Origin of the sequence: Bdellovibrio sp. ArHS (genome assembly GCF_000786105.1) — a bacterium.
Lineage (GTDB): Bacteria > Bdellovibrionota > Bdellovibrionia > Bdellovibrionales > Bdellovibrionaceae > Bdellovibrio.
In genome coordinates, this window is the sequence record NZ_JTEV01000010.1 from 1 (window position 1) to 112971 (window position 112971).

General features: G+C 46.9%; 113 protein-coding genes and 1 pseudogene (1 of these 114 only partly in view). 56 read left to right on the forward strand and 58 right to left on the reverse strand.

The window, feature by feature from the left end; translation table 11 throughout:
* Positions 1-135: 135 nt before the first annotated feature.
* From OM95_RS04370 to OM95_RS04390, 5 genes are all read left to right on the forward strand, one after another.
* A complete protein-coding gene (locus tag OM95_RS04370; protein WP_041870740.1) occupies positions 136-1140 on the forward strand; it encodes a flagellar hook capping FlgD N-terminal domain-containing protein in 1005 nt (334 codons plus the stop codon).
* Entirely contained in the window at positions 1140-1571 is a 432-nt protein-coding gene (locus tag OM95_RS04375) for a TIGR02530 family flagellar biosynthesis protein (protein WP_041870742.1), read from the forward strand. The genes OM95_RS04370 and OM95_RS04375 overlap by 1 nt, the downstream gene beginning before the upstream one ends.
* Before the next feature lie 191 nt (positions 1572-1762).
* Complete coding sequence (locus tag OM95_RS04380; RefSeq protein ID WP_041870744.1) at positions 1763-3046, forward strand: flagellar hook protein FlgE; 1284 nt, start codon at positions 1763-1765, stop codon at positions 3044-3046.
* 280 nt (positions 3047-3326) lie between these two features.
* Positions 3327-4001 carry a response regulator transcription factor gene (locus OM95_RS04385; protein ID WP_041870746.1) on the forward strand — a complete coding sequence of 225 codons (675 nt, stop codon included), beginning with the start codon at positions 3327-3329 and terminating at the stop codon, positions 3999-4001.
* Positions 3982-5394: an ATP-binding protein gene (locus OM95_RS04390; RefSeq protein ID WP_291515560.1), complete on the forward strand. Its 1413-nt coding sequence runs from the start codon at positions 3982-3984 to the stop codon at positions 5392-5394. Before OM95_RS04385 ends, OM95_RS04390 begins: the two co-directional genes overlap by 20 nt.
* Here OM95_RS04390 and OM95_RS17085 read toward each other — a convergent pair.
* The 10 genes from OM95_RS17085 to OM95_RS04435 form a co-directional block, all read right to left on the reverse strand.
* Positions 5391-5657 (reverse strand): hypothetical protein, encoded by a 267-nt coding sequence (locus OM95_RS17085; protein ID WP_291515561.1) that lies wholly within the window; start codon positions 5655-5657, stop codon positions 5391-5393. The genes OM95_RS04390 and OM95_RS17085 overlap by 4 nt on opposite strands.
* Before the next feature lie 39 nt (positions 5658-5696).
* Entirely contained in the window at positions 5697-6410 is a 714-nt protein-coding gene (locus OM95_RS04395) for an ABC transporter ATP-binding protein (protein WP_041870750.1), read from the reverse strand.
* Positions 6407-7183 carry an ABC transporter ATP-binding protein gene (locus OM95_RS04400; RefSeq protein ID WP_041870752.1) on the reverse strand — a complete coding sequence of 259 codons (777 nt, stop codon included), beginning with the start codon at positions 7181-7183 and terminating at the stop codon, positions 6407-6409. The genes OM95_RS04395 and OM95_RS04400 overlap by 4 nt, the downstream gene beginning before the upstream one ends.
* Positions 7164-8138, reverse strand: a complete 975-nt coding sequence (locus OM95_RS04405; RefSeq protein ID WP_291515562.1) for a branched-chain amino acid ABC transporter permease — start codon at positions 8136-8138, stop codon at positions 7164-7166. The genes OM95_RS04400 and OM95_RS04405 overlap by 20 nt, the downstream gene beginning before the upstream one ends.
* Positions 8138-9040, reverse strand: a complete 903-nt coding sequence (locus OM95_RS04410; RefSeq protein WP_041870754.1) for a branched-chain amino acid ABC transporter permease — start codon at positions 9038-9040, stop codon at positions 8138-8140. Before OM95_RS04410 ends, OM95_RS04405 begins: the two co-directional genes overlap by 1 nt.
* Positions 9041-9049: 9 nt before the next feature.
* Complete coding sequence (locus OM95_RS04415; RefSeq protein ID WP_041870756.1) at positions 9050-10171, reverse strand: ABC transporter substrate-binding protein; 1122 nt, start codon at positions 10169-10171, stop codon at positions 9050-9052.
* A 103-nt stretch (positions 10172-10274) separates the two neighbouring features.
* Positions 10275-11243 (reverse strand): 6-phosphofructokinase, encoded by a 969-nt coding sequence (pfkA, locus tag OM95_RS04420; protein WP_041871068.1) that lies wholly within the window; start codon positions 11241-11243, stop codon positions 10275-10277.
* 132 nt (positions 11244-11375) lie between these two features.
* Complete coding sequence (locus OM95_RS04425) at positions 11376-11648, reverse strand: HU family DNA-binding protein (protein WP_041870758.1); 273 nt, start codon at positions 11646-11648, stop codon at positions 11376-11378.
* 159 nt (positions 11649-11807) lie between these two features.
* Positions 11808-12026: a DNA gyrase inhibitor YacG gene (locus OM95_RS04430; RefSeq protein WP_041870760.1), complete on the reverse strand. Its 219-nt coding sequence runs from the start codon at positions 12024-12026 to the stop codon at positions 11808-11810.
* A gap of 45 nt (positions 12027-12071) precedes the next feature.
* Positions 12072-12794 carry a hypothetical protein gene (locus tag OM95_RS04435; RefSeq protein ID WP_041870762.1) on the reverse strand — a complete coding sequence of 241 codons (723 nt, stop codon included), beginning with the start codon at positions 12792-12794 and terminating at the stop codon, positions 12072-12074.
* Positions 12795-13060: 266 nt separating this feature from the next.
* On the opposite strand from OM95_RS04435, the gene OM95_RS04440 reads away from it, so the two are divergent.
* Positions 13061-13870: a M48 family metalloprotease gene (locus OM95_RS04440; RefSeq protein ID WP_041870764.1), complete on the forward strand. Its 810-nt coding sequence runs from the start codon at positions 13061-13063 to the stop codon at positions 13868-13870.
* Here the strand turns inward: OM95_RS04440 and OM95_RS04445 are convergent.
* Positions 13832-14563 (reverse strand): prolipoprotein diacylglyceryl transferase, encoded by a 732-nt coding sequence (locus tag OM95_RS04445; protein WP_291515604.1) that lies wholly within the window; start codon positions 14561-14563, stop codon positions 13832-13834. The two genes, OM95_RS04440 and OM95_RS04445, sit on opposite strands and share 39 nt — an antisense overlap.
* A 114-nt stretch (positions 14564-14677) precedes the next feature.
* On the opposite strand from OM95_RS04445, the gene OM95_RS04450 reads away from it, so the two are divergent.
* Entirely contained in the window at positions 14678-16108 is a 1431-nt protein-coding gene (locus tag OM95_RS04450) for a cyclic nucleotide-binding domain-containing protein (RefSeq protein ID WP_041870767.1), read from the forward strand.
* Here the strand turns inward: OM95_RS04450 and OM95_RS04455 are convergent.
* The 6 genes from OM95_RS04455 to OM95_RS04480 are packed head-to-tail and all read right to left on the reverse strand — an operon-like array spanning position 16093 to position 20620.
* The gene (locus tag OM95_RS04455) at positions 16093-16905 is read right to left on the reverse strand and encodes a metal ABC transporter permease (RefSeq protein WP_041870769.1); all 813 of its coding nucleotides are present in this window, start codon (positions 16903-16905) and stop codon (positions 16093-16095) included. The genes OM95_RS04450 and OM95_RS04455 overlap by 16 nt on opposite strands.
* Positions 16902-17471, reverse strand: a complete 570-nt coding sequence (locus OM95_RS04460; protein WP_041870771.1) for an ATP-binding cassette domain-containing protein — start codon at positions 17469-17471, stop codon at positions 16902-16904. Before OM95_RS04460 ends, OM95_RS04455 begins: the two co-directional genes overlap by 4 nt.
* Positions 17468-18349 carry a metal ABC transporter substrate-binding protein gene (locus tag OM95_RS04465; protein ID WP_041870773.1) on the reverse strand — a complete coding sequence of 294 codons (882 nt, stop codon included), beginning with the start codon at positions 18347-18349 and terminating at the stop codon, positions 17468-17470. Before OM95_RS04465 ends, OM95_RS04460 begins: the two co-directional genes overlap by 4 nt.
* 8 nt (positions 18350-18357) lie before the next feature.
* Entirely contained in the window at positions 18358-19416 is a 1059-nt protein-coding gene (locus tag OM95_RS04470) for a hypothetical protein (RefSeq protein WP_041870775.1), read from the reverse strand.
* A complete protein-coding gene (locus OM95_RS04475; protein WP_291515564.1) occupies positions 19413-20027 on the reverse strand; it encodes a hypothetical protein in 615 nt (204 codons plus the stop codon). The genes OM95_RS04470 and OM95_RS04475 overlap by 4 nt, the downstream gene beginning before the upstream one ends.
* Positions 20028-20035: 8 nt before the next feature.
* On the reverse strand, positions 20036-20620 hold the full coding sequence (locus tag OM95_RS04480) for a hypothetical protein (protein WP_041870777.1): 585 nt from the start codon (positions 20618-20620) through the stop codon (positions 20036-20038).
* Positions 20621-20757: 137 nt separating this feature from the next.
* Between OM95_RS04480 and OM95_RS04485 the strand changes: the two genes are divergently transcribed.
* Together OM95_RS04485 and OM95_RS04490 are read left to right on the forward strand one after the other, a co-directional pair.
* The gene (locus OM95_RS04485; RefSeq protein ID WP_041870779.1) at positions 20758-21978 is read left to right on the forward strand and encodes a HAMP domain-containing sensor histidine kinase; all 1221 of its coding nucleotides are present in this window, start codon (positions 20758-20760) and stop codon (positions 21976-21978) included.
* On the forward strand, positions 21979-22503 hold the full coding sequence (locus tag OM95_RS04490) for a response regulator (RefSeq protein WP_041870781.1): 525 nt from the start codon (positions 21979-21981) through the stop codon (positions 22501-22503). It begins immediately after the preceding gene.
* Positions 22504-22514: 11 nt separating this feature from the next.
* Here the strand turns inward: OM95_RS04490 and lspA are convergent, their stop codons facing one another.
* From lspA to OM95_RS04530, 8 genes are all read right to left on the reverse strand, one after another.
* Positions 22515-23024, reverse strand: coding sequence for a signal peptidase II (gene lspA / locus OM95_RS04495; protein ID WP_041870783.1), 510 nt, complete (start codon positions 23022-23024; stop codon positions 22515-22517).
* 40 nt (positions 23025-23064) lie between these two features.
* The gene (locus OM95_RS04500; protein ID WP_041870785.1) at positions 23065-23613 is read right to left on the reverse strand and encodes a hypothetical protein; all 549 of its coding nucleotides are present in this window, start codon (positions 23611-23613) and stop codon (positions 23065-23067) included.
* A gap of 286 nt (positions 23614-23899) precedes the next feature.
* Positions 23900-25426 carry a sigma-54 dependent transcriptional regulator gene (locus tag OM95_RS04505; RefSeq protein WP_041870787.1) on the reverse strand — a complete coding sequence of 509 codons (1527 nt, stop codon included), beginning with the start codon at positions 25424-25426 and terminating at the stop codon, positions 23900-23902.
* Positions 25419-27299, reverse strand: coding sequence for an ATP-binding protein (locus tag OM95_RS04510; protein WP_041870789.1), 1881 nt, complete (start codon positions 27297-27299; stop codon positions 25419-25421). The genes OM95_RS04505 and OM95_RS04510 overlap by 8 nt, the downstream gene beginning before the upstream one ends.
* Before the next feature lie 151 nt (positions 27300-27450).
* Positions 27451-28731, reverse strand: a complete 1281-nt coding sequence (locus OM95_RS04515) for a radical SAM protein (protein ID WP_041871072.1) — start codon at positions 28729-28731, stop codon at positions 27451-27453.
* Between the two features lie 234 nt (positions 28732-28965).
* Positions 28966-29856 carry a J domain-containing protein gene (locus OM95_RS04520; protein ID WP_041870791.1) on the reverse strand — a complete coding sequence of 297 codons (891 nt, stop codon included), beginning with the start codon at positions 29854-29856 and terminating at the stop codon, positions 28966-28968.
* Entirely contained in the window at positions 29853-31385 is a 1533-nt protein-coding gene (locus OM95_RS04525; RefSeq protein ID WP_041870793.1) for a hypothetical protein, read from the reverse strand. Before OM95_RS04525 ends, OM95_RS04520 begins: the two co-directional genes overlap by 4 nt.
* 209 nt (positions 31386-31594) lie before the next feature.
* Positions 31595-33553: a hypothetical protein gene (locus OM95_RS04530; RefSeq protein WP_291515565.1), complete on the reverse strand. Its 1959-nt coding sequence runs from the start codon at positions 33551-33553 to the stop codon at positions 31595-31597.
* Positions 33554-33744: 191 nt separating this feature from the next.
* Here OM95_RS04530 and OM95_RS04535 point away from each other — a divergent pair, with 191 nt between their 5' ends.
* The gene (locus tag OM95_RS04535) at positions 33745-34005 is read left to right on the forward strand and encodes a 2Fe-2S iron-sulfur cluster binding domain-containing protein (protein ID WP_291515566.1); all 261 of its coding nucleotides are present in this window, start codon (positions 33745-33747) and stop codon (positions 34003-34005) included.
* 42 nt (positions 34006-34047) lie between these two features.
* Positions 34048-35028: an MBL fold metallo-hydrolase gene (locus OM95_RS04540; protein WP_041870795.1), complete on the forward strand. Its 981-nt coding sequence runs from the start codon at positions 34048-34050 to the stop codon at positions 35026-35028.
* Here the strand turns inward: OM95_RS04540 and OM95_RS04545 are convergent.
* The gene (locus OM95_RS04545; protein WP_291515567.1) at positions 35025-37295 is read right to left on the reverse strand and encodes a transglycosylase domain-containing protein; all 2271 of its coding nucleotides are present in this window, start codon (positions 37293-37295) and stop codon (positions 35025-35027) included. The genes OM95_RS04540 and OM95_RS04545 overlap by 4 nt on opposite strands.
* A gap of 117 nt (positions 37296-37412) precedes the next feature.
* Here OM95_RS04545 and OM95_RS17090 point away from each other — a divergent pair, with 117 nt between their 5' ends.
* A complete protein-coding gene (locus OM95_RS17090) occupies positions 37413-38048 on the forward strand; it encodes a co-chaperone GroES (RefSeq protein ID WP_291515568.1) in 636 nt (211 codons plus the stop codon).
* Positions 38049-38058: 10 nt separating this feature from the next.
* Complete coding sequence (locus OM95_RS04555; protein ID WP_041870799.1) at positions 38059-39465, forward strand: hypothetical protein; 1407 nt, start codon at positions 38059-38061, stop codon at positions 39463-39465.
* A 290-nt stretch (positions 39466-39755) separates the two neighbouring features.
* Here the strand turns inward: OM95_RS04555 and OM95_RS04560 are convergent, their stop codons facing one another.
* The gene (locus OM95_RS04560; protein WP_041870801.1) at positions 39756-41132 is read right to left on the reverse strand and encodes a hypothetical protein; all 1377 of its coding nucleotides are present in this window, start codon (positions 41130-41132) and stop codon (positions 39756-39758) included.
* Positions 41133-41451: 319 nt separating this feature from the next.
* On the opposite strand from OM95_RS04560, the gene OM95_RS04565 reads away from it, so the two are divergent.
* Positions 41452-42648, forward strand: a complete 1197-nt coding sequence (locus tag OM95_RS04565; RefSeq protein ID WP_041871080.1) for a KamA family radical SAM protein — start codon at positions 41452-41454, stop codon at positions 42646-42648.
* Between the two features lie 132 nt (positions 42649-42780).
* Positions 42781-43614: a flagellin gene (locus OM95_RS04570; RefSeq protein ID WP_041870803.1), complete on the forward strand. Its 834-nt coding sequence runs from the start codon at positions 42781-42783 to the stop codon at positions 43612-43614.
* Between the two features lie 48 nt (positions 43615-43662).
* On the opposite strand, the gene OM95_RS04575 is transcribed toward OM95_RS04570, so the two are convergent.
* Positions 43663-44124, reverse strand: a complete 462-nt coding sequence (locus OM95_RS04575) for a hypothetical protein (protein ID WP_041870805.1) — start codon at positions 44122-44124, stop codon at positions 43663-43665.
* Positions 44125-44358: 234 nt separating this feature from the next.
* On the opposite strand from OM95_RS04575, the gene OM95_RS04580 reads away from it, so the two are divergent.
* A complete protein-coding gene (locus tag OM95_RS04580; protein ID WP_041870806.1) occupies positions 44359-44856 on the forward strand; it encodes a hypothetical protein in 498 nt (165 codons plus the stop codon).
* A 54-nt stretch (positions 44857-44910) separates the two neighbouring features.
* Here OM95_RS04580 and OM95_RS04585 read toward each other — a convergent pair whose 3' ends face one another.
* Together OM95_RS04585 and OM95_RS04590 are read right to left on the reverse strand one after the other, a co-directional pair.
* Entirely contained in the window at positions 44911-45414 is a 504-nt protein-coding gene (locus OM95_RS04585; protein WP_041870807.1) for a hypothetical protein, read from the reverse strand.
* An 87-nt stretch (positions 45415-45501) separates the two neighbouring features.
* Positions 45502-47796, reverse strand: coding sequence for a UvrD-helicase domain-containing protein (locus tag OM95_RS04590; protein WP_041870809.1), 2295 nt, complete (start codon positions 47794-47796; stop codon positions 45502-45504).
* Between the two features lie 186 nt (positions 47797-47982).
* Here OM95_RS04590 and OM95_RS04595 point away from each other — a divergent pair, with 186 nt between their 5' ends.
* From OM95_RS04595 to OM95_RS04605, 3 genes are read left to right on the forward strand one after another with little or no spacing between them, the layout of a single operon-like run.
* Positions 47983-49332 (forward strand): hypothetical protein, encoded by a 1350-nt coding sequence (locus tag OM95_RS04595; RefSeq protein WP_291515569.1) that lies wholly within the window; start codon positions 47983-47985, stop codon positions 49330-49332.
* A complete protein-coding gene (locus OM95_RS04600) occupies positions 49329-49931 on the forward strand; it encodes a hypothetical protein (RefSeq protein WP_041870811.1) in 603 nt (200 codons plus the stop codon). The genes OM95_RS04595 and OM95_RS04600 overlap by 4 nt, the downstream gene beginning before the upstream one ends.
* Before the next feature lie 60 nt (positions 49932-49991).
* Positions 49992-51038 (forward strand): pectin acetylesterase-family hydrolase, encoded by a 1047-nt coding sequence (locus OM95_RS04605; RefSeq protein ID WP_041870813.1) that lies wholly within the window; start codon positions 49992-49994, stop codon positions 51036-51038.
* Here OM95_RS04605 and OM95_RS04610 read toward each other — a convergent pair whose 3' ends face one another.
* A complete protein-coding gene (locus OM95_RS04610) occupies positions 51039-51836 on the reverse strand; it encodes an SPOR domain-containing protein (RefSeq protein WP_291515570.1) in 798 nt (265 codons plus the stop codon).
* 138 nt (positions 51837-51974) lie between these two features.
* Between OM95_RS04610 and OM95_RS04615 the strand changes: the two genes are divergently transcribed.
* Together OM95_RS04615 and OM95_RS04620 are read left to right on the forward strand one after the other, a co-directional pair.
* A complete protein-coding gene (locus OM95_RS04615) occupies positions 51975-52844 on the forward strand; it encodes an inositol monophosphatase family protein (protein WP_291515571.1) in 870 nt (289 codons plus the stop codon).
* 112 nt (positions 52845-52956) lie between these two features.
* On the forward strand, positions 52957-53280 hold the full coding sequence (locus OM95_RS04620) for a hypothetical protein (protein WP_041870817.1): 324 nt from the start codon (positions 52957-52959) through the stop codon (positions 53278-53280).
* Here the strand turns inward: OM95_RS04620 and OM95_RS04625 are convergent, their stop codons facing one another.
* The 3 genes from OM95_RS04625 to OM95_RS04635 form a co-directional block, all read right to left on the reverse strand.
* On the reverse strand, positions 53281-54588 hold the full coding sequence (locus tag OM95_RS04625; RefSeq protein WP_041870819.1) for an NAD(P)/FAD-dependent oxidoreductase: 1308 nt from the start codon (positions 54586-54588) through the stop codon (positions 53281-53283).
* Positions 54589-54694: 106 nt separating this feature from the next.
* On the reverse strand, positions 54695-55240 hold the full coding sequence (locus tag OM95_RS04630; RefSeq protein ID WP_041870821.1) for a hypothetical protein: 546 nt from the start codon (positions 55238-55240) through the stop codon (positions 54695-54697).
* 155 nt (positions 55241-55395) lie between these two features.
* Positions 55396-55668: a CsbD family protein gene (locus OM95_RS04635; RefSeq protein WP_041870823.1), complete on the reverse strand. Its 273-nt coding sequence runs from the start codon at positions 55666-55668 to the stop codon at positions 55396-55398.
* 249 nt (positions 55669-55917) lie between these two features.
* Between OM95_RS04635 and OM95_RS04640 the strand changes: the two genes are divergently transcribed.
* The 12 genes and pseudogenes from OM95_RS04640 (at position 55918) to OM95_RS04695 (ending at position 66644) form a co-directional block, all read left to right on the forward strand.
* The gene (locus OM95_RS04640; protein ID WP_041870825.1) at positions 55918-56451 is read left to right on the forward strand and encodes a flagellar basal body-associated FliL family protein; all 534 of its coding nucleotides are present in this window, start codon (positions 55918-55920) and stop codon (positions 56449-56451) included.
* Positions 56452-56460: 9 nt separating this feature from the next.
* Positions 56461-57465, forward strand: coding sequence for a flagellar motor switch protein FliM (gene fliM, locus OM95_RS04645; protein ID WP_041870827.1), 1005 nt, complete (start codon positions 56461-56463; stop codon positions 57463-57465).
* A 114-nt stretch (positions 57466-57579) separates the two neighbouring features.
* Positions 57580-57843, forward strand: a pseudogene (gene fliN, locus OM95_RS04650) (flagellar motor switch protein FliN); the annotation flags it as partial.
* A 13-nt stretch (positions 57844-57856) separates the two neighbouring features.
* Positions 57857-58507: a flagellar biosynthetic protein FliO gene (locus OM95_RS04655; RefSeq protein ID WP_041870831.1), complete on the forward strand. Its 651-nt coding sequence runs from the start codon at positions 57857-57859 to the stop codon at positions 58505-58507.
* Positions 58504-59262 (forward strand): flagellar type III secretion system pore protein FliP, encoded by a 759-nt coding sequence (gene fliP, locus OM95_RS04660; RefSeq protein ID WP_041870833.1) that lies wholly within the window; start codon positions 58504-58506, stop codon positions 59260-59262. The genes OM95_RS04655 and fliP overlap by 4 nt, the downstream gene beginning before the upstream one ends.
* Before the next feature lie 9 nt (positions 59263-59271).
* Complete coding sequence (gene fliQ, locus OM95_RS04665; RefSeq protein WP_041870835.1) at positions 59272-59544, forward strand: flagellar biosynthesis protein FliQ; 273 nt, start codon at positions 59272-59274, stop codon at positions 59542-59544.
* Positions 59545-60324, forward strand: coding sequence for a flagellar biosynthetic protein FliR (fliR, locus tag OM95_RS04670; RefSeq protein WP_041870837.1), 780 nt, complete (start codon positions 59545-59547; stop codon positions 60322-60324). It abuts the gene before it with no gap.
* A 32-nt stretch (positions 60325-60356) separates the two neighbouring features.
* Positions 60357-61418: a flagellar biosynthesis protein FlhB gene (gene flhB / locus OM95_RS04675; RefSeq protein ID WP_041870839.1), complete on the forward strand. Its 1062-nt coding sequence runs from the start codon at positions 60357-60359 to the stop codon at positions 61416-61418.
* Entirely contained in the window at positions 61418-63517 is a 2100-nt protein-coding gene (gene flhA, locus OM95_RS04680; RefSeq protein ID WP_041870841.1) for a flagellar biosynthesis protein FlhA, read from the forward strand. The genes flhB and flhA overlap by 1 nt, the downstream gene beginning before the upstream one ends.
* The gene (gene flhF / locus OM95_RS04685; protein ID WP_041870843.1) at positions 63507-64961 is read left to right on the forward strand and encodes a flagellar biosynthesis protein FlhF; all 1455 of its coding nucleotides are present in this window, start codon (positions 63507-63509) and stop codon (positions 64959-64961) included. Before flhA ends, flhF begins: the two co-directional genes overlap by 11 nt.
* Positions 64958-65788: a MinD/ParA family protein gene (locus tag OM95_RS04690; RefSeq protein WP_041870845.1), complete on the forward strand. Its 831-nt coding sequence runs from the start codon at positions 64958-64960 to the stop codon at positions 65786-65788. The genes flhF and OM95_RS04690 overlap by 4 nt, the downstream gene beginning before the upstream one ends.
* Positions 65789-65858: 70 nt before the next feature.
* Positions 65859-66644: a FliA/WhiG family RNA polymerase sigma factor gene (locus OM95_RS04695; RefSeq protein ID WP_041870846.1), complete on the forward strand. Its 786-nt coding sequence runs from the start codon at positions 65859-65861 to the stop codon at positions 66642-66644.
* Positions 66645-66681: 37 nt separating this feature from the next.
* On the opposite strand, the gene OM95_RS04700 is transcribed toward OM95_RS04695, so the two are convergent.
* The 3 genes from OM95_RS04700 to OM95_RS04710 are packed head-to-tail and all read right to left on the reverse strand — an operon-like array spanning position 66682 to position 68440.
* Positions 66682-67029, reverse strand: a complete 348-nt coding sequence (locus OM95_RS04700) for a GFA family protein (RefSeq protein WP_041870847.1) — start codon at positions 67027-67029, stop codon at positions 66682-66684.
* Complete coding sequence (locus tag OM95_RS04705; RefSeq protein ID WP_041870849.1) at positions 67029-68129, reverse strand: RNA polymerase factor sigma-32; 1101 nt, start codon at positions 68127-68129, stop codon at positions 67029-67031. Before OM95_RS04705 ends, OM95_RS04700 begins: the two co-directional genes overlap by 1 nt.
* A 5-nt stretch (positions 68130-68134) precedes the next feature.
* Positions 68135-68440 (reverse strand): polyhydroxyalkanoic acid system family protein, encoded by a 306-nt coding sequence (locus tag OM95_RS04710; protein WP_041870851.1) that lies wholly within the window; start codon positions 68438-68440, stop codon positions 68135-68137.
* 206 nt (positions 68441-68646) lie between these two features.
* Here OM95_RS04710 and aspS point away from each other — a divergent pair, with 206 nt between their 5' ends.
* On the forward strand, positions 68647-70461 hold the full coding sequence (aspS, locus tag OM95_RS04715) for an aspartate--tRNA ligase (protein ID WP_041870853.1): 1815 nt from the start codon (positions 68647-68649) through the stop codon (positions 70459-70461).
* Here the strand turns inward: aspS and OM95_RS04720 are convergent.
* Positions 70458-71117 (reverse strand): DUF4097 family beta strand repeat-containing protein, encoded by a 660-nt coding sequence (locus OM95_RS04720; protein WP_041870855.1) that lies wholly within the window; start codon positions 71115-71117, stop codon positions 70458-70460. The genes aspS and OM95_RS04720 overlap by 4 nt on opposite strands.
* 252 nt (positions 71118-71369) lie before the next feature.
* Between OM95_RS04720 and OM95_RS04725 the strand changes: the two genes are divergently transcribed.
* From OM95_RS04725 to OM95_RS04735, 3 genes are all read left to right on the forward strand, one after another.
* Positions 71370-72140: a DUF1266 domain-containing protein gene (locus OM95_RS04725; protein WP_041870857.1), complete on the forward strand. Its 771-nt coding sequence runs from the start codon at positions 71370-71372 to the stop codon at positions 72138-72140.
* 102 nt (positions 72141-72242) lie between these two features.
* Positions 72243-72671: a hypothetical protein gene (locus OM95_RS04730; protein WP_291515572.1), complete on the forward strand. Its 429-nt coding sequence runs from the start codon at positions 72243-72245 to the stop codon at positions 72669-72671.
* Between the two features lie 49 nt (positions 72672-72720).
* On the forward strand, positions 72721-73440 hold the full coding sequence (locus tag OM95_RS04735) for a rhomboid family intramembrane serine protease (RefSeq protein ID WP_041870858.1): 720 nt from the start codon (positions 72721-72723) through the stop codon (positions 73438-73440).
* On the opposite strand, the gene OM95_RS17095 is transcribed toward OM95_RS04735, so the two are convergent.
* From OM95_RS17095 to OM95_RS04750, 4 genes are all read right to left on the reverse strand, one after another.
* The gene (locus OM95_RS17095) at positions 73420-74043 is read right to left on the reverse strand and encodes a CpaF/VirB11 family protein (RefSeq protein WP_363228089.1); all 624 of its coding nucleotides are present in this window, start codon (positions 74041-74043) and stop codon (positions 73420-73422) included. The genes OM95_RS04735 and OM95_RS17095 overlap by 21 nt on opposite strands.
* Positions 73950-74531, reverse strand: coding sequence for a hypothetical protein (locus OM95_RS17100; protein ID WP_291515574.1), 582 nt, complete (start codon positions 74529-74531; stop codon positions 73950-73952). The genes OM95_RS17095 and OM95_RS17100 overlap by 94 nt, the downstream gene beginning before the upstream one ends.
* A complete protein-coding gene (locus tag OM95_RS04745; RefSeq protein ID WP_041870860.1) occupies positions 74528-75835 on the reverse strand; it encodes a type II and III secretion system protein in 1308 nt (435 codons plus the stop codon). The genes OM95_RS17100 and OM95_RS04745 overlap by 4 nt, the downstream gene beginning before the upstream one ends.
* 76 nt (positions 75836-75911) lie before the next feature.
* A complete protein-coding gene (locus OM95_RS04750; RefSeq protein WP_041871092.1) occupies positions 75912-77018 on the reverse strand; it encodes a hybrid sensor histidine kinase/response regulator in 1107 nt (368 codons plus the stop codon).
* Between the two features lie 244 nt (positions 77019-77262).
* On the opposite strand from OM95_RS04750, the gene OM95_RS04755 reads away from it, so the two are divergent.
* Positions 77263-79326 (forward strand): hypothetical protein, encoded by a 2064-nt coding sequence (locus tag OM95_RS04755; RefSeq protein ID WP_041870862.1) that lies wholly within the window; start codon positions 77263-77265, stop codon positions 79324-79326.
* A gap of 53 nt (positions 79327-79379) precedes the next feature.
* Positions 79380-80645 (forward strand): amidohydrolase family protein, encoded by a 1266-nt coding sequence (locus tag OM95_RS04760; RefSeq protein WP_041870864.1) that lies wholly within the window; start codon positions 79380-79382, stop codon positions 80643-80645.
* On the opposite strand, the gene OM95_RS04765 is transcribed toward OM95_RS04760, so the two are convergent.
* The 6 genes from OM95_RS04765 to OM95_RS04790 all read right to left on the reverse strand — a co-directional run bounded on the left by OM95_RS04765 (position 80634) and on the right by OM95_RS04790 (position 83797).
* Positions 80634-81503 (reverse strand): hypothetical protein, encoded by an 870-nt coding sequence (locus OM95_RS04765; RefSeq protein ID WP_041870866.1) that lies wholly within the window; start codon positions 81501-81503, stop codon positions 80634-80636. The two genes, OM95_RS04760 and OM95_RS04765, sit on opposite strands and share 12 nt — an antisense overlap.
* Positions 81504-81512: 9 nt before the next feature.
* Positions 81513-81986, reverse strand: coding sequence for a hypothetical protein (locus tag OM95_RS04770; RefSeq protein ID WP_291515575.1), 474 nt, complete (start codon positions 81984-81986; stop codon positions 81513-81515).
* A gap of 99 nt (positions 81987-82085) precedes the next feature.
* Entirely contained in the window at positions 82086-82802 is a 717-nt protein-coding gene (locus OM95_RS04775; RefSeq protein WP_041870868.1) for a hypothetical protein, read from the reverse strand.
* Positions 82799-83134, reverse strand: coding sequence for a hypothetical protein (locus tag OM95_RS04780; protein ID WP_041870870.1), 336 nt, complete (start codon positions 83132-83134; stop codon positions 82799-82801). Before OM95_RS04780 ends, OM95_RS04775 begins: the two co-directional genes overlap by 4 nt.
* Positions 83131-83409, reverse strand: a complete 279-nt coding sequence (locus OM95_RS04785; protein WP_041870872.1) for a hypothetical protein — start codon at positions 83407-83409, stop codon at positions 83131-83133. The genes OM95_RS04780 and OM95_RS04785 overlap by 4 nt, the downstream gene beginning before the upstream one ends.
* Before the next feature lie 109 nt (positions 83410-83518).
* Positions 83519-83797, reverse strand: coding sequence for a hypothetical protein (locus OM95_RS04790; RefSeq protein WP_041870874.1), 279 nt, complete (start codon positions 83795-83797; stop codon positions 83519-83521).
* Between the two features lie 206 nt (positions 83798-84003).
* Here OM95_RS04790 and folD point away from each other — a divergent pair, with 206 nt between their 5' ends.
* Genes folD through OM95_RS04810 form a run of 4 tightly spaced genes read left to right on the forward strand, consistent with a single transcriptional unit; the run spans position 84004 to position 88316 of the window.
* Complete coding sequence (gene folD / locus OM95_RS04795) at positions 84004-84858, forward strand: bifunctional methylenetetrahydrofolate dehydrogenase/methenyltetrahydrofolate cyclohydrolase FolD (protein WP_041870876.1); 855 nt, start codon at positions 84004-84006, stop codon at positions 84856-84858.
* A gap of 12 nt (positions 84859-84870) precedes the next feature.
* The gene (locus OM95_RS04800; RefSeq protein WP_041870877.1) at positions 84871-85911 is read left to right on the forward strand and encodes an aromatic ring-hydroxylating dioxygenase subunit alpha; all 1041 of its coding nucleotides are present in this window, start codon (positions 84871-84873) and stop codon (positions 85909-85911) included.
* A complete protein-coding gene (locus OM95_RS04805) occupies positions 85911-87011 on the forward strand; it encodes an esterase-like activity of phytase family protein (protein ID WP_041870878.1) in 1101 nt (366 codons plus the stop codon). Before OM95_RS04800 ends, OM95_RS04805 begins: the two co-directional genes overlap by 1 nt.
* Before the next feature lie 3 nt (positions 87012-87014).
* On the forward strand, positions 87015-88316 hold the full coding sequence (locus OM95_RS04810; RefSeq protein WP_041870880.1) for a methyltransferase domain-containing protein: 1302 nt from the start codon (positions 87015-87017) through the stop codon (positions 88314-88316).
* Here the strand turns inward: OM95_RS04810 and OM95_RS04815 are convergent.
* Positions 88313-89602 (reverse strand): Hsp70 family protein, encoded by a 1290-nt coding sequence (locus OM95_RS04815; RefSeq protein ID WP_041870882.1) that lies wholly within the window; start codon positions 89600-89602, stop codon positions 88313-88315. The genes OM95_RS04810 and OM95_RS04815 overlap by 4 nt on opposite strands.
* A gap of 163 nt (positions 89603-89765) precedes the next feature.
* Here OM95_RS04815 and OM95_RS17105 point away from each other — a divergent pair, with 163 nt between their 5' ends.
* Positions 89766-90713 (forward strand): 3D domain-containing protein, encoded by a 948-nt coding sequence (locus OM95_RS17105; protein WP_291515576.1) that lies wholly within the window; start codon positions 89766-89768, stop codon positions 90711-90713.
* Positions 90714-90772: 59 nt separating this feature from the next.
* On the opposite strand, the gene OM95_RS04825 is transcribed toward OM95_RS17105, so the two are convergent.
* Positions 90773-91717: a hypothetical protein gene (locus OM95_RS04825; RefSeq protein WP_291515577.1), complete on the reverse strand. Its 945-nt coding sequence runs from the start codon at positions 91715-91717 to the stop codon at positions 90773-90775.
* A gap of 197 nt (positions 91718-91914) precedes the next feature.
* Between OM95_RS04825 and OM95_RS04830 the strand changes: the two genes are divergently transcribed.
* The 11 genes from OM95_RS04830 (at position 91915) to OM95_RS04880 (ending at position 103535) form a co-directional block, all read left to right on the forward strand.
* Positions 91915-92466 (forward strand): SLBB domain-containing protein, encoded by a 552-nt coding sequence (locus OM95_RS04830; protein ID WP_041870884.1) that lies wholly within the window; start codon positions 91915-91917, stop codon positions 92464-92466.
* Positions 92467-92468: 2 nt separating this feature from the next.
* A complete protein-coding gene (locus OM95_RS04835; protein WP_041870886.1) occupies positions 92469-93770 on the forward strand; it encodes an O-antigen ligase family protein in 1302 nt (433 codons plus the stop codon).
* Positions 93771-94025: 255 nt separating this feature from the next.
* Positions 94026-95447, forward strand: a complete 1422-nt coding sequence (locus OM95_RS04840; protein ID WP_041870888.1) for a hypothetical protein — start codon at positions 94026-94028, stop codon at positions 95445-95447.
* Between the two features lie 9 nt (positions 95448-95456).
* On the forward strand, positions 95457-96590 hold the full coding sequence (locus tag OM95_RS04845; RefSeq protein ID WP_041870890.1) for a polysaccharide deacetylase family protein: 1134 nt from the start codon (positions 95457-95459) through the stop codon (positions 96588-96590).
* Between the two features lie 7 nt (positions 96591-96597).
* Positions 96598-96972 carry a YkgJ family cysteine cluster protein gene (locus OM95_RS04850; RefSeq protein ID WP_291515578.1) on the forward strand — a complete coding sequence of 125 codons (375 nt, stop codon included), beginning with the start codon at positions 96598-96600 and terminating at the stop codon, positions 96970-96972.
* Positions 96973-97132: 160 nt separating this feature from the next.
* Positions 97133-98188 carry a hypothetical protein gene (locus OM95_RS04855; RefSeq protein ID WP_041870892.1) on the forward strand — a complete coding sequence of 352 codons (1056 nt, stop codon included), beginning with the start codon at positions 97133-97135 and terminating at the stop codon, positions 98186-98188.
* A gap of 60 nt (positions 98189-98248) precedes the next feature.
* Positions 98249-98977, forward strand: coding sequence for a hypothetical protein (locus tag OM95_RS04860; protein ID WP_291515579.1), 729 nt, complete (start codon positions 98249-98251; stop codon positions 98975-98977).
* A gap of 157 nt (positions 98978-99134) precedes the next feature.
* Positions 99135-99818 carry a DUF4956 domain-containing protein gene (locus tag OM95_RS04865; protein WP_041870894.1) on the forward strand — a complete coding sequence of 228 codons (684 nt, stop codon included), beginning with the start codon at positions 99135-99137 and terminating at the stop codon, positions 99816-99818.
* Positions 99819-99820: 2 nt separating this feature from the next.
* On the forward strand, positions 99821-101602 hold the full coding sequence (locus OM95_RS04870) for a biotin/lipoyl-binding protein (RefSeq protein WP_291515580.1): 1782 nt from the start codon (positions 99821-99823) through the stop codon (positions 101600-101602).
* A complete protein-coding gene (locus OM95_RS04875) occupies positions 101599-102753 on the forward strand; it encodes a hypothetical protein (protein ID WP_291515581.1) in 1155 nt (384 codons plus the stop codon). The genes OM95_RS04870 and OM95_RS04875 overlap by 4 nt, the downstream gene beginning before the upstream one ends.
* On the forward strand, positions 102750-103535 hold the full coding sequence (locus tag OM95_RS04880; RefSeq protein ID WP_041870896.1) for a polyphosphate polymerase domain-containing protein: 786 nt from the start codon (positions 102750-102752) through the stop codon (positions 103533-103535). The genes OM95_RS04875 and OM95_RS04880 overlap by 4 nt, the downstream gene beginning before the upstream one ends.
* Here OM95_RS04880 and OM95_RS04885 read toward each other — a convergent pair whose 3' ends face one another.
* Complete coding sequence (locus tag OM95_RS04885; RefSeq protein ID WP_291515582.1) at positions 103536-104837, reverse strand: hypothetical protein; 1302 nt, start codon at positions 104835-104837, stop codon at positions 103536-103538.
* A gap of 255 nt (positions 104838-105092) precedes the next feature.
* Between OM95_RS04885 and OM95_RS04890 the strand changes: the two genes are divergently transcribed.
* Positions 105093-105956 carry a hypothetical protein gene (locus OM95_RS04890; protein WP_041870900.1) on the forward strand — a complete coding sequence of 288 codons (864 nt, stop codon included), beginning with the start codon at positions 105093-105095 and terminating at the stop codon, positions 105954-105956.
* A gap of 31 nt (positions 105957-105987) precedes the next feature.
* On the opposite strand, the gene rfaE2 is transcribed toward OM95_RS04890, so the two are convergent.
* From rfaE2 to OM95_RS04925, 7 genes are all read right to left on the reverse strand, one after another.
* The gene (gene rfaE2 / locus OM95_RS04895; protein ID WP_291515583.1) at positions 105988-106455 is read right to left on the reverse strand and encodes a D-glycero-beta-D-manno-heptose 1-phosphate adenylyltransferase; all 468 of its coding nucleotides are present in this window, start codon (positions 106453-106455) and stop codon (positions 105988-105990) included.
* Positions 106456-106460: 5 nt separating this feature from the next.
* The gene (locus tag OM95_RS04900) at positions 106461-107240 is read right to left on the reverse strand and encodes an RDD family protein (RefSeq protein ID WP_041870902.1); all 780 of its coding nucleotides are present in this window, start codon (positions 107238-107240) and stop codon (positions 106461-106463) included.
* A gap of 11 nt (positions 107241-107251) precedes the next feature.
* Positions 107252-108013, reverse strand: coding sequence for a 16S rRNA (uracil(1498)-N(3))-methyltransferase (locus OM95_RS04905; protein ID WP_041870904.1), 762 nt, complete (start codon positions 108011-108013; stop codon positions 107252-107254).
* Positions 108010-108912 (reverse strand): 50S ribosomal protein L11 methyltransferase, encoded by a 903-nt coding sequence (locus OM95_RS04910; protein ID WP_041870905.1) that lies wholly within the window; start codon positions 108910-108912, stop codon positions 108010-108012. Before OM95_RS04910 ends, OM95_RS04905 begins: the two co-directional genes overlap by 4 nt.
* Positions 108905-109639: a hypothetical protein gene (locus OM95_RS04915; RefSeq protein WP_291515584.1), complete on the reverse strand. Its 735-nt coding sequence runs from the start codon at positions 109637-109639 to the stop codon at positions 108905-108907. The genes OM95_RS04910 and OM95_RS04915 overlap by 8 nt, the downstream gene beginning before the upstream one ends.
* 92 nt (positions 109640-109731) lie before the next feature.
* Entirely contained in the window at positions 109732-110025 is a 294-nt protein-coding gene (locus OM95_RS04920) for a hypothetical protein (RefSeq protein WP_291515585.1), read from the reverse strand.
* Between the two features lie 21 nt (positions 110026-110046).
* On the reverse strand, positions 110047-112971 hold the 3' portion of the coding sequence (locus OM95_RS04925; RefSeq protein WP_291515586.1) for a tail fiber domain-containing protein. It continues 225 nt past the right edge of the window; only the last 2925 of its 3150 coding nucleotides appear in the window; the start codon falls outside the window, past its right edge — the gene reads right to left on this strand; its stop codon occupies positions 110047-110049.

Here is a 112971-nt window from a genome sequence, read left to right on the forward strand (position 1 = left end):
AAGCCCCGGCGGCAGCCGGCAGAGCTGAAGCGCCGGCAGGCGGATAAGCTGAAGCCCCGGCGGCAGCCGGCAGAGCTGAAGCGCCGGCAGGCGCGCAAGCTGAAGCAGCAAGAAACTTTTTAGAAGGAGAATTCAATGACGGTCATGAGTACCAAACTGGGAGTAAACGCATTCGGCGCGACACAAACAAAAGCCGAAAATGTCGGTGCTTCTAATATCAGTGCTCTCGATAAAGATAAACTTGGCGGCGAAAACGTCGGCGAAGTTTTAAATAAGATCGTAGATGCCAATTGGACTGATCCCGCTAAGAAGGCCCGTACAACGGGAAATCCCAACTTGGATAAAGATGCGTTCTTCAAGTTGATGCTGACCCAAATGAAAAATCAAGATCCGACGAATCCAATGAAGAGTCACGAGATGGCTGCGCAGCTTGCGAACTTCTCGTCTCTGGAGCAGATGCAGAACATGAACAAAACCTTAGAAGAATTGAAGAATGCACAAAAGCCTTCTGAAAGTTTCCAAGCGTTGAACTTGATCGGCAAGGCTGTGTCGGGAGATTCTTCGAAAGTCGTTCGTGGCGCGAATGATAAAGAACACGATTTCAAATTCAATCTGCCAATGGAAGCGGCGGAAGTGAGTGTGAAAGTTCGTGACTCCGAAGGCAACATAGTTCGCTCTTACACCCTCAAAGGTTTGAAGCCAGGAGAAAACAAACTGACTTGGAACGGTGAGGATGAAAAAGCAATGAAAGCTCCTCCGGGAGAATATCAATTCATCGCCGAAGCAAAAACGGGCGATGGAAAAAAGATGGGATTGAAAACAGACTTCGAAGGAATGATCACAGGTGTGAGTTATTCACCAGAAGGCCCTGTTCTTCACGTGGGAAATCAGGCGATTCGTTTCTCTGATGTGAAGAAGATCACAGACCCTCGTCTTATGAGCAACGACCAGAAAGTAAATGATGTTACAAACCTAGACTTGAAGAATGATGATGCCCTAGGACAAACTAAAAAAGAGGGGAATGTTGTTCAACAAACATCTTCCACTGCTAGCGCTCCTGCGGCAAAATCGAATATCATGAAAAACGTGGGTTTGTCCCGCGACATGATGGAGAAAATCGCCAAGGAGACAGCGAAGTAATGGTGGATTTAAAGAAGATACAAACATTCGATCAACTTGTTCCGAGCCAGCCAGGGAAGATAAAACAACCTGACTTGGGCAAGGGACCTTCCTTCAAGGATACCCTGGACGGTATTTCGGGCGTGACGCCACAGAATATCGGACAAGTGAATCCTCAAGGCCTGGCCAAGGCTGCTGAAGGAGTGAAGTTCTCGAATCACGCGATTGAGCGGATGAGAACTCGGGGAATTAGTTATTCACCCGAGGACATCACGAAGCTGCAAGACGCGATCTCGAGAGCGGCGGCGAAAGGTTCCAAGGATTCATTAGTTTTAATGAATGATTCGGCACTGATCGTCAGCGTGAAGAACAACACGGTAGTAACTGTCATGGACAAGAATGCATTGAAAGAAAATGTGTTCACGAACATCGACTCTACAGTGGTTATCTAGCACGCTCGCGGACGCGGAGGAGGCTGAAGAGCGGAGCTCGAAGGCTGAGCGAGTTCGCAAAGAAGTTAACAGAGTGGACGGGCTTAGTTAGCTTTTGTTAGAAAAATTAAATAATTTTAGGGCTGGTCCTCGTAGAGGAGGCCCTCCAAACGGCGGATTCCGATTGAAGACGCCAACGACATGGAGGTCACATGGGTATTCTTTCATCTCTTTACACGGGTGTGTCTGGTATGACTGCGCAAGGCGAAGCTTTGGGCGTTATCGGGGACAACATCGCCAACGCGAACACTATCGGTTTCAAAGCAAGCCGTGCAGAATTCCAAGACATCATTTCTAAAAACTTAAAAGGTATTCTTGGTGGTAACCAAATCGGTCGCGGTGTGAAGATCGGTGCAGTAAACCCAATCTTGACTCAAGGTAATATCGACGCCACAGAAAAAGTCACAGACTTGGCAATTTCTGGTGACGGTTACTTCAAAGTAAAAGGATCCGATGGTGAATCGTTCACTCGTGATGGTTCTTTCCACTTTGACCGTGAAGGTTACTTGGTAACGAACGATAACCAAAAAGTTCAAGGTTTCTCAACGGACGAAAAGGGCAATATCGTTAACAAAATGACAGATATCAAGTTCCCTCGCGCGTTGATTCCAGCAAAAGCGACGAAAGAATTGAAATTGGATCTGAACTTAGACTCGCGCATGGAAGCGACTAAGAAATTTGATATCAAAGATCCATATTCCACTTCTCACTACTCTACAGGCGTAGAGATGTTTGACTCTCAAGGTAACAAACACTTGGTAAGCTTCTTCTTCAACAAAGTGGCTGACCGTGAATGGGAATTCAAAGGGTTGGTTGACGGTAAAGAAGTCACTGGTGGCGATGAAGGTGCATTGTCTCAGGTGGTTGCCGGTAAGTTGACATTCACTGTTGATGGTAAATTGGATTCTCAGGAAACGACAGAAACAAACTTTAACTTCAAGGGCGGTGCTCTTCAAGATCAACAAGTTAAAATCAACTTCGGTGACGCCATTAAAGACGGCGGTAAAGGTTTGGAAGGTACTAAGCAGTACGGTAAGAATTCAGACCTGATCTCTTGGCACCAAGATGGCGCGGCGGCAGGAACAATCACTGGTTTGTCATTCAATGACGAAGGTATTTTGACTGCGGTTTACTCGAATGGACAGGCCTCTGACCTTGCGCAGATCGCTCTTGCGAAATTCGAAAATCCGGAAGCTCTGTTCAAAGTTGGTAACAACCGTTTGAAAGAATCCAGAGATTCGGGCGCGGCTTCTTTGGGCGGACCGGGTTCTGCGGGTCGTGGTAAGTTATTCGCAAAGTCTCTTGAGAGATCAACGGTAGACTTGGCTACGGAATTCGTAAACATGATTCAAAATCAACGTGGTTTCCAAGCCAATGCGAAGACAATCACGACGACAGATGAGCTTTTAAACGAGGTTATCCAGCTTAAGAGATAATACTAATCTGAACTAAAACCTAATGACCATGTCGACGGGCTTCCTGACCAGAAGCCCGTTTTTATTTTTGCAGCTCGCGTAAATGTGAAATCACTCTTTTGCAATCCTGATTACGGCATCGTTTGGTTTTATGTTTGCAATCCTCTCTAAGAAGTCCGTTAAATGTCTGTAATAATGGAGTGTTTTTAGGATTATATTACAAATACGACTTTTGTTTAGAGACAAAACTGATATATCCTTGGGCTCAGAAATAACATGAACGTAACAAAGGTGACTCTGTATGAGATGCTTAGTAGTTGAAGACGATAACGAAATCGCAACGATCGTGAAACAGGGCTTAGGGGAACTTGAAGGCGAAGTGGAAGTTGAATCAAACGGCCGCCGCGCTTACGAGAGAGCTTTGACAAATCATTACGACATCATCGTACTTGATCTAATGCTTCCCGAAATGGACGGTTACACTTTCGCAAAGTCATTGCGTGAAAAAGAAGTGAATACGCCCATCCTGATCCTGAGTGCTTTGCGCGAGTTGGATGACCGCCTAAAAGGTTTGAGCATGGGTGGCGATGACTACCTGACGAAACCTTTTGCCATGGCGGAATTGCAGATTCGCGTAAAAAATCTTTTGAAGCGTGCGCAAAAGGCCTCTGAAGTGACGCAATTGGTTTTCCAAGACTTAAAGTTAAACCGATTGAATCGCGAAGTGGTTCGTGCAGGGCGCAAGTTGGATCTGCAAGAAAGAGAATTCGTTCTTCTAGATCTGTTCATGAGCAATCCCAATAAAATCATCGGAAAACAAACTATCTTAAAGGAAGTTTGGAATTATGATTTCGATCCACAAACAAACGTGGTAGACGTATTGGTATGCCGTTTAAGAAACAAGTTAGAAAAAGACTTCCCTACACGACTTATCTATACGGTCAGAGGTGTAGGATATGTTCTTAAGTCGTCTTAAGCCGACTCTTTTCCGAATCAGCACTAAACTGACGCTCGCGTACTCTTTAGTGCTGATCCTTAGTTCGACCGTCATATTCAGCTTTTTATATTTCCAAATCAGTCATGCCCTGCAAAATCAGGAGCGTCTGGTTTTGGGCGCCAAGCTTGAGGAGTACCGCAATCGTATCGAAATGAGCGGGCTGAAAGAGCTGACAAACTATTTTTCTTACGTTCCTGACTATGATCCGAATGCGTCACTGCTGGTGGGACTGGTTTCGCCACGAGGAGAAATTCTTTTTCTGCATGAACCTGTGGCCGGTCTGTCAGTTGATTTTGAAGATCTGAAAACGGAAGTGATCAATCAAAGATCCCCGCATTTCGATTTCGCGATGCCTGAGAATAGAAGAAACGACAGTCTTTTGGTCTTCGGAAAAACTCTGAAAGAGGGGAACCGACTTTTCGTTGCGAAAAGCACAGAAGGGCTCGGCGTTCAATTGCGCAACTTACAGAAAATCTTCTGGTGGTTGTTATTGCCGGTTGCCCTGGTCGGTTTTCTGGGCGGATTATTTCTTTCGAATAACACCCTCAGCCCGGTCCGTGAACTACTGACGTCCATGAAAAAGATTGAAAGTGGTTCCTTGTCAACGCGTGTCCCGATTGGCGGCAGTGATGACGAACTTGAAGAGCTCAAAATTCTTTGCAACAAAATGCTCGATAAAATTGAAAACCTGGTGAACGGCCTGAAAGAGGCTTTTGATCACTTGGCGCATGATATTCGCACTCCGGTAACTCGACTGCGCGGTCGTGCGGAGCTGGCCTTGCAGGGCGAAGGGGATATAGAAACCTATCGTGAAGCTTTGCAAAGTTGTTTTGAAAATTCAGACAAAATTCTTAACTTCTTGCAAGTGCTTACAGATATTACTGAAGCTGAAAACCGTAGTAAGAAACTAAAACTTGAAAAGAAATTCATCAGTCAGTTGGTCGAAGAAATGATGAGTTTGTATGAAATGGCTTTTGAGGAAAAAGATATTAAGATCACGCAAAAACTGGATGCCCATGACTGGGCGATGGTGGATGCGCGTCTCATCAGTCGGGTGATCGCGAATCTTTTGGATAATGCTCATAAGTACACGCCTTCGGGTGGCGAAGTGAAGATCGAAACAATCAATCAAACTGAAAATGTCATTCTGCGAGTGACCGACACCGGTCCCGGAATCGCTGCTGAAGAACAAAGTGCGGTGTTTCAAAAGCTTTATCGCAGCGATAAAAGCCGTTCCGAGTACGGCATGGGCTTGGGGTTGACCTTCGTGAAAGCGGTTGTGGAGGCACACGATGGGAAGGTTTCTGTAAGAAGTCCGGTCAAAGATGGAAAAGGCACGGAATTTGAGGTTCTTTTACAAAAGATGTCCTAACAAAGCGCAGTCATTGCGCTTTGTTCTGTTAAGCCCATCTCATTTGGGTTATTATTAAGCAAATTCGAATACACCAAGGGTTTCGCTTTAATCGGCGAAAGTTTTTTGATGGTAGGGTCGCCATCCTTAAAGAAGGGTGCTCCTATGGAACTTGGTGAAAAGCTTCTTAATCTGCTATTTATTTTTATTCCACTTGTCGTTTTTGTTTCTCTCTTCTTTTTCTTAGAAGCGAAAAGAAAAAGCAAAGAGATGGATTCTTCCAAACAGGTCCTTCATAAATCTAAAGGGCGTTGATACGCGAACTAAACACCTAAATAGGATTTCCGAACCTCGTCGTTATTCAAAAGATTCTGTGCGGAATCCTGCATAACGACGCGGCCGGTTTCTAAAACATAAGCGCGGTGGGATATTTTTAAAGCCATACGGGCATTTTGCTCTACGAGAAGTACCGTCATGCCTTCTTTATTGAGTTTTTTTACAATCTCAAAGATCTGAGCGACGATCAAAGGAGCTAACCCCAAGGAAGGCTCATCCAAAAGAAGCAGTTTAGGTTTGGCCATCAATGCGCGGCTGATCGCTAACATTTGCTGCTCGCCACCCGAAAGTGTGCCAGCCATTTGCGCAATGCGCTCTTTCAGTCTGGGAAAAAGCTCAAAGCACATATCCAGGTCGCTCTTGATTTGCGTCTTGTCAGAACGGGTGTAGGCCCCCATTTCCAGATTTTCGTAGACGCTCATTTGCGGAAAGACGCCGCGGCCTTCGGGGGATTGGGCAATCCCCAGGTTCACCCTTTTAAAGGTAGGCACTTTGTTTAAGTTCTGACTGGCAAAAGAAATCTGCCCCTGCACGGGCACCAGTCCTGATATCGCTCGTAAAGTCGTGGTTTTTCCGGCGCCATTGGCTCCGATTAAAGATACGACCTCACCTTCATTTACATAAAAGCTGACGCCCTTCAGGGCCTGAATAGAGCCATAAAAGACTTCAAGATTCTCGACAGTTAAAAGAGGAGAAGTCATTCTTTTTCCTCCACGCCCAAATAGGCCTCGATCACTTTTTGTGAACCTTGTATTTTTTGCGGACCGCCCTCTTCGATTTTTACACCGTGATCTAGAACGATGATGTTTTCGCAGATTCCCATGACAAGTTTCATATCGTGTTCAATCAGAAGAACCGTTAGTTTAAACTGCTCGCGGATTTTTGCGATAGTCTCCATCAAGTGATGGGTTTCTGAATGATTCATGCCTGCGGCAGGTTCGTCCAAAAGAATGATCTTCGGGTCCGTCGCCAATGCGCGCACAATCTCAAGCTTGCGCTGCTCTCCATAAGGCAACGCTGACGCTGGTTTGTGCGCTTTTTCATCCAAATGGAAAATTTTAAGAAGGCTCATCGCCTTTTCCTGCAAATCTTGTTCAGCTTTACGGAAACGAGATGTTTGCAGAAGAGTATCAAAGATTCCATAGTGCATGTGTTGATGGCCAGCGATCAAGACGTTATCTAGAACCGTCAAACCTTTAAAAAGTCGAATATTCTGAAAGGTGCGAGTCACGCCTTGATGAGAGATCTCATAGGGCTTTAAACCCTTCAGGGATTTCCCTTCAAGGGCGACGTCTCCGAATGTGGGTTGATAAACTCCGGTCAGCATGTTGAAGACAGTGGTTTTTCCGGCTCCGTTAGGACCGATCAGGCCGGCAAGCTGACCTTTGTGAATTTTAAACTCTAAAGAGTCGACAGCTTTTAGGCCGCCAAACTGCATGGTGATCTTGCGTGCCTCAAGCAGAACGTCGGACATATTTTCTCCAAACATCTGTGATCTCGTTGTCGCCAAAGAGGCCCTTGGGACGAAGGATCATAACTAGGATCAAAAGCAACGAATAGATGACCATGCGTAAATCAACACCCGTAATTTCTTGCAAGGGTCGCAAGGCTTCGGGAAGGATGGTCAGGAAGACAGCCGCAACGATCGATCCCGTCATTGATCCCATTCCCCCTAGAACCACCATGATGACGGCATTCACGCTCAACAAAAAGGTGAACGAGGAAGGATTGATGAAATTCGTAAAGTGGGCAAACAAGGAGCCGGCGACTCCAGCAAAAAAACTGGAAAGAACGAAAGAGCGTACCTTCATTCGGGTGGTATTAATGCCCATAGCTTCTGCCGCGATTTCATCTTCACGCACGCTTAAAAAACCACGACCGTATGTCGAATGCATCACTCTCCAGATTGTGAAGAAACAGATGACCAGCCACACAGAAGCAAAAATGAATGAAAAAAGGAACGAACCAAAACCCGGAATCCCCGAATAGCCGCGAGGTCCGCCTAAGAAGTCCATATTAAGCAGGGCCACGCGGATAATTTCACCAAAGCCCAAAGTCACGATGGCCAGGTAGTCGCCTTTAAGTCTTAAAGAGGGCAGGCCGACTAAGAATCCCGCGACAGCCGCTAAAAGTCCTCCGCCAAGAGAATAAATGAAATATTCGATCGCTTGGAATGAAGGAGGAATAATATCCCAGTGAGTGTTGGCGTAAGCGGAAAAGTAAGCGCCGATCGCCATGAAACCAGCATGTCCCAAAGAGAACTGCCCGGTGTAACCGTTTACAAGATTCAAGCTCATGGATAAAAGACAATTCACCAACGCAAAAAGCAGAATCAGTTGGAAGTAGGCATTGAGTCCGAAATCTAGAATGAAGCCTAAAAAACAAAGAGTGATAAAAGCCAGAAGGGGAGATTTAACTGTTCTTATCATTAAACCTTCTCCACGGAGTATTTACCTAACAGACCTGCAGGCTTGAAAATCAAAATCACAATTAAAATGCCGAACGCCAGGGCGTCGCGATAGGTGCTGGAAAGATAGGCGACAACCATTTCTTCTGAAAGCCCCATAATCAAGGCTCCCAAAACCGCACCGCCCAAATTGCCGATGCCGCCCAGAACGGCGGCAACGAAAGCTTTCATGCCGATCATCATTCCCATCAAGGGATCAATTTTAGGGTATTTCATGCCGACCAGAACGCTGCCGACACCCGCGAGGGCCGAGCCGACAACGAACGTGAAAGCAATGATTCGATCCGGGTTGACGCCCATAAGGCTAGCGACCGAAGCGTTGCTGCTGACCGCGCGCATGGCGCGACCGATTTTGGTTTTAAAAATAAGAAACTGCAAAGCCACCATGGCAATAATGCTGACCACAAGCACAGTGACGTCGAAAGATTTAAGTTCGACGTTGCCGATATTAAAAAGAACGAAGTCGTTGATGACGGAAGGAAAGACTTTGGGATCTGCACCAAAAACGACCTGACCCGAATATTCCAAAAACAAACTGACACCGATGGCGGTAATCAGAATATTCAATTTCGGTGCATTTCTTAGGGGTCGATAAGCCAAACGTTCGATGACCAGTCCTAAAAGACTGCAGCAAACCATAGAAACAAGAAGAAGAGTGATCAAAGAGGAAATGCCCGGGTTGTTTTCGATTCCCATCCAACGGGCAAAATAATAGGCGGCAAAAGCGCCCACCATGTAAACATCAGAGTGGGCGAAGTTGATCATTTTCAGGATTCCATACACCATCGTGTAACCAAGGGCGATCAGTGCGTAAATAGAACCAAGACTGATACCGTTGATAATGTGTTGTATGAAATCCTGCATGCACCGTCCTTATGGCGTGATTGTCGTAATGTATTTTCGGTTGTTTCCGTCAACTTGGATGATCACCGCGCTTTTCACCGCGTCCCGATTTTCATTCAAGGTGATTTTGCCTGTCACGCCCGCAAAATCTTTCGTCTTTGCTAGTTCATCACGAATAGACTTGCCTGACAAGTCGGGAGCACGTTCAATCGCTGCCGCAAGAATTTTTCCTGCATCGTAGCCCAGAGCCGCCAAGGCATCGGGAGTCTCGTTGTATTTTGCTTTGAATTTTTTGATAAATTCAGTCACGGAAGGATCTGTTGATTCGGTTGTGTAGTGATTGGAATAGTAATTTCCGTTCACGGCCTCTTTGCCGATTTCTGATAACTTGTCGCTATCCCAGCCGTCGCCGCCCATCAGGGGAACTTTGATACCCAACTGACGAGCTTGTTGAGAAATCAATCCTACTTCTGTGTAGTAACCCGGAACATAAATGCCTTCTGGATTTTTTGAGCGGATCTGAGTGAGCTGAGCTTTAAAATCGATATCGCCGGCTTGGTAGCTTAAGTCGTTAGTGATTTCTCCGCCGCGTTTTTTAAACTCTTCAGCGAAAACGTCCGCCAGGCCGACACTGTAATCATTTTTCACGTCACGTAGAATCGCCACTTTTTTAAGTTTTAAGTTTTCACTGGCAAATTTCGCCATCACGAAACCTTGGAAAGGGTCGATGAAGCAGATGCGAAAGACGTAATCGCCGATTTTAGTCACATCGGGATTTGTCGAAGCGGGAGAAAGAAATGGAACTTTGGCATTTTGGGCGATAGGACCTGCCGCTTTGGAGCGACCACTGGCAACACCGCCGATGATAGCGACAACTTTGTTTTGGTTGATCAGACGGGTCACCGCCGCAGCGGCTTCTTCGTTTTTGCCTTGGTCATCCAAAGTCACCAAGGAAATTTTCTTTCCTTTGATGCCCCCGGCAGCATTCACCTCATCTAGGGCCAAGCGAACGCCTTTATTTGAACTCAACCCAAAAGTGGCATCACTTCCGGTCAAAGAGTCATATTCACCAATAACAATTTCATTTTCTTTTTTCGTACATCCCGCAACCAGCGGAAGCACCAAAGCCAAAGTTAATAGCAGGCGTTTCATCGGAACCTCATTTCTCAGTGTGCAAAATAGATACACTCTAGAATTCAAGTTCCGAAAACTCTGGTCAAGATAAAAAGGCAGAAGAAAGGCTTCGGAGGAAGCCTTAAGTCGCAAGAATATTTGCTAAAGAAAGCAGATCCAACTGGGTCTTCTTTTCATTCTTAGTCACAAGATCCAAAGGCACTTGCACCAGGCGTTCACCCTCAGTGCCGATCATAATGTCGCAATATCCTTTAAGCAGTGAATCGACTGCGGCAGCTCCCATGCGGCTGGCCAGTATTCGATCCGCGGCTGTCGGTGAGCCGCCACGCTGTTGATGACCTAAAATACAGACTTTCGCATCCATGCCTGATTTTTTGCGAATGGCATCAGCAAGATCATAGGCGCGGCCCGGCTTTTGCCCTTCCGCCGTGATAAGAATACTGCTGGTTTTTCCGCGAGCGATGGCATCTTTGATACGGTCCAAAGCCTTTTCCACCGTCGTATTACCCTCAGGCGTGAAGATTTCCTCGGCTCCTCCCGCAAGACCCACATGTGATGCGATAAAGCCCGAATTGCGCCCCATCACCTCAACAATAAAAAGTCGATCGTGGGAGGCTGCGGTGTCACGAATGCGGTCAATAGCCTCTAAAGCCGTGTTCACTGCGGTATCAAAACCAATTGTTTTGTCGCTGCCGTAAATGTCATTGTCGATGGTTCCAGGCACACCCACGATTGGAATTTGGTGTTCTTCCCACAGGGCGTGTGCTCCGCGAAAAGATCCGTCGCCACCAATACACACCAAGGCGTCAATGCCGGCGGCTTTGAGATGTTGTGCTGCTTTAGCTCGGCCCTCAGGCTTCATAAATTCGGTAGAGCGGCCTGTTTTTAAAATAGTGCCGCCACGTTGAATGATGTTCGCCATATCACGCAGATGCAGTTGCGAAATTTTATTTTCCATCATTCCGACGTAGCCATTTTGGATGCCATAGACCTCGAGGTGTTGGGCAATCCCAACGCGAACAACCGCACGAATCGCGGCATTCATTCCCGGGGCGTCGCCACCGCTTGTATAGACACCGATCTTTTGAATTTTTTTGCTAAACTGAGCCATGGAGTAAGGCTACCGATCTGCGTTCGAAAAGCCAAGTTCATTTGGGAGAGGGGAAATAAAAAAGGCGTTCCGATGGAACGCCTTTTAATGATCGGAATCGTTTTTAAACGATTACTTCACCATTGATTTGAATTCTGCGCCAGCGCGGAATTTTGGAGCCCAAGCAGCTGGAATTTTGATTGCTTTACCAGTTTGTGGGTTGCGACCAGTGCGAGCTTTGCGTTTTGCTTTAGTGAAAGTACCGAAGCCAACAAGTTTAACGTCGTCGCCTTTTTTAACTGATTTTTTGATGTTTTCTACTGCGCAATCAAGGATCATTTCAGCTTGAGCTTTAGAAACTTTTGTTTCAGTAGCGATTTTTTCGATAAGTTGAGCTTTGTTCATGTGAACTCCTCTTTGAGACACCTTTGTGTGTCCGTCGTTGTAAATAAAAATCGTGATGATAACTCTTCGTCATCCAATGACATCGTCATGAAAATGCAAAATCTGAAATTCGTCAATAGCAAAATGTGAAAACGACTCTGAGTGCGCGTTTCAGCCGCATCAGTGCATGTCTTCAGAAGAATCTTCGTCGTCCATACTTAAAGCATCACTTGAAGAATCTTTGACGGGAATTTTGTATTCTTCGCTGGCCCACGCGCCAAGATCGATGATGCGGCATCGTTCTGAGCAGAAGGGACGAAAAGGATTTTCTGGTGAGTACAACGCTAAACGCCCGCACTGCGGGCATTTAACTTGTCTTGGTTTTTGAGGTTCTGTCATAAGTGAATCTTTGCTGAGTCTTGCCGCGAGTGCAAGACGCAGAGCTTAGTATCTTTTAAATTTACCTGTTGCGAACTTCGTTGCGACGTTGTTGTACGGGTAATAAAGATCATAGGTGAAGTAACCGTCTTGCAAAGTTCCCTGAAGAACTTGGATTTGGATCAAGCGTAAACCGCCGCCGTTCCAGTAAGAACCCTGCGCACGGATCTCAAAACCTTTACTGTTATTGATCAAGCTGAATGTGTTGTTCGAGTTCAAAACAAGCGGATTGAACGCAACGCCACCGGCATCCCAACCCAAGCTGAAGTTCCATTGGAAGAAACTTGGAGCCGGATAAGCTTCGAAGCGCACCGCTGGTCGCATCGAACTGTCCATGGAAAATGCAACTTTGAATGAACCAGAAACCCAGTTGTTACAATCTGAAAGACCGCCATTCCAGCCCCAGATGTTTCTGTCACACACAGCCATCGCTTCTTTAAGGAATTGTTTGTAGGCGCCCGAATTTACGATCGTCATGTCGCCATTGACAGTGGATACTCCGCCCCAATTGTTCACGTAGGAACGATTGAAGTCATAATATTGTACAGGGCCTGTGATAGTTCCGGTTCCAGGGTTTGAACCATTCACCCACACGCAGTAGGCGCCGTTGTACACATAGCCAGTAGGGCAGGTGTAAGTTGTGGTTCCACCCCCATCACCATTGCTACAGCCAGCCATCACCGCCGCGACAGACATCATCGCAACTAAGGATGCTAAGAGCTTTTTCATAACAAACCTCTTTCTAAATAAACTTCTACATCTAATCTGCAATACAGAAGTCATGCCACATAAGTGTGTCGATGAGTCCGCGCTATTTTCGTGCTGAAGGCGGGGCAAGTGTTTAAACCTTAGTGAGCGGGGTCAATTTGTGTCACATCAGGAAAATCTCAAAATGAGACAAGCTTATTTTCACTCGGAAAAGCGCCGTTTTTAGGAATACCAATTGGAATCTTTTCCGTCGAGAAAACAGCAGATCTGTGATAAGGTGCCCCGTTATGATCCAGCGAAAGTATTTACCTTACATTCTTGGAGCTGTTCTTCTGATGGCTCTTCTGGCGATGGCGCAGTCGCCGCGCGTTTTATTTAAAAGCAAAACTGGTCAACGTGTGCAAGTACAAGAATCCACGTCAGGATACTTCTATCTTCCGGTGGGCTCCAAGAACGTCTCTGGTCTGACCGAGATTGATTATGCGCAGTTGCTTGGCCAGTTTCTGGTAAAAAATATGGCCAAAGTGCAAGATGCGACAGGAAAAAAGCTGATCATCCCCTACGAGTGGCAAAGTCCTTACTTCGCGGCGTTCGCGCAGCAAAAAGAAGATTTTATGCAGATCTCTGTTTGGGGTGGAATGGTGCGCGCGCCCGGAGCAACTAAAGCGGCTTTAGCGGCGATTCTTTGTCATGAGCTCGGTCATATTCTTGGCGGCGAGCCCCGCCAAACTATTCCGGGCTCGGACTGGGCTTCGATTGAAGGCCAGTCGGACTATTACGCCGCTTCTGTGTGTTTACCGGAATTACTAAGTGCCTACCCTGACCTCGTGTCATCCATCGACGAAGACGTAAAAAAGGTGTGTGAGCAAAACGAGCTGTGCGAAAAGACCTTGCAGGCTGGCGTAGAAATGGTGCGACTGCTGCAAAAATACTCCTACCGGGAATATACGCCGGTCAGTCTGTTCACTCCCGCGCCGGCTGCTTCAGAGCTGATTCGTAACACCTATCCTTCGGATCAATGTCGTATGGATAGCTTTGTGCAAGGCAGTCTTTGTCAATTAGGAGCTTGTCGTGCTCCGGTGTGTTGGCTTCCGTAAAAGAAAATAAAATCCCAACGCGATAATCAAGAAGCTGATCCAACTTGAAATGGACATTCCTAAAGAAGGGCCGCGGAAGTCGTCGCGGAAGAATTCCATAATCAGGCGTCCAATCGCATGCAGAATCATCCAGATATAAAAAACAGCTCCGACTCGTTTTCGAGGAGCTTTTTCCAGACCTAAAAGAATAAATAAAACGCCCAGCTCCCAAGCGGCGGCGTAAGCTTGTGTGGGGTGTCGTCCCCCATAGGCCCATGGCAGTTCGCAGTATTTTCCGAAGCAACATCCCGCCAACAGGCAAGCGATGCGACCCATGACGTAAGAAAACGAAAGGACCGGAGCAAACATATCCAGATAGTTTTCAAGCTGGGATTTGTTTTTAAGAAACAAATAAATGATGGCCGCAAATCCTGCGAGCAGCGCCCCGCCATAAAAGACAAATCCGCCATTCCATATTTGCAGGACGCGAGTTGGTTCTTCACGATAGTAAGGAAAGTCTTCGTAAAACACGTGAAAAAGACGGCCCCCGATGAACCCCGAGACCATCACGATAAGACTTAAGTCTAGCGTCAACCGTCGCGAAAGCCCCAATGAGTGCGATCGCTGCACCAGCCACCAAAGGCAAATACTCACCGTCATACTTAAAATTAAGTAGTAGGTGGGAACTGCAAAATGGGATGAAAGAGGAATCACAGGATACAAAAAACCTCCGCCTACACCGACGATAGACTTAATTTTCTTTTATTCCCTAAAATATTCAACTCGATTCTGGTCAAGCCCTGACAACTAATTACATAATGACAATATATGAAGTTGCACCCTGCCGAAATTGCTAAGGAAATTAAAAGTTTCTCGTTCTTCAAATCGTTCAGTGAGGATTTGCTTCTACAGGCCTCAGCAATGATTCATTTGGAAACTATTCCGGCGGGAAGCCTTATTCTTCAAGAAGGAAAAAAGAACACATCTCTTTTTTTTCTTAGAGCGGGTTCTGTCGAAGTCGCGCTGGCGGGCGAAGTGATCGCGACTTTAAGCACACCCGGCGAAGTTTTTGGTGAAATGAGTGTCATCACTTCAAATCTGACCTCCACGACGGTGAAGGCTTTGACTCCGGTCGAATGCTTTGTCATTCGCTCTGAGGATTTTGGCCATGTTCATCCGAAAGACAAAGATCGTTTCCAGGCTCTTTTGTATCAGATCTACTGTTTCATTTTGACCGAGCGACTGATGCGAACCAACGAAAAAGCCCGCCTTTTTGAGATTCTCAATCGAGAATTGCATGAGGCACAAAGCGCCATTGAACAAAGTGGTGGAGGACGGGTTCTTTTGGTTGAACCCGATAAAAAGCAGCAGTTACCGATCCGCATGGCTTTGGGTGGCACCGGTGTGCAGTTGGATATCGCCAGCGACTCGGCGATGGGACACTCTTTCTTGACCGAAAATAAGTATGACATCGTTCTTTGTGAAGAAGACTGCGTGGACGTGCTGAAGGATGTGCAGGATAAAAAATCCGCTCCCTATGCTGTTTTGCTTACTAATAAGAATGTGCAGGGTAATCTGCAAGTCCTGGAGAAAAATCGTTTCGTCGAACACATTATCTCTCGCGATGCGGAAGATAGAAATGCGACGATACGCTATGTTCTTACGGCTTTAAGTAAATTGTTGAATAAAGATCTTTTTGGTATTGAAAAATACCTGACCTGGGGAGTAGAGGTGCAGAGTCGCGCCGTGACCCATTCTGGGCAGCGGGAAGCACTTCGTGAAGATATTTACGCCTATTTTAAGAAGATGGGTATTCGCAGCACAGTGCTTGATCGCGTAAATACTGTGGTTGAAGAAATGCTGATGAATGCCATCTATGATGCGCCTGTGGATGCGCAGGGAAAGTCCATCTTCAATCACATTTCCCGTAAAGAAGAAGTTAAACTGGACACCCACCAGCAGTCCTTACTGACCTTTGCCAGTGACGGCGTTTTGTTGGCAGTGTCGGTGAAAGATCCATTTGGTTCGTTAACAAAAAACATCATCGTGGACTATCTTTTAAGCTGTTATAACGGCCAAGCCGGCAGTATGAATAAAGAAAAAGGTGGGGCCGGTCGAGGATTGCATCAGATTATTGAGAATGCGGATCTGACGGTGTTCAACGTGAAAAAAGGCGTGCGCACCGAAGTGATCTGTTTGTTTAATGTTGACGGTCAAAAGCGCGAAGCTCAGCCTTCATTCCACTATTTCTTCGTGTAACTTAAAAAGCCGATCAGCATTTGCCCGATCAATATACAAGGCACCGTGGGTAATTCCGTGGATGCCAGCGAAACCGCAAATCCCAAAACACTTCCCAAAGAGGCAATGACAACAACCTTTGTTGTATAAGACTGAAGATTTTTGCTTCGCAAAGACGCAAAGCTGGTCGCAATGAACAATGATCCCATGGTGTAAAGATATCCCATGCTCTGCACCGCCACCGTCGTTAAAATCAATGTTCCAATATCAAAGATCTTATTTCTATGATTGCGATGAATGAAGCTGTGATTAACCAACTGAAAGGAAATCATCGAGAGCTCTTGCCAACGCCAGAAAAGAAAGGCGCCAAAGGCGGCTCCCGCCACCAGGCTCATTTGCGCAGCCTTGTCACTCATGACGGCAATGTCTCCGAAATAGGCGGCCGCCATATGTGACTCTAATGCGGGAGTGATCGAGGTGATAAGATAGGTCAAAGACAGAAAGAATACGAAAAGAGTCAAATAAATATGATTACGATCGGCTCGGGACTCAATCCAGAAGTCCGAAATAAGCAAAGTAATCCAACCCAAGCAAAGACCCAGAATAAGATTCAGACTATGAAAGTCCGTCCCTAAAATTAAATTAAGAACAAACCCAAGCACGATGCCTAATGAAGAACCTTGCCCCAGGACAAAGATTTGCGTGCTCTTGGCTCGCGCTGTCCACTGGCCTCCGATCAGCGCCAGGACCGTCGCCATAACCACACTAGCTGGAAGCGCCCACTGATAGATTTTTAGTAAGTCCAGGAATGAGCTCATCGGATCTCCACAAACTTAACCGTGGGCCAGCTTTGCACGAAGGCACGGTGAGAAACGATGATTAAAGAACTCTGGGGATTCTTCGTTAAAAATTGCGCCAAAGCTTCTTCCAGAGTTTGAATCGAATCTTTATCGACATGGTTGAAGGGCTCATCCAAAACTAAAATTTTTGGATTTTTTGCGATAACGGCGGCCAATAGAACTTTCTGACGTTCACCACCACTGGCCGTGTTCCACTTTTTACTGAGGTCAAGTCCCTTAAGAACAGAAAGATCGCGCGCGGGTTCTGGAAGCATGTCCTGCAAGGTCAAAGGCAAATGGAAATTCAAACTTCCTAGCTGCGGAAGATATTGGATTTCCTGTTCGGAAATAGAAAATTGAAAGCGTCCTTCATAGTGTTTGTGCAAGCCTAAGAGGGTCTTTAAAACAGAACTTTTTCCCGAGCCGTTGTCGCCGCGTAAGAAAAGCACGTCTCCCTCTTGAAGATCAAAATCCACCGACGGAGAAAGAGAACTTCCTTCTCGGCTGAGCGCCTTTAAATTTCGAACTTCAAGAACTTTTCTCATGGAAGAGATTTTACCAACAATTTTTGCAGACCTTCAATCGTCTTAGCTGCTGAACTGCCGGAAGTTTGCACGTACGACGGAACTGTCACCACGGGGATACCGGAAAGTTCCGTAAATCTTTCCAAAGCTTTGTGAGGTGCCGACGGCGTGGCAAATAAAATGGCAACATGGTTTTCTTTCGCAAGTTTTGCCACCTGGGCCAGGCGGGCCGCGGAAGGGGGGACTCCGGGTTTTTCTTCCAACGACCCCAAAGATTCAATGCCGTAGACATTGAAAAAATATGTGAACTCCTTGTGGTATTCCATGACCTTTATCTTTTTCACGGATTTTTGCAGCTCCGTCTGCAAATTAGTCATCGTTTTTTTAAATGAATCATAATTTTTCGAAAACTCTGTGGCTTTTGCGGGCTCTAGCGCCGAAAGAACACGCAGCACTTCAGCACCAGCTTCGATCAGTTTTGCCGGAGACAGATTAAAGTGTGGATTCCCTTGCGCGTGCACATCCCCCAGGGATCGGTTGATTACTCCCACGGGAACATCCAGGGGTTTCACGGCGTTGCCTAAAACACAGAATCCTTTTCCACCTTGCTGTACTTGCGCATTTCCGGCTTTCTCAAGAACTTTGGGAAGCCAGCCGACTTCCAGGTCCAATCCCATCGAGCAAACAACGTCGGCTCGATTGACCTTAAGAATATAATCGGGACGAGCTTCTGCGTAGTGCGCATCTTCACGGCCTGTCAGAAGAGATTGCGTTTCGACCTCGTTTCCGCCGATGGTTTGCACGACTTCGGCAATTTCAGGAAGTGTGGTAACGACTTTGATTTTTGCCAGCGAAATGGAAGCACAGAAGACGCCCATCGCAAAAATAAAACTTTTCATAGAACCTCCTAGAATGAGTGGGCCGGGTGTGCCCCTAAGATCGAGACCAGTTGGAACTCAATGCGTTGGTTTAAATCATCGGATTCGCCTTTATAAGTCTGCACGTCATAGGTATAGGCCACGCGAAACCACGTGAATTCACTATGTCTGTAAGTCAATGTTGGCACCAAGCCGTACTCCAGGTTGTCCTGCTTTGAACCATCCGATTGGAAGGTGCGCGACAGTTCCGAAAACAAATCCACCCGCAGGCCTAAGAACAATCGTTCATTAAGGGACATTTGTGGAAAAATATAAGCGCCGACTTCCTCTTGGCGGTCCGCCTCGGGCGCCTTCAGATTGCGATACCAGATTTCAGATTGCAAAAGAAAGCGCAGAAGTTTGCCTTCCATCTTTTTGAAGACAAAATCCAAACCATAAAGCTGTGTTTGTACACCTTGGCCATCGGTGCGGCCTAAGTAGTTCATGCCCCATTGCAAAGCTCCGGTTTCGCCGAAGTCGACGAAGTTCACAGGATGCAGGTAATGAGTCGGTACGTGCGGTTTTTCTCCAGCGTCATGTGCATGTCCATAGGTGTAACCGTTGGTGACGCCTAAAGTGATATCCCAATAAGAGTCTGTTGGTAAAAGAGTGGAAAATTCGGCGCCCGTATCCGCCACACCTTCTTCATCGAAAAACTCTCTTTGCACGCGTGGTGCAGAGACGAAGGCCCAATCATGTTGATGAAACTGATTCAGACGTCCAACACCCAAGAAGAATTTTCCAAGTTTAAAGCGCGAGGAGGGGATCAATTTATTGGAAGAAACATAGGCCTCATGCACTTCAAAAACGAACTCGCCTTCTTCGTTGTGAGCGGCCGCATTTAAATTGGCGTCGAAAGTGGGATCTAAGGGTCCAAAGAAAGCCAGCTCGACCGCGCGGATATCGAGTTTATTGTCCTCGGATTGTTCAAAGTCAAACGGGGCAACAATATCAATGGCTGCGGCCGTTTGGATGTTTTGCAAAAGATTTTGGGCCATGGCTGAATAGCCCGAAATAAGAATAAGAAAACCGGGGATAAATCGTTTCATTCGTGTGCTTCCTGTGGCTCTGAAAGTAGAGCTTTTATAAGTCGGGCTTTATGAATTTTAAATCCCCAATTTCGGCCGAAGCCGTTGCCGGGGCTGTTATCATAATTCAAATCCAAGCTGTCTTCGGCTGAATTGTACAAAGTATTGCGGTGGTTGAGTGACGTTCTCTTCGGCCCTTCCCACAGCAAGATATGTCCGGGGCGCTCGTTATTATGAACGTCAAAAGTAAAGGTCAAAACCGCTGAAGCATCTAGACTTGCAAAAAGCACGGACCAATCTTGGGTGTGCCCTTGCGCGGAACTAAAGACTAAAAGCTTCGAACCTTGTCTTTGGAAAATAAATTCGATGCCATTTTTAAGAAGACTGTCCGCGAAGGTAAAGAACGACAGAGTCCCGCCATCCTCGATAGAAAAACTCACCTCAAAGTTTGCCCCCGAGGCGACTGAAGAAACAGTGTCTGCCATGATTCCGGTGTCTTTAGAAATCTCAAAATAAGCCTGGTCGCCAATTTTCTGCGCTTGTTGCTGCAGTTTTTCTTGGTCAGGATTGTGTCCGCCTCCGCAAGCCGACAACATCCCGAAAGTGCAAAATAGAAAAAGAATGCGCTTCACGGTTGCTCCTAAAAAGACGGTTCGTCGGGGCCCGCGTTGCGAGTGCGATGGCAATCGATTTCGCTGCCACTATGAATGTGACACATAAAATAGGATTTTGACTCAACGCCATTGAGGACGGACGTTAACGCCACAGACATCTCCGAAGTCGCTTGCCACATTTTGATGGCCCGGAGGTTGTCTAAAGATGACACCTTTCTTTCAAAGATATCCAGAGAGGATGCTAAGGCTTCAAGAAAGGAATCGACGTTGAAGCTTAAAGAAGGAGCTGACGAAGGCATAGAAGGCAATTCGGGGCCTTCGTGGCAGTGAGCTTCTTGCACATTGTCGTGAGTATGAAAATGGCAGTCATAAGAGGCCGACTTTACGGTGTTCTGCGCGACATAATAGATTTTTGCCGTCGCGTCCTCTTGCACACTTTCCGTTTGGAAGCTGTAAATCAATCCGATTCCAGAGGTCTCAAACATTTCCAGAGCGGCCGCCGTCGCCGCACCGACTTTGGAGCGATTAAGAATTCCTAAGTCCGTGGTGTGATCGTGAGCAAACACAAGGGGGGAGAATATAAGAATGATCGAGATTAGAAGCTTCTTCATTGGACTCCTTTGCTTTATAGGCGTTCTAGCACCCTGATTTTTTAGATGCAAGTAATTTGCATTTAAAAAATGCAACGAATGGTTGCGTAAGAGAGAGACTTGTTGCGGCAACGCCCTCTGTCCGCTATCTAAAGGCCATGCCTGGGTTGATTCGTTTTCGCTGGATCGCAATATTTTGTCTTACGTTGGGGTTGATTCCTCTTATTCACTGGCACGTGCTTCAGAAACGGGACATTTTTTATTTTGTCGCTGTGCTGGCTTTACTTGCGACTTTCAATGTTGTGTCACAGGGTTTGTGGCCTCGTGAAGAACAGGCCCGCCAAAAACATACGTTGGTACATCTATGGGTGGACCTTTTGGCGGCGGCAGGTCTGCTTTTTGTGAGCGGTTCAGCGCAAAATCCGTTTGTCAGTATCTTGTGCATTCATTCTTTTCTGGGCGGGATGTTGTTACGACAGCGAGCCTCCTATCTTTTCGGAATTTCCGTGTTGTTGCTCTTGGGGCTTTTACAACTAGAGACCTATCTGGATGCGAAGATCACTTTGGGGGCGGACCTCACGGATCTGTGGCTCAGCTTCCTTTCCCAATGGGTGCTCGTCACGGCCTCTTGGTTTGTCAGTCATTATTTCTCTGGCTTGTTGAAAAAGAATGAAATGCGCATTCGTCTTTTGCAGGATCGTCAGCATCAAGCAGATCGCCTGAAGTCTTTAGGCGCTTTAACGGCGGGATTTTCTCATCAATTGGCAACGCCCATGAACTCTTTGAAGTTACGGATGGAGCGGGGACTTAGAAAGCTTTCCGATCAGGAAGTGGCTGCGCGCGAAGAGCTGGAAAAGGCGAAAAGCTCTTTAGACGAATGCGTTCAGGTGTTCCAACACATGGCTTCGGTTTTTTCCCAGTCGGCCGAGGCGGAACTTCAGACCGTCGAGATTCAGAAACTGTGTGAGGATCTTTTAAAAGTCTGGGAAAAAGAAAACAACACGATCACCGTTGAAAAACATTTTATGGCCGAGCCGTTGAATTGTCGTCTTCAGGTGTTGGCATTTTCGAACACCTTCTTTGACCTTTTGAATAACGCCGTCGAAGCATCTTCGGCAGGCTCGAAAATTTATGTTCGTCTTTTTAAATTGGATTCCTGGATTTATCTGGAAGTCACAGATTTGGGTGAAGGGCTTTCCGAAGAGACTCTTTCCCGACTTGGCGAGCCCTTTGTCACAACAAAAGTAGACGGCAACGGCTTGGGACTTTATTCTGCCTCTATGATGGCGCAAGCCGCAGGCGGTGAATTCAGAATCTTCAACAACACCTCGGGAAGAGGCGCAACGGCGGAAATTCGTCTTCCCCTAGAGGAGGCCTAAATGGATATCAAAGGCAAAAAACTTTTACTGATCGAGGATGATCGCAACCTTCGCGAAGTGCTCACGGAAGAACTTCAGGATCGTGGCATGACCGTCACGAGTTTTGCACATACGCCCTCTTTGGAAGAAATTCATGAGGCCGAGTGGGCCCTCTTGGATTTGCGCGTGGGTTCTGAAAATGGTCTAGAGTTTTTGAAGGGATTGAAGGAAAAATTCCCTCAAGCCAAAGTCATCATGATGAGCGGTTTCGGCAGTGTCGCCTCTGCCGTCAAAGCAATGCAATTGGGGGCGCACAGCTTTATCAGCAAACCCGTGACGCCGGATATGATTATCAAAGCCTTTACCGATCAGAATATCGGTGAGGAAGTGCCGGAACAGGAAATTTCTTTGGCCCGCATGGAGCGCGAGTATATTGATTACGTTCTGCAAAGTTCTGATGGAAATATCACTCAGGCAGCAAAGAAGCTGGGTTTGCATCGCCAAAGTCTGCAAAGAAAGCTTCGCAAAAACATCCCGAATAAATAATAAAAAAGGCGCTAAACCGCGCCTTCCTTTTCTTTTTCTTTCTTTTTATTTTCTATAAACATCAGAAGCAAGAGCAGTCCTACACCGCCGACAATAGCCATATCGGCGATATTGAAGGCTGGCCAGCTCCAGCGGTTGTAGATGTGGAAGTCCAAAAAGTCGATCACATAGCGGAAACGAATGCGATCAATGTAGTTTCCGATGGCGCCTCCGAAAATGCTTGAAAGAGCAAGAATCTGCTTGGTGTCTTCATCTTTCACGCCGCGAAGAATGCCCAGGATGATGATCAAAGCGATCGGTGGCATAGCCAAAAAGAAAATCTCGCGGAAGTCCGGATGGCTTTCTGCCAAAAATCCGAAAGCGGCCCCAAAGTTTCTAACGTAAGTGATGTTGAAGAAATTCGGAATCACAGAGATGGATTCACCCAGATGAAAGTGCGTGTGAACATAGACCTTAATAACTTGATCTAAAGCCACAAGAAAAGCAGAGATGAGTACAAGCCAGATATATTTACGTTTCATGCAGGGGAGTATAGCGCAATTGTTGCGGACCAAGCAAAGACTACTTAAGAAGCACCTTGGAACGGCTGTAACCGACCTTTATCAACATACGAAGGGCTTCCAAGTCGGAACTCAAATTGAATTCATCTTTGACTTCCTGAATCATGCCTTGAGAGCAGGAATCCAAGAGACTCATTAAATCCGGCTGAAGAGTCGTCGCGGTGACGGTTTTCTCGGTATAAGAAACCTGAGTTTGTGTCGCTGTGGCCGCTGCCGGAGTTGGAACTACATGAACCTGTTGAACCTGCTGGACTTGCTGAACTGGCGTAACCACTTGTGACTGACGAGAAGTCATCGCGGGGCGAGAAGACGGACCGTCCAGTTCACCCATCATTCCTGCGAGGCTTTTTAGTTCATTTTTGAAGTTTTGAATGCTGGGGCGATCCAGGGCGTGGTCGCCATCGCGAGTGGCCTTCAGGTACAGGCTCACCAGAATATCCGGAGTCGTTGCCATTTCCTTGATCGAAGAGTTTTGCACAGTCAGCCATTGATAGGCTTTTAGCAACGTCTCTTTCGTGTATGCCTGTGGTGGCAACGGGTTCATGGTCATCGATTAAAGTTCTCCGGCAGGTGAGGGACTGAAACTACAGAACCCATTACTGTGAGTCAATGTAGCTCACGACAAAATCCTAATATTTCTATGCTCAAAAAATATGCAAATCTAGATGCAGGGGGTGTCTTTCAATTACAAAACTAGAGGCATCGCGAAAAACGAAATGAAGGACGGAGGTTTTTCTTGATTTTTTCTTTTCAAGATCTGCTCTGCCCCCGTTAGAGCAAATAAAAAAGCCCACAAAGCTTTCACCTTGTGGGCTTCTAAATTCTGTTAAATTCGTTTAGTTGGCGTAGTCTTTCGCCACGATTCCGTACTTCTCGATTTTGCGCAGAAGTGTCTTTTTCGGAATATTGGCGTGGAGGGCCGTTTGATTGATCCGTCCACGGAACGTCTTAAGAGCCTTGATAATAAACTCTTTTTCGAAGGCTTCTTTCTGGGCGTTGAAGTCCAGATTTTCAGTGCCGTTGTAAGGCAGAATTTCTTCGCTATCTAGATCTTCAGAATCAGCACCCAGATCAGAATCTTCATCGTCACCCAAAGATGCATGGGCTTGAGTAGCCGACGCAATTCCTGCAGAAGCCACGCTTTGAGCCGTTTCCATCACTGGCGGAACATCAATCAAGTTAGTGCCCGTCGCAATCAATAAAGATTCGGGTAAAGAAGCAATCGTAATGATGTTCGACATTTCCAAAACGAAGGCATGTTCAATCACGTTTTCAAGTTCTCGAATATTGCCCGGCCAAGTGTGCTTTTTCAAAACGGCCATTGCATCCGGAGCGATGCCATTGATGCGTTTACCGTGGGCCTGATTGAACTTCTTGATGAAGATGTTCACCATGTGTTCCATGTCGTCTTTTCGTTCTGCCAAAGCGGGCAAGAAGATGGGCACGACATTCAAACGATAGAACAGATCTTCACGGAAGGTGCCCGCTTTGATCATATCTTCAAGGGGTCTGTTCGTCGCGGCAATGATTCTGACGTTTGTGGGGAACTCACGGTTAGAGCCCACGGGAGTGAACAGTTTTTCTTGCAGAACACGCAGGATTTTCACCTGCATCAGTTGTGGCATATCGCCCACTTCGTCCAGGAACAAAGTGCCGCCTTCTGCGAACTGGAATTTTCCGATTTTACGTTGGTCTGCGCCGGTGAAAGAGCCCTTCTCGTGACCGAAAAGTTCAGATTCAAAAAGATTCTCTGGAATGGCCGAACAGTTGATGGCTACGAATTTTTCATCTTTACGAGCTGAATTGTAGTGAATCGCTTTGGCAACAAGTTCTTTACCCGTTCCGGAAGCACCACGAATCAAAACGGGCGTATCCACTTTCGCCAGGCGGTGAATAATATTAAACACCTTTTGCATCTGGGACGTGTGACCGATGATTTTACGACCGGCTTCGTGCATGACGGGTGCGGAAGCGGCGATATTTGAAATCAAATTGTGGGCATTGACGGCTTTGTCGATCAGCTCAAGCAGTTGCTCACTGCCGACTGGTTTAGGAAGATAGTTGTAAGCACCATCTTTGACGGCCTGGATGGCATCATTCAAGGTTGCGTGCGCGGTCATAATAATCGCGATGATACCTGGATCGAACTCTTTAATTTGGCGAAGGGCTTCAAGACCGTTCATGCGAGGCATGTCGACATCAAGAATCACAAGATCGTATTTTTTGTCTCCGCCTTTGATCTTTTCCATGGCATTGACACCATCGAAAGCCTCGTCAACCTCAAATCTTTGAGTGACTGCGAGTGCGGATTTAACTGAGAGTCTTAAGCCCTGATCGTCGTCTACAACCAAAACCTTAAGCATGTGTACCCCCTTGCTCGATAGGTAGTTCTACCGTAAATGTGGAACCATTACCATGGGAAGATTCTACAAAAAGACGTCCATGATGGAGTTCTGTAAAGTATTTAGCCAGATAAAGCCCCAATCCTGACCCCTTGATCGGCGAGCTTTTGGCGTTCTTGGATCTGAAAAACTTCATGAAAATATTTGGCAGCTCATCGGCGGGTATGCCAGGGCCTTGATCGGCGACCTGGACAACGACTTTGGTGGCAGACTCTTCGCTGGAAACCATGATTTTGGTGTCTTCCGGGCTGTATTTAATGGCGTTTTCGACCAGGTTCGAGAACACTTGTTTCATCAGATCGGCATCGACCGGAATGGGAAACATGGGTTCTAGTTCGGAAACAATTTGGATGCGTTTCAGTTTCGCAAGAAACTCGTGCTTGCGAATGACTTCTTGAAGCAGGTTGTTGATATCCTTGCTTTGTAAATTAAGCTGTACGCCCTGGCTTTCGATTTTTCCGTAATTCAGAATCGCATTGATAAACTTCAAAAGATCGTCGGAAGAGTGTCGGATGGTGTCGACAGCTTCACGCTGTTGCGGACTCAGCGTCACCGGGTCCGCCAAAATCATGTCCGTCATTCCCTGAATGCGCGCAATCGGCGTTTTTAGGTCGTGAGACATCATCGAAATGAAATTCGTTTTAAGTTCTTCAACCTGACTTAAAAGTCTGTTCTTCTGGTAATATTCCCAGCTACGTCGATTTTCGACGATCAGGCGATACGGAATGAAGAAGTAGTAGCAAAGGAAGATTGTTAAAAGCGGTGCCGCCATGGGCAACCACAGGCCACCCACCCAGAACGCTAGTGAGCTTATACCCACAAAACCGATAAGAGTGCCGCCCAAGACCATAAGACCCTGAGCGGGCTTCATGGTCAGAACAACGTGAGTCGTTAACAAAGAAGCTATCAGGATTAAAAACCAGTTTACGTATTTGCTAGCTCGTATCGGTGCCGAGTCGGTGATCAGAGTATCAATGGCGTTGGCCTGCAATTCAATCCGGGTCATGGCCATGGCATCCCGGTTGTAGGGGCTTTGAATATATTCCGCCTCATTTAAGCCAAGATCCGTACCAATCAGGACAATTTTATCTTTGAATCTTTCGGGATTCACATCTCCTTGCAGTAAGGATTCAAAAGAGGTTGAGGGAAATGATTTAGCAGGATGAAAATTAATATAAGCTTGATCGGTTCCGTAAAAATCAAAAACCCCACGGATGCTTTTTACGTTTTGAATTCCCGAGTTGAAAAGACCCGCCAAGTGTGTGGAAAGCAACGGGCGATCTTGGTAGGTTAAAATCATTCGTCGGGTGACGCCGTCTTTCGCAAAATTGACGAGATCTGTTGTCTTTGGCGACGGCGAAAGAGAGATCTGCTCAAAAGGTTGTTGTAGAACCAACTGGTTTTCTTCCCCTTTCAAAGGGGTCGAACGTCCCGCCACAAAGACATTTTTGTCAGAAACGATGTTCGATTCCCAAATGTCCTTTTCACTCGTCGCTCCAGGAGTCTCGTTGAGATCGAAGTCATAAACGACGGCTTTGGGGCTTTGGGCCTTTAGCAAACGTAAAAGTTTCGTTTGTTCGGTCGCGGACGGAAAGCCTTTATAGGTTTGAATAGTTTTTGGCGTGATATAGACGAGTTCGATATTTCCCGATGTCGAGTTGAAAAGCTTTGTGCGATTTCTAAGGTCATAAAGATAGGACTCGATGTATTCCAGGTTCGTTTGCGCTAAAAGAATAGAAATCCCCACCGCGAATAAGACCCGCAGCGCAAGTGCTTGATAGTTGCCCTTTTTAGAGGGAACTGATTTCTCTTCGGGGGAGGGAGGAAGAGGCATAAGTCCTTAATGTCTTTTTTAAAAAAGTTTAGCGAACAGGGATGCAGCCTTCACCAGTTCCAGAACCGCCACCTTTAATGGCAGGATTTGGCAGAACAGGCTTTAGAGGCTTTACTTTTTTAATATGTGTTTTCTTTGTCATAAGTTCCTCTTAGCAGGATTCCCTGCTGATTTTATAATATAATAATGCAGTACTAATCAAGCTGCGGGTGCGATAGCAAAACTGACCGTCTTTTTGATGTTTATTGCCCGTACTTTGTTTATGTATAAACATGCAGCCGCCGCCGCAAAGATAACGCGCCCAGCAGCTTTGACAGCTATTCTTTTCGATTAACGGGCTCTGATATTGTTCTAGTTTCTCAAGGTCTAAATGCGATCCTTGACCGACCTGTTCGGCCTTGTTGCCCACTTCCCAAGGACAGGTGAACAGATTGTTTTTCGCATCTACCATAAGGAAAGACTTTCCCGCGCCACAATAGTTTTCCGTTTGTTGTTGATTATCCAATGCGGAAAAGTACTGGTCGAAGGCGCCTATTTTTCTGAGCTCCGTTTCGCCACCAAGAGTAAAAGCCTTCTTGGCAATGTGATTCATTTGCTGAACGAATTCCTTGTTGCTGGCTTCGTCATTGTCTGCCACTGAATATGTGAATTCATATTTATCCACGTCAAATTCACGGTAGAAGTCGTAAGCCGAAACAAGATTCATGTTATCACTGTTAAACACGCCGTGCAGAGTGAGGCGTCCTAAAGACTCTCGGGCCGTACTAAGAAGTTTAAGGCCTTCGATAACGAGTTCGGTGCTACCTGTCCCGTTTTTGGTTGGACGAGCTTTATCATTTATGCTTGCCGGCCCATCAAGGCTGATAGTGATGTTGGCTTTGATATTTTTTAGAACACTTAATGTTTTCTCATTCATTAAAGTGCCGTTAGTGACAATTGAAAACTGCGGACGAATATTTCGACCTGCAGCCATCAGTCTTACGTAGTTTGCAATTTCTTGAATTCCTTCTGGATAAAGCAAGGGCTCACCGCCCAAGAAGGTAATCCTGAAATTGCTATTTGCAGGAAGTCTTTCCAAAAAGAACTGCAACTGGGGCAGGGTTTTTTCGACATTTATTTTGGTTTGGGCTTCGCCGTAAGTTCCGTCGCCACCGGCTGCACAATAGGTGCATTTGAGATTGCAGATTTGAGTGACGTTAATAGTGAGGCTGCGGATGCCGGGCTCTAGTTTACCTGATTTGACGTCGGGATTGGCGTCACTTTCCCAGATCGCCAGTTCATGGCCCGCCTCAGTCGATTTCGCGGCGTCTTCCATTGAGGCCCAAGTGTCTTCTGAAATTTCAGCGACTTCCAGATTGCGAGCATGGAACGCCAAGGGAGCGTTTTGTCCCCATTTAAATGCTACAATGTCTTTGTATCGTCGTTGTTCCATGCGCATTAAGGTAATGCAATAACTGTTCCAAAATGAGACGCCTGGGTAATTTTAATTAACTCAATAATTTCATGATCTTATGGGAATTAATATGGTGTGTTTTTGGCTCTATCGCCAGGGGCGTGGGAGCAAAAGGTAACTAATACAAGGTAGGACAATGTATAGACACAGTGAGGACAAATCAGCTTCTTGTTTTGCAAGGCGGGGGCTTGAAGTGAAAGCCCCTGTTGCCGGTTACATCATCGTATCGATCACACTTTTATAGAATCCGCGCCCACAGCGGGAGACATTCTCATAAAGATCAGTCGCTTTTTTTGCCTGTCTGGCTCCGGGAGAATACGAAGACCCAGCTTGAGTACGAGGCATATCAGGCTCGGGAGCTGAAGTGGTGGAGGTTCTTGGCGATTCCGTCGGCCCGGCAGCAGAGGATCGTTGCGACGTTTCCCGGTAAGACGACTCTGAGTTTGGGGAAGTCTGTGAACGATTCTGTCCAGAAGAGGAACTTCTACCTTTGGGTTCTTCGGCATCGCTAAATTCTTGGGGATTCCAGGCCTTCTCCTGACCTCTTTCCCAAGTGCCCCAGCCTTCTGATTTTTTGTGGGGGTTCACGGAGGGCTCTTCAAATTCAGGAGGCGTCCATTTGCTACTCGTTCCTGAAGTTCCTTTGGAACTGGTGTCAAAGTCCTCAAAGTTATAGGGGCGTTCGGAAGACTGCCGCGAAGACGATGAAGATGAAGATGAAGATGAATAAGAGTAAGAAGTCCCTTTGCCCGCAGAGGATGACGAACTTTGTGAGCGCGTGTTTTGGCTTGGCTTATTGCGAAGGGTTGAATCGTAATTTCGTTTTGCGACGGGGTCAGTTAAAACTTCTCGACTGCGATTCAGTTTCTGCATCACATCTGTCGAAATTCTTGATCTTGTCGGATCTGTTGCATGCAAGTCTGGGTGAAAAATGCGCGCCATTCGTCGATAGGCTTTGCGTATTTCGTCATCAGTTGCCTGGGGGCTGACCTCTAACAAATCATAGAAAGTTTTCGAGTTGCGAAGTCTGTCGATCTGCGCAGAAAACTCATCGCCATAGGATAACGAGGACCATATAAGAACGAAGAAAAAAATTATTTTCATCGACAAACTCCAGGTTTCGTAGATTCGCGAATGGCTTTCGCCAGGCTGTCAGGTTTTTCTTTGGCCAGTTTTAAAATTTCCTGCTGTTGGTGAGCCGGGAGCTGAGACAGCACCCCTAAAAATTCGCCCATTTCTTCGTTGCTGACCTTTTTTTGCGCCTTCTCGAAGACTTCTAAAGCAACCTTATCATTGGCCACTTCTTTCAAAGTGCCGGACAGGGCTTTCGTGGCTGCAACTTCACTCATCTGTGCCGCCCGTGAAGCTTTTGCGGCATTTTTCATGACTTTAAATCCGGCTCCGAATGGAATCATTGAAGCCGCGGATAGGCTTGCAGAGATGAGTTCCTCATTAGCTTCAGACTCTAAATTTTGCATTTGCGAAAAACGATCACGAGATCCGGTTTCAGCGAAAGCGGATGCCCGGGCGGTTTGCGCTTCAATGAATAGTTGGTGCGCTCGACTGGAAGAGTAGACCGTTTCCGCAGCCCCTAAGGCTGTTCCCGCGATCGCAGATCCTGCGGCCACAGTGGCTAAAGTCCCCGCCGCTGCGGTCCCCGACAGCACGAGGGCTCCGGCTCCGGCACCAATGCCTGTCGCCAGAAGAACGCCGCCGACAACAAGACCTCCCCAGAAGACGACTTTTTCCAACTTTTCATTACGCTGGGCGCGTTTGTCGTAATCTTGGAGGGTTTTGCAAATCAAGTCGAAAGAGTCTGGATTTTCCATTAGAAATCGCGCCGCTGCCGCTGGATTCGAAACGATCAAATTTTGCAAATTTTCATCAACATCGTTTTCGCCAGAGATATCGTTAAGATAGTTTTGATGAGTTTGCAGCTCCCCCTGAACTTCCTTCAGGGCTTCTTTAACATCTTTGGCTCTAATGAACTTCTTGTCGCTTCGCTTGGTGATAGCTTTTGTATAGAAGAGAAGATCGACGCCCTCGGAAGGCGGATTGATATCTAAGTCTTTTTCCCGAACCGTGAGATCTACGGCAATATCCACGGCACTTTTTTTCTTCGCGATATCTTCCCAATATGTTTTCGTAGTATTTAATTGCGCCTGAGCATAGGAAAGAATCTTTTCTTTGGCTTTCTGCTTTCGATCTTCTTCGACGTGGCGAGCGACCTTCCCAAGATCCTGAGCGGAAGAACGAGGTGTATTTTCGGTCACGCAATTATTGCTATCCAAGGCATGAGCAGCCAAAGAGGCATCTAGATTATTTAGCGCAGCCATCGCCTTTGCATGGCCGACGGGGCACTGATTGAGCCTTTCCTTAAGCTTGAGAACCCCCATAAGGTTTTCGCTTTGCCGTAAGAGTTTTTTGCCTTCTGAACTGTCAAATTCAGGATATTGTGCGGGGCTGTTTAAAATACTTTGGTAAGTTCCGTGAAATGCACGAGTCACTTCAGTGCTATTGATATTTGCGGCTGTCCAGGCCAACTTTTTCGCGTAGCTCTCTAGGGATTCACCTCGGCCTTGAATCGAAAGAAGCAGTAGTGCGGTCACCGTAATGTAGGAAAGTGCTGACATGAGATATCCTTCTAAATGGGATATCGGAACGAAATCAAAATATATTTAGTGCGCCTGGAGGGGCTGGCTTCTGAATCTTCCCATAATGAGGCGATTTTAAGGACGGGGTCGGTGATCCAGTCTAAGAATTTCCGTGGTCGCTGATGATGTGGATGACATAAAAAAACCCGCGTTAAAGCGGGTTTTTTATTCTTGATGGGCTGTTCTTCTTAAGGCGCTGTTGCCGTCGTGCGGAATTCGCCATTCGAGTCTGTATACAGACGTAAATCGAAAGAACGGTTGTTGATGATATTTTGGATATACATCAATGAGCGATACAGCTTTTCTTCGGCAAAAGTCCCGAAGCTGTATTGAATTCCTTTTGTCCCCTTAGCGGACAAAATCATTTCGTAGCGAAGAAACTTCGGACGATCTTCTTCAGAGATAAAAGAGATCAAAAAGCCGATGCCGCGTTCTTTCCAGATGGGCATTTGTTGTAAGTCTTCGAAAGCATCGAATCGCTCTTGCACTGTTCTCTTTGGATCCGTCACGATTTTCAGGCGTGCAGCCACTCGGTTGACGTCGCCAGTAAAGGCCGCCAGCCAGTTTGTAAGATAATCAATCGGGCTGTTGCCACCAACGAAGGGGCGAGAGCGAGGGCGACCTTTTTCGCTGATATATTGCTTAAAGCGGACTGCCAAAGCTTTCTCGGTCATGTATGGCAAGACATTCAAGGCCTCAGGATTGAAAAACACCTCTTGCTTGAAGTATCCGTTTACATGCTTTTTCGCACCATCATCCCAATTGTGCCAAGGAATTTTATTAAATTCTTCTTCGCCGATAGTTTCCTTTACCAAGCGTTGAATTTCAGCCACGTCACGTCTGGAAACATCACGCATCTTCATTTCCGCAGCGGAAGTCAAAGTCACAAAGCGCTGTGGAACCCAATTCGAGTCTGCCGTGAACAGCAAGTTGGAAGTCATCAAAGTCTCTTCGCCGAAAAGACCGAAAAAGATTTTGGTCTTTTTATAGCGCGACAAGGTGTCCAGTAAGAAATACTGCTCTTTATCTTGTTTATCGTAACTTAAAACCTTGTTTTCACCATAAGCTTTGCCGGCTTCAAACTTCCAAAGACTTAGACCGAATTTCATTCGTGCATCTTTGTTAAAGCCCTCGGAAGAACCTTTGAAAACGCGATCAATACGACGTTGTTCCGGCGGCAACAAGCCGTCTTCTAAAGCGATGTTTTCGATGTCTGTTAAGTCTGCCAAAAGTTCTTGGGTCAAATCTTTACGAGTCACCAAAGGATTTGCGACTTTAATATCCTTGAGCTGCACTTTATATAGCATCAAGCTGTCGTAAGCTTTGGCGGCGTCCGGGTTTCTTAGGTCAAAGACGTAGTCCAACATGACGACGTCATTTTTATTAAGACCCGCACCTAAATTGAGCGGCGTGATGCTTAACCATTTTTGGATACGATCGTCGATGATGCTGACGCCAAGAACTTCAAGTTCATCGGCAAGATCGATGCCCGCATTGGCTCCGACGCCTTTGCCACGAACGGCGATCAATTTGACCCGGATCTTATCATCGGCCATGCGGAAAACATGGACCATGAATTCACCCGAGATGAGAGCGTGCGTAGAGGCGCCCGCAGTGAATTCTCCCTTAAGTATGTCATGACTTAATGAAACAACGAAGGCAAGGCGGCCTTCAAAAGCCACGAAGTCGCCCGGTTCAAGACGCTCAAGGGCCTTTTCGGCTGTGAACGGAAGATTTCTAGGTGTGTAGGGCAAAGCCAACAAAGAATCTTTTTGGCTTTTAAACTGACGGGCGAAAATGATCTCGGAACCTTTTTCCAAACTCATGCCGATCGGTGTATCCAAGTCGTCAATGAAGTCCCCTGGGTTAAGGCCAAAGTTCAAAGAATATTTGTCAATGCGAGTGTAGAAGCCATTGACGTAAGAGGGCTCGGATTCGATTTTGTATCGCAGAGATGTCGAAATACCTTCCAGGATTTCAGCATTCACCAAACTAACGCTTGCACCGATGTCTTGCTTGGCAACTTCCTTTTGGATTCTTTCCCAAATGTTAGCGGGTTTTAAAACTTCCCAGCCTGCGTGAGCAGGGGCAACATTGAACAAGAAACCCGATGCCAAAAGCAGCGTGAACCAATGTCTTTTAATCATAATCCATTCCCTTCTTAAAAAGCTTCCAAGCTTCAATATCCAGAACGTCCGTTCAGGGCGACACGAAGGCTTACCAAGGAATCCTAAGAATACAAAAGCAAAAAATACGAAATTAGAGCGAATTACCGGTAAATGTCGCTAGATACCATAAACAGGTTGTACGGGATTTCCCGGAGTGTTCGAATAGACGCATGAAAGTAAAATTTATCATCGGAGATCAAACGACAGAGGTTGTTGCTGAAGAAGGGCGCACTCTTTTAGACCTTGCTTTGATTGCTCAACTCACTCCCCCTTACAGTTGTATGGAAGGTCGTTGTGGAACGTGCGAGGCTCTGATCGAAGAAGGCAAAACCAGTCAGGATGTGGAGGGGGCTCGCATCGTTAGGACCTGTCAGGCCGTACCATGGTCTGATTATGTCGTTGTGAACTATAATAAAAAGTCCAGCTCCTAATATGTATTTGATTCGTTTTTATAAATCCGTATCCTGATTGATATGTCGCTCACGATAAAATTTTGGGGAGTGCGGGGATCTCTTCCGTCAGCGCCGCCGCCAACGGATTGGACTTATCATATAGAAGGAGTTCTTCGTAACTTCTTCTCTATGGGCTATCGTGACCCCTCGCAGATTTCTAAGTACATTCAGACCGCCGAAGTTCCCAGTATTGGCGGCTATGGCGCAGCTACGACCTGCGTAGAGATTCAAAGCAATAAGGCGCAATTAATTATCGACGGTGGTAGCGGTATTCGTAATCTCAGTGAGCGCATTATGACCGGCACTACCGGCCGTTCCAAAGGGGCCTTCCATATATTCATGACTCATTTTCACTGGGATCATGTCATTGGATTGCCCTTCTTCACACCGCATTTTATTCCGGGCTGTGAAGTGCACTATTACGCCGTTCAACCCGAACTTGAAAAATTAATTCGGGGCATTTTCAGTCGACCTTACTTTCCTGTTCCCTTTGAAGCGTTGAAGGCGAAGGTGGTGTTTCATACATTGGAACCACGGAAGCCCTTTCACCTTGAGGACATGACTTTGACACCCTATCAACTAGACCATCCGGATCCTTGTTGGGGCTTGAAAGTCGAAAGCGAAGGGAAGGTTTATGCCCATTGTGTTGATACCGAAGGCACGCGGGTCACTCGTGAAGAGCTGGCCGATGACCTGCCACTGTATCAAAACGTGGACTTGATGTATTTCGATGCGCAATACACTCTTCCTGAATTGGCGGAAAAGGCGAACTGGGGGCACAGTGCGGCTCAAGTGGGCTTGGACATTGCTTTGCGTGAGGGAATTAAGCGCATTTTGTTTGCGCATCATGATCCCGGTGCGCGCATTGAACAGGTCTTAGAACTTAAAAGACAGACGCGTGAATACTACGAATCTCGCGAAAAATTCGCCGCCAGAAATGGTGAAACTCTGGCGCCGATTCCATGGGACTTTGCCTACGAAGGCTTAGAAATTAAACTTTAAAATCCTTCAGGCGCTTTGTTGGCGTCAAAGATCAGTTCGACCTGGGCTGGATCGTTTTCTTTATAAGCATTCAAAGATTCCAAGGTGCTTTGATCTAAAACAACTTTTTTGGTGTTTTCTGGCCAAGTAAAGTCGTCGGCAGGGAAGCGTGTGCCAATCTTCTTCATAAAAGAGGTCCATACGGGAACAGCGCCACTGGAACCTGTCAGGCGGTGGGGAATATTATTGTCGTAGCCCACCCAAACAACGGATGTCAGATAGGGTGTGAATCCTGCGAACCAGGCGTCTTTATTATCGCTGGTCGTGCCCGTTTTGCCAGCGGCTGGGTTTTGAAAGCCGCTCAGAGTGATAGATCGGGCCGTTCCTGACAGCACCGTTTGTTTCATCATACCCACAAGGCTTGCAACGGCCGCAGAATCCACTGTCGGTTCGGTGCTTATCTTGTGAACAAAGACTTCGGTCCCTTCCGAATTCACCGCTCGTCTTACGAAAGAGATCGGTTGCTTCTGTCCCATTTTGGCCAAAGTCATATAGCTTTGCAGCACTTCTTTCGGATACATTTCAAAGGCCCCTAAAGTCATCGCAGGAAACGACTTCAGTTCTGAGGTGACGCCCATCGTATGAGTGACATCAACGACATTCCCAAGTCCAACCGCAATGCCTAAAGAGGCTGTCGCGGCATTGAGAGAATTCTTCAATGCATAGAACATCGGAACCGAACCGAAATACTGCTTGCCGTAATTCACCGGAGACCACGTTTGCCCCTCGTACTTATAGTTGAATTTTTCATCATTTAGCAAAGTGATCGGCGTGTAGGGATGTCCTTCGGGGGTTTCGTTTAAAAGTGCGGTCAAATAAACGAAGGGCTTCATGATCGAGCCGATCTGGCGATGACCGTCGATAGCGCGATTGAACTGAGTCATTCGGTAATTGCGACCGCCGACAACAACGCTGACCAACCCGGTAGAGTTATTGGCGACTAAAACGCTGCCTTCAAGATTGTGACCCTTGTCGTGCAGACCCTTGATGTATTTATTGTTTTTTTCCAGATTGTCCAGGTGGTTGCTCAGTGACATCTGCGCCACCTCTTGCGCTTCCAAATCCAACGCCGTGAAAATTTTAAGACCTTCTGGATTGATGTTTTGTGAAAGCAACTGCTTGCGAACCGCATCCAGATAATAAGGCGCCGTTTCGGAAGCCTGAGTGCGTGGTTCTCCGGGAAGAGGCATGCGATCCGCGATGTCTGCCTCTTCTTTAGAGACAAATTTCAGTCCTTGCATCTTCTCCAGCACCAGATGGCGGCGGCGTTCAGCATTGACGGGTTTACGGAAAGGGTTGTAAAGGCCGGGGCTGTTGACGATGGCAGCCATTAATGAACATTCGCTAAGATTTAAATCTGCGATGTCTTTGCCGAAGTAATAACGGGCGGCGGAACCATAACCTCGAACTTGAAAGGCGCCGTTTTGTCCCATGTAAATCACGTTGAGATAGGTTTCCAAAATCTGATCTTTGGAAAAACGGGACTCCAACAAAATGGACATCACAAACTCTTGAAGCTTGCGTTTCAGAGTGCGTTCGCTGGTTAAGAAGTAATTCTTCACAAGCTGTTGCGTGATCGTGCTGCCACCTTGGGCGCGGCGTCCGGCTGCGATATTTTTAAGCAATGCGCGGAAGATGCCTTTGATGCTGACTCCGCCGTGTTCTAAAAACTGCGCATCTTCGATGGCCATGATGGCATTCAGGCACATGGGCGGCACTTCACCCAAAGTCACTGTTCTTTGCATGAGCGGTTCGTTGCCGATGTATTGAGCAAGAAGAGGAGCTTCGGCGTAGGCCTCACTCACTTCGGTAAAAGGGGCCCCTTTGAAAACCTGAGAAACCAAATGATCCTTTTGCACGACCAAAACCTGCAGGGAGCTGTCCACATCGACGGTAGAGGTTTCTTGCGTCACCCAGCCGATACAGACTTCTTGATTTTCGTTAAGTCCTATCTGAAGGCGGGCCGCACATTGTTCCCGATTTGCAATAAAATAATCCCCGGGAAGAATGCGTTGGTCATATTCGCGACGGCGATAGTTTTGGCGCAGAAGTTGTTTTTCCACGTCAGAAATCTGGATAACACTGTTGGCATAAAATGTGGGAGGTGCGGCGTAGAATTCAGTCGGAATTATGAACTTTTTGGATTCCAATTTTTCGGTCAGTTCTTTTTCCAGTGCAAAGTAAGCATAGACGCCAACACCAAGGCCAGAGATGATTACAAGCGTCACAAGGATTGTAAAAGCAACTAAAATAGTCTTTAATCGTGGTCGCAACATATATGTAAAGAGTAGTGCAAAACTCTCTGTGAAGCAAATGAGCGAATTATTTTCTGAAAGCTTGTTTGAATGAAAGGATTGGTTGTGGCTAAGAAGAAAGCTTCTGCTAAAAAAGCCAATGTAAAAAAGGTCGTCAAAAAGACCGCTTCTAAAAAAACTCCAAAAAAAGTCGCAAAAAAATCAGCACCGGTTAAGAAAAGTTCTGCGAAAAAAAGCGCAGGAAAAAAAGCTCCTGTGAAGAAGGCCGCCGTAAAAAAAGCGGCCGTCAAGAAGACGGCTGCTAAGAAAACGGTGAAATCGGCCGCGGCGAAAAAAACGGCGAAGGCTCCGGTCAAAAAGACGGCGGCTGCTCCGAAGGCTTCTCATTTGGTCAAAGAAACAAAAGCGGTGAAGAATTTGGATCTCAGCGGTTTCGTCACTCCTTTGGATGATCGTTTGATTGTGCAACTTTCTGGTGCAGAAAAAATGACTCCAGGGGGATTATACATTCCCGACACCGTTGCTGACACGTCCGGCAATCTTCAGGGAAGTGTGGTTGCTGTTGGTCGCGGTCACATGACAAAAAAAGGTCATTTGAAGCCGATGGACGTGCAGGTCGGTGATAAAGTGATTTTTTCTGAATACGCGGGCAATAAAATAGAAATTCAAAACGAAGACCTCATCATCCTTCGCGAGGGGGATGTCCTTGGCGTGGTCGCAAAATAAAGGAATAAAAATGAATAAGAATCTTTTGAAAGCATTGGGTCTTTCTGTGGCGCTTTTGTCCACATCAGCCCACGCCATGAGTTTGGATTGGAGCGGTGGTTACCGCGCGGAATGGACAGAGATCGACAAGCCATCATTGGGATCGCCATCTGAAAGAAAAGCCTACGGTTTGAACTATCTTTACCTAAGCCCGAAAATCATCGCGGCGGATGGTGTGAACATCATTTCGCGTATTGATGTTTTAAACAGCACTCAATATCCGAACTCGCAAGTAGGCGAAATCTGGGGATTGAATGCAAACACAGAGGTAGCCACTTCTTCTAATCAGGGTTCTGCTGATTTGAAAGTCAGTCAACTTTACCTTAACGTAAATCAGGAATACGGAGCCTTGATCGTCGGCCGTGCACCTTTCGAATTCGGCTTGGGCATGACGTACAACGCGGGCAAAGGTCTTTTCGATCACTGGTATGATACACGCGATATGATCGCTTACAAGATCGTCGTGGGTGACTGGTTCTTCATGCCGCAATTGAGCCGTAGACAATCTAATGGGTACGGTCAAGGTGGCACCATCTCGACAACGGGTTTCCAACTTCAATATGAAAGCGAAGAAAATAGATCTTTGCTTGGCGTTTATCAGGAAAATGTTAAAGGCGTAAAAGAAGTTTTGGGATATGACGCTGGTCAGATCGTTGCCATGGGTGGCGATGCCGTCAATTCTGATTTGAATATTCAAAGAACAAACTTTGTTTTGGGTCGTGGTTTCGACGCTTTCGGTTTCAAATTGGAAGCTGGTTTTCAAAGTGGTGAATCTGGCGTGACAAAAGGCACAGAAGACGTCAGCGTCAACGGTTTCGGTATCGCTGCGGAAATCTACAGCCAGAAAAATGAATCCAAATGGGATTACAAATTGATGCTGGGGATGGCGACCGGTGATGACCCTTCATCAACCGAGTTCAGCGGTTATGCGTTCAATCGCAACTACGGACCGGCGATGCTTTTGTTCAATCACCGTCTGGGAAAAAAAGATTTCTTGAACACCAATGCCTATCGCACAGGTGTTGATGCCGCGAATTCCACAGTTCTTCCTGGTGTTGGCAACTCTGCGGATGATGAACTCGTGAGCAACACGATCTATGTTGCACCATCAGTGAATTACTTATGGAATGAAAAAGTAGACGTTCGCAACACACTCGTGTGGGCACAAATTTCGAATGTCGTAAAAAACTCTGTTGATTCTTCAAAAGATCTGGGCCTAGAATGGGATATCGAAGTGATTTACAAACCATCTGAAAAAATTCAATGGGTAAATCAGCTTGGTCTTCTCTTCCCCGGCAGCGCCTTTAAAAATGGCAACGACGGTTTAGAGAATAGTTTTACATTTGGATTTGCATCTAAAGCCGCCATCAGCTTTTGATAACAACTTGATTGCAACTTGTACGACAGCTTGATGACTTACTGAATACATCTTGTTTGGTGGTGAGCAGGGCCCGGGGGGCGAAAGTCCCCCGGGATTTTTTTTGCCGAGGGGCAAGCCGTTCGCAGCAAACGTCCATGCTAAAAAAGAACTTTTAAAAAATCATATACTTCACCGGGTCTTTGACCGCCACTATGGCGGCAAGCTTTTGCGTCATCATCGGGGTTGTTCGGAAAAAAGGAAACGGGCTCGTCGTGAGCCCGTTGGAGGATTGGTTGTCATTTCTGTTCTTAGAATCTTCCGCGGATGTCCAGTCTTTGCTGAAGAGACTGCGGAGAGATAGGACTGACCGGACCGAAACTAACGCCACTGTTATTCTGAGGCATGAAGTTTGGTAAAGTGCCGGGTGCCATTTGTTGAGCCGAGAAGGTTTGTGGCACGATGCCCGGAGACACAGTCACCTGAGGAGCACCCGTTCTGTTAGAAATTCCCGGATTTACGACTGCACCTGGAACCAAACCGCGGCCGGGATTAGCAAGGCGAGCATTCAAATCCAAAGTGGGAGTCGTTACGACGCCGTTCAATGCGGATCCATTATTGAAGATGGCTTGAGTCAAGGATGTGTTGAACTCATTCAATAGTCGGTAGTACTGATTTTCTTGCTCTGTAGTGATGAAACCTTTGGAAGCCGCACCTTGAAGACCCAAAGTCGTATTCTGGTGGAAAGTTTGGAAGATGCTTTCCAAGTTTTCACCTTGTTTCATGCGAGCATATTGTAGATAGGGGTATTCTTGTGTGTTCGTTGTTGTCAATTCGCGATTCAACGCTGTTTTATATTGAGCGGCCTCAAATTTAATGATGTCCGTGTGTGCAGACAACAAAGCTTTTCTGACCGATTCATATTTACCTGGAACCTGTTCAATCAATTCACGAACTGACTTGGAAAGTTCGTCAACGATGTCCTGAGAGCTCGACATCAAACCATCCGAAGACTCTAGCGAGTTCAAAGCGTCTTGACCCATGGAAACGCGCAAAGATCTTTCGTAGCTTCTGCGCGCCTCAGCGGCTTTGGAAAGAAGACGTGGTTTGATTTCTTCGTTATAAAAATCCAAAGCTTCTTCGGTGGTGATATTTTTGGATTTGTCTTTGCTCTTTAGAGCGGCGACGAACTTTGTCGACAAGCAGTTGTAAACGCGGTTTTCTTTTAAAGAATGGCAAGATTCCGCAATCTGATCCAGAATGCCTTTCTTCTCGGCATCTGAGTCCGCAACGACTTCTTCGCCTTTCTTTTCTTCTTGAGGCTTTGCCGTCGTCAGACGAGCACTGATGGCCTTCATCAAGGCCACATTCAAGCTGTCGATGTCTTCTTTATTTTGAACACTCAGTGGATAAGACTCATATCCGCACGTATCGCAGACTTTACCTTCAGTCATTTTTTTGGGAACCAAGGCGAGGACTCTGTCTTCACCGTTATCAATGTATTTAACCGGCACCACACCTTCAGCGGTGTAGATTTTTGAAGGCGTTATACCCGGACCTTCAGTGGAAGCGAAGTCCGCGGAAGCAACTCCGTCTTTGTGCATGTTGAAAGATACATTTAAACCTAAAACTGCGAGCAGTGTCGCCGTTAAGACCCATTTTTGTGTTGGGTAAGTGAAAGTTTTCATAAGTCCTCCTAATATATGGATCATCCAGACCCTATTTCCTATCCCTTTATAAAGCGAGAGGCGCGCCAACCGCAGGGAACAAGGCCAAGAGGTCTAAGTGATGGAAATCTAAAAGGCTTCTCGTATTGAGAATGAACGCTTCGCAAGGTCTCTCTGTAAAACTTCTGGTGTCCCAGCCTGAGAAGTATATAAAATGACCTAATATCAATAGCTTAAGTCCGCCGGCGGCGCTAAGGGGAAAAACACCCGGAAAAGCCCAATCACGTCACCGGTGAAGACCTTCTTGCCTAATATCTTTGTTTCATTCATAACCACGACGATGAAGTTTTCTTTCCCGCCAAGCCCCAAGCCAGAACATATCTCTCAGTCCGATTGGAATAATTGGACCTGGCAGCTTCGTCACAGCCTGAAAACCCAAAATGATTTCGCCAAGCACTTCGTCCTTACTGACGACGAAAAGGCGGCGTTTGACGGCGGCAAAGAACTCTTTAATGTGCGTACGACGCCTTACTACGCGAGCTTGGCGGGGGAGGCTGGCGAGTCTATCCGACAGATTTTAATGCCTCATCGCTATGAAATCGAAGAGGGGTTGCAGCAGATGGTCGATCCCTTAGGGGAAAAGAAAAACAACCCCGCGCCGCGTGTGATTCACCGATATTCCGATCGAGCCTTATTTTTAATCACAGACATTTGCAGCGTTTACTGCCGTTTTTGCACGCGCAAACACTTCACGGGCCAAGAACAGGCGTTTATACGAAACGACGAATATGAACAGGCGTTGAACTATATTCGTCAACATTCGGGGCTTCGGGAGGTGATTCTTTCAGGTGGTGATCCGTTGACAGTCAGCGATGCGCAGTTGGATCGTGTTCTGACGGATTTAAGAAATATCGAACACATTGAAATCATTCGCATCGGTTCGCGGATGCCGGTGGTGTGCCCGATGCGTGTGACGGATGATCTTGTGCGAATACTTAAAAAACACAAACCCGTCTTCTTGATGTCCCACTTCAATCATCCTCGCGAGCTGACGGCGGAAGCCGTCGCGGCGCTGGAAAGATTCGTAGACAATGGTATTCCAGTGATGAACCAGATGGTTCTGCTCAACGGAATCAACAATCATCCGGCGATTGTGCAAGCTTTGAATCGCCGACTTCTGTATTTACGCGTGAAACCTTATTACATGTTTCAATGTGATCCTTCGATTGGCACTGATCACCTAAGAACCTCGGTCGAGGACTCGCTGCAAATTCAGAAAGAATTGTGGGGCCATCTTTCGGGATTGGCGATGCCGAATTTATCTTTGGATATTCCCAATGGTGGAGGCAAAACCTATCTTGTTCCAAATTTTGAAGTCGGGCAGGAGGGGTTGACCCGCCATTACGTCGGCTGGGACGGAGTCAAAGCGGAATACGTAAGCCCGGCCCCAGAAAAGATCAAAAAGCCCGATGCCTCGCTCTATGAAGACGAGTGGCGCGCCCTAAAAAATTCGAAATCTCAGCTCGAAACACTTTAGTGAATCAATATTGCGCAGGACTCGTCTTTTGCAACAAAGACGTGTTTGCGTTCGGAGCGAAAATTATCCCATAGTCTTGTGAAGTTCCGTGGCTTGTTACCGAAAAAAATAACGAGTCACTTCGAGGAATTTATGGGAATGAGAGTAACAACAAACATTGCGGCGTTGAATGCACAAAGAAATTTGGTGGGTTCACAAAGAGCCGTCAATGATTCGATGGCAAAGCTGGCATCTGGCAGTCGCATCAATAAAGCGGCCGATGATGCCGCCGGTTTGGCTATTTCTGAAAGATTGAAAGCTCAGATTCGTTCTGCATCGCAGGCGCAAAGAAACGCGAATGATGGAATTTCGCTCATTCAGACAGCCGAAGGCGGATTGAATGAGATCGGCAACATCATTGTTCGTCTGCGTGAGCTGGGCATCCAAGCGGCTTCTGACACTGTTGGCGAAACAGAACGTGGGATGCTCAATAAAGAGGTCACACAGTTGAAAGACGAAATGCAGCGTATCGCGAAGTCGACGACTTGGGGAACGACGAAACTTTTGGATGGTTCAGCCCCAAAGTTTGATTTTCAAGTTGGAATTGGCAACGATGCTTTTGCAGATCGCATTTCCTTCGATGCAGGCGCGCACGCCGCGACTACAGATGCTCTTGGCTTGGATGGTCTCGACTATTCCTCGAAAGAAGGGGCGCAAGAGGCGTTGGCGCGTTTGGATGCAGCACAAACCAACGTCAGTGGAACGCGCGCCTATCTGGGAGCCTTGCAGAATCGTCTGACTTCCACTGTCGATAATCTGGGAGTGACTCAGGAAAACCTTTCAGCGGCGAACAGTCGTATTCGGGATACTGATGTTGCGGCGGCTTCAAGCGAAATGATTCGAAATAATATTTTATTGCAGGCGGGAACCTCGGTGTTGGCGCAGGCAAACCAAGCAAACCAATTGGCTCTCAAATTGATTGGTTGATTGAATTTCTCCGTTAGGGGTGGCCCGGCTTTTCGGGCCATCTCTTTTTTAGGGAGTGAGCTCCACCGTCAGATAGGCGTAATCATTCTCGACTCCTTGACTGAAGCTCAGACGCTCCAAGTTTGAAGGATTGTTGAACTGAATCCATGACGACGTGGAAGCAAAAGCCTTGTTCATCGGTTGATCGCGATCAATCACCCAATACAAAACTTCATAAGCAGATTTTGGTTCCGTCTTTCCTTGATATTTTCTTACCAGAAAATGCACGCGGAACTGACGCAACCACTTTGTTCCCTTGCCGCACCAGACATCCCAATCGTGCGCATCGGGCTTGTCAAAGAGATGCGTGCACTTCAGGTCTAAAGTGCCATCATTGGAAAGATAATGAAAACGAACCATGTCTTCGGTGATTTCTTTAGTGCCGGTAAGAAAGAAGCCCGCGGGTGCCGAGAACGAAAGCGCGGGATATAAAACGAAAATCGAAAGCAAGACGTACTTGAATGTGTTCATACTTAAACACTACAAGCGTCACAATCCCAGGGCAACGCTCGCAGAAATTCTTCAAGACCTTGCGCGGGTTCGTGAGGGAACCATGTCGATATTTTTGACATAGAACCGCGACGGGCGTCTGGAATAGCAGACCAAAGTGATGACGGCTAATTAATTGCGACTAGGCCATGGATTTCTTTGGCCAGGCCTTTGCAAAACGCAGTTCTAGAATCTTTGTCTGGCGAGGAGGCCTCTGTGCTTAAAATTCTGGGATCTGCTTTATTCATATTTATGATCGGAAGCTCAGCGGCCCTGGCGCAAAGCACGGACTATTGGGATGCCGACAAACTTCAGGAAAACAAAGAGTGTCTTTTAAAAGTGGTTCGCAAGCACATGCGCAGTCAGGGAACGAGCAGTCCCGGCTTAAAAATTGAAAGCCAAACGGATTTGATCGTTTTTCAAGATGCGATGGAAAAGTGGTGGGGACTTCGTCCTGACTTCTTTCTTAACGTTTTTGACGGCAACACTAATACGATTTATTTAATGAATAAACGCACGTCTTACAAACATCCCCGCACGCCCGTGGATTCGCTGGTTCACGAGTTGGTTCACTACATTCAGGTTGTCGAGCAAGATGGTGCCTTGGGTGATGGAGATATTTTGGAAGGGGATGCTGTGCGGATACAGACCTGGTTCCGAGAAACCCGCGGTCATCTGATTCAAAATGACCTTTATGAAGGACCTTGTGAATAAATAAAAAAAGCCCAGCAGATGCCGGGCTTTTTTGTTTCAATTTCAATTTCAAATTTAGAAGTTGAAAGTGTAAACAGCTGAAGTGATCGCAGCAGAACCTACAGAGTCGCTGTCGAACCAGTTCCAGATTTCCATACGCTCAAGACCCAAAGCGCCTGCGCCGCGAGGCAACTTGATTTGACCGCCATAACGGAAGCTTGGACCAACGACAGTTTTATCGTCAGCTCCGTCCATTTTGGTCATAGAGATGCCGATACCAGGAGCGATGAACGCGCTGACATTAGAAGCATCAACAAGCTTGATCAAAGAGTGACCGCCGAAAGACAAGATTTGCGGTACTTGCGCATCTTTCTTTTCAGTTTGCAAGAACACGTAACCACCGAAGGCGCCTTGTTCGTTGCTAAATTCCATTCTGCCGCCAATGTTAAGCGCAGAACTTGTCATGCCCAAACTGATGCTGGCTGCTTTGTCGCCATAAGAAGCTACAGTGCGTGCCGGTCTTTGAGCAAAAGAAACAGAAGAAACCAATAAACATGCTACAACAAAATACTTTTTCACAGAACCTCCTCAGGTAGCCGAACTAGATTTGTCAGGAACCAATATTTTGGCAACACAAAAATACAAATTGTGCTCAATATCAATATCCTAAATGCGCTCCAATCGCGCGTATTTCACCACAAACTTCTTCACGGTGTTATCCGTGAACATGACGCTGACTTTAAAGTTTTCACCAGTTCCCTCTGTCGCATACACAGTGCCTGCTCCAAACGTGGGATGGCGGACCCGCATGCCTTTCGTGAATTGGCCCCCATGTGGAGCTCCTTCGTTTTCATAGTCAGGAAAGGCCTGGCCATCGTCAAAACCGGAAGGGCGGGCTTTGTTGCGATCGGATGCTAAAGAACCCCAGCGAGGACTATCAAAAGCACTGTCGGCATCGTAAGAGCTTGAGCCATAGCGGGAAACAAAGCGAGGCCCTTCTGCTGCGGCTTTGAAATCGATGAACTCTTTGGGAATCTCTTTGATAAAGCGCGAAGGAGGATTCATTTGTTCCTGACCCCACACCCGGCGCATTTTCGCATAGGTCAGCCATAGCTTTTGGCGCGCACGAGTCATACCCACGTAGGCAAGACGACGTTCTTCTTCCACGTCCTCTTCGCCATCGCTGTCCAGACTGCGCCCACTGGGGAATAAGTTTTCCTCCATGCCGACGACGAAGACATAGGGGTATTCCAAACCTTTGGAAATATGCAATGTCATCAACGTGACGGAGTTCTGTTCCTGATCCAAGGAATCGACGTCACTCACCAAAGCCATCTCTTCAAGAAAGCTTGTCAGTGTGGATTCTTCGCCGCGTTCCTTGGCAAATTGAGCGATCGCGTTGTCAAGTTCTTCCAAGTTTTCGATACGAGCCTGCGCCTCTGGAGATTCATCTTTCTTCAGATTCAGAAGATACTCGGTGCGATCCAGAACGATGTGATAAAAATCGACGATCTTGAAGTTCAAGGCGTTGGTCTGCAATTCATCCATCAGTTCAAGGAAACGGCGGATTTTTCCAGTTGTCCCCGCATTAAAAAGGCGTTCATCACAGGCTTTGCCCGCTGCCTGGTACATATTGAGATTCTTCTGAGCCGCAAACTCTTCGATCTTTTCAATAGTAGTTTTACCGATTCCCCGCGCGGGAACATTGATGATTCGTTTCAAAGCGATATCATCAGCGGGATTGATGGCTAGCTTCATGTAAGAAAGAATGTCTTTAATCTCCATGCGCTCATAAAAGCGCACGCCGCCGACCAGACGGTAAGGAATTGCCAGTGTACGCAGTTGTTCTTCCAAAACCCGAGACTGCGCATTGGTACGATAGAAAACCGCGTAATCATTGTACGAGCCTTCGCCTTCGTTCATCATGGTCTGAATCGTTTTTGCGACAAACTTCGCCTCGTCATATTCGTTCTTTTCTTCACGAACATGGATGAGATCGCCAGGATTGTTGGAAGTGAAAAGAGTTTTATCTTTTCGTTGCGAATTATTTTTGATCACCGCCGTTGCGGCATTCACGATGTTTGCTGATGAGCGATAGTTTTCTTCAAGTTTGACGACTTTGGCTTCGCGAAAGTCTTTCTCGAAATCCAAAATGTTTTTGATGTCAGCGCCACGCCAGCTATAGATGGATTGATCCTCGTCGCCGACGACGCAAAGATTGCGATGTGCCTTTGCCAGCATTTGTACCAAAAGATACTGAATGTGGTTCGTGTCTTGATACTCGTCCACCATGATGTAACGGAATTTTTCCTGATACATTTTCAAGACATCCGGATACATGCGGAAAAGTTCATAGGTTTTCATCAGTAAGTCATCGAAATCCAGGCTGTTGGCCTTTTTCATTTCGACTTCATAAGCTTTGTAGACCTCGACGGTCTTGGCGTCCATCAGGCGCTTGGCATTTTTTTCGAAAGCCTCCGGGGATAGTCCCATCATCTTCGCACTGCTGATGCGGCTTTGGAAATTCTTCGCCGGATACATCTTGTCGTTGATGTTTAACGCCGTCATGACCTTCTTGATCTGACTTAGCTGATCCGAAGAATCGTAAATACCGAAGAACGGTTTGTAGTCGAGCAAGGTGATGTGCTGACGAAGGACGCGAACACAAAAGCTATGAAAGGTATTGATCCACAACTGCGAGCGCACGTGCGCCCCCATGTCCGAAAGGATTTTATAAATACGATGTTCCATCTCTTTGGCGGCCTTGTTGGTAAAGGTCACACAAAGAATTTCATCGGGGGCGGCGACCCCTTGGCCGATAATATTTGCCATCCGGTGCGTAAGAACCCGAGTCTTTCCAGAGCCCGCGCCCGCCAAAATCAACAAAGGCCCCTCTAAAGTTTCGACAGCGTCTTTTTGCGGAGGGTTTAAATCTTTCGTAACAAAATCAAGTACATCCATGGCTTTTCCTCGTCACAAGGGGGGTCCTTTGGGGGGACTTCCTGCTGTCGAACCTTTAGTGGGACTGACAAAGTTTGTCTATCCCTAAGTTTTCATTGAGTTTTTCGACCATTTTAACTATAACTATAACGCATTTAGTCAATAGGCCTGAGGCACCTTCCGTTTATAGTGCTTAGAGAGGACTTTGTGAAGAACGTTTTCAGTCGGTTCATAGCAGCAATTTCAGTATCTGCGCTAGCCGCGTGCTCGCCGCAAACCGATGCGGTGACCGAGACCGGTTCTGTCCGAGTTCTGGCACCTATGAGCAATTCCAAGGGTTCTTACTCCTTGGATATTTTCGAGCTGAGGGGCATTACCGATCTTCAGACCGTCGCGGGAAAATTCGTCAAGTTTTTCATGAGTCCCCGGATTACCAACAATCGTTTGCAGGGATCAGCCCCGCAGGCGCGTTTTATTAAAAACTCGGATGGGGATTTCATTCCCGCGAATGAACTGAGCCAGCAACTGGTCACAATCTATGCGCACACGCAAAGACTGGCTCTTTTGGATGAAGAACTCGGAGCCGGGGGAGTCAATCACTGGCCTCGCGATGTGGGCGTTGCCGTCAAAGTTCGTGGCGGTCTGACTAACAATGCTTTCTATGACGGCAATACGGATTCAATGCTGCTGGTTCCTTATTCGTCTGAAGGCCTGCCGATTCCTATTAACGGCGGTATTTTGGCACACGAACACTTTCACTCTTTGTTTTATAAGTTGGTGACCAGTGATGAAAGCGCGCAAATTCATAATCGTGAAACATTCCTGAACAAAGCCATCGTTGAAGATCTTTCCGTTCGTCATCGCCGTTTGTTGCCGATCAGCACGGGTGAGGAAATGAGTGAAGAACAAATGCACATCTACTACCACCTTGCCATCATTCGCGGCCTGAATGAAGGTCTGGCAGATTATTGGGGATGGATGTACACGGGCGATCCCGACTTTATCGCGCAATCCCTGCCGTCGGAAAAAGCCACTCGGTCTTTGAAGGTGCGCGATGAAAATTCCGTCAACTCGCTTCCTTCAGTCGAAAACATTAAAAGATCTCTGAATATCTTCTATTCGGGAGCATCCGATAAAGCGCGCTTCTCTGATTACGTGACGGGTTATGCCTATTCTTTGGGAACTCAGTTTTCACGCATGCTAAAGCGTTACACGGATATTTATGGCAAGGCTCGAAACATCGAAGATTTGCAAGCTCGTAAGGACATTGCGAAGCTAATTGTTAAAGTTCTTCCAAAAATAAAAGTCGATTTCGATAAGCTCGACACCAGCTATTATTCGGCCGACCAATTTATAAAATCAATGTTTGCGATGAATGAATCCTACCGCGAAGAGGAATGTCAGTTCTTGGCCGCCGTGATTTCCTCTTCTGCAGCATCCCCGGAAGAAGCTGTGAGCTGCGAAAAAATCGGAGAAGCCGATTTTAAGATGGTTCCTAAAATAGAGACAGCCCCCGCTACGCCAGTGACTCCAGTTGCGGAAGGCCACGCGCAATGAGATTTTTGATTTTTATTTCTTTGATACTTTCAGCCTCTTTGAGCTGGGCGCAAGAGTCCCGTGCAAAAATCGCCAAACTAGCACCGGAAACACCCGCTTTTTTAAGTCTTTACCTGCTTAATTCGGAAATGCGCTATGAACGCGCGAACTCTCAAGAGATCGAAAACGTGCATCCCTTAAGCTTGTCTTTTGGATTGCAAAAAAAACGTCTGAGCCTTATGGGCGAATACGCGCGCTATTCTGAAGATACGGGGAATGCGACGTCATCCATCGCACGTACGCATCAAGAATTGCTTCTCTGGGGCCGTTATCATCTGGTCAGCAAAACTCAAGATGAATACTCCGGATCTTTGTATGGCGGACTGGGCCTGGGTGGATATCAGGAAGAGGTCAAAACGACTCTGATGGGTGACAGCCGGACCGACAAGGAAAATCTGAAAATGCTCTCCGGTTTGGCCGTCGGCGCCGAGGCCGCCTATCAGATGCAAAACTTTGGTTTTGTCGCGGGTTTAGAAGGAAGAGCCTTGATTGCTTCGGACTTCGACCCAAATCCTGTGTGGAGTATCGTCCTGCGCTTTGGATTTCGTATCCCCCTCTAACCATCGTCCAATGTTAACAAAGTTGTTTTCTGAAGTCGTATTCTCGCGAAAAATGAGAATATGAAAACACAACTTCTATTCATTCTTATTATTCTTTTTTCTTCCCTGACCCAAGCAAGAACCTGGCAAAAGATAGACATTCCCGGAGCCCATTGCGGAAACGGAGAAGTTTACAGTGTTTATCTTAGCCACAAAGACAGCGATAAACTTCTTATCGAGTTTATGGGCGGGGGGGCGTGTTGGTCTGAAGGAACTTGTTATGGCTCTAGCCCTCTGACGCGTTTAACGCCGCTACCTGGAGATCCACAGACGACGGTTCTGGCGCAAGAAAGCTCGAAGAATCCTTGGAGTAGACATTCGGCGCTTTTCTTTCCTTATTGCACCGGTGATGTCTTTGCGGGCACTCATGAAGCTCATTATAAACCAGGGGTTACGTTGTATCATACGGGCTACACCAATGTAGAAGCTGCTTTGGCACATTTAAGCTATCAAGGACTGATTTCGTTTCAAGATCTTCGCGATGTCACAGTATGGGGGTGGTCAGCGGGAGCTATCGGAGCCTTTTTGCACACGGAAACTCTTCGTCCTTATTTGAATTCCAATACGCGCCGAACACTTATTGCAGACAGTCCCGGGCTGCACTTTGGAAAGAATTTCTGGAGGAAATTTACGCCTCAGTTGACTCAGGACTATCTCAATCAATTCGCGAAAATTGGTTTGTTGGCCTCTGTGGATGATGGCTTCATTGCACCGTTGATGGGCCCGGTTTTTCTGCGCTTAGATCAATGGGAACTGGGCATACTGCAGTCGACGAAAGATATGGTGATGTCGATGGTGTTCGGCAATATCACTCCTGAAGCGCATCGCAGTTTGGTTTTAGGTCCATCGGGCATCGCCGCGATCGCGGCCCCTTATAGTAATGTGAAAACCTGGATTGCGGATGTGGTCACCCACACCTTTTTGCAACGAGAGCAAACGGCCTCCGTCAAAGATATGAAGGGTGAAACCGCCTGGGATTTCGCTTTACGAGTTTATATGGGAGAAAAGAAAAACCCCGCCGTTTCCAGCGGGGTTTTATCAGGAATTGAAAACCAAGTTGTGCCGTGACTATTCTGTGATCTTTTGCACGATCGCAGAGCCGACTTTGCTTTTCGCAAGAAGTTCAGTGCGATAAGACTGAGCTTCTTTTTGCGTCGCAAATTGACCAACGCTGACACGGTAATACTGTTTACCTTTGATATTCGCAGGAACATAGAAGGCACTATAACCTTTGCCTTTAAGATCTGACGCCAATTTTTGCGCTTCCGCTTCATCCGTGTAAGAGGCCACTTGGACGGTGAATTTTCCAACAGTGTATTGCGCCACATCTTTCGGTAGTGATGAAGGCAAGCGTTCTTCTTTGGTAGCCGTCACGTGTTCAGCTGTTTCATGAGTTGTCGGAGTCTTCCCGGCAACCATGTTTTTAGCCGCTGCAGAGGGCTCTTCCGTCGCCGTTACTGGAGAATGTTTGTCACCTTTAGGATTGGCAGGTTTTGCGGTTTCAGCTTTAGGTTCTGCGTGTGTCTTAGTCTCGGCAGCAACTTCGCCATGAGGAGCCGCTTCACCGTGGCCTTCCTCTGCGTGAGGAGCGGCGGGAACGGGAGCCACGTCGTCAGCGACAAATTCTTCCGCAAGTTTTGCGATTTCTTCATCCGTCATCTGGCCTGACTTCGTCTCGCTGTGCGTGCCGTTGACAGAAGCCACTTCGCGTTCACCATGTGCATTGTTTTTCTGAGGTTCAAGAGCCGCCAACTGATGTTGGTTGTCACTGTACTTTTTGCCAACGAATGTTCCTACTGAGAAGAACAACAAAGAAACAAAGAATACTATCGAAAGTTTCACAACCGCATCTGTTTTTGAACTCATTTTTTCAATCCTCATGTTTAAACTCACTTGAGTTATCATGCTCTGGTTTCCCACAGCATCTCTAAAGTTTAAGGCCCTTCCTTTGACCCTTCAATCATGTTAGCTTTAAGTCTCGGAACTGGTCAATAATCAGAAGAATTGTTCAAAGGGAAACCCGTGGAAAATGGCGCAAAATCAATGGATTGGAAGCAGGTCTTAGGTACGGCTATCAAGGCGGTGAGCTTGGGACGGGAAGTGCTTCTTAGTTATTTCGGTAACTTAGAACACATTGAAGAGAAGTTTCAGGCGGGTCTAGTCAGTGAAGCCGACAAAGAGTCAGAGCGAGTCATTGCGGAGCATCTTAAGAAAAATTTTCCGACTATTGAGTTCTTGGGCGAAGAAACCTTTGCCGCGAAAAGCGCTCCCGGGGCGAAGGTCGAGGTGACCCCCGCGGGTCCGGAGGGACGTTGGATCGTGGACCCTCTTGATGGAACCACAAATTATATTCATCGCTTTCCTATTTTTTGCATCAGCCTTGCTTTGGAAATGAATGGAAATATTCAGTTGGCAGTCATTGATGTTCCTATGCTCAATGAAACCTACACCGCGATTCGCGGCCAAGGTGCTTTCGTCAACGGTCGGCGTTTGAAAGTTTCCACCAATCCAGAATTAAAAAAAGCGTTGTTAGCAACAGGATTTGTGGCAGAGCACGAGCATGTAATTTCTGAACAGCTGAAAATTTTTGACGAGATGGTACGCAAATGTCGTGGGGTTCGTCGTCCGGGCGCTGCTGCTTATGATCTCACTCAGGTCGCGCGCGGAGTTTTTGATGGCTACTGGGAGCGTAACATTCAACCATGGGATGCGGCGGCCGGTATTCTTCTAGTCGAAGAGGCGGGTGGAATCGTGCAGACTTACAAAGGCGATAAATACAATCCGTATAAAAACTCCATCGTTGCTGGTAATGCTGAAATTGTTAAAGAGATTCAAAACATTTGTCAGAAGCACAGTCAACCACTCACAAATTAAGCGTTTTTCACTCGACATGCTTTTGATGAATAATAAATCGCATAAGTGTGCTATTTAAAAAATCTTAAGTTTAAGATAAACAGTGCTTCATTCAATAACAAAGGATGAAGTTATGAAAGTGATCGCTGTTTTTGCTCTCGTAAGTCTGGTGATGTCGCAGTCTTTTGCCGCAGATGTCTGTAAAGTGAAAGTTCGCAAAGCGGTGGTGCAAAAAGCCCAGCTGGATTATGAAGCTTCGGCAATTCAAACGCCTGAAATTGAATTGCTGACGAGTGAGATTCAAGGAAAACGTCTGATTTCTGTCTATGAGGCTTCTGTTCTTCATTGTGACCCTGCGGATTTTGAAGCTTGCGGAAGCCTGACTTATGAAATCGTGACTGCCACAACAAATTCTTCTTGCCGAGTTTTACGCGTTTATATGACAGGTGAGGAATAGTCAGAGCCTTTTTAAAAGCGACATGGCGACTCGCTGCCCGGTCTGCATCGCACCATGAACGGTTCCCTGAGCGGAGTGTTTCGCAAACGCTTCGCCAGCCAGCCAGATTCTTCCCTGAATAGGCATGGTGATCCGTCTTCGCGATTTGGTTCTTTCGACACCCGTATAGCTATAAGCTCCTAAACTAAACGGATCGCGGCTCCAGTTGTAAGTGTAATAATTTTTGAGATGATCCAGTAGAAAAGAGCGTGACTTGCCAGTGAGCGCAGAGAGTGTCGTCAGGGCCTGATGGACGCGGTCTTTTTCGCTCCACGTGGCCATCTCCCAGGCTTTGGGACCTCCTTGCCAGGCGACGAGGATCGTGTTGTGAATAGGCTTCTTGGTCCACCAGGTGGGAAAGTAGTATTCGGGGCCGGCGCGCATAAAGACGACGGGTCCTTGCGATAAGGTCTCCCAGAAACGGTCTTTAAATTCAAAGACAATTCGTTGAACATGCCCCATGTGAAGACCGTTCAAAGTGTTACCGACTTCAACCAGTGGGGGAACAAATTCGATCCGCGATGTCGGTTGATTATTCTGGAGTACAGCCAGAGGCACGGTTAGCACGACGTGTTTTCCGTGGAACGCGATCTTGCGGCGTCCCTTGGATATTGTTGAGACCACGACCCCTTGCTTTGACCATTCGATTCTTTTAGCGACGTGTTGCAGATGTAAGATTTTGTGGAGGTGGGGGCCTAGCATGTTCTCAAAAAAGCCGGCGTATCTTTGCAGAGGTCGAAATGCACCGTCCTCGCCAATCGTGCCTTCGTCTTGGCTTTCTGCTAAGGCCAAAGATTTTTCCCCAATCAGCTCCAAATCGGCTCCTTGAAAGCCCTCGACGTAAGCGACGAAGGATTGTCTGTATTCCGTCGGCGTGTCCTTCAAGGTCTTTAAGAAATCCGCGACACTGCGGTCTGTTTTGGGATTTCTGTTTAATCTTTTGGATATCTTTGCAAATTCTTTTTCAAAGTTTTTTAGGGGAATAAGGGAACGACCTTGTAAAAACAAATGCTCCTCTGGTGCGGTGACGAAGGTGCCATTTTGTTCTTCTATAAGTTGTAATAGAAGCTGAGGGGTGCCATGCAGAAACTCTGCGCCCAGTTCAATGGGCTCAATGTGGTGAGGTTGCGAATAAATGCGGCCGCCGACACGCTCCCGCGCTTCTACCAGACAGACTTTTTTACCCGCCCGCAAAAGCTGTCGGGCGCATGTCAAACCTGCGGCTCCCGCGCCAACAATGATGACGTCGTATTTCTTATTCGTAGGCATGAAGAAATTTTAAAAGAAGCGAAATCGAAGGACAGGGAAATTAACGAAGAAGTGTCGAATCTCAGGATGAAGACGACAGCGCAGCGCTGTCGTCTGAAAGAAGATACTATTTTTGAATACGAAGACGGTAAGAACCGAAGTTTCTGACTTCTTTTTGATAATAACCATTGGAAGCCCGTACTTCAACAGTCGCACGCACGATCACTTCAAGGTCCTGAGGGTTTTCCGCAGTCTTATTCACGCTTAAAGATTGTGTCTGCGCGCTTTGGGATTCGACATCACCCAGGTTAAGAACAGACACGACTTGGTAGTCTTTATCCACGATTAAAGCTTCATAATTAGAATACTTAACTTCCACGGAAACGTTATTATCGGCGATATAAGTCTCACGTGCGGGATTGTTGTCCATCACCCAACGGGAATCTTGGCAACGAACGACAGACACCTTCAAAGAGGCATCTAAGTTCTTTTGAGAACTTGCCGGGTTGATCAGTTCAACCTGAATGGCCTTGCTTCCTACTGCATTAAGGGATTTTTGATCGCCTTGGCAGTGAACCATAGAACCATCGAAAGTTTTAAAAAGATTCGCCGTTTCCGCAGAGGCTGCATGAGTTCCCAATAAAGCGGCAAGAGTGACGATTAGCGTTTTCACGAAAGCTCCTTTGTGTGAGGCGATAGTGATAGCAAATCCTCATCTCAAAATAAAGAAGTGTTCGCTCAGCGATGAAAGGTTTTTAGAAGTGTCTAAGAATTGGTCTTTTTTAAAAGGGGCGAGCCATCACCCCTCTTAAAATCATGAGATATTTTTCAATGGCGAGATAGCTTATCCTTCATTTTATCAATACCCTGATTCACCTTATCCGCGCCTTCACGGTATTTCTCTTCCATGGACGACATAAGGTCGTTCACTTGGCGGGAAGCTTCTTCTTTTGTTAAGCCCATTTTTTGTTGAACTAGACCACTCAGGGCTTCCGAGTTGCCCTTAGTTCTTTGGATTTCATCGTCCGTGAGTTCGCCCCATTTTTTGCGAATTTCGCCAGAAATTTCTTTGATTTTTCCTTGGAAGATATCCTTATTCATAACGACCTCCTGGTTGTGTTTGTCTTCGTTCAGGAGATCGTGCGACAGACCAACAGTCAAATCTTCGTGCCAAAACTTTGACTGCTGTCAGAGAATTTCTTCTCGGTAACATTTTCCTGGGCGGCAAAATTTGCCTTAGATCAAATATGTTGGTTGCGGTCTCCTGGACCTCGACCATAGTTGCGTTGGCATCTTAGTTGCTTTGTTTTCTGTCAGGACCACTCTGTGGTCTTTCATCATGGAGGATGAATGGCTGAAGAAAAAGCGGCAGCAGCGGAAGTGTCAGCTCCGAGCGGGGGATCTGGACAAAAGCCTATTCTACTTATCGCCCTAGCGGTTATCAATATGTTGGTGGTCGCCGGGGTGGGCTTTATGCTTTATCAAGGCAGAAAAAAAGAAGCCGCAGAACCTAAAATTGAACAAGTCATTAAGGGTGAAGCCGAAGCACAACATAAAGAAGCCACGGAAGAAAAAGAAGTCGTGGGCAAGGTTGTGCCTTTGGAAACTTTCATCGTCAATCTAGCCGGATCTAAAGGCCGTAAAGTCGCGAAAGTAAACATGGAATTAGAGGTCAAAGGCGACCACGTTCTTGATGAAATCGAAAAGCGTAAAGCGCAAATCCGCGACATCATCATTATCATACTTTCTTCAAAGACTTATGAAGACGTTGCAAGTCGTGAAGGTAAAGACGGTTTAAGAAACGAAATCAAGGATACGATCAATTCTTTCCTAGTGCAGGGAAAGATCTCGAATGTGTTCTTCACTGAATTTATCTACAACTAAGGCAGGACTATGAATCAGGTTCTTTCGCAAAGTGAAGTGGATGCTCTGTTAGCCGCGGTCTCTGATGGGGATGTCGCGTCGGCGGATACGTCCAAGCCGGAAGCGCAGAACGTCGGTAAGGTGGATGAGCGTAAGATTGTTTCTTACGACCTCACCAGCCAAGACCGTATTATTCGCGGCCGCCTTCCCCAGTTGGAAGTTATTTACGAAAAATTCATGCGCGCCTTCCGCGTTTCTCTGTCGTCTGCGCTTCGGAAAATCGCTTCTATCACCTTAACTTCGACAGAGTTTTTGAAGTTCGGTGAGTTTATTAATACCCTTCCGATGCCCACCTGCATGAGCGTTTTGCGTTTCGGTAACTTGCGTGGTTCCGCTTTGTTCGTGATCGAAAGTAAATTGGCCTATGCCTTGGTGGACAGCTTCTTCGGCGGTGCAGATCGCCCTTATACTAAAATTGACGGTAAAGATTTTACTCCAATTGAACTTTCTATCGTTCAGAAAGTCGTGGGTCTGGCGATCAATGATCTGGAAATGGCCTGGGCTTCTATCGAAAAGATCGGCTGTTCTTTTGTGCGTACCGAAGTCAATCCTCAGTTCGTAGGGATCGTGCCGCCCACTGACGTGGTGATCGCGTCGACATTCGACGTTGAGCTGGAAAATGCGACTGGCACGATTTCCATCGTGATTCCGTATGCGACGATCGAGCCCATCAAACAAAAACTTTCCACGGGCTTCCAGGTTGAGTCGGATCAGACGGATAAAAAACTTTGGACATCAATTATTCAGGAACAACTTCTCGAGACTGATATGGAAATCAAAGTAAACCTGGGTGAAACAGAAATTAAACTTCGCGACATGATGAGTTTAAAAGTCGGAGACGTGATTCCATTGGATCAAGACGCTTCCGGAGAATTCGACGTGACTGTTGAAGGCGTTAAAAAATTTAAAGGTTATTACGGAATTCATCACGGAACTGTGGCAGTCCAAGTGACTCGACCGGTGACAAAGGGGTAGGGGGATATAATGAGTGACGATACATTGGACAACTTGGCGGATCAGTTGGTTGCGGAAGCAGCCGGTATCGCTGACGGCGGAGCGAAAAAATCTTCTGCGGCTCCGACAGCTCAAAGCGATCGCAACTTGAATTTGATCCTGGATATTCCACTGAAAGTATCTGTGGAATTAGGCCGTACGAAAATGCCGGTGAGTGAGCTTTTAAATCTGACTCAAGGAAGCGTTATCGAACTGAATAAATTGGCTGGTGAGCCCATGGAAGTGTACGTGAACGACAAGTTGATCGCTCGCGGTGAAGCCGTGGTGGTCAACGAGAAGTTCGGTGTGCGTTTGACGGATATTATTTCTCCGGCTGAGCGTGTGGAACAACTTAAATAGGTTGAGGTTTTAGATGCGTTTGTTGCTTTCTTTACTTTTTGTGTTCTCAGTTTCTGCTCAGGCGGCGGAAACCACAGCGCCATCCAGTGTTACCGCGGAAGTTTCTGCCACAGCGGAAGCACCGGCGGGAATTTCTGAAAGTGCTAAAATTGACAATCGTAAAGAATCCGAGATTCCTTTGAACTTGGAAGGCAACAAGAAGGCGACTTCTGAAGGCAGCGGATTGTTCCGTATTCTTTTTACTCTTTCCATCTTAGGTCTGGTGGGAACGGGTGCTTTCATCTTTCTTCGCAAATACTCAATTCCCAAAGCCAAACAACATCAGACTCAGATCAAGGTGCTTCAGCAGCACTATCTAGGTCCGAAAAAGAGTCTGGCGATTGTGCGGGTCGCCGGCGAATCCATTCTTGTCGGGATCACGGACCATAATATTTCGATGATCAAATCTTTGTCGCTATTGGATGACGAGATGCCGGAAGAAGTCCCGCAAAGCTTCGGCAAAGTCTTGGGTTCTAAGGCTTCCTTCGATGAAGGAACTCAAGAACCGGAAGCGCCCGCTTCGCGAAAGAAGGCGTCGGCACTTGAAACGGATGACGATTTTGCGATCAGTGGTATTAAGGACATCGTTTCCAAACGTCTTAAAGGAATGAGGTCTCTTCAGTGAGAAAATGGAATTGGACTCTTTGCAGTCTTTTACTTTTGCCCCTTGTTCTTCTGATCAGTTCCTCTGCTTTTGCACAAGTGACATTGCCCACGGTGAATCTGGGTTTTAAGACGACGGACAACCCAAATGAGGTTGTGAATGCGGTGAAATTGATCCTGATCATGACGGTGCTGACTTTAGCACCGGCGATCTTGATTATGATGACGGGCTTTACCCGTATCATCATCGTGTTGTCATTCTTAAGACAGGCGATGGGTGTTCAACAAATGCCACCCAATCAATTGTTGGTGGGGCTGGCTTTATTTTTGACTTTCTTTGTGATGCAACCGGCCTTCAACGAAATGAACCAAAACGGAATTCAACCCTATTTGGCGGGAAAGATTTCTCAGGACGCGGCCATTGAAAACACGCTCGCTCCTTTGCGTAAGTTCATGTTTCATCAGACCCGGGATGCCGACTTGGCTCTCTTCATTAAACTTTCTAAGGTAGAAGCCCCTAAAACGCGAGCCGACGTTCCCACCATGGTTCTGGTGCCCGCATTTGTTGTGTCTGAATTGAAAACCGCATTTCAGATTGGTTTTATTATTTTCCTTCCTTTCCTGGTCATCGATATCGTGGCTTCCAGTGTCTTGATGGCGATGGGGATGATGATGCTTCCTCCAGTAGTTATTTCGTTACCCTTTAAGATCATGCTTTTCGTCCTAGTGGATGGATGGGGTCTGCTTATTGGCTCCATGGTTAAGAGCTTTGGGTAGAGGTGAAAGATGACAGACGAATTAGTAATTAGACTTGGACAGGATGCCCTTAGAACGACAGCGATGCTGGCGGCGCCGCTTTTGATCAGTACGCTGGTTGTGGGTTTGGCAGTCAGTATTTTCCAGGCCCTGACTCAGATCAACGAAGCGACTTTGACCTTCATTCCGAAGATGATTGTTGTGGCTTTGGTTTTCGTGCTGGCCGGGCCATGGATGATGGATGTGATGAGCACTTACACCGTGAATCTTTTTGAAAATATAGCCGTGATGGTAAGGGAATAGATGATTAACTGGAGTACGATGACCGAGGCTCAGATTCTGCTTTTTGCGCTGGTGTTCCTGCGCATGATCGCCTTTGTCATCTCTTCAGCGGTTTTTGGCTCTCCCAGTATTACGGTTTCTATTAAAGTCCTTCTTGCCATTGTATTAAGCGTTCTTTTGTTCCCTTTGGTTAAAGTGGGGAACGTTGACTACTCTTTAGTTTCCAATGAAATCATAGGTTTAGCCGTCCGCGAGTTGATTGTCGGATTAAGCCTGGGATTTTTAACCCGACTGTTCTTCTTTATCGTCACAATGACAGGGGATTTGGTTTCCATGTCTGTGGGTTTAAGTGCCTCTCAGATGTACAACCCGATGTTGGGCAGTAACGGAAACGTGATAGACCAATTCTATTCAACTTTAGGAACCTTGGTTTTTTTAGCTATCAATGGCCACCACATGCTTATCGGCGCAATTGCGCAAAGCTACGATCTGATTCCTGTCAGCTCGCTTTCTCTGAATGTGGGGCCTTTCGCCGAAATGGCCGCTTACGGCCAAGACGTTATGATTATGGCAATTAAGATGTGTGCGCCGGTGATGGTGACCATCTTGTTAGTAAACGTAGCGATGGGGATTCTTGGCCGAGCCGTTCCCCAGATCAACGTCTTGGTAACGAGCATGCCAGTGACAATCATGATCGGTATGGCCGTGGTTTTCCTGTGCCTGCCTTTGATGACCATGGAAATGCAAAGTGTAGTGGATATCACTGCTAGCAAATTGTTCGCAGTGATGAAACACTTATAGTAACAGGCTTTTAAGTTCTAGGAAGGAACGAGATGGCTGAAGAAAACGGCGAAAAGACCGAACAGGCGACGGATGCGAGACGGGAAGAGTTTCGCAAAAAAGGGAACGTCGCACATACAAAGGAACTGGCGTCAGCGGCACTTTTGCTTGCGGCGGCTGGTGGCGTGTATGTTTTGGGTCGCTTTTTCTTCAAAAACTTCTACGAACTATTCCAGTATTCATTCGGCCAGGACATGGTCACGCTCGTGCGTGAAGGTAAATTCACGGAAGCGTTCCGTTTTAACGGAGAAAAAGCTTTGATCCTGATTGCACCAGTGGCGGGAATCGCAGGTCTGATCGGCGCGGCGTCTTCTTTAGCGCAAGTGGGGTTTCTTCAAGTGGAAGATGCTCTTTCCCCCAATTTCGAAAAATTAAATCCGGTCGAGGGTGCCAAACGTATCTTCAGTCTTCGCGCCATTGTCGAGGCTTTGAAGTCGATCCTAAAAATGGCTGCCGTCGGCATTGTGCTTTACTTCCTTTTGCGCGGAGAAGTCCGTCAGATTCCTTATATGCTGACTTACTCGGTCGAGCAGATCTTTATGTACCTAGGTGGCATCGTCGTAAAACTTTTGGGCGGCGTCGGAGGTGTCATGCTCGTGATCGCCTTGGCGGACTACTTCTATCAGCGCTGGGATCTTGAAAAGAAAATGATGATGACCAAACAGGAAGTCAAAGAAGAGCACAAGCAGCGTGAGGGTGATCCCATGATCAAATCACGCATTCGTCGTATTCAACGTGAAATGGCGAGCAAGCGCATGATGTCTGAGATTCCTAAAGCCGACGTGGTTATCACCAATCCCACGCACATTGCCGTGGTCTTAAAATACTCAGACAATCTACCGGCTCCGCAGTTGATCGCCATGGGCGCCGATCACGTCGCGGAAAAAATCAAAGAGATCGCACGCGAGCACAACATTCCCATCGTGGAAAATAAGCCTCTGGCTCGTACGATCTTTAAAACACTTAAAATTGGTCAGGTTATTCCTCGAGAGCTTTTTGTCGCCGTCGCGGAAGTGCTTTCGTATGTTTATCGTTTGCGTAGGAAGAAAAGATAATGGATCAACTGTTTCAGTTCTTAAAGCGGTTTGATAAAATTACCAAGAACACGGACTTGTTCATCGCGTTCGGTCTCTTGGCTATTTTAGCGGTGATGATCATCCCGTTGCCGCCATTCATGTTGGACATCACGTTGACGTTTTCTTTGGCGATCAGTGTTCTGATTCTTCTGGTCAGTATTTATACCGATCGCGCCTTGGACTTTACTTCATTTCCATCCCTGCTTTTAATGACGACCTTATTCCGCCTGTCCTTGAACGTGGCGACGACTCGTCTGATTTTGACTCACGGGCATGAAGGCGAAAAGGCGGCGGGAACGGTTATCGCGTCGTTTGCGAACTTCGTTGTCGGCGGAAACTACGTTATCGGTTTTGTGATGTTCATCATCTTGATGGTCATCAACTTCATGGTCATCACCAAAGGTTCGGGCCGTGTGGCGGAAGTCGCAGCTCGTTTCACTTTGGATGCGATGCCTGGTAAGCAAATGTCGATCGATGCCGAGTTGAACTCGGGTCATATAACCGAGGCAGAAGCCCGCAAACGTCGTAAACAAATCGAAGGTGAAGCAGATTTTTACGGAGCCATGGATGGTGCCTCGAAGTTCGTTCGTGGTGATGCAATCGCCGGTATTATCATCACCATGATCAACATCCTGGGTGGTTTAGCCATCGGTGTGATTCAAAAAGGTTTGGATGTCGGCACGGCTGCAAAATACTATACGATGTTAACCATCGGTGACGGTCTGTTGGCTCAGATTCCGGCGCTTGTGATCTCGACGGCGGCCGGTATTATCGTCACCCGTACTTCTAACTCTGACAAAGATGTCGGTGAAGAAGTCACGGGTCAACTATTCGTCAAGCCTCGCGCCGTGATGATTTCCGGCGGTGTTTTGATTCTTTTAGGACTTGTTCCGGGACTTCCCACATTGCCTTTCCTGTTGATGGGTGGTCTTTTGTGCGGAACTGCCTGGATTATTAAGAAAGCTCGTTTCGAAAAAGCCGAGTCAGAAAAGAAGCAGGCCGATGCGGCTTTGGCTGCGCCAAAAAAAGAAAACATCGAAACGATGTTGCCACTGGATATGGTGGAATTGGAAGTGGGCTACGGCCTTATCAATATTGTCGAGTCTGATTCCAGCGGAGATCTGCTTGAACGTATCGTCAGTATTCGCAAACAATTTGCGTTGGATTTAGGAATCGTAGTGCCAAGTATTCACATCCGGGACAACTTGCAGTTGGCTCCGGGTGAATATCGCGTCTTGATCAAGGGTAATAAAGTAGGTGGCGGAATTCTTCGTCCTGAATCTTTGTTGGCGATGGATCCGGGCAATGTGGCAGAACGCATTGAAGGTATTGCGACGAAAGAACCTGCATTCGGCCTGGATGCGTTGTGGATTTCTCCAGTTCGTAAGGAAGATGCGGAAATCGCCGGTTATACGGTGGTCGACTTGCCAACTGTCATGGCGACTCACTTAACAGAAATCATCCGCGGTCATGCGCATGAACTTCTCGGTCGTCAAGAAGCGTCTACGTTGATTGAAAACTTCAAGAAGTCTCATCCCAAAGTGGTCGAAGAGCTTATCCCTGACATGTTGTCGTTGGGTTCCGTGGTTCGCGTCTTGCAAAATCTGTTAAAAGAACAGGTCTCGATTCGCGATCTTTTAACGATCTTTGAGACGTTGGCCGATGAAGCTCCGCGCACGAAAGACATTGAAGTATTAACAGAGCAGGTTCGTCGAAATCTGGCTCGTGGTATCACGGCAAAATACACAACAGATCAAGGCAACATTCCGGTCATGACGTTGCATCCTGTAATTGAAGAACTGATTGCGAACTCGCTTTTGCAGACAGAACAAGGAGTTCAGTTGGTGATGGACCCCAATACCGCACATCGTTTGATCAATGAGATCGCACGCACTGTGGAAAACCATCCGGAAGTGGCCAGTCAGCCTATCCTTCTGACAAGTCCGACTTCCCGTCGTCATTTATATAAGCTTACGTCCCGTTTTATTCCTCAACTAGTGGTGCTTTCGCACAATGAGTTGACGTCAGATGCGGATGTTCAATCGGTTGCACTCGTGGAGATGAGCCATGCAGGTTAAGAAATTTGAAGCCCGTACGATGAAAGAAGCCTTGGAAATGGTGAAGACCCAATTGGGACCTGACGCCATTATTCTTTCAGCCCGCGATAACAACAAGAGCTTTGGTCTGGTCGGCGAGGGCAGTGTCGAGATCACGGCGGCAGTTTCCGAAGAGACTTTACAAAAGAAAAAGTTTGCGGAATCCCGTCTGCGTGAACAGGATCGTGAAAAATTCTTGAAAAGCCCAGCGCGCCAGCAAAAGGAACTCATCCACAAGATGGTGGAAAAACATGTGCAAAAGAACCAGCCGCCAGCGCCCATCACGCAGCGTCGTTATATCGATATTGAGGACGAGGCAGAACAACGTCAAAGAATGATGGCGGAAGAGCGGGTTCGTTCGGCAGCCCAAAGGGCCTTGAACGCTTTCCAAGAACAAGATGAAATTTTCTCTAGCAAAGGCACGATGACGAAGAAGACGCCGCAACAGACGGCGGCTCCGGCTCCCGTTGTACGCGGCACGCCAGTCAATGTGCAAAAGGACTCAACCGAAATTGCGGCCCTAAAGAATGAAATTGAAAGTTTAAAGCAGGTGATTTCTCACTTCCATCAAATGCCCCAAAATTTCGTCGGGACCCATCCTGGTGCTGATTTTGGTATCAACTATGATTTAAGCTTTGTTTTTGAAAAGCTGACCGCTGCGGGCATGGCGCGCGAAGTTGCCGCAGAAATTCTAACCATTGCGCAAGACACTCTTCCAGCCTTGAAATTAAAGAACAAACCCTTGGTGGAAGCTTGGGTAGCTCGTCACGTGCTGGACAATACTCGCACTGTGAGTAATCCGACGGCTGGAAAAATTCATTGTTTCGTCGGGCCTGCGGGCGCTGGCAAAACCTCCGCTTTGATCAAAATGGCCAGTCAGATGGTGGTTCGCGAAGGCAAAAAGATTGCGCTTTTCACTACGGACACTTTCAAAGTGGGGGCCGCTGATCAGATGAAGATTTATGCGCAAATTCTTAATGTTCCGTTCTCTGTGATTCGTTCGCAGAACGATTGGACAAGTTTGATGCGCTATCTTCCTAATGTGGATTGTGTCTTGGTCGATTATACTGGCATGAGCTTAAAAAATCCCGACGAGATTCAAATGTTAAAATCTCTTTTGCCACCGGCGGCTCTGAATCCGAATATTCATCTGGTGCTGTCTACGAATGTGAAAGACGCTGATGCGACCGAGTTGGGGCGTCGGTACTCGGGCATGAATTACAAAGATGTGATTTTCACGTCTTTGGATGAATCCACGCAACATGGAACTATCTATAACTTCATGAAGCGTTTTGATATCCCACTGCACTCTTTTGGCATCGGACCGCGTGTGCCGGAAGATTTTGAGTTTGCCACGAAAGAACGTCTTTTGGATTTGATTTTTAAAATTACGAAATTCAAACAACAGGATTCTGAAGCAATATGAGAAACGTGAATTCGTTTAACATGTATAAAACCCGCACGATCAGTATCACTTCTGGAAAAGGCGGTGTGGGTAAAACCACGATGGTTGCCAATCTGGCTTTGGCTTTGTCTCAGAAGGGCAAGAAGGTTTTGATTCTGGATGGCGATTTGGGGATGGCCAACGTCGATATTTTCTTCGGAGTAAAACCGCAAGGGAATATTCATGACATTCTGGCAGGTCGGAAAGAAATGAAAGACATTCTGACAGAAGTTTCCAAAGACGTGTTTTTGATTCCCGGCGGAAGTGGTGTTGTGGAGTTCAACCACATGAACCATTTCGAGCGCCGCGCGATGGTAGAGGCCATCAGCAGTTTGCCTTTAGGATTTGATTACCTGCTTATCGACACGGCACCGGGCATTGCCGAAAATGTATTGTTCCTAAATTCGGCGGCACAGACTGTATCCGTTGTGATCACACCGGACCCTTCGAGTTTTGCGGATGCTTATGCTTTGATTAAGGTTTTAAACAAACAGTACAAAGTGAACCACTTCGCCATCATCTGCAATCAAGTGCGTGATGAACAGGAAGGTTTGAATTTGTATCAGCGTTTCAACGATGTGGTGAATCGCTTTCTGTACATTGGTCTGGACTACTGGGGATCGGTTCCGACAGATGTGGTTTTGAAGAAAGCCGTGCAACAACAGCGTCTCATTGTGAGACACGATGTTGGCGCAGAATCATCAAAAGCAATTCGTCAAGTGTGTAGTCAGATCGAAAGATCTTCAAAGCAAGTAGAAAGCACCGGGGGCATGCAAATGTTCTGGGATCAGGTCGTAGGGTTTGCATAGAAGAGAAAAACAGATTTGGACTTTCGGGCCACGAACCTGTTTGCTAACATAGTTTTTAAGAGGGAAAAATATGGGGAAAAATGCGGCATTGTTGAAAAAGTACAAAGAAGAGCCACGCAAGCTCGCTGCGAATCAGAAAGATGACCTTATCAGAGAATACGCGCCGCTAATTAAGTTCATCGCGCAGAAAATTGCTGTCCGCCTTCCCTCTAATATTGAATTAGATGATTTGATCTCTGCGGGTGTTATCGGTTTGATGGATGCCATCGAAAAGTACGATTCAACTCGTGATAATAAATTTAAAACTTACGCTGAATTCCGTATTCGCGGAGCGATTCTTGATGAACTTCGCGCGCAAGACTGGGTCCCACGTTCGATCCGTGACAAAGCCAAGCTTTTAGATAAAACCATGGTGCAATTAGAGGCCGATCTAGGCCGTACTCCCACCGATGAAGAGGTTGCCAAGGCTCTGAATGTCTCGATCGATGAGTTCCATGATCTGGTCAACCAGGTTCGTCCGGTCAGTCTTCTTCCGATTGATCAGGCAACAACTTTTAGTAATACCGACAAGAAGTCTATCATGGATATTCTTGAAGGCTCGCGTACCAACAGTCCTTTCAATCAATTGAATGTAAAGAATATCAAAGAAGTTGTCGCGCAAGCTATTGAAGAGCTGCCCGAAAGACAGCGCCTTGTTCTTTCTTTGTATTATTATGAAGATCTGAACTTGAAAGAGATCGGCCAAGTTTTGCGCGTGACAGAGTCCCGCGTATCGCAGCTGCATGCACAAGCTGTCGCACGTCTTCGTGCTAAACTGGCAGCCACTATTGGCGCCGGTGAACTTGAAATCGCATAGGTTTAAACGAAAAAAAAGGTGCTAAGCACCTTTTTTCTTAGATACTGGCTCCGTCGAAGTTATGGACGGGGAACTGCGTGTAATCAACGCCATCCAGGCAACGCACATTAATAGCGCGGGATTGAGTGCCATCTGGTGAAGTGCCTGCGCCAAAACAACTGACGCCACAATTAGAACAGAAATAGTGATGAATTACTTTTTTGCCGAACTGGTAGTCTTTTAGTGAGCTTTCGCCGGAAAGCAGTTTGAAGTTGGCTTCCGGTGCGAAGGCAAGCAAGTGACCTTTGCGTCTGCAAATAGAGCAGTTGCAGGCGACAAGCGTATCGATCTTCATTTCGACTTCGAACTTCACGTTTCCGCAATGACACTGACCTGTATATTTCATTAATCTAAATCCTCTTCCATTTTGGCCTTAATTTTTTTCAAAAGACGAACTTCCATCTGTCGAACGGCTTCGCGGGTGATTTTATACTTCTCGCCGATTTCCTGCAATGTCAGGGGGTCGTCGTTCAGTATGCGCTCGTCCAGGATGATCTTCTCGCGATCTGAAAGTTCAGGGCGAATCTCTTCAATTTTCTGTTTAAGAATACTGAGCTGTTCTTCTTTTGCCAGCATCTCATCCAGCGGTTGATCATTTGTGTTCTTCTGTAAATCACCCAAACTGGTTCCAGATTCGTCATCAATGGGGCGATCCAAACTGACATCGCGACCCGACATTCTCATCGCCATGTCGCGGACTTCGTCTTCAGGGATGCCTAAACGAGAACTGATCAGAGCGGCATTGGGTTCAATGCCCATCGCATCCAAGGCCTCTTTTTCCTTTTGTAACTGGTAGAAGAGCTTTCTTTGATTCTGAGTCGTGCCAATACGGACCATGGAATACTGGCGCATTAAGAACTCTTGAATGTAGCCGCGAATCCACCAGACCGCATAAGTGATAAGACGGGCGCCTTTGTACGGGTTGAATTCGCGAACTGCGTGCATCAAACCGACGTTGCCTTCCTGAATGAGGTCAATCATTTTGGCCCCGAACTTTGAATATTCCGCCGCGACTTTGACGACAAAGCGCAGATTCGCTTTGACCAGAGCTTCGGCAGCCGCGGGGTCTTTGCCCTCAAAGTATTTTTTGGCTAAGACCAGTTCTTCTTCCTTAGTCAAAACTTTGTAGCGACGGATTTCATTCAGATACATGACCAGAGGGTCCGAAGAAGTGATCGACTTCGATGATCCGACGGTGACCGCTTTGGATTCTTGAGGGACTTCGAAATCGAAGTCCTCTGCAGGGGGTTCTACGGCGTAAGCTTTTTCCGCCTCGGCAGAGGGGTGGATCTCTTCTTGAGAGTTTTCTTCCACGATTTCGGCAACAACGCTTTTCGGCTCGACCCCTTTTTTTGCAGGCGCAGCTTTACCCGAAGATGCTTTTTTTGCAACCTTCGACTTTTTTTCTGCTTCCTTTGTTGGGGTTCTTGCCTTCGTTTTTGCCATAGAGATTAGCCGAGGTATTTAGCCAGCTTCCTTTGCAATGTTTCCTGCACTTTACCTTTGAAAGGAGTGAGCATCAATGGCAGATCCACCGTGACGGACACTTTGCTGCCTGCGCCAGAAGCGGTCAGCGACATATCGGCTTTAAATTGAGCGCCTTTTAGCGCCGCACTTTTTGAACCGTCATCAAACGAGCACTGAAGCTTTGGGTCAAAGCGTCGAATGTCCTGATCGTTTGAAAGGAATTCTTTAATCTTTGTGTAAGCTTCATCAACGGAATGGTTGCTTTGATGGTCGATCGTAAATTTCGGCATGGAAAAGATCCTCTCTTCGTTACAGTCTTGCGATTCTGAAAGTATAACGGGTCACCCGGGCAAAGCAATGCCCTTGAGTTATGCCCCGGAGATAAGGCTTACTTTTAGGAAGGATAAAAAGATGCTTTTTGACTGTCTTAGCACAATATGCAAATCTAAGCCCCAGTGCATCGTCACGAAATCCTTCCGTCGAAAAAGGTACATCTATGAAGTTTGTAAAAGAGCTTAAGCGAACAAGTTATTGTGGCAGTCTAGGTCCTTCCCAAATTGGACAAAAAGTCGTCCTGATGGGGTGGGTGGATGTCCGCCGGGATCACGGAAGTCTGGTGTTTATCGATTTGCGTGACCGTGAGGGAATCGTTCAGGTTGTACTGGATCCCAATAAACCGGAAACGGCAGCGGCAAAAAATCTTCGTGGCGAGTTTGTTCTGGCTTTGGAGGGAGTCGTTCGGGCGCGGCCAGAAGGCATGAAAAACTCCAAGATCAAAACCGGCGAAATTGAAATTGAAGCGCTTCGCTGTGAAATTCTGAATGAATCCGCAGTTCCACCTTTCCAAGTGGACGATCCTAATGTGAATGAAACACTGCGCTTAAAGCATCGTTACCTGGATCTGCGTTCGCCGCGTTTGACGAATCATCTGGTGGTACGCCATAAGGTCGCTCAATTGGTCCGTCGCTTCCTGGGAGATAATGGATTTCTTGAAATTGAAACACCGATTCTATTTAAGTCTACGCCTGAGGGCGCGCGCGATTATCTAGTGCCTTCACGTGTGAACCAAGGCACTTTCTATGCCTTGCCGCAGTCGCCGCAAATTCTGAAGCAGCTTTTGATGGTCTCTGGTTATGACCGTTACTTCCAGATTGCCCGTTGCTTCCGCGACGAGGATTTACGTGCGGACCGTCAGCCTGAGTTCTCGCAAATCGATATGGAGATGTCCTTCATCGATCAAGAAGACATCATGCAACTGAACGAAAAACTTTTGCGCACGATTTGGAAAGAAATCAAGGGTGTTGATGTCGGTGATATTCCTCGCATGTCTTATCAAGAAGCCATGGATCGTTATGGAATCGACAAGCCGGACACACGTTTTGGCATGGAAATCAAAGATCTGCAAAAAGTGGTGACCGGATCTGGCTTCAAAGTTTTTGATGAAGTCATAGCGCGTGGGGGAATCGTGCGTGGTATTGCCGTTCCTAAGGGCGGAACCTACTCGCGCGGGCAATTTGATAAACTGACAGACATGGCAAAACGCGCGGGCGCCAAGGGCTTGGTGTGGATCAAGTCTGAAGCCGATGGATCTTATTCGTCTCCAGTTTCTAAATTCTTCAGTCCTGAAAAGCTGGCGGAAATTTTCAAAACTGTTGGCGCCAACCCTGGCGATTGTGCTTTGGTTGTCGCTGATGACTTTGATACGGCTTGTGCCGCGTTGTCGACGCTACGTTTGCACCTCGGAAAAGAATTGAATCTGATCGATACTTCGAAAGATCATTTCCTTTGGGTGATCGACTTCCCGGCGTTTGAGTACTCGCCCGATGAAAAGCGTTGGGTGTCCCGTCATCATCCGTTCACGTCACCCAAAGACGAATACATGCAGGCCTTGATTGATGGTGATGAGTCTTCTTACGGAAAGATGTTGGCGAAGGCTTATGACCTTGTCTGCAACGGCTATGAAATGGGTGGCGGCAGTATTCGTATCTATCGTACGGAATTGCAACAGGCGATGTTCCGTCTGCTGGGCATGAATAAGGAACAGCAAGAGGCAAAATTCGGCTTCTTGTTGGATGCTTTGAAGTATGGCGCACCTCCACACGGCGGTATCGCCTGGGGTATGGATCGTCTGGTCATGCTTCTTTGTGGAACTGATGCGATTCGTGAAGTGATCGCGTTCCCGAAAACAGCCAAAGCTTCGGATCTGATGGCAGAGTGCCCAAGCGAAGTCAGTCGTGATCAATTGGCGGAAGTCGGCGTGCGCCTAAGCCCGCTTGCGGAAAAGAATTTGGAAGAAATGAAGAAAGGCTAATTGTCGTTCTCGACGACAATTTCGCCCGATTCAGTTTGAATTTTTATATGACCCACTTCTTGAGGCAGAATCTCGGAAGTGGTTTTTTGTTTTAAGGTGTTCGTGATTTTTCCAGAGACAGACTGCACATCCGTTTCGTAAAGAAGATCTTCCGGCAAACGCAATGTGACTTTACCTTCCTCGGTCTTAACAAAAATTTTCCCTTTAAAAGATTGAGGCAAATAAATATCGGCGGTCAGCTTGGCGTCCGATTCCTGAGTGAACTCTTCGCCATTGACGTTCATTTGAATCCAGTTACTGGCTAAGGGCTCTTGAAAGTCCACACGCAAGGCATTTTGTTCCGTCATTTGCACAATAAAAGGTCCGGGTTCAAAGCGCGGAACCTTGCCATGCAAAAGCACTTTCAAAGTCGGTCCCGTATGTGTGCGAATCACCAGATCCACGCGACGAGCCTGCAAATTTAACTGCGAAATTCCTTGAAGAAAAAATTCCCCCGGCTCCTCATACTTTTGTCCTTGCATGAATTTATCAGTCACCGAATGAAAGGCCGTCAGCACCGACTCAGGATTGTTAAAAACATACCCCATAATCAAAACCAAACCACCGACCAAAATAAAGAAAAGCGCCGCCAACCCCATCAAAATCTTCTTAATCATAAAACCAAAATCTCCAAAGTAACGGCTAACCAAAAATATCCATCACCCCAAAAGCCTGTCGAAGCCTAACCAACATGAATCTACCAAGTTGCGAGCGGGCGGTCAGCGATGTCGAGTTCCGCAGCAGCCCACTTCAAAGGAGGGGCGTCCGCGAGGACTGTCCGAGCACATCGCTGACCGCCCGCGAGGGTGCCTGCTTGATTTCCACCTTATCATATGGGACGTTTATTCTAAACAGAAACAGAGGACCTCATGCGCCGTATACTTCCAGAAACAGATTTAGAAAGAAAGCTGATGTGTCTGGGCGCGGTCTTTGTTGAAGAAAATCAGGTTCTTGATGAGGTGTTTCAAGTTATTGGGTCTGATCTGATGGACGATAGAGAGCTGTCATCTGAAATCAAAGATCAGGTTTTGGATGAAATCGGCGAGTACTTTTTCCGATTGGATATGAACTATGGCCCCGAGATCAAAGGGGATTGCATCGGCATTCTGGAAGAATTCTGGGGTGTGACGGACAAAGCCTCGGCTTTGAAAAACCTTGAGAACATTCGGCAACAGGGGCATCGCACGAAATTCAATGTGCTTAAATCATCTCTGCCATCGGATGGCAGCATTGATGCCGTGTCGTTAGAAAAGTTTAAGCAAATTTTCTGTTTTGATATCGAAGTCGGGCAGGAAGTGCAAATGAGCAAAGAGGACTACACCAAGCTTGCCTCCTGGGTTCAACGCACGAATAAATATTTAAAAGAGGCTGGTATTCTAGGATGGGATGCCGCCCGCTATATCCATCTGGTTCGTCTGTGTTTCGTGGTCGGTTATCTCGAGGACAATGAGGCTTGGGCGGAAATATTAAAACTAGCGCCCGTTATCGAAGGGCGCTTCGATTCTTGGATGGAGTTTTCGCAAAGTTTTCTGATTGGTCGGACTTTCTGGTCGGGTCATGATGATCCTCAAGTTAAAGAGATCTGCCAAAGACTTCTCGGTCATCCCGCCAGTCCTTGGCGCTTTTTCTCCTGGACCTAATGCCAGTTTTCCCTCGTTTGTCTCAAGTTTAAACGTTCTATTCCGATACATAACTTGAAGACCAAGGATGGCCTTCAAAATCAACACACACGGAGGTGTGGTATGGAAAAAATCAGTGGAATTCTGCCAGCAAGTCCACGGACCCGCGTTGCCGATGTTTCTGTCGCGCAACCGGCGCGACCGGGGGCCTTGGCGCTTGGTAGACCCATGGGTAAAAACTCACTCGGAGATCGGCTTACACTCAGTAAGCAGATGGAAGAGCTGAAGCAGACAGGGCAACTTCCTGAACCCGAGGCCTCTCCCGTTTACAAAAATCCCGGCGAAATAAAGAAGTTGAAAGTCATTGAGGATCTGAATCAAAAGTTCTTCCAGAATCCAAAGTCTGTCGCACGTGAAGGGGATATGACGAAGTCGGAAGAGGCTTTGAGTAAGACCACGGATAACGAAGGTCTTTTCTATGTTGAAAAGGAATTGCGTCCGCAACAAGAGCCAACTCCTTTAAAAGAGATCTCAGACAATAAAATCGCCTAAATCTTGACATCTCCCGTTTCGAACTCAAAGTAACGAAACGGGAGGCTTCATGCAGCCAGCGGCACGTGCTTGGACAGTCATACGTTCGACTTGGCTTACACGAAAGCCTTCTAGCCGCGCCTGGTTTGCGGCTTCCTGGTCCGTCTTTTTACTTATCGTTGGCAGTGTCATTTACTGGCAAAATATACTTAATTCAACAACCTGGATGAGTGCTTCGCAAGCATCTGTGTTTTCGCAACATCAGTTCTGGCGCCTTTGGAGCACGCTCTTTGCTCACGCCGACTTAGGGCACTTAGCCGCAAACTCTTTACTCTTTTTTGTCTTCGGATATTTTTTGACGGGGTACTTCGGTCTGTTTGTCTTTCCGTTTCTGGCGTTCTTATTCGGAGGCATCACAAATGCCCTGACAGTTTTGACTTATTCCCCGGAGGTCACACTGATCGGTGTTTCCGGTGTCGTTTACTGGATGGGAGGCATGTGGCTTGTCCTGTATCTTTTGCTGGACGAGCAAAGAACCTGGCTGCAAAGAAGTCTGCGTGCCGCAGGTGTAGCGCTGGGGGTGTTCATGCCATCAACTGCGTTTGAACCCCAGGTCAGCTACCGAGCGCATTTCATTGGTTTCGTCCTCGGGGTTGTGACAGGGTTTATCTACTATCAGATTCGCAAAAAGGAATTTAAATCCGCGGTGACGTATGAAATTCTGCGGGACGATGATTTGCAACCGGAGCTTCCTCAGGAATCTTCCGGTTCAGAGGTCGAAAGGCTCTAAAAGAAAGCCGCTCTCTTCAAGTGAACACAAACGAAAAGCGCCCTTAAATCGGCGCTGGCCCGAAGTTTCACGTCCCACAACGATGACATAGTCTAAAGACATTTGAATAAGGCGACGGATGGCCGAAAGACTCCATTGGGGAGCCCCCATTTGAATTAACATTTCCAGACGAATCAACGCTTGAGCGGCGTCCTGCGCATGCAAAGTTCCGAAACTTCCGGCGTGTCCTGTTGCTAAGGCCATCAAAAAATCTTTGGCTTCGGCGCCGCGAACTTCCCCCATGGCAATTCGATCAGGACGCAGGCGTAAGGCTCTCTTCACCAGTTGTGTTTGATCTATGGCCGGAAGAACATTCTGTGGATCTTCGCGTGTCAGCAACTTCATGCTGGCATGATTGGGCAAAGGTATCTCGGACGTGTCTTCAATTATAACCACACGTTCATTTTCCGGCAGCAGGTTCAAAAAAGAATTTAAAACAGAGGTTTTCCCGCTCCCAGTTGAGCCGACCACTAAAAAGTTTTTTTCTTTTCGACGAGTTCTTGAAAAAGTCGCAAGTCGCGTTCTTGGCACCAGCCACTTTCTGCAAGCTTCAGGAATGTCCACGGATTCTTGGGGTGCCGCCGCAAGGTCAAGTGAACGGACGAATGGGTGATGTCACTGCCAATTAGGCTGAGGCGAAAATCTTGAAACGAACCATCGGCGCTGGGAAACTCCTTCGTAATATGCGTGTTGGACTCGTGAGAAAGACGATCGATGCAGTTGCGAAAACTCAATTCCGAAAAGAACGAATCGGGATGTTTGAAAAGCCGTCCGGCACGCTCTAACCAAATGGCCTGCGGTCCGTTGACGATAATTTCTGTGATGCTTTCATCTTGAAGAAGTTCCGTCAAAGGCCCCCACGTATTAATTTCTGCGAGGACGCGTCTTTGAATTTCTTCGGTTTGATTGGCAAGATTCTTCTGAACGATCTGCTCAATCTTTTTGGAGCGCAATGATTGTGCTTCGTCTGGTGAAAGTAAAAACTCATTTAAAGGAATTTGATGGATTTCATGCTGGATGCTATCGTAAACCGCTTTTGCCACTATTTTCATTTTTCAACTCCTTGAGTTTGTAGATGCTCCTGACCTGTGCCATCTTCGCCGTCTTTTAAAATTGTCGGGCGGACAAAGATCACAAGTTCAGAGCGGTTTTCGCGAAAATCTTTGCTGGAAAAAAGAGCTCCCAGAACTGGCAGGCGCGAAAATAGGGGCAGTCCCGAAGAAGAAGTCCCTTCCTCGTTTTTCAAAAGCCCGGAAAGTGCGATCGTTTGAGGACGGGTTAAATCAAAATGACTAGAGACCCGGTTAGTTAAGACTCCAGGAATATCTCCTGTGCCGTTGGCTTTATCCAAAGTTGTCACTTCGGTTTCGATAGAAAGACTGATGCGTCCCGAAGAATCCGCTTTGGGTTTCACCCGCAATAAAATTCCATATCTTTTCCAGACCACCTCCGAGGCTTTGTAGCTCATAATGCGAATGGGAAATTCTCCTCCCGCCAGAAACTCGGCTTCTTTGCCACTGCGGCAAAGGATGTTGGGACTGGCTAAAATTCGTCCATCGCCGTTTTCCTCTAAGGCTTGAATATTAAAGGGCAGTCCGGCTTCGACTTCCCAGGTTCCCGAAGGCAGCAGGTTCGCAGCGTAAGACGAGGGCCATTGCAGACCATATTTCATTCCCTGGGCTCGTCGGATTTCAGCCACCGTGATTTGCACTTTCACCGTGGGGGCGACTTCCAGACTGTTTTCATCACGCAGGACGTGAATGCCATAAGGCCCCAAAAGCTGCACATATTTTTTTAAAACGTCTTCGGAAGAACTAATCCGCACTTCAATTCCTTGCGAAAAGATCAGGGTTTGCGGAGGAAGTTTTGCTTCCGCCAAAACAGTGCGAAAGTGACTTTGTGCCGCTGCTTTGAGTTCGTCGGAAAACTGGGCGCGCATTTTATAACCCAAAGAACGATCGCGGCTGAAGGCAGCTAACTTATGCCAATCCGCAAATCTGTACAGGCTGCCAACAATATGCAGATCCCCCTCTGAAACCAAAACGGAAAGGCCGACGACACTTTGGAGTTCTTGTTGCAACAACGCCAAAGAATCGGTTTTCGTCGGATGAAGAACTTGCACCCGGTACACGGCGGAGCCCACTCTTAGAAGAGTGTGACCTTCGCGAGTTCCACGCAATGTAAGTGAAGCCCCCTGACCTTCGGCTTTTAGAATCTCTCGATCTTGAATCCAGACTGAAGAGTGTCCTTGCAAAGGAATTTTGTGAGTTTCGCCCAAAGACAGTGTAAGTTCTTTTTCTTTGGCGCCTGCTACTGAAAAGAAAAATGTCACGACTAGAATTAAAAGTGTTTTCATGCTCTGGATTCAAAGCATGAAAAGGGACGGACGACACGCCTCTTAAAAGACTACCCAGAGGCGGTGGCCGGACGTCTTAGCCGAGGGCGAGTTCGAAGAAGACCATCACACCCTGGTTGGTGTTTTTAAACTGCAACTGAGAATTATGCGACTTCAGGATCGATTGACAGATCGTCAGCCCCAAGCCTGTGCCTGTCGAGTGGTGCATAACATCTTCGTCAATATAAAAAGGTTTGGTGATCTTGTCGATAACCGAAAGGGGAAGATGTGGACCTTTATTGTGAACCAGAAAGCGTAGGTTTGGCCCGTTGCGAATGGATTCAACGTGAATTTCGCTGCCTTCCTCGCCGAACTTTGCTGCATTGTGAATCAGTCTTAACATCACTTGTTTAATAAGGCGGGCATCGGCATTCACCGTGACGGCCTCAAGTTTGGAAACCAACTTTTGTTGCTTCTTTTGCAGAAGATCTGTCACTTCTTTGGAAAGACTTTCATCGAATTGAGTGAAAGCGATACTCTGCATATCAATCTTCAACTGATTAGTTTCCGCGCGCACGACCAGAAGCACATCTTCCACCAAGGTTTTCAAACGTTCGGCGCTTTTATTGATCCGATTGACCATCAATTTGTCTTCATCCGCTAGATTGGACTCTGCCAGCAATGAAGAAAAACTTAATATAGATGTCAGGGGCGTCTTCAATTCGTGATTAATCAGAATCATGAAGTTGGATTTAGCGACATCGAGACTCTTTAAGTCTTCCAATGCTTTGGCCAGCTCGGCATTTTTTTGTTTTAACTCCTGACCTATGGCAAATCTTTCAATGGCGTGATCCACGGTGTTGGTAAGATCGACGGGGTCCCAGGGTTTGGTTAGATAGCGAAAGATTTGTCCCTTATTCACAGCCATGATAACGGACTCAAGGTCCGTATAACCGGTCAGAAGAATACGAATTGTCTCAGGATGAGATTCCAGAGTTCTCTCTAAAAATTCAACTCCGGTCATCTCTGGCATTCGTTGATCTGTGATGATCAACGACACGGGGCCTGGATGTTCGTCTAGAACAGCAAGAGCCTCTTTACCTGAGGTAGCCTTTAGTACGGTAAATTTCTTTCGAAACAACCGTTCCAAGGCATCTACGTTATCTATTTCATCATCTACACAAAGAATTGTGTGCTTCATCATGAAACCTAGTGTAGGATTTGAAAAAGGGCAGTGCAAAGGAATTTGCACAAGGCCCTGATGTTGTCACGGATGATAACGAGAAAGAGAGAGAAGCCCTGCTGTCTCCCAGCTGTTTTTTCACCTAGACAGGAGTCTAGTTTCACACTCTTTCAACATTTTTGCTCAGAAATGAGTCAAGTCTGCGTTGTTCCCTGACGATGAGTGAAACGGTAGAAGTGTTTTTATCCTTTTCAGGAGATCGTGTATGAAATTTTGGATGCGCATTGCAGCTCCTTTCACATTCGTGATGAGCTTTGCAGTTGGTGCTCAAGCTCAAATGTGGGGGACGGGAATGTATGGTGGTATGCAATCATGCCCTTACAACTACTCCGCTGCAGCTGGTTCTTCAAGCTACCTTGATGAAATCAAAGAGGCGCAGGCCGCGATAAAAGAAGCACAAGCTCAACTTCGCTCGAAAAAATCTGAAAAGAAAAGGCTCGAAAAGTCCATGGAACGTTCTCGCCGCGATGTCGAGCAGGTTGTTTCAGAAGACTTCACCGAATTCATGTTTGAACACATCGAAAACAACAGAACATGTCAGTCTTATAAAGGTATCGGCGCAGCTCCTGAAGAGGCCGAAGCAGCAGGTGATCAAGGCGGTGTTCCGGTAACTCCGATCGCAAATGGTGACATTGCGGGATCTGTGCAAATTCGCGCGTTCCAAATCAATGAGTGGAAAGTTTTGTGTGATCCGAATAAAGCAGGCTCCGTTTCCGGTGCCGTTTGTAATATGGCTCGCGCACGTCAACCTGAAAAGGGTCGTGCAACGGCTCAGGATTGTACGAAAGGTCTTGCTGACTACCGCAAGGCTTATAGCCAATCCAACAAAATTCAACGCGAAATCGAAGCATTGGAAAACTTGATCTCTCGTTCTAAAGAAGACATTCAAGATGCAAAACAGAATTATGCTGATGAACAACGTGAGCGTCAGCGTGAGCAACTTGAAGGTGGCATCTGTACAGACTGTATCATGCAAGGAAACGGTTACTCTTATCAGAAACCTCAGACAGATTGGGGTTCTGTGATCGGTAACATCGGTCTTGGTTTAGCAGCAACTTACATGGGCTATCAAACTAATAAAATGGTTGCAGATGCCAACTCGAATATCGGTTGGCCGACTCAACCTTATCCTGCGTGGGGCTACGGCTTTCCTTTCCTTGCTCAAGGTGTCGGTCAAATGATCGGTGGTGGGAGCGGTATTTACGGTGCAATCGGTGGCGGCATTGGTGCCGGTGGTTTCGGTTGCGCAGGTATGAACGGTGGCGCTTACGGTATGATGGGACCTTACGGTGGCATGAACGGTGGCGGCATGTGGGGCAACCCTTATGCTATGGCCGGCATGGGCGGTGGTCTTGGTGGTGGAATTTATATGCCTGGCATGGGCCCTTGGGGTATGGCCGGTCCTTGGGGTATGGGTGGACCATATCCTGGAGCGATGGGTTACCCAATGATGGGTGGCATGATGGGAATGCCAATGGGTGGAATGCTCGGCGGCGGCATCGGCGGTATGATGGGTATGCCGATGGGCGGAATGGCCGGTGGTATGATGGGTATGCCGATGGGCGGAATGGCTGGCGGTATGATGGGCATGCCGATGGGCGGAATGCTCGGCGGCGGTCTTGGCGGCATGATGGGTTATCCGATGGGCGGCATGATGGGTATGCCGATGGGCGGAATGGCTGGCGGTATGATGGGAATGCCAATGGGTGGAATGCTCGGTGGCGGTCTTGGCGGTATGATGGGTTATCCGATGGGCGGCATGATGGGTATGCCGATGGGCGGAATGGCCGGTGGTATGATGGGAATGCCAATGGGTGGAATGCTCGGCGGTGGTCTTGGTGGTATGATGGGTATGCCAATGGGCGGAATGGCTGGCGGCATGATGGGCATGCCGATGGGTGGAATGGCTGGCGGTCTTGGTGGTTTGCAAATGCAGCAACAAATGATGCAAATGCAAATGCAACAATACCAAATGTACATGCAACAACAGCAACAATACATGCAGCAACAAATGCAAAGACAGCAAGTTGTGGCGAGCCTTCAGCAAGAGCTTTATGGATTGTTGTATAGAATCCAGCAAGTTTCTTACGGCGGCGGTGGCTACATTGGTGGCTCTATCGGTGTCGGCACAGGAGTTGGAACTATTGGGACTGGCGTCGGAAACGGCATCTTAACCCCGCTTCCAGGTTCAGCGACCGGCGGAATGTCGACAATTCCAGGCACGCTTCCTTCGGGAGGAGTGTCAGCACCAATTCCTTCAGCTCGATAATTCAAATAATTTAGTTAAAAAAAACGAGGCCCTCTGATAAAACAGAGGGCCTTATGCTTTTTAAGATCCCGCGTCTTTACGACAGTCACACTCACTTCCTTGCAACCGGAGAGTTTTCTGCGGGTCTGCATCTTGGCTTCATGAAGAAGGCCGACGATCTTGCGTTGATCGATCTTAAAAATCCGGCCTATTATCGCAGCGATTGGATCGTGGGTTTTGGCTGGAATGAAACGGATTGGCCTGAAGTTCCTCACAAAAGTATTTTAGATAAGTATTTCCCGGATCGCCCCGTTTTCTTTCCTCGAATGGATGGTCATCGTTCCTGGGTAAACACCAGGGCGTTGCAATTATTGGGTATGACATCGGACACGGGGCTGTTGCTGGAAAAAGAGCATCTGCAAGCATGGGATAAGCTTCCCGAATTCACCAAAGATCAACAACGTCGTCACGTGTTTTCGGCGTGTCGTACCTATAATAAAGCAGGCTTTACACACGTCCGTGACATGTCATGCACTCCATCTTTATGGAATCTTTTGGTCGAGATGTCAGAAAAAAATGAACTGACTTTGGCAATTGAAGAAAACGTCACCACCCATGAAATGGACGATTTCGAGGGCATGCTGGATTTTTGCCAGCGCGCGAAGAAAAGCGAAACACCTTTGTTGCGTATGAAGGGAATCAAACTTTTCTATGACGGTTCTTTGGGTTCGGAGACGGCCTTTCTTTCAAAACCTTATAACGGAAAAGCGGAGGGGCCTCGCGGTCGTACGTTGTGGCCTTTGGAACAAGTTGAAGAGATCATGATGCGCACCTGGCAAGCAGGACTTGAATTTTCCGTGCACACCATTGGAGATGAGGCCGCTCATCAAATTGTTCAAAGTGCCCGCAAGATTTCCGCGCAAGGATTCGTGGGACGATTGAATCTTGAACACGCGCAGATGCTGAGACCCGAGACAATTCAGATGATGAAACCTTTGCATGTACGTTGTCATATGCAACCCTGCCACTGGTTGAGCGACAAAGTGTGGTTGGAACAAAAATTAGGGGATTTATATAAATACGTCTTTCCTTGGGAAGCCCTGAAAGTCGCACAAATTCCGATTTCCTTTGGCTGTGACAGTCCGGTAGAGCCGCCCTCTTTTTGGAGAAATAAGGTGGCGCTAGATGAAAGTGTCCACGCCAAAATCCGAAAGTTTACTGGGGACCTTGCACTGGCACACTCTCATCCAGACGCCACATTTGCCAATAGTTTTACAGTTATTGAAGAGGGCGTGGTTCAAGAAATTAACTTTAACGGGAAGTCACTGTTACTTGAGTAACGTGTTCACGGTGACTTCCTTGTCTTTTAGAGAATAGACAAGGCCTCCCAATGCCATGGCCCCGGCTATGTACAACCAGGTCTTTTTTTCCGTGACCCAGGACTTTTTTATTTCATCTTGCTTCAGTCTTTGCATGCAGGATGTATCGAAAAATACCGAAGCCCGATGAAGAATGTCAAAATCGTCAAGGCGATGGCTAAACTGACCACAAGATCCTTCAACGGCGGGTTCGCTGACAAAATGTTGATTCATCAACTGATTATACGTTCCATAAAAACGCACCGGCGTGTGTGAGTTCGATGCCAATGTCCAGTGATAAGCGGTCTGCGGCGATAGTTCCAGGGCTGACTTTTCATTAAGTGGAACTGGAACAGATTCGATCAAAACGACCTTATGAAAAGAATATTTCTTCGCCAATTTAGCCAATGAAATGTATTCCGTCGAGCAGGGGAATCGTGCGGGACCTTCATTAAGCAAGACAACACCTTTACAGTATAAATGTTGAAACTCTTTTTTGTCGGCGGGGGAAAGATTTTGTGCCAACGCCTTTTCGCTAAGATCTCGGGCAAAGCGCAGACTGATCAGAGTCATTGGGGCTTGTTGCTGCAGTTCCTTTAGGGAAATAAGGACGCGATCAGTGTGTTCAGGAAAGTCGTCGCCCAGTTTCAAAAAACGATCTTCCTGCGATGAATTGGATTGCAGCGATTTTTCAAGATAATGAATCCAGGATTGCGTGTCGGGATTTCGGTCTATTGAATTTTCATATTCTACCGGATTTGCCGACGGGGACTGTAAAACAATGTTCTGGCCCGAAGAGATAGCGGGAAGAAAAAATGCGATGAGGAAGATCTTTTTCATTTGTTTCTCCTAGTTTTGATATTCAACACGAATCTTTGCGGGACCTGAGGACGTAAGTTGCGCACCGGTTTCTTCCGGGTTCTGAACAACCGCAATAAAAGGACCGGCATAACTTAGTAAACGGGGGCTTTCACTATCGCGAATGAGCACCGCATATTGTTGGGGGTTCAAAGGAGCGCGCAATAGTTTCAATTTGCTTCCTACACGGAGTCCCCCTTTTTGCCGTTCGGAAGAGGCTAAGTACAGGTCCACCACGCCGCCGACATCGCCAATTAAAGAGGCCAAAGACTCGGCATTGGCAATTTCGATAGGCACTAAGGAAAAGCCCCGAGGAATAAAGGTGTCGACCGACTTCGGTGCCGGTATAAAACTGTCTTTGGGTTCTGGCGTGGACGCAGTGGCGAAATACGAAATAAGACCCAAAACGACGAATGCCAAAACAAGAAAATTATTTTTTGCGAAAATTTGCAGTTTTTGTTTCATAGCTCGACCTTTCCTGAGTGAGTTGGTTTTTGCGGTAAGAAGGTTTAAGTTCTGAGAGCTGTGTTATCGCGGCAAACACGACAAGAAGAACGAAAAAAATCACCACACTGACTTCAACGAAAATTTGCCCCTTATTATTTTTGGCACCCATTGGGAGTTCTCCTCTGCTAAAGATACGGCGCAGGCTTTGTGAAATTGAAATTCACCTGAAAGAAATTGAGAAAATGGCCGTCGGACAGACAGCGTATACTGCCATTCGTGCGCCAAGGATTGTTTTTCTGCAAACTCAAAATCAGGGCTATAAGTCGGAGCTGTATCCGGATAGTCCGGACGAACCGCCAAGAGGGGAACCTGTCCCTGAAGTGAAAAATGCGAGACTTTGAACAAAAGGTTGCTGAGAGATGATTGTGTTTTGAGAAGTTCTTTGCGTGTTTTTGTAAAGGCGTCTCTCAAAACTATATTAGCTTGGTTGATGAGTTGCTTTTGTTTTATGTCCAGTTGTTCTTTTTGAATTCGCACCTTTAAAAGGCGAGCCTTGGCGGCCGCGACAAGAAAAGGATTAAAAGAGGCCAATTGTGCATAGGCCTTGAGCTCTTCTATTTTCAGCTTTTTTGCGGTGCTATTCAGTGCCAGAAGTTTTTGTAGATAAGGCGCGACAGCTCGCTGGCCGGTTTGACCTTGGACACGACATTGATATTTCATCGCTAAATCACTCTGCATGAAACCAAAGACGGCACTTAAAAATAGAAAGCCGCTAACGACGACTGGTAAACACGCCAACATAAGAATCAGAGCGAAACCTTTTTGATTTTTCATAACGAAGTCTTTAGTTGTTTTTGTATGGAAAGTTCCGGATTCAACGCTATAAAGACCTTTCCTTCACTTCCGCGCGAGTGCTTCTGCAAGGAGATGTCATAGGAAGGTTTAGTTATAAGCAGAGTCTTCATTCGGGAATTCAGCTCGGCCTTGCAGGTTGCGATGGGTTCATGTTGAGTGCAAAGCAGGGCTTCATGCAGCTGGTAGTCGGTATAGTAAAATACAACCCCTCGATAAAGCAGAGCTGTTAGCGCTGAACCCGTTAAAAAAAGAAGAGGCAGGGATAGCACAGCTTCCACAACCCCTTGGCCGAGATGGTTTGTCAGTCTCATAGAGAGCTTTTGGATTTGGATTGTTGATTTGTAGCGCCATCAAAGAAGTTGCTAAAATCCTTCTTTTTAGTCATCGACTCTGTGACTTCTTGAACTTGCACGTTGGTGCCTGCAGCTTTCCCGCCTAGCACATTGGCGATATTGGCGAAACGCACACCCACATTGGCGCCGACCACTTTGATAACGGCCATACTTCCGACCGCAACAATCGCCACAATGATAAGATATTCGATAAGCCCCTGACCCTTTTTATTTTTTAAGACGTTCGTATTCATAGTGCCTCCATGAGAGAGGCGGATAGCAAACTTGGTGCTGGTCAGGAGAGCGGGAAATGGGAGAAGAGAGATGGCGAAAATAAAAAAGTCCGGAGGTCCGGACTTTTTTTTACTTCTTTTTGCCTTTGGCGGAGGAAGCTTCTTTTTTTGCTGCCGCTTTTTCGGCCTGCGCTTCTTTTTTGGCGTCGGCTTTCTTGGCCTTACGCTGGATGATAATACGATCTAGAATGTCGTAGGCCTCTTTTTGCAGGTCATTTTCAAAAATAAAGCGGTAGAAACCTTCGATTTCGGGACTTTGGCGGAACTTTTTTAATGACGTTGGTAAGCTGTCCGATTGAACGAAATCAATGGAGCTACCATCTTTTGAAAGCTTAACTTTATCAGCCATTCTAAATCCCCTAATGTTTTAAAGGGTTTGTACCTTATTTTGCGCCTTTGACGCAAGAAAAAAGCCTGTTTTTGCCCGGGAAAGAGGTCTTCTTAGGCCCAGGGAGGTCTCTTCGTTGGGTGCGCGGTGTCTTTGTTAGGATTTTATTAAACCATTGAATTTCTTTAACAAATATCGGACAGTGAGATGGCAAATGGGAGGTGCGGGTGCTCATTTTGAATGGTAAAGATGTCGCCAAAGAAGTGCGTTCAACCCTGGCTCTGCGAGTTGCAGAATTTGCGAAAAAAGTGGGCCGGACTCCTCATCTGTCGGTTGTCATTGTCGGTGACGATGCTGCCAGCCATATCTATGTCAGAAATAAGAAAAAAGCTTGTGAATCTGTGGGTATGACCTCGCAAATTATTGCCATGCCGACGAAGACCACGCAACAAGAACTCAATAAACAAATCGCGGCTTTAAACACCGATTCTTCGGTCGACGGAATCTTAGTGCAATTTCCACTTCCGGCGCATTTGAGTGCCGATGAAGTTTTGAAATTGGTTGCGCCTGACAAGGATGCCGATGGATTGACTTATGCTTCTTTGGGTTATTTCTTTGCCGGAAAACCTTTCGTCAAACCCTGCACTCCGGAAGGCGTGATGACCATTCTTAAGCACTACGGAATTTCTGTCGAAGGACGACGGGCGGTGGTGGTGGGGCGCAGTAACATTGTCGGTAAACCGATGGCGCATCTTTTGACTGAAGCCAATGCGACCGTGACTCTATGTCACTCGAAGACCAATGATCTATCTTCGGTGGTGCGTGAGGCTGATTTGGTCGTCGTCGCTGCGGGAAAGGCCCGTTTCTTGGGTCGAAATGATTTTAAAAAAGATGCTATTGTCATTGATGTGGGAATGCACCATGATGGCCCGAATGGAAAGTTGTGCGGCGATGTTCGCACGGAAGAGCTTGAGGGCTGGGTCCAAGCAGTCACTCCTGTGCCAGGTGGTGTGGGACCTATGACCATTGCGACTCTGCTTCAGAATACTTGTCTTCTTGCGGAAAAGCGCGCGGGTCTCTAAAAAAGGAACGAAATGTATACTGGTTTTTTGCAGAATGTTTGGTACGTGGGGTTACCTAGCAGTGAGTTGGCTGTGGGGAAGCACCAGGCACGTAAAATTATGAACGAACCCATCGTCTTTTTCCGGGATTCAAAGGGCAAAGTATCGGCCGTGCGAGATATCTGTCCTCATCGAGGCATCCCTCTTAGTTTCGGACGAGTGGTTGAAGATACCATCGAGTGTCCTTATCACGGTTGGAAATTTGACGGCTCAGGGATGTGCACGGAAATTCCTTCTTTGTGCCCTGGTCAGGATTTGAACCCGAATAAAATCAAAGTGCGTTCTTACCCCGTGCATGAGGCTCAAGGGCTGATCTGGATTTTCATTGGCGACAAAGACTATGACATGACAAAAGCTCCCGAAGTTCCGGTCATGAAAGCTTTTGGCAACGATGTGAAGCCGAAGCTGACTTATGTCGTGAACTTTCCTTGTCACGTCGACCACGCGGTCATTGGGTTGATGGACCCGGCTCACGGCCCTTACGTGCACAAAAGCTGGTTTTGGCGTTCGGAAAAGACCATGCTTGAAAAGCGCAAAAAATTTGCTCCGGTGAAGTATGGTTTTCAAATGGTTCGTCATCAACCTTCGAAAAACTCCAAAGCTTATAAACTTTTAGGAGGAGCTCCGACCACCGAGATCACTTTCACTCTGCCTTGCGTGCGTGTGGAGCACATTGAAGTCGGACCTCGTAATTTTTATTCCTATACGGCTTTGACCCCAGTGGATGAGAAAAATACTCGCGTCACGCAGTTGGCCTATTGGGATATGCCTTGGTTGTCGCTTTTGAAACCGGCCATTCATCAGTTTTCAAAAACCTTTCTGGGGCAAGACATGGATGCGGTGACCAAGCAGCAAGAGGGTTTGAAATACGATCCCAGCTTGATGCTCATCAAGGACGCCGACACTCAGGCGAAATGGTATTACGCTTTGAAGACGGAATATCATGATCATTTGGAACAAAAACGGGACTTCACTCATCCCGTGAAAGAAACCGAACTTCGCTGGAGAAGCTAATGGTCAGAGCCTGCGGGATTTTCCTAAGTTTATTTTTAGGATTTCAGGCGCAGGCTTTACGTTTGCAATATGTTGGCGAGACATCCCTAAAATCAGGAACTCAGTTTCAAAAGACGACTCTTGGCGGTTTTTCCGGGATCGCATGGGCAAATAATATCCTTTTTGCACTTTCTGATGATCGAGGTCGTTTCGGCGAGCCTCGTTTTTATGAGTTCGATTTATTTGTGAATAAAAAAACAGTGTCCCTGAAGCCGAAGGCCGTGCACTTTTTAAAAGGAATTCCCAAAGAAGACGACAAAGAGATCTCGCTCGATGCGGAGGGCCTTGTTCGACTTACCGACGGCGAATTCATTGTATCTTCCGAGGGCAATAATAATACAAAGCCTCGGCAAAGACCGCGACTTTTTCGAATTTCTAGGGAAGGCGTTTGGAAAAGCGACATCGTCGTTCCGGATAAATATCTGCCAGAGCCCCTGGGGCAACAGAAAAAGGGAATTCAGAACAATATGGCCTTTGAAGGTCTGACCTCTTTTGCCGAAGGTAAGTACCTTTTTGTCGCGAACGAAGGTCCTCTTTTGCAGGACAGTCCCTCAAATGATGCCGAGGGCGCTTGGATTCGTATTATTAAATACGAAAGCTCGGAAGGCGGGGGTTATAAAGCGAGGGCCGAGTTTGCCTATCAGGTGGACGCTTTAAGCAGCTCAAAAAAGGGCTCGGAAGTTTTTAGAGGAGTTTCTGAGATTTTGGCTCTGTCAGAGACCCAACTACTGGTGTTGGAACGAGGAGTACGGGTTTCTTCAAAAGAGCTTTTAGCCAAGTCCGTCCGACTTTATCTTGCGGATGTATCTAAAGCCACGGATGTTGCAAAGCTCTTTAAGCTAAGTGATGGAAAATACACGGGAGCGACCAAAACCCTGCTGCTTGATTTTGAAACGGACCTCACAAAAGAAAGAACCGACAAGAGTGTAGAAAATTTCGAAGCTTTGGCCTGGGGACCGAAATTAGCAGACGGAAGGCGCAGTCTTCTGGTAATGGTAGACAATAATTTTTCAAAGAAAGAAGTGACTGAACTTCTGGTCTTTGCCGTTGAAGGTGAGTAGTTAATGACGACAGTATGGAGACTTCGCCCTGGAGCAGATAAACGTATTCGAAGCGGCCACCCGTGGGTGTTTTCTAATGAGCTTTCCGCAAGTCCCAAAGGTTTGCTGCCCGGAACTCCGGTTGAGTTGCAAGATGCCAAAGGGCAGTTCTTAGCTCGAGGCTATGGCAACCCCCATTCCTTGATTGCATTTCGGGCGCTCAGTTTCAATAGCCAGGAAACAGAACCCACCAGTCTTGAGTTTCTTCAAAGCAAAGTTTTGACTTCGTGGAAAGTTCGTAAGGCCGCGGGATTTCGCGGCAGCTTTCGCTTGGCTTTCGGTGAATCCGATTATATTCCGGGACTGGTCTTGGATTATTACGTGATCGAGCAAAAAGGCAAAAAGGCCCAGGTCTTTGTAGCACAGCTGGTGACGGCGGGTATGAATGAAGCGCTTAAGAACGTGGATGAGTTTTTCAAAGGCTTGGCGCAAAAGGCTCATGAACAGGGACTGTCTTCTTTCACCTGGAATGAAACGGCTGTGGTCCTTCGCAATGACGTGGGGATTCGTAAATTGGAAGGGTTGGCTGTCGAAGATCCGCGAGTAGTTAAAGATCTTCCAGAGTTTGATTTAACCGACGTCGAAATTCTTTTGAATGCGGCGGCTGATGAGGGCGTCGTCGCCATGAGCTGTGATCTTAAAGAAGGCCAAAAAACCGGTTTCTTTCTGGATCAAACTCATAACATTCACTTGGCAGTAAATCTTTTTAAGAATTGGGCTAAAACAGAACCTCGTCGTAAATTACGAGTCTTGGACCTGTGCTGCTATGTCGGTCATTGGTCGACGCAAATCACTCGAGGCTTGAAGGCCTTGGGTTTTGAAGTGGAAGTTTCTTTGGTGGATGTTTCAAAAACGGCCTTGGCTTTTGCTAAAAAGAATGCAGAACGTGAAGGTGCGGAAGTGATTGTTCATGAGATGGATGTCTCTGAAGGATTAGCCAATTTGCCCAGTGCTCATTATGACATCGTGATCGCGGATCCACCCGCATTTATAAAATCAAAAAAAGATATTCCTATCGGCAAGCATGCTTACTTGAAGATGAACACCCATGCCTTCCGGTTGGTGAAACGAAATGGTTTTGTCGCTTCCTGTTCTTGTTCTGGTCTTCTGGAAGAAGAAGAATTCCGCGATGCCATTCGTAAGGCTTCTTTAAGAAATTCTTCCGAGGTGCGCAGTGTTTTGCGTGGTGGACACGCGGCAGATCATCCTACGCTGATGCAGTTTCCTGAAGGGTTTTATTTAAAAATGTACGTGCATTACGTTTAAGTGACCTTTTGTCCTTGGGCCCAGAAGCCTGCAGATTCCGTCAGTCCCGATAAGACCGAATGGAAGTGCGCCTGGGTCTGCAAGCGCTCTTTGCCGAAGCGAGTTTCTAATTCCTTTTGAATGAAAGGGACTTTGGCAGTTCCTCCGGTCAAACAGACCAGATCCACTTGTTGGGAACTTACCCCTGCATTTTTTAAGCACTCGTCCAAAGCGGAAAAGATCTTTTCTTTTGTCGCAGTGGCCCAATCAATAAACTGCTGAACGCTAAAAGTTTCTTTCATTTCGAGGCCCGGATAATCGTAGATAAAATCAGTCGTTTCACTTGCAGAAAGTGCTCTTTTTGTTTTTTCGATATTTTCGAAGAAAGGAAAGATTTGCTGATCTTCAATCAGAATGAAAAGTCTTTCCACCGCGTCGGCATCTTTTTGGGTTAACGAACACTTTTTAACTTCGCGAATGAATTCGTAAGTCTCTTTTTCTTTAAGATGCACGATGTGAGCAGGGTGATTCAAACGCTGGGAAACGGCTGGAGGCATTGTTAAGACATTGCTTCCCATGGGCAGGCGATAGCGGGACTTTGCTCCGAAGTATTCATTCAATCGGTGGCTCATGAAAACACTGTCCAAGGCGTCTCCGGCCAAGGGGCAACCGTCAATTGCCAGGACGTCTTCTTTGGCAAATCCTTCGGGTCGCAGTTTGATCAAAGTGAAGTCAGAGGTTCCTCCGCCGAAGTCGCCGATTAAAACTATTTTTTCACTGCTTAGCTGACGGCGGTAATCAAAGGCGGCCGCCAAGGGTTCCGGAACAAACTGTACTTCCTTAAAGCCGGCAAAAGCGGCGGCCTTGCCCATGCGATGCAAAGCAAATCCGTCGGCCACCGGGTCCATGGAATAGCGGGCGGGGCGACCGATCACCGCTTTTTCAATCGGAGTGTCTAATATTTTTTCAGCTCTTTTTTTCAATTCGAGAAGAAACACCCCGATTAAGCTTTCTAAGGTGAGGATGCGATTATTCAGGACGGTCCCCAAATAGTTTTGATTCGGCAAGTGTGACTTGAAGGAACGAAAGAGGCGTCCTTCCATGTCTTGTTCGATGTACTGCTCAATCGCTTCAGTTCCGTAATAACAAAGATCCGGATGTGGAAAGTAAAGAAGAGTTCTCATCATTGTAGGATCTTGCGCTTTAGGATCTAAAGGGAGAGCCTCATATCTTTGGCCGTTATGAAAGGCGCCGACCAAAGAATTACTGGTACCAAAATCGATGGAAAGAAAGCTGTCTGAAGTCATTAGGAAAAGCTATCAAACATCAAGGGTTTATACAACGGTGGCCTCTGCGAAGGTGGAGAGCCCTTCTTTGTCACCGTGATTTTCATCTTTTCACCAGGGGTGTTTTCTGGCTCGCGGGGCGAAAAGTCTTGGTATTCTGGGCCCGGACGTAAGGGGCTACTGTATGAATATGCAGAATAGAATCTTAAAACATTTCATTTTTCTAGGCTTAGCGGTGGGCCTGGTGGGTTGTGGCAATATGGAAGCCAATATCGAGCAGCCGACAGGAGCATGGGAAGAAACTTCCCGCCAATTTGAAAAGCCACTTCAAGAGCTGTATGCGAATGAAGAGTCCGAGGAAGTGGTGATGGAGCAATCACCCTCTACGACTTTACCCGTAGGACCCGCGACGGTCAGCACGCCTGGGACAGTTAATAAGTCAGAAACTAAGACTGAAACAAAAGTTGAACAAGCCAAGCCTGAAACATCTAAACCTGAAGTGAAGCCTGTTTTAAATGGGCCCGGAGTTCTGAAGCCCACCGTGTATTATTTTGTCGTGGTCAACGAAGATAAAAACGGCTGTGCGGCGGACGCCAAGAAAGATCTGCATGGCGCGGGCGGAAAGGTTCTTTTAAAAGTCTGCCCTAAAACTTGGTCCGCCTGTTCGTTGCAGGGGTCTTGTGCTGTGATTCAAAAAGGAAAAACTCACACGTTCAATATCATCGGTCGTTTTGGTGATCAGGAACGCTTTTTTGAAATCGAAGAGGACGGATGTCGTTACGGTTACGGAGTCAATAGCTCGTGTCTGGATCCTTTCTATACCTTGGCGGCAGATCTTAGCATCTACAAACCCGGTGAGGTGATTTATGTGCCGGCCGTGGTGGGCTTGCAGCTCCCGGATGGCAGCAAACACGACGGATATTTTGTGATTCGCGATAAAGGTCGCGGCATTATTGGACGTGGAAGATTTGATTTCTTCACGGGTTACTACAGTTGGATTGATAGTAACAACCCCTTCAAAAAACTGGGTTTGGGTGATGTGAAAACCAACATCCCTTATTTCCGTGTCACTGGTCATGTCGCGACGGAAGTTTTAGAGCGACGGGCTTATCCGAATCTACCCGAAAAATAGAGCGAATAACTGGCAGTATAGGAAATAAAAAAGGCTCCTCGAAAGGAGCCTTTTTTTATTTAATTTCGAGCAGAAGGTGGAAGCGCTTGCGGATTCTGAGCCGAGGCTGGCTGCGACTGCGAAGTCTGTACCTGCACGGCCGCGACCTGAGCCATCTGAGCCACCGCCATTTGTGCTTGCTGAGCTTGTTGATGGTAGTAGTTCAGTTTAGCTACATATTCTTTCAAAGCGGCATTTTCCTGTTTAAGGACACCCAACTGAGTTAACGCCTGTTGAAGGTGGCTATAGTAGTCTTGGGCTTCCAAGGCCTTTTTATCTAAAGCCAGCTTCATTTCGATAATTTTTGTTTCTGCAACAGACATTAAATTTTTGAGAACATCGCTCTGTTGATGCGCCGAAGCTTCCACTTCGCCAAACGAAGCGGAGATCTTTTCAATTTCTTCGTTTAAAGACGTGATGTTTTGATCACGCTCTTCAATGGTCGCTTGCATCTCTTCGACAGTTTGTTGCAGCTCGAACTTTTCTGTCTTCAAGTTTTGAATCGCGGTTTCAAACTGCTCGCGTTGTTCTTCCCAAAGTTGTTGTTCTTTGGCAAAGGCACTTTTCGCCTTCGCAAGTTCCATGGCAGTTTCATCTTTAAGCGCTTGGTTCAGCTCAAGGTCTCTTTGCAGAGTTTTGTTTTTTTCAAAAAGAGCCTGGCTGTATTTTTTCTCTTCGCTTTGCATTTGCAAGGCGCGAGCTTTAAGACCTTGGATTTCAAGCTGCAGTTGCAGACTGAGTTCCAAAGACTTTGCCAAGTCGCCACTGAGTTTAGTGTTGCTCGATCTTTCGGCGGAAAGCTGGTCGGCAAGCTGCTTGATTTGCGCGTCCAGAGTTTCCGGTCCGTAAGAGACGTTCTCGAGGGATTTGATTTTTTCTTTCAATTCCTCTTGGGAACCTTTCAGTTCAGAATGGAATTTTTTCATCTGAACTTGCATCTGTTCGTACTTTGGTTGAGGGGGCATAGGTTCCTCTCCCTGATGCTGGGTGCTTAACTCGTTTAGTTTATTGCAAATTTCGTCAAAAAGTTTTTCGTGCTCAGGAACGGAAGTCGTCATAGACTTCATTGTGAGGCACAGACGGAAGTCAAGTCATCGAAATTTATTGACAGAGGTCGGGGCTCTCGATTTAGGTCCAGTGATGTTTGTTGTAGGAGGATATCATGCGTTTACAAAGACCCCTTCGTTTTATAATGGCCATAGTCTTATTGATAACCTGTTCTGGTGCCCATGCTGACGATATGGGTCTGCTGAGTGACATCAAACCACCACAACAAACCTCGGAATATATCTTTCGCTCTTCTCCGAAGGAATCTTTGGTGACGGTACAATTGCTGGGGGCGGTCAATAAGCCCGGGATCTATTATGTGCCAGCTGGCACGGATCTTTTGAAGTTGATCACCTTGGCCGGTGGAACCACGAATGGCGGAGACCTTTCAGAGGTGATTGTTCGAAAAATGGAGCCTAAAACTTGGGCAGAAATTAAATCAAAGGCTGTTAATGAGTACCAAGGCGCTTTTGAAGTAGACGCAGAAAAATTGATTAAATACGGGGGGACTCGTTCCTTGCGTTTGCACCAAGATGACTTTGTCTATGTTCCACCACGCACTCCTTGGATCAGCAACGAGACCGCCCGGGGTATTACGCTTGTTTCAGTGATCTTGGGGATCGCTTTGACCGCGGTTCTTATTGATAAAAATACTGGAAATAACTAAGAATGATTCAAGCACGCGATGGCCGTATTCTATTTCTTATAAAAGCACTCGCGGCTTTGATCTTTATTTCCAAAATTTCTTTGGGGTCTCTTCTTCCTGTACCGCAAAGATTCTCTTTTCTTATTTTTCAGCAGGGCCTGCATCCTTTTGTAAATGTCTTTCTTTGTTTTCTTTTTGGTTTGCCTTTGATCTTCTTGTGGCTGCGGGTGCGAAACCGCAATCATTTGAGCGGATTCTATAAACTGTTCGTTTACGTTCTGATGTTAACACTCACGGTGCAGACCCTGTTACAAGCGCACTATGTGAATACGGAAGAATCCACCCTTATGCAAATAGGTGCTTTGGGCGTTTCTTTGTTCATGGTCGTTCTGTATGGTTTGGTCATCCCCAGTCTTTGGAGTGTTGACGAATTTATGCGCTTTATTCAGCGTTGGTCCGGATTTTTGGTTTTGATTTCACTGGTTTTGTTCGTCGTGGCAAGTGGACAGGTTTTTAAGGGGGGGCGTTTTATTGGCGTCTTTAAACACATTCCCCACATGGTCACGTGTGCGACTGTTGCGTTCGTTTTCTCGCTGGGAACTCTTCTTCAAGGCACCAAAGCGAAACATAAAATTTTAGATGCAGTGATCTTAGGGGCCAGTTTTATTGCTATTATTCTGACGGGAACACGGTCATCTGCCGGTGCGGCAGTGTTGGCTTTTGTGGTGACAATGATTCTACATAAAACTGCAACCAATCAGGGGCGTATTTTTAAATTCGCCTTCACTTCCCTGGCGATTACTTTCTCTTTGTTCTTCGGTGCCAATGTCTATGACTTCGCTCGGGGTATTGCCACAGGGCAAGCGGCATTAGGGGGGCGCGAGGCGCAAGATGGTATAGCGTCGCGATGGGAAGAAGTCGAAAGGGGATTCCAAATTTTTCAGCAGGAACCCTTGTTGGGACATGGTTTGCTTTCCAAATTCGCGGCGGGAAACGATGTGGATGTTTCGAATTACAATGCCATGAAAGACCCTCACAATATCTTTGTTTCCGCGGGGGTTGTCGGTGGCTGGCCTTTGATTATTCTGAGCGTGGTGGCTCTGGTGTTTATGCTGCTGGGATCTTTTAAAGCCCTGACTTCCCATAGTGTCTCTAAAAGACAGGTCGCCATTTATCTGCTTTCACATATTCCTATTCTGGTGATTTACCACATTCACTTATCCATCGGCGGGATGGCAGATCGTCTTTATTGGATGGTATTTGGTTTTGTGGCGGCCTCGACCATTCGTTCGGAGTCATCCGCACAGTCTTCAGAATCGTTGTGATTCGTCAAAAAATGCAGTCGGGGCACCGTGAAAAAGCAACTTCAGAGTGCTCTGAAGAGTTCGACAAGCCTTTGTCCTTTAAAAATACTGGTTGGGAGCTAAAGTGATTTTGGCATCTTGATGTTGTCAATTGAACGTACACCCCTGAACAAATTTCAAAGTCTTAATCCTCATTGCACATTAAACACAGGCCAAGGCATTAAATCGGTGGCACAACCAATGCTTGCGGGGATATGTCACAGAAGGTGGGGATATATGAGTGATCAGCATATAGAACCTGAATTAACAGTGGGCGAAATTATTAAACTTTATTTGTCCCATTGGCGCATGTTTGCTTTGTTTACCGCAGGTCTATTTGCGGTCGCGGTTCTTGTTTACGTTGTTAAGATTCCTTTTGTCGCGTCTTCGACAATTGTTATTAACGATTCACAGAACTCTTCATTGCAGGCATTCTCAAACCAGTTTTTTGGTTTGTCGAAGTCGGTTCAGGAATCAAAAAAAGGCAGTAGTTTGCTTTCTAAGCATATCGAGTATCTTAAGACTCGTGAGTTCTACGAGACTCTGCTACAAAGAATTCAAGTCCGTGGCAACAGCCCTCTTATCACTATGGAAGAGCGCAACGGCTACGATATTTTGAAGACCAACTATTTGGGTGACATAGATAAACCCGAAAAGCGGGTTCAAATTCTGCAAAAGCTGGATGCTTGGACAAAAATCAATATCGATTCGGACTTTGAAATTCGCGTGTCCGCTGTGACGCCGATTAAAGCCATGTCATTGTTTCTATCTAATACGGCCTCAGAACTGGCCGCAGAAACTTTGAAGAAACGCGAGATGAATGAAATCGCGCGTGTCGAAGACTTTATGGCGAAGCAAAAAGTCGATGCCGATCAAAAGCTGGTTCAGCTTAGTAAACAACTGGCCGAGATGCAGAACAAAGAAGGTGCCCTTCTGCCGTTAGCTTCAAAAGATAAGATGGGGGACTACATCTCAGATCTTCTGGTGCGATCTAACGAAATCAAGCTGAAGATGGCCGAGAACAACAAGATGATCGAGTACCTGCAAAAAGGTCGCTCTAATCAGCGTGAGTCCGCGCTGTACGGTGTGGGTGGCAAGATCGAGGCGCTTCGTATTGAAAATAGCATCCTCAAAACCAAATTAGGTCAGGTGCAGTCTTCGATTGATCGCTTGAAGAAGGACGCGAAAGAGCTGCCGTTTGCGGCGCAAATGGTTGATGATTTGAAAAAGAAATCTGAGTTGGAATTCGCGCGCTATAAGGAATTGACGACCAATCTTGCGAAGCTGGAAGCACAAAAGCTTTCCATCGATACCCGTTTTGAAGTTTTAGAGCGGGCTCGTTGGGAAAACACTTTGCCACAGATCGGGTTGTTAAGCTTAGGGTTGTTGTCATTATTGCTAAGTCAGTTCGCCGGTTCTTTGGTTATTTATTTTAAATACCTTTGGAATCCGAATGTGGTTACGGCTCAGGCGTCGCGCAATTTGGTTATTTTTGATAACCACTCGGCCGATCCACGCGTGATCATTGAAAACTCAAAAATTAAATTCAGTCTGAAGAAACCTGAACCCAAAGTGGAGGAAGGTGAAAAGACTGAGGATCCACAAAATATATCTTGGAATGTTGTGAATGTGGGACAGGGAACGGATGTCTCTCAATAGGATGTGAAAATGAAGAATTGGATTGTAAAAGCTCTGGCAATTGGTTTGGCGGGGACTCTTGTAGGTTGCGGAAATAGTATCAGCAAAAAAGTGCAACAAGCGGTCACGGACAATCAGCAAGCTCAGTCTAACCTGGAGTGGGAACAATCCGAGGCACATCCCGAAGCTTTGTTCGAGGAGTGGCGCCAGTCCGAAACAAAGGGCGCTCCTCGCGAAAATCTTCCTCACGAGATTTGTGAAAGTCTTGCGCAACTGGATGCACTGTCTTTAACTCTTTTTGAAAACGAAATTCGTGATGCACAGAACGAGGCTTTGCTTGCGGGCTGCAAAGCGGAACTCCTGTCCAGTATTGATTCTTACTTTTCTTCGGAAAGACAGAAGTTGTCTGTGAGTGTGAACGCCTTGGTTCCAGCGCGAACGACGAACAGCTTTAAGTTCCCAACAAATGTGCAGAAGCGCGATACCTCAAATGGTTACTATGCGACGTACGGGGATACGGCTCGCAAAGAAGTGATTCTGACTTTTGATGATGGGCCGAACAATATCTATACTCCCTCTATTTTGCGATCTTTAAATGAGGTGAATGCCAAAGCGATTTTCTTTGCATTGGGAAAGAACTCGCGTTTGAATCCCGAGACCTTGAAGCTAGTGGCTTCGCAAGGACATGCGATCGGTTCTCATACTGAAACTCATAGCTGTATCGGAAATAGTTCCGCTTGTCGAAAAATGCACGGACGTAACTTCACTTTTGACGAAGCCGTAGAAGAAATCCGCAAAGGACATCAGGCTATTTATGACGTCTTGGGTTGGATTGATCCTTTCTTCCGATTTCCCTATGCTGAAGGCTCTCCGCAATTAAGAAATTTCTTAAAGACGAGCTCGACGGGCGATTTTTCCTGGGTGATTGACAGTGAAGACTGGAAGGCTCAGTCGAATGACAACGTTTTGCGCAACACCTTGAATCAGGTGGAGGCTAAAGGTCGTGGAATCATTCTTTTCCACGATATCCAAAGGAAAACGGCGGAAATTATGCCGACATTCCTTCGCGAGCTTTACACGCGCGGTTACAGTGTTGTATTACTTCAATCTGCTGATCCGTCAGCGAGATACAACAGTAAACTTGTGAAGAAAAGAGTTCCGTAGTTTTCCTATGAAACGCCCTGATGTCGACCGCCCCTCAACGTGGAAACCCTATCGCACTGACATGTGCAGAGGCTGCTGGGGCGGCTGCTGTACGATGCCCGTTGAAATTAAGATCTCGGACTTGATTCGTCTGGGACTGACCGATGAAGACGAAGCAGCGGGTTCGATTAAAAAATTAGCCAAGCGTTTGATGAAAGAGGGGTATATTACCTCTTACCGACAGGGTACCGAGTTCTTTATGTTATCGCAAAAGGCCAACCGCGATTGTTGGTTTCTCGACTCAAAAACACGCCTTTGCACAGTTTATGAAAAGCGTCCCGATACTTGTCGTAGCTTCCCTTCGATCGGCCCGCGTCCTGGATTCTGCCCGGGAAGCACCTAGCTGGTCATTGGCGATGTCTCAATCTGAGATGTGACTGATTTTTTGACAGGGGTGCGCGCAACACGGCCTCGTCTCAGAGTGAGTTATGCCAAGTCCCTTATAAATGAGCCCAGATGGCACAAGCACTGCTCTTACTACCCAGTAAGAACAGGAGGCGACAATGGGCTTCACAGATAAAAAACTAGAAACAGCGATTATCGGGGTTTCCATCGTTTTGGTGGGGGCACTGGGTTATGTTCTAAGAGCTCCTGTTCAATCCGCGATTGCGGAACTTGAAGTCGTTTATGAAATGCCTCGCCCTAAAACTTCTTTTTTGGCGGCGTTATTTGATCTGGGTGATCGTGAGATTTCGCGTAAATACGTCAATCCATTTGCTAAGAAAAAAGAGGATCCGAAAAAGACAGCCGATAACAAGGCGGCGGCAGTTCCGGTAAAACCAGTGGCGCAAAAGAAAGCCGAAGATAAGAAAAAAGCTGAAAATCCTGCTCCGAAAAAAGTTGAAGTGCAAATCGTCGGTGATGACACTAAGACAGGCTTCGGTCAGGATGACTTTATGAATCCAGGTTCTGGTCCAGGCCAACAGTTTGTGGATAACTCAGGAAACAGCAATCCGAAAGCGGATGACACAGATGCAAAAAAAGAAACTTTGAGCGGCTCTCAGTGGCAAGCTCTTCTTCGCGCACAACCGACCGCTGAAAACGTGGCGAAGCTTGTTGATGCTTACAACCGTAAGGACGTAGATGACACGACTTTCTATTCGATTGTTGCGGATCTTTTCAGATCCAATAAAGCCGAAACACAAGCTTTGGGACTTATGGCAGTCAAATCGATCTACAATGCGCGAAGCTTTGCGATTACAGCGAAATATTTTGATCAAATGACTCCTGAATTAAAAACGCAGGCAGATGCGTATCTTGCGGGATACGCGGTGACAGCTCGCCTTGGCATTCTTAAGTCTGCGTTGCAGGCGAATGACTCGGATGTTGTCAGCGCAGCTTTGCAGGTCGTCATTGAAGGATATCAGAAAGCTAAAGACGGAGTGGTGCCCAACACCGATCCTCGTAATTCTCGAGGCGATGTCGCCACGAATGCTGTCGCTGGTTATTCGCAGTTTATTCCTTTATTGCAGCAGTTAACACAGAGCCAGGACGCGGCAATTGCAAATCTGGCGGCAAGCGGCCTTGGTCAGTTGCAAACGGCCGTTGCAGCTCTTTAAAACTGGACAGTTGCGTATTTTGTGACAAGAATATCCTTAGAAATCACCTCTAGGGATATTATGCATTTAAGTCGCCTTGTTTTTGTTCTATTTTTTTTCAGTACGCTTTCAGCGACAGCAGCCTATGATCTGCCTAAAAATTTAAACAAGGGCGAGCGACAACGAGCCTTAGAAATTCTGGGATTTGGATCTGCTGCAAAAATTTTGGATAACCCTTATCCGCTCGGTGGTTACACGGGGGTGGAGTTGGGCTTGGCTTCCGAATACATTCCCGCCGAGGATCTTTCAAACCTGGGTTCACAAACCACCGATAAAGGGGAGATCAATTATCTTACGCTGACCTTTGGAAAGGGTCTTTATTACAATGTGGATACGCATGTGTATTTCACACCGGCATTAGGAAATGGGATTCAGACTTATGGGGGCCAGGTGCGCTGGGGCTTTTACGAGGCATCATTTTTTCCGCTGACATTGTCGGCCATTCTTTCTGGAGGCGGCGCTAATTTTTCCAATCTGATTAACGTAAACACTTTAGGCGTAAATCTGATTGCGACCGTCGCTATGGATAATGTGGCCATTTATTTCGGTGGTGGCCGTGTGCGCGCGATAGGAACCTTTATCGGCGGTACGGATGGAATCACCGATGATCAAAACACAGTTGAAGAAGACATCGTTCAGAATCACACGGTGTTTGGTATCAACATTGATGTGTCTAAGTTCTTTCTTGCCCTGGAAATTGATCGTTATGCCGACTCTGTCTATTCAGGCAAGCTGGGCTATCGCTTCTAGAATTTGTTCTATGACGCAATACTTATTTCCGCTCGGTAAGCCACACCTGCTGAATGTCTACAAGTGTGCAAGACAGCTCTGTCTCTGCACAAACCACGTCTAATTTTATTGTCCTGGTTGGGGATTTGGATGAAGCCTGTTTTCCTAGGGGCTTTATATGTTGGACTTTTCGATTCTTAATTCTTCATTTTCAAACCCGACTTGGATCTCGATAGTTTATGCGTTTCTGTTAAGTTTTGTTTTAGGAACGGTCTTAGCAGTGATCTACGTGAAAACCTTCCGAGGGCTCTCGTATTCGTTAAATTTTCTGCATGGCCTGGTTCTTCTGCCCATCGTAATTGCGATCGCTATGCAGGCTATTGGCGATAATGTGGCCCGAGGGATCGGGATGATCGGTGCTTTGTCGTTATTGCGCTTTCGCACGAATGTTAAAGACCCGCGCGACATGTTTTTTATCTTTGCATCCTTGGCAGTGGGGTTGGCTTCGGGCGTTCATGCCTATGGAATCGCCATTCTAGGAACGGTTTGCTTTGTTGTGGCTCTATTGATTCTACAAGGTTCCTCTTTTGCTGCGGGCCCTCAATTTGACGGTCTTCTGCGCTTCAATTTGGCCCGAAATCCCGAGCAGCAAAGACAGATAGAGAACGTCTTGGAAGGCAAATGCCGTCATTTTGCTTTGGCGACTATTCGCGAAATGGGGCAGGGGGAACGCTTGGATTTTTCCTATCAGATCCGTCTTAAACCCCAGATGACGTCTGCGCAGCTCATTGAGGATCTTGGCAAGGTCGATTCTGTTCGAGGTCTGAATTTTATGAATCAAGAATCAGTGATCGAGGTTTAAGGATGATCAAGGCGACCCGCTCATTTTTTAGAACCTTTCTGGAGGACTTTGTCGGTTCCGACAATAAATTTCTGGCAGCGGTCTGGTGTGTTGCTGTGGTTGTCATTTTGGGCTTCGGATTCTTCTTAAATTCAGAAACGGTCAGTATTCTAGGAATAGCAGAGTCGCGGGAATTTCAGGTGAACTTCGATACCGCCGTCGAAATAAAACAAATCCACGTTATACCCGGGCAGGTCGTAAAAAAAGGCGATCTTCTTTTAGAATTGGGGCAGAAAGAACTGGACAGCCAGTTGCGCATTCTAAGATCTCGATATGATCGATTGTTGGCCGAGTTGAAGCTGCGGCGGGAGATCGCTTATTTGACAAAAGACAATTCAAAAATGCCCGAGGGGGCAGACCCTTTGCTGGTCGATCTGAATGACACCAAAAAAGAAATGAGTTTGCTTGAAAATCGTCTGCGGAACCTTTTTGTATTTGCCGAATTGGATGGTGCCGTTGGTGCGGTAAACTTTAAAAACGGTGAAAAGGCGCCCGCTTTTGCTCCGCTCGTGACTTTGGTTCCCGTCAATCCCAGCTATATCAATGGCTATGTAAATGAAAATCTGCATGCGACAGTGCATGTCGGTCAGCTTGTGGATGTCATTTCGGCCAGTGGGCAGAAAATTCAAGGACGGGTGAGCAGTGTCGGCACTCGTATCGTGCAGATTCCGGATCGGGTCTTACGAATTCAGAGCCTGCCAGCGTGGGGACGGGAAGTTGTTGTGAAGATTCCCAGTGCGAATGGATTTTTGGTGGGTGAAAAAGTAAGCGTGAAAAAATCTTGGGGCATCACTCTTTTTAGCACTGCGCAGGCGGAACAAGCGGGTGCTGCGGAAGACAGCTTTCAAAGTCTTGAAGAAATTAATTTTCCCCGTCGTATCACCGAACTATTTCAGCCGGAGATCTCGGGAATTGTCTACATTCCCGATATACATCAATTTGCGATGATTTCGGATGACTATCCCGAGGATCGACCCGCTATTCTTCTGATGAACACCAAAGGTGAAGTGGCCGAACAAATGCTGCCTATAGAGGGGTTGGAAAGAATGGAGGATATTGAATCCATTTCTTCAGACGGGGATTTTCTTTATCTTTTAAGTTCCTTGTCAGCGACCAAGAAAGAAAACCTCAAAGACGCCAGACAGCTTTTTGTAAAGGTTCGCCGCAATGGAATTCGTTTTACTTTGCAAAAACAGGTCGACTTAAGAAAAGCTCTTCTCGGGGCCTTGTCTCGGTCCCAAGATAAGGTTTTGCAGGCGGTGTTCAAACAAAGTCAGGGGACCCGACTTCATGATTTGGAAGTCGAAGGTCACTTCGTCAAAAATGGCGATCTTTACATCGCTTTGAAAAGACCGCTGGTTTTTGCCGGTGAAGGACTCATTCTAAAATTGGCGAACGCAGAAAAAATTTTCGCAACAGGGGTCCTGGAAAGTCGCAATGTCAGTGTGGCTTTGCGTTTCCCGCTAAGCCTGCCTGGAAAGCCGACCCGTCTTTATCTTTCGGACATGATTTCTTTGGAAGATCACATCTATGTCTCAACCTCTTGTGTGTCCGAAAAATGCAGTGCGGTTTGGCGCATCAATCCCGAGACCGGCGCAAGCGAACTGATCCAGGAGTTTAATCTTAAAAAGTTGGAAGGAATTGCTATTGGTCCTTCGGGTCATCAGATTTTCGGGGTTTTTGATAATAAAAAAGGAGGCAAATTTATTACCATTCCCTTTGCCGCGACACAGGGGCAGAAATGATGTCTTTGATTCCTTGGTGGTTTCTTGTGTCATCTGTGTTCGCAGTGACCCCCGAGCAGGTTCTTAAAACAGCCTGGAATGATAAAACTTACCTTTCTTTTGAGGAAATTCAGGCGACGGATTCAAAGAATCCTTTGCGGAGTGTGGAAGGATTTGTTTCCTCTGAAGAAGAGGAAAGGGATACTGAATCCAAAATCGGTTTGAAGTTTCAGTTCAAATCATGGCCGGAATGGAAAACAGGACGTCCTAAAGGCACTGAACAAAAACTTCTTCGCAGTGCTTCGTTAGGGTGGGCTTTAAAGAATCGCTACAACACCCTTCTTATTTACGAATTAAATCGCCAAAAAACAGCGAAACTGAGCCAAATGATCCAGCTTTCAGAAAGACATGTTCAGGCTCAAACTTTATCTTTACGGGCGGGGCGATCGACGTCCAAATCCTATATTTCGGCCAGAGCGGAGCTTGTGAAGTTGAAGAGGTCCCTGTCTGTGTTACAGCAGGAAAGACAAATGCTTGAAACCCGAATTCAAGTATGGGTGCCCTCTTGGCAAGAGGGGTCTTTAGAGACCCTAAATCTTGTTAGCGTAGAGGATGTGGAACAAAACTTAAAAGCATCCGTCGTTAAAGGAGATTCTTTGACGAAGAAGATTGCCAATGAAGAAATTGAACAGCTCACTCAGGAACTGACGATCGTTAAAGGTCGCGAAAATCAGTGGTTTAAAGGGGTTGATGTTAGCCAGAACCGAAAAAAAAATGATATCTCTTATGAGATTGAGGTGACCTTACAACTGCCTTTTCTTTTTTCGGATGACTTATCCAAACAAAAACAAAATGAACTTATTCTAAAACGCGCTTTGAAGCAGCGAGATGTCGAAGAAACGGGTAATCGACTGGAAACTCTGCGCGTGCAAATTTTGAATCTGATTGAAATTTACAAAGACACCCAAAAGTTAAGCCGGATTCAAGGCGGCGGCTTAGACCCCTTGGCCAATATCGAGCGCAAACTAGCAGAGGAACAAGAGGCTCTGGATCTTTTGAATCAACAGCAAGAGATCCTCAGCCTTTATCTGGAATATCTGCTGGAGTCAGAAATTTTGAACAACAGGCCGGAAAAAAATTATTTGGATAAATCTTTAAAGGCGCTGTTATGAGCATTCAGGTGTCGCCCCTAAATTTGGAAAGATACGAGTTAAAATATTTGATTTCCCCGGATCTTGTTGAGCCCATTTCCCGGTTCGTAGAAGCGTACTGTTTTATGGACCATTTCTCTGAGGTCGCAGAGGATAAGTACTACACGATTAACAGTCTCTATTTGGACTCGCCCTCGTACTATATTTTGCGATTTAAAGAGCGTGCGAATGCCTTTAGTTTTAATATGCGCATTCGTTCCTACGGAGCGGGAACGACTCCGCCTTATTTCTTTGAAGTGAAATACAAGGTGCGGGAATTCGTAAAAAAGAAAAGAGCGAAAGTGTCAGTCGCTCGATGGCAGGATATTTTAAATTTTGACTTGATTCCTGAAGGTCTGGATGAAGGATCTCGCAGCAATCTGGAAGATTTCCTGCGACAAAAAATCACATACAATGTCGCCCCGGTTATTCTGACGCAGTATCGGCGCAAGGCCTATATTTCCCATGTCGATGATTATGCGCGGGTGACGTTTGACAGAGATTTAAGGTTTCATGAAGTGGATGCCTGGACAGTCACCCCTAATGAAAAGCTTTTGAGTCACTATGATCACCCGGACTCATTTGAAGAACCGGGAAAGTGCGTGGTGCTAGAACTAAAATGCGAAAAAAAAATTCCGCTATGGATGATTGATCTGATTCGTCGCTTCGGGCTGGTCAGTGGCTCTTTTTCAAAGTTTGGTAATTCCATGGCGACGCATTTGGGAATTCCTGACGTGACGTCGCCAGGAATTCTATATCGGTAGTTACAAATCACAGCGGTAAGCGGGTTTGCTGGCGCCTGGGATATAAGTTTCCAGATCAACATCGAAGTGCAGTTCTCCCGCCTGACATTTTGACAGAAGAATTTGTTTTGCTTTCGTGGCATTGCCGACCAGAACGGCATAATCATTGGAAGTGAATAACATTTCTCGCGTGAAGTAGTCCTTGGTATAGGCGTCCTTCAAAGTTCGTTCAAAAGCTAAAAATCGGCGATAGGTGCTGTAACTGATATGTCGGACTTGTTCTAACGCGTTCACTCTGCGCATCATGTTGGTTTTTATGATGGCACAGTCATTATCTTTAAGAACCATTTCTTTGATTAAGGCGGCCTGCTTGCCCGCCATCGCATCTTTTTCTGCTTGAGGTACTTGCAGCTGGTTACCCACCCATTTGGCCTCTGACTTCATTCGCTCAATTTTCATTGAGGAGGGATTTGCGGCATACCAATAGAACTTGTAGTGGATATTCCCGATTCGGTCCTGTTGATTCATCAGCGTATCCAGAAGGACTAGATCCGACACATCTTTCATTTGCGTGACCGTCTGTGCGACCGAGGCGAAGTCTTTCGTGCCGACGATTTGTTCCACACTTTGTGAACTGGCGACTTTTTGAAAAGGTGGCTGCTGTAAGAATCGCTGATAGCGCGTTTCGTAGGGGCCATTGCCACTGACTTCCATGTATTGTTCTTCATTTTTTATGTTGTCTGATAAGGCTCCATAAAGTTGACTCAGGCTATTGTCAACGACAGTGGGGTAGTTGCCGGGAGTCTTGTGAATGCGCCCCATCGCAGCCCAGGAAGACTTAATTTCATAAGGACTGTTTTGTAGATTAGCAATAGCTTTATCAGTTAGGCGGGCATGAATATCTCGATCCATAGAGCGAATCACCGCGACTGGAACACGTCCCACGTTGCCCAGAATTCTTGAGATTGGATAGTAGGCCAAAATTCCTGGCGTGTAAGAGCAGGTGACCGACTGTTTAAACTTCGCTTCTGTCTTAACGCCCATTTTTTTCACGTCACAGTTTGAAGCATCAATTGCGTCTTTCGAATAGGAAGCGTTGGGCTTTAATATCAAAATAGCTGGATTTGTTGAGGTGTATTTAGGGCAGATTCCCATGTTGGAATGAAAGTCGTAGCTGCAGAGATCATTTTCTTTTTCTACATCATCGGCACGATACGAAGCCCCGGGCCATTTTTTCGGAATCACGCAGACCTCGGCCAACCCTTGCGGAGAGCGATATTCGACTCGACGCTCACCTTGCAGCTCGGAAAGATTCAGAGCCATTGCGGAGGAAGCGAAGGTACTTATGCAAAAAAAGGAGATCGACTTAGTCATCATAATAAACTCGTTTCAGACAGGTTGAGCTCCATTTATAAAAAGGAACGACAGTATCCGCACCTTACAAAAAGGAGAATATTCGTATTAGCGACTCAGGAAAGCCTTACTTAAGGAGAGAGAAAAAAATAACCGCCTCATGTTTGAAAGAAAATGGGTCCAGTCTGATTGTGTGTTTCAACAAAACTTCCGCATGATCACGTAATGAAAAAAGGATATTTCAAAACCGCAATTATTTTATTCGCTGCCGTTACTCAACTTACGGGATGTATGGAAGCTGCGCTCATGAAAGGCGTGACAGACGCCGCTTCGGGAAAAACAGGTGGGCAAAAGGAACCCGCCGTAACTAGCCCCGATGATTCCAATTCTTCCAATGACTCTGCGGCCTTGCCGGACTCGGGTGTCAGTGCCGGTGCTTTTAGCATCGAAAAAGAGGCGCAAAAGTACAAAGACCGTTACGAACTTACCGACACCTTTGCAAAGCTCACCGACAACCGAGGCGATGGAGTCGAAGAACTCTGGGGAACTCGGAATTTTCGCGTGGTTCTTCATGGTGTAATGTACCGAGGTGGAGCTAATAACAAGTACCTGAATCCATCGCGCAACAATGTGAATCCTTTGCCCACGGTGGGTTTGAACAACTTATGTAAAGAGGATTTCGGAGCGTCGGTGTATCTTTATTCGGAAAACTATTCGACGGCACCGAAGAGCGTGACTTGTCAAAACACCTCTCATCAGACTCATACGCTGCAGTATAAACAATATGCCGCTGCCGGTGAAAATGAAGCCATTTTGCAAATGGTCTATAACCGCATCAAAGGTAAGCTGAACGGGCCTATTTACGCTCACTGTTGGAATGGGTGGCATTCGTCAGGCTTGATCGCGGGAATGGCGCTAAAACAATTTTGTGGCTGGAGCAATGATAAGGTTGACGCCTATTGGGTGAAGAACACCGACGGAAACTCTTCGGGTTTCACGACTATTCGCAACCGTCTGAAGGCATTTAAGCCCTATGTGAAGTTTTCGATTACGGCGGCGGAAAGAGCCGCCATCTGTCCGGCGAATTAAAAAAGAAAAGGGCCGATTTTGCGGCCCTTTTTTATTTTTGCGCTTTTTCGATCAGTTTCGTTGTGGACTTGCCATCCACAAACTGGAGCGACATGACCTTCCCGCCGTAGGACATGACAAACGGAGCACCCACAATCGATTCTATTTTCCAGTCGCCGCCTTTGACTAAAATGTCGGGGCGAACTTTGTGAATCAGATTTTCGGGCGTTTCTTCGGTAAAGATCACCGTGAAATCCACGGCCGCTAGAGCCGCCAAGATCTCGGCACGATCATTTTCAACCTGTACTGGGCGAGTAGGGCCTTTAAGTTTTTTTACACTGGCATCCGAGTTGACTCCGACCACCAGGACATCACCTAAAGCTCTGGCTTCCTGCAAATAACGAACGTGGCCGACATGCAGAAGATCAAAGCAGCCATTGGTGAAAACGATTTTTTTTCCTTGAGAGCGAAGCGGAGCCAAGCTGTTTTCAATATCATCAAATTTACGAACTTGGCCCATGGAAATTATGCCTTTTTATAGAGGCGAGCGCCTGTGATAGAACCTGCAAGATCCTGTCCCAGAACAGTCGAAAGAATTGGGAAGACAATAAAGCCAGTCGCGATAACCAGCAAAGAACGAGCGACCACTCGCAAAGAGTAAGACGCTTTATTTAGTTCTGCAGGTTGACCAACACGCTGATCAAAAGCCCACTCACCAGGTGTGCAGCCCATGAATAAACGGTTCACCGTCAGATAAGCAAAGCTCACCATCGCGAACAGTGACAATGTCGCGATGTAGATCATTCCTTGTGAATCTGGATTTGTCAGATTACCAATGAGATCCACTTTCGTGATCACCAGCAAAATAATCATGCACAACAAACTAGAGGCGACAACAAGCATCCCATCCAGCATGGCGGCAGAAAAACTCCACGTCGCTTTTTTGTATTCTTCTTTAACCGCAGCTTGCGAGATTTTTTGTTTGCTGTTGTCGAAATCCAAACGACGATTCTTCTGAAGAGTCTTGAGAATTTCGTCAACGGCCGCAGAACCATCGCCACCGACTTCGGTCGCACCAGGAGCCGGTTGGATTTGTGGGGAGGTATTACGGCTTTTGCGTGGCAAAGGAGGACGTAATGGGTCCACAGAGGATTCTTCAATCAACTCCAAGCCTTGACCCATCATACGGTTTTTAGAAAATGTCTCTGTCTTCGGTTCATCTTTGGCGCCTGCGGCCGCTTTCTTTTTATGAAAACCTAGACCGTCCGTGAGTGGCTTAAACTCAAATTCCTCGAAGGGATCCATTCCCTCTCCTTTCAACACATCAGATCAAAGTCATACTTTAGGACTGATACCAGAGCCATGCAAGCCGTTTCAACTCGCAAAACCTGGGGTCCCAAGGTGACTGGGCGAAGGCCTAGTTGCTGAAATTTTTCGACTTCATTGTGAGAAAATCCGCCTTCCGAGCCCACGATAATCCAGATCGCCTTAACTCCTTGAGGATGCTGGGATTTCACCTGTTGAACATAATCCTTGATGCTAAGAGTCGATGGACCCTCATAAGCAAATAGACCCACGTGGTTCGCATCCTGGTTAATCAAATCTGATATTTTCTCGAACGAAATCGCGGGCTGCACCTTCAGCAAATCGCCGCGGCCAGACTGTTGTGTAGCGGAGCGGACAATCTTGTCCCAGCGTTCGACCTTGTTATCAGAAAGCTTTTCGCCAGTTCTAAGAAAACTGAATTCTGAAAAGAATGGCTGAATGCTTTTAACCCCCATTTCCACAGCTTTTTCCATAATGGCATCCATGACGGGGAAGCGTGAAATGGAAAGGGCCAAATGGATATGAGGCTCTTTTAATGGAGGTATGATTCGTTCTTCAAGAATACGAGCGGTGGCGTTCTTTTTTGCCACCACCGTGACTTCGACGAAATACGCTTTGCTATCTTCCGTAAGTACTTCGAACTTCGAGCCCACCTCTTGGCGGCAGACATCGAAAATATGATGAAAAACATCACCCGTGAAGTTCACCTGATCCTGGAACAAATCTTTTTTTTCGATCCAATAGCGTCTCATAGTTTTGCTTGGGCCCAATAGCCCACCCATTCGTCTTTTTCGAGGCGACGAAGAACTGTGAGACCTGAGTTTTCCATGAATTTTTCAAAGAAGTGATTGTCACGTTCTTCAAGAATACCTGTCAGAAGGATGTGACCACCTGGTTTTAAGACACGAAGAAGGTCGGATTTGATATTGATTAGAACGCCATCAATAATGTTGGCGACCACCACATCATATTGAGAGCGCATATCTTCAATCTGTGTTTCGGGAATATCGATTTGTTCCAGATGATTCAGCTTCACATTTTCACGCGCCACACGGCGAGCTTCAGGATCAATTTCAATTCCAGTGACCAGGCCCATACCACTCATCTGTGCCAACATAGCGAGAATCGCGGTGCCGGTGCCGACGTCGAGCATAGCCCATTCGGCAATTTCACTTTTATATTTTTCGGCCAGCTTGTGGATGAAGAAGGCCATCATTTGCGTCGTGGCATGAGTGCCCGTACCAAAAGCCATTCCGGGATCGATAAAGATCGCGTGTTTGCATTCTTCTGGTGGCTGCAACCAGGACGGAACCACCCAGAAATCGCCGACCAGTTTAAAAGGCTTAAATCCTTTTTTCCATTCTTCCAACCAGTCCTTATTTTCTTCCTCGAAAATATTCCATCTGATGCCGGCATTGATTTCCAAAAGACCGTCAAAGAAAGTCTGAGCAGGTTCTTCTGGGAAAAAAACATCCATTTCGTGGGAACGAACGTGAAGAAGTTTGGGATCGTAGGTGAGATCGGGTTGAATAAATGCCAAAGCCTCTGTCACTCCAGAGGCGCCACATTCAAAACTGTGTGTGGTGATGATGTCTTCCAGTTCGGCTGGCACTTGGCTTAGGCGGATACGAAAATAAGAATTGTCACTCATGAAGAGTGTTGTTACCAGAATCCGCCGTTTTTTCAAGGGTTTCCCTGACGGTCGCCGAGGATGCCGCGGTCGATGGTGCGGTGGGGGCTGAACTGCTATTAGTTGCGGCAGAAAGCACGCTATTGGCATTGGCGTTGGCAGAAACTACAGGGTTCGCTCCTGCTGTATTTACTGCCGCAGCGGGAGTCGATATCGGCAGGGCCGTAGCCGGGGTCACGCCCACCAGGGGGGCGACGGGGGAAGAAGCCGTGGTTACGGTTACGAGAGCGGCTGCGACCGCATTGGTTTCCGGTTCTACTTCAGCCACTTTGCGTTTGGGTTTCGGCTTTGAGTTATCAATAAACGATCCCTGAAGGTCGATACGGTCGCCTGTCATGATGCCGACTTGTTCCAGCATGGGCAGTTCGTCGCGGGAAAGCAGGGTGTACTCGCGAGCGACCGCGACCCGGTCATAGACCGCGATGATTTTAAGCTGGCCCACGGGAACATTGATTTCACCAACGGCGTTAGCGCCACTGGCGTCGCGAATATTGATCTTACGAACGGCCGTTACAACCAGGTTTTTTTTCAATCCCGAAGAGGGGCCGGCGTTGATGTAGAAGTCTTTGTAGACGGTGTCCTCTTCAGACATCGTGATATTTCGGCGCACATCCACGATGCTGATATCGGCGGCTTGAGATTTCATCGTGAAACCGACAAGAAGCAAAAAGAGAGAGATAAACTTCATAAGAAAACCTTTCCATGGTTTGTCTGGAAGCTTTATCGGCTGTCTTATTTTGAAACTTAAGAAGGGAAAAGGACTTAGGGATCTAAGTCCAGTTAGTTAGAAACGATGGCACCTTGAACTGAGCTGTAAACCTTGTAGGTGTTGTCCGACGTCGTTTGCTCAATACCCGACATGTAGTTTCCTACCGTGCTTTGTACGTGGTATGTCACTCCATTGCCCGAGGCCGTTCCCGTCTGGGTCGATCCAGAAACTAAGCCTGTAGTCTTCGCGGGATCTTGAAATTTAATGGGGGCGGGGACTTCCTTGGCAAGTTGCTCAAGGGTTGCTTCCATCGAACACCCTGTTGCCAAAATGCTAAGTAGAGCCAGGAGAAATAGATTTTTCACGTACAACCTCCGACAGGATACTTATCGGCGGGATGCCGGGTTTCTTTGAGTTTTCTCGTTTTGAGACCGTAGGTAGTTCATAAGTTCTGTATTTTGCTTTTGAAGTTCGTCATTGCGTTTTTGCAGGTCGGCCATTTGCGACTCAAGCTTTTCTAAACGTTGATCGTTTTGCGAAAACTTCGCCAGGACTTCGCGATAGAATTCCTGTAGCGCTTGGGTTAAAGGTGCAATCATATTCATGTAAGAAACGGCCTTCAGACCGGTGCTTTCATTCTCGGTCACAAGTTCGGGATAGATCTTCTCTAGTTCTTGCGCGATAAAACCCATCTGCAGTCGCGGGTCCGCGTGTGGATCTTTCCAGTGATAAGAAGCCGGACGAAGTTGCAGAATTTTTTCAAGGCTGTGATCTAAAGTATGAATATCTTTTTTCAGACGCACGTCTGAAGCGCCATTTACGGTTCCTGCCGTGGTTAAATTTCCTGAAGCGGAAAGAGCCATGCGAATCTGTCCCACACCACCGCTGGTGGTCAGGAACTCGATATTCCCAGAATCAATTTCGTTGGCGACAACCAGTCGATTTGTGCCCGCATTGGGATAACCGAAGTAGCCAGAGCGCACCGCAGGAGCTGAAGTCCGTGCGTAAATACTCATATAAACATGATCGGCCGAGCCTGGTTTTAGTGCCAAGCCATTGGTTTCAAGCGCTGTTGTCGTGACCCCATTGGGAGAGATTGTTAACGGGTTTAAATAGGGAATAAAGTTTCCATCGCCCTCGGAGTCCGCATCGACGCGCAAGGTTTTCGCGTCGAGAACCAGCCGGAATTGTTTTCCTGCGCCCGAAGTATCTGATTCGCTAAACATCAGCATGGGTGCGGTAGAGTCAATAATCGAATAACCCGTGGTTTTCGTCACGCCGACGACATCAAGATTCGCCGTTGGTGCGGTGGTCATCCCAATACCGACTTTTCCGCCCACGACCAAGCTGATATCTTGCGTCGTTCGCCAATCCCCCTTAGCGGTACTGACATTTCCCAAGCGAACGGTGTTATCCGCCGTCGAAGACAAGGGGCCCAGCCCCCAATATCCTGAGCTGCGCCAATTTCCTACGTATTGGGCTTGTCCCAAAGTATCGTGATAACTTCCAGCAAACATTCCATAATAGGCGGCTTGTGCATCCCAAGGTCCTACTTGAAAAGTATTTCCTGGATCCATTGCGCCCACGCCAAATCTTCCATCGGCTTTCAAACGAACTTTTTCATCATTGTTTGTATCGAAAATAATATCCGCATTCGTGCCATTGGTGATGTAGAAATCGTTCGTTGCGCCCACGGCAAAGCCGAAAGTTCCTAACCAAGTCCCATTGCGAAGAAAGTCGATCTCGGATTTTCCACTGGCCGGTGAGTTGACGATGAGCGGAGTTTTCGTTGCCGAGGGCGCCATCACCATCAGGCCGGCCGTATTGTCGGGCGCGCCACCAATACCGACATAACCATCTTTGTGAATGGTCATGCGTGTAGTACCCGTTGTTTCGAAGTTCAAGGCATAGGCATCGTTGGTTCCCAAAGTCGCCGCTGCGCTAAAAGAGTTTCCGTTCTGAATAAAATAGGAGGATGTGGGAAGCGAAGTACAAATCATCAATCCCGTTGCATCGAAAGAGACGTACTGTCCCGCAGAACAAGTAAATGGCACCACCGCCGAACCCGAAACATTCGAGGCCAGCAAGCGATTAGCCGTCAGAGAGGTCGCTCCGGTCCCACCATTCGCGATCGGCAGTGCTCCTGTCACTTCTGTTGCGAGATTCACTGCAGAGCCATTCGTAGCACTTGTCAAACGTCCTTGCGCGTCCACGGTGATATTTGCTCGAGTGTATGAACCAGCGGTCACCGAAGTGTCGGCTAGTGAAATGGTGCCCGTCCCCGTGATCGGTCCACCCGAAAGCCCGGTTCCAGTGGCAATGTTTGTGACGGTGCCTGCATTGGAACTGTCGGCCGCCGGTGTCCATTTAACTCCGTCATATTTCAAAACCTGTCCAGCTGTTAAACCCGCCGTATCGACGGTCACACCTTTGATTTTATTCACAGTGACGGTACCGATAGTTCCACTGACATCACCAGCGACAGAGACATTAATAGCCTGACATTGAAAGCCCACAACCGGGCTCCAATACATGGTTTGATGAGCGGCGCAGTTGGCCGACGTGACATACCCATCGAAAGTTGTTTGCAATAAATAGCTGTTCAAAGTCGAGTTCAGATTTGCAACATCATTCATCCCGATCGCGGCACTTAGCCATTTGGCACCGTCGTATTTCAAAAAGTGCCCATTGGTGGGCGCCGAACTCGCGACATCATAACCTTGTATTTTTGCGACAGTGGGATTGGGATATGAGCCGGAAAGATCGCCCCCGGCGACACCGATAGGAGTTCGAGCATCACTCAGGCGCGGGTCATTACCCGCAGCTAAAGTGTTTGCACTCGTGCCGACATTGACCGTCAAAATTGGTGTCGAAACATTGTTGGTCACCGTCAGATAACCATTGGCAGAAGTGACATTGGTCACAGTCCCGCCACTGGCACCGGTCACCGCGGCACAGCTTAAAGAACTTCCATTCCAAGTCAGAAATTCACTGGCGTTACAGGTCGGGATTCCGGTTTTTATAACGAAGTCACTGACTTCGTGTTCACCCAGCTTTTCCGCTGATTGAGAAAAAGCGGCAAACGGAACGGTGCGAATTTCGTTGTCGGGTGTGAGCAGCTTCCACCCCGTTCCGTCATGAAACTGCACCCGCAGTAAGCGCGTATGACTGACTGCCGGCGTGTAAGTTCCCGCCACATTATTGTCAGCGTCAGCACAGTCGTGAGTGGTGCTGTTGTTGAAAGCATTTAAAAGAGTTTTCGTCGGAGAAGAAGGGAAGAGTTTGGTTCCGGCGCCAATTGGAACATCGAA

What these genes read in the sequence shown, in the direction of transcription:
- OM95_RS04370 (WP_041870740.1), top strand. Translation starts at nt 136, where the DNA reads ATGACGGTCATGAGTACCAAACTGGGAGTAAACGCATTCGGCGCGACA.
- OM95_RS04375 (WP_041870742.1), top strand. Translation starts at nt 1,140, where the DNA reads ATGGTGGATTTAAAGAAGATACAAACATTCGATCAACTTGTTCCGAGC.
- OM95_RS04380 (WP_041870744.1), top strand. Translation starts at nt 1,763, where the DNA reads ATGGGTATTCTTTCATCTCTTTACACGGGTGTGTCTGGTATGACTGCG.
- OM95_RS04385 (WP_041870746.1), top strand. Translation starts at nt 3,327, where the DNA reads ATGAGATGCTTAGTAGTTGAAGACGATAACGAAATCGCAACGATCGTG.
- OM95_RS04390 (WP_291515560.1), top strand. Translation starts at nt 3,982, where the DNA reads ATGTTCTTAAGTCGTCTTAAGCCGACTCTTTTCCGAATCAGCACTAAA.
- OM95_RS04395 (WP_041870750.1), bottom strand. Translation starts at nt 6,410, where the DNA reads ATGACTTCTCCTCTTTTAACTGTCGAGAATCTTGAAGTCTTTTATGGC.
- OM95_RS04400 (WP_041870752.1), bottom strand. Translation starts at nt 7,183, where the DNA reads ATGTCCGACGTTCTGCTTGAGGCACGCAAGATCACCATGCAGTTTGGC.
- OM95_RS04405 (WP_291515562.1), bottom strand. Translation starts at nt 8,138, where the DNA reads ATGATAAGAACAGTTAAATCTCCCCTTCTGGCTTTTATCACTCTTTGT.
- OM95_RS04410 (WP_041870754.1), bottom strand. Translation starts at nt 9,040, where the DNA reads ATGCAGGATTTCATACAACACATTATCAACGGTATCAGTCTTGGTTCT.
- OM95_RS04415 (WP_041870756.1), bottom strand. Translation starts at nt 10,171, where the DNA reads ATGAAACGCCTGCTATTAACTTTGGCTTTGGTGCTTCCGCTGGTTGCG.
- OM95_RS04425 (WP_041870758.1), bottom strand. Translation starts at nt 11,648, where the DNA reads ATGAACAAAGCTCAACTTATCGAAAAAATCGCTACTGAAACAAAAGTT.
- OM95_RS04430 (WP_041870760.1), bottom strand. Translation starts at nt 12,026, where the DNA reads ATGACAGAACCTCAAAAACCAAGACAAGTTAAATGCCCGCAGTGCGGG.
- OM95_RS04435 (WP_041870762.1), bottom strand. Translation starts at nt 12,794, where the DNA reads ATGAAAAAGCTCTTAGCATCCTTAGTTGCGATGATGTCTGTCGCGGCG.
- OM95_RS04440 (WP_041870764.1), top strand. Translation starts at nt 13,061, where the DNA reads ATGATCCAGCGAAAGTATTTACCTTACATTCTTGGAGCTGTTCTTCTG.
- OM95_RS04450 (WP_041870767.1), top strand. Translation starts at nt 14,678, where the DNA reads ATGAAGTTGCACCCTGCCGAAATTGCTAAGGAAATTAAAAGTTTCTCG.
- OM95_RS04455 (WP_041870769.1), bottom strand. Translation starts at nt 16,905, where the DNA reads ATGAGCTCATTCCTGGACTTACTAAAAATCTATCAGTGGGCGCTTCCA.
- OM95_RS04460 (WP_041870771.1), bottom strand. Translation starts at nt 17,471, where the DNA reads ATGAGAAAAGTTCTTGAAGTTCGAAATTTAAAGGCGCTCAGCCGAGAA.
- OM95_RS04465 (WP_041870773.1), bottom strand. Translation starts at nt 18,349, where the DNA reads ATGAAAAGTTTTATTTTTGCGATGGGCGTCTTCTGTGCTTCCATTTCG.
- OM95_RS04470 (WP_041870775.1), bottom strand. Translation starts at nt 19,416, where the DNA reads ATGAAACGATTTATCCCCGGTTTTCTTATTCTTATTTCGGGCTATTCA.
- OM95_RS04480 (WP_041870777.1), bottom strand. Translation starts at nt 20,620, where the DNA reads ATGAAGAAGCTTCTAATCTCGATCATTCTTATATTCTCCCCCCTTGTG.
- OM95_RS04485 (WP_041870779.1), top strand. Translation starts at nt 20,758, where the DNA reads ATGCCTGGGTTGATTCGTTTTCGCTGGATCGCAATATTTTGTCTTACG.
- OM95_RS04490 (WP_041870781.1), top strand. Translation starts at nt 21,979, where the DNA reads ATGGATATCAAAGGCAAAAAACTTTTACTGATCGAGGATGATCGCAAC.
- lspA (WP_041870783.1), bottom strand. Translation starts at nt 23,024, where the DNA reads ATGAAACGTAAATATATCTGGCTTGTACTCATCTCTGCTTTTCTTGTG.
- OM95_RS04500 (WP_041870785.1), bottom strand. Translation starts at nt 23,613, where the DNA reads ATGACCATGAACCCGTTGCCACCACAGGCATACACGAAAGAGACGTTG.
- OM95_RS04505 (WP_041870787.1), bottom strand. Translation starts at nt 25,426, where the DNA reads ATGCTTAAGGTTTTGGTTGTAGACGACGATCAGGGCTTAAGACTCTCA.
- OM95_RS04510 (WP_041870789.1), bottom strand. Translation starts at nt 27,299, where the DNA reads ATGCCTCTTCCTCCCTCCCCCGAAGAGAAATCAGTTCCCTCTAAAAAG.
- OM95_RS04515 (WP_041871072.1), bottom strand. Translation starts at nt 28,731, where the DNA reads ATGGAACAACGACGATACAAAGACATTGTAGCATTTAAATGGGGACAA.
- OM95_RS04520 (WP_041870791.1), bottom strand. Translation starts at nt 29,856, where the DNA reads ATGAAAATAATTTTTTTCTTCGTTCTTATATGGTCCTCGTTATCCTAT.
- OM95_RS04525 (WP_041870793.1), bottom strand. Translation starts at nt 31,385, where the DNA reads ATGTCAGCACTTTCCTACATTACGGTGACCGCACTACTGCTTCTTTCG.
- OM95_RS04530 (WP_291515565.1), bottom strand. Translation starts at nt 33,553, where the DNA reads ATGATTAAAAGACATTGGTTCACGCTGCTTTTGGCATCGGGTTTCTTG.
- OM95_RS04535 (WP_291515566.1), top strand. Translation starts at nt 33,745, where the DNA reads ATGAAAGTAAAATTTATCATCGGAGATCAAACGACAGAGGTTGTTGCT.
- OM95_RS04540 (WP_041870795.1), top strand. Translation starts at nt 34,048, where the DNA reads ATGTCGCTCACGATAAAATTTTGGGGAGTGCGGGGATCTCTTCCGTCA.
- OM95_RS17090 (WP_291515568.1), top strand. Translation starts at nt 37,413, where the DNA reads ATGAAAGGATTGGTTGTGGCTAAGAAGAAAGCTTCTGCTAAAAAAGCC.
- OM95_RS04555 (WP_041870799.1), top strand. Translation starts at nt 38,059, where the DNA reads ATGAATAAGAATCTTTTGAAAGCATTGGGTCTTTCTGTGGCGCTTTTG.
- OM95_RS04560 (WP_041870801.1), bottom strand. Translation starts at nt 41,132, where the DNA reads ATGAAAACTTTCACTTACCCAACACAAAAATGGGTCTTAACGGCGACA.
- OM95_RS04565 (WP_041871080.1), top strand. Translation starts at nt 41,452, where the DNA reads ATGAAGTTTTCTTTCCCGCCAAGCCCCAAGCCAGAACATATCTCTCAG.
- OM95_RS04570 (WP_041870803.1), top strand. Translation starts at nt 42,781, where the DNA reads ATGGGAATGAGAGTAACAACAAACATTGCGGCGTTGAATGCACAAAGA.
- OM95_RS04575 (WP_041870805.1), bottom strand. Translation starts at nt 44,124, where the DNA reads ATGAACACATTCAAGTACGTCTTGCTTTCGATTTTCGTTTTATATCCC.
- OM95_RS04590 (WP_041870809.1), bottom strand. Translation starts at nt 47,796, where the DNA reads ATGGATGTACTTGATTTTGTTACGAAAGATTTAAACCCTCCGCAAAAA.
- OM95_RS04600 (WP_041870811.1), top strand. Translation starts at nt 49,329, where the DNA reads ATGAGATTTTTGATTTTTATTTCTTTGATACTTTCAGCCTCTTTGAGC.
- OM95_RS04605 (WP_041870813.1), top strand. Translation starts at nt 49,992, where the DNA reads ATGAAAACACAACTTCTATTCATTCTTATTATTCTTTTTTCTTCCCTG.
- OM95_RS04610 (WP_291515570.1), bottom strand. Translation starts at nt 51,836, where the DNA reads ATGAGTTCAAAAACAGATGCGGTTGTGAAACTTTCGATAGTATTCTTT.
- OM95_RS04620 (WP_041870817.1), top strand. Translation starts at nt 52,957, where the DNA reads ATGAAAGTGATCGCTGTTTTTGCTCTCGTAAGTCTGGTGATGTCGCAG.
- OM95_RS04625 (WP_041870819.1), bottom strand. Translation starts at nt 54,588, where the DNA reads ATGCCTACGAATAAGAAATACGACGTCATCATTGTTGGCGCGGGAGCC.
- OM95_RS04635 (WP_041870823.1), bottom strand. Translation starts at nt 55,668, where the DNA reads ATGAATAAGGATATCTTCCAAGGAAAAATCAAAGAAATTTCTGGCGAA.
- OM95_RS04640 (WP_041870825.1), top strand. Translation starts at nt 55,918, where the DNA reads ATGGCTGAAGAAAAAGCGGCAGCAGCGGAAGTGTCAGCTCCGAGCGGG.
- fliM (WP_041870827.1), top strand. Translation starts at nt 56,461, where the DNA reads ATGAATCAGGTTCTTTCGCAAAGTGAAGTGGATGCTCTGTTAGCCGCG.
- OM95_RS04655 (WP_041870831.1), top strand. Translation starts at nt 57,857, where the DNA reads ATGCGTTTGTTGCTTTCTTTACTTTTTGTGTTCTCAGTTTCTGCTCAG.
- fliQ (WP_041870835.1), top strand. Translation starts at nt 59,272, where the DNA reads ATGACAGACGAATTAGTAATTAGACTTGGACAGGATGCCCTTAGAACG.
- fliR (WP_041870837.1), top strand. Translation starts at nt 59,545, where the DNA reads ATGATTAACTGGAGTACGATGACCGAGGCTCAGATTCTGCTTTTTGCG.
- flhB (WP_041870839.1), top strand. Translation starts at nt 60,357, where the DNA reads ATGGCTGAAGAAAACGGCGAAAAGACCGAACAGGCGACGGATGCGAGA.
- flhA (WP_041870841.1), top strand. Translation starts at nt 61,418, where the DNA reads ATGGATCAACTGTTTCAGTTCTTAAAGCGGTTTGATAAAATTACCAAG.
- flhF (WP_041870843.1), top strand. Translation starts at nt 63,507, where the DNA reads ATGCAGGTTAAGAAATTTGAAGCCCGTACGATGAAAGAAGCCTTGGAA.
- OM95_RS04690 (WP_041870845.1), top strand. Translation starts at nt 64,958, where the DNA reads ATGAGAAACGTGAATTCGTTTAACATGTATAAAACCCGCACGATCAGT.
- OM95_RS04695 (WP_041870846.1), top strand. Translation starts at nt 65,859, where the DNA reads ATGGGGAAAAATGCGGCATTGTTGAAAAAGTACAAAGAAGAGCCACGC.
- OM95_RS04700 (WP_041870847.1), bottom strand. Translation starts at nt 67,029, where the DNA reads ATGAAATATACAGGTCAGTGTCATTGCGGAAACGTGAAGTTCGAAGTC.
- OM95_RS04705 (WP_041870849.1), bottom strand. Translation starts at nt 68,129, where the DNA reads ATGGCAAAAACGAAGGCAAGAACCCCAACAAAGGAAGCAGAAAAAAAG.
- OM95_RS04710 (WP_041870851.1), bottom strand. Translation starts at nt 68,440, where the DNA reads ATGCCGAAATTTACGATCGACCATCAAAGCAACCATTCCGTTGATGAA.
- aspS (WP_041870853.1), top strand. Translation starts at nt 68,647, where the DNA reads ATGAAGTTTGTAAAAGAGCTTAAGCGAACAAGTTATTGTGGCAGTCTA.
- OM95_RS04720 (WP_041870855.1), bottom strand. Translation starts at nt 71,117, where the DNA reads ATGATTAAGAAGATTTTGATGGGGTTGGCGGCGCTTTTCTTTATTTTG.
- OM95_RS04725 (WP_041870857.1), top strand. Translation starts at nt 71,370, where the DNA reads ATGCGCCGTATACTTCCAGAAACAGATTTAGAAAGAAAGCTGATGTGT.
- OM95_RS04730 (WP_291515572.1), top strand. Translation starts at nt 72,243, where the DNA reads ATGGAAAAAATCAGTGGAATTCTGCCAGCAAGTCCACGGACCCGCGTT.
- OM95_RS04735 (WP_041870858.1), top strand. Translation starts at nt 72,721, where the DNA reads ATGCAGCCAGCGGCACGTGCTTGGACAGTCATACGTTCGACTTGGCTT.
- OM95_RS17100 (WP_291515574.1), bottom strand. Translation starts at nt 74,531, where the DNA reads ATGAAAATAGTGGCAAAAGCGGTTTACGATAGCATCCAGCATGAAATC.
- OM95_RS04745 (WP_041870860.1), bottom strand. Translation starts at nt 75,835, where the DNA reads ATGAAAACACTTTTAATTCTAGTCGTGACATTTTTCTTTTCAGTAGCA.
- OM95_RS04750 (WP_041871092.1), bottom strand. Translation starts at nt 77,018, where the DNA reads ATGATGAAGCACACAATTCTTTGTGTAGATGATGAAATAGATAACGTA.
- OM95_RS04755 (WP_041870862.1), top strand. Translation starts at nt 77,263, where the DNA reads ATGAAATTTTGGATGCGCATTGCAGCTCCTTTCACATTCGTGATGAGC.
- OM95_RS04760 (WP_041870864.1), top strand. Translation starts at nt 79,380, where the DNA reads ATGCTTTTTAAGATCCCGCGTCTTTACGACAGTCACACTCACTTCCTT.
- OM95_RS04765 (WP_041870866.1), bottom strand. Translation starts at nt 81,503, where the DNA reads ATGAAAAAGATCTTCCTCATCGCATTTTTTCTTCCCGCTATCTCTTCG.
- OM95_RS04770 (WP_291515575.1), bottom strand. Translation starts at nt 81,986, where the DNA reads ATGAAACAAAAACTGCAAATTTTCGCAAAAAATAATTTTCTTGTTTTG.
- OM95_RS04775 (WP_041870868.1), bottom strand. Translation starts at nt 82,802, where the DNA reads ATGAAAAATCAAAAAGGTTTCGCTCTGATTCTTATGTTGGCGTGTTTA.
- OM95_RS04780 (WP_041870870.1), bottom strand. Translation starts at nt 83,134, where the DNA reads ATGAGACTGACAAACCATCTCGGCCAAGGGGTTGTGGAAGCTGTGCTA.
- OM95_RS04785 (WP_041870872.1), bottom strand. Translation starts at nt 83,409, where the DNA reads ATGAATACGAACGTCTTAAAAAATAAAAAGGGTCAGGGGCTTATCGAA.
- OM95_RS04790 (WP_041870874.1), bottom strand. Translation starts at nt 83,797, where the DNA reads ATGGCTGATAAAGTTAAGCTTTCAAAAGATGGTAGCTCCATTGATTTC.
- OM95_RS04800 (WP_041870877.1), top strand. Translation starts at nt 84,871, where the DNA reads ATGTATACTGGTTTTTTGCAGAATGTTTGGTACGTGGGGTTACCTAGC.
- OM95_RS04805 (WP_041870878.1), top strand. Translation starts at nt 85,911, where the DNA reads ATGGTCAGAGCCTGCGGGATTTTCCTAAGTTTATTTTTAGGATTTCAG.
- OM95_RS04810 (WP_041870880.1), top strand. Translation starts at nt 87,015, where the DNA reads ATGACGACAGTATGGAGACTTCGCCCTGGAGCAGATAAACGTATTCGA.
- OM95_RS04815 (WP_041870882.1), bottom strand. Translation starts at nt 89,602, where the DNA reads ATGACTTCAGACAGCTTTCTTTCCATCGATTTTGGTACCAGTAATTCT.
- OM95_RS17105 (WP_291515576.1), top strand. Translation starts at nt 89,766, where the DNA reads ATGAATATGCAGAATAGAATCTTAAAACATTTCATTTTTCTAGGCTTA.
- OM95_RS04825 (WP_291515577.1), bottom strand. Translation starts at nt 91,717, where the DNA reads ATGCCCCCTCAACCAAAGTACGAACAGATGCAAGTTCAGATGAAAAAA.
- OM95_RS04830 (WP_041870884.1), top strand. Translation starts at nt 91,915, where the DNA reads ATGCGTTTACAAAGACCCCTTCGTTTTATAATGGCCATAGTCTTATTG.
- OM95_RS04835 (WP_041870886.1), top strand. Translation starts at nt 92,469, where the DNA reads ATGATTCAAGCACGCGATGGCCGTATTCTATTTCTTATAAAAGCACTC.
- OM95_RS04840 (WP_041870888.1), top strand. Translation starts at nt 94,026, where the DNA reads ATGAGTGATCAGCATATAGAACCTGAATTAACAGTGGGCGAAATTATT.
- OM95_RS04845 (WP_041870890.1), top strand. Translation starts at nt 95,457, where the DNA reads ATGAAGAATTGGATTGTAAAAGCTCTGGCAATTGGTTTGGCGGGGACT.
- OM95_RS04850 (WP_291515578.1), top strand. Translation starts at nt 96,598, where the DNA reads ATGAAACGCCCTGATGTCGACCGCCCCTCAACGTGGAAACCCTATCGC.
- OM95_RS04855 (WP_041870892.1), top strand. Translation starts at nt 97,133, where the DNA reads ATGGGCTTCACAGATAAAAAACTAGAAACAGCGATTATCGGGGTTTCC.
- OM95_RS04860 (WP_291515579.1), top strand. Translation starts at nt 98,249, where the DNA reads ATGCATTTAAGTCGCCTTGTTTTTGTTCTATTTTTTTTCAGTACGCTT.
- OM95_RS04865 (WP_041870894.1), top strand. Translation starts at nt 99,135, where the DNA reads ATGTTGGACTTTTCGATTCTTAATTCTTCATTTTCAAACCCGACTTGG.
- OM95_RS04870 (WP_291515580.1), top strand. Translation starts at nt 99,821, where the DNA reads ATGATCAAGGCGACCCGCTCATTTTTTAGAACCTTTCTGGAGGACTTT.
- OM95_RS04875 (WP_291515581.1), top strand. Translation starts at nt 101,599, where the DNA reads ATGATGTCTTTGATTCCTTGGTGGTTTCTTGTGTCATCTGTGTTCGCA.
- OM95_RS04880 (WP_041870896.1), top strand. Translation starts at nt 102,750, where the DNA reads ATGAGCATTCAGGTGTCGCCCCTAAATTTGGAAAGATACGAGTTAAAA.
- OM95_RS04885 (WP_291515582.1), bottom strand. Translation starts at nt 104,837, where the DNA reads ATGGCTCTGAATCTTTCCGAGCTGCAAGGTGAGCGTCGAGTCGAATAT.
- OM95_RS04890 (WP_041870900.1), top strand. Translation starts at nt 105,093, where the DNA reads ATGAAAAAAGGATATTTCAAAACCGCAATTATTTTATTCGCTGCCGTT.
- rfaE2 (WP_291515583.1), bottom strand. Translation starts at nt 106,455, where the DNA reads ATGGGCCAAGTTCGTAAATTTGATGATATTGAAAACAGCTTGGCTCCG.
- OM95_RS04900 (WP_041870902.1), bottom strand. Translation starts at nt 107,240, where the DNA reads ATGGATCCCTTCGAGGAATTTGAGTTTAAGCCACTCACGGACGGTCTA.
- OM95_RS04905 (WP_041870904.1), bottom strand. Translation starts at nt 108,013, where the DNA reads ATGAGACGCTATTGGATCGAAAAAAAAGATTTGTTCCAGGATCAGGTG.
- OM95_RS04910 (WP_041870905.1), bottom strand. Translation starts at nt 108,912, where the DNA reads ATGAGTGACAATTCTTATTTTCGTATCCGCCTAAGCCAAGTGCCAGCC.
- OM95_RS04915 (WP_291515584.1), bottom strand. Translation starts at nt 109,639, where the DNA reads ATGAAGTTTATCTCTCTCTTTTTGCTTCTTGTCGGTTTCACGATGAAA.